General features: G+C 71.1%; 95 protein-coding genes, 2 tRNA genes and 1 pseudogene (2 of these 98 cut by a window edge). 40 read left to right on the top strand and 58 right to left on the bottom strand.

Translation table 11 applies throughout. From position 1 onward, the window contains the following. Together L3078_RS39795 and L3078_RS39790 are read left to right on the top strand one after the other, a co-directional pair. On the top strand, positions 1 to 1,536 hold the 3' portion of the coding sequence (locus tag L3078_RS39795) for a family 43 glycosylhydrolase (RefSeq protein WP_239759081.1). Its footprint begins 3,663 nt before the window's first position; only the last 1,536 of its 5,199 coding nucleotides appear in the window; its start codon lies beyond the left edge, outside the window; it ends in the stop codon at positions 1,534 to 1,536. Between the two features lie 227 nt (positions 1,537 to 1,763). Next, complete coding sequence (locus L3078_RS39790) at positions 1,764 to 2,744, top strand: LLM class flavin-dependent oxidoreductase (RefSeq protein WP_239759080.1); 981 nt, start codon at positions 1,764 to 1,766, stop codon at positions 2,742 to 2,744. Here the strand turns inward: L3078_RS39790 and L3078_RS39785 are convergent. The 5 genes from L3078_RS39785 to L3078_RS39765 form a co-directional block, all read right to left on the bottom strand. Beyond that, positions 2,708 to 3,571, bottom strand: coding sequence for a lysophospholipid acyltransferase family protein (locus L3078_RS39785; RefSeq protein WP_239759079.1), 864 nt, complete (start codon positions 3,569 to 3,571; stop codon positions 2,708 to 2,710). The two genes, L3078_RS39790 and L3078_RS39785, sit on opposite strands and share 37 nt — an antisense overlap. A 4-nt stretch (positions 3,572 to 3,575) precedes the next feature. Continuing rightward, complete coding sequence (locus tag L3078_RS39780; protein WP_239759078.1) at positions 3,576 to 4,358, bottom strand: GNAT family N-acetyltransferase; 783 nt, start codon at positions 4,356 to 4,358, stop codon at positions 3,576 to 3,578. Positions 4,359 to 4,739: 381 nt separating this feature from the next. Continuing rightward, positions 4,740 to 5,489, bottom strand: coding sequence for a succinate dehydrogenase/fumarate reductase iron-sulfur subunit (locus L3078_RS39775; protein WP_239759077.1), 750 nt, complete (start codon positions 5,487 to 5,489; stop codon positions 4,740 to 4,742). Then, positions 5,486 to 7,453, bottom strand: coding sequence for a fumarate reductase/succinate dehydrogenase flavoprotein subunit (locus L3078_RS39770; RefSeq protein ID WP_239759076.1), 1,968 nt, complete (start codon positions 7,451 to 7,453; stop codon positions 5,486 to 5,488). The genes L3078_RS39775 and L3078_RS39770 overlap by 4 nt, the downstream gene beginning before the upstream one ends. Before the next feature lie 2 nt (positions 7,454 to 7,455). Further along, entirely contained in the window at positions 7,456 to 8,190 is a 735-nt protein-coding gene (locus L3078_RS39765) for a succinate dehydrogenase (protein WP_239759075.1), read from the bottom strand. A 93-nt stretch (positions 8,191 to 8,283) separates the two neighbouring features. Here L3078_RS39765 and L3078_RS39760 point away from each other — a divergent pair, with 93 nt between their 5' ends. Then, on the top strand, positions 8,284 to 9,168 hold the full coding sequence (locus L3078_RS39760; RefSeq protein WP_239759074.1) for a LysR family transcriptional regulator: 885 nt from the start codon (positions 8,284 to 8,286) through the stop codon (positions 9,166 to 9,168). A gap of 131 nt (positions 9,169 to 9,299) precedes the next feature. Here the strand turns inward: L3078_RS39760 and L3078_RS39755 are convergent, their stop codons facing one another. The 3 genes from L3078_RS39755 to L3078_RS39745 all read right to left on the bottom strand — a co-directional run bounded on the left by L3078_RS39755 (position 9,300) and on the right by L3078_RS39745 (position 13,516). Continuing rightward, positions 9,300 to 11,444: a putative bifunctional diguanylate cyclase/phosphodiesterase gene (locus tag L3078_RS39755; RefSeq protein ID WP_239759073.1), complete on the bottom strand. Its 2,145-nt coding sequence runs from the start codon at positions 11,442 to 11,444 to the stop codon at positions 9,300 to 9,302. Further along, positions 11,441 to 12,253 carry an SAM-dependent methyltransferase gene (locus tag L3078_RS39750; RefSeq protein ID WP_239759072.1) on the bottom strand — a complete coding sequence of 271 codons (813 nt, stop codon included), beginning with the start codon at positions 12,251 to 12,253 and terminating at the stop codon, positions 11,441 to 11,443. The genes L3078_RS39755 and L3078_RS39750 overlap by 4 nt, the downstream gene beginning before the upstream one ends. Before the next feature lie 258 nt (positions 12,254 to 12,511). Next, complete coding sequence (locus L3078_RS39745) at positions 12,512 to 13,516, bottom strand: SCO0930 family lipoprotein (RefSeq protein ID WP_239759071.1); 1,005 nt, start codon at positions 13,514 to 13,516, stop codon at positions 12,512 to 12,514. 285 nt (positions 13,517 to 13,801) lie between these two features. On the opposite strand from L3078_RS39745, the gene L3078_RS39740 reads away from it, so the two are divergent. The 3 genes from L3078_RS39740 (at position 13,802) to L3078_RS39730 (ending at position 15,957) form a co-directional block, all read left to right on the top strand. Beyond that, complete coding sequence (locus tag L3078_RS39740; protein WP_239759070.1) at positions 13,802 to 14,425, top strand: hypothetical protein; 624 nt, start codon at positions 13,802 to 13,804, stop codon at positions 14,423 to 14,425. 16 nt (positions 14,426 to 14,441) lie between these two features. Then, positions 14,442 to 15,206, top strand: a complete 765-nt coding sequence (locus L3078_RS39735) for a bestrophin-like domain (protein WP_239759069.1) — start codon at positions 14,442 to 14,444, stop codon at positions 15,204 to 15,206. A 223-nt stretch (positions 15,207 to 15,429) separates the two neighbouring features. Continuing rightward, positions 15,430 to 15,957 (top strand): hypothetical protein, encoded by a 528-nt coding sequence (locus L3078_RS39730; RefSeq protein ID WP_239759068.1) that lies wholly within the window; start codon positions 15,430 to 15,432, stop codon positions 15,955 to 15,957. A gap of 44 nt (positions 15,958 to 16,001) precedes the next feature. On the opposite strand, the gene L3078_RS39725 is transcribed toward L3078_RS39730, so the two are convergent. After that, entirely contained in the window at positions 16,002 to 16,493 is a 492-nt protein-coding gene (locus L3078_RS39725; RefSeq protein ID WP_239759067.1) for a hypothetical protein, read from the bottom strand. Positions 16,494 to 16,839: 346 nt separating this feature from the next. Between L3078_RS39725 and L3078_RS39720 the strand changes: the two genes are divergently transcribed. Further along, on the top strand, positions 16,840 to 17,511 hold the full coding sequence (locus L3078_RS39720; protein ID WP_239759066.1) for a class F sortase: 672 nt from the start codon (positions 16,840 to 16,842) through the stop codon (positions 17,509 to 17,511). A gap of 45 nt (positions 17,512 to 17,556) precedes the next feature. Here L3078_RS39720 and L3078_RS39715 read toward each other — a convergent pair whose 3' ends face one another. Then, positions 17,557 to 18,432, bottom strand: coding sequence for a polysaccharide deacetylase family protein (locus L3078_RS39715; protein ID WP_239759065.1), 876 nt, complete (start codon positions 18,430 to 18,432; stop codon positions 17,557 to 17,559). 146 nt (positions 18,433 to 18,578) lie between these two features. On the opposite strand from L3078_RS39715, the gene L3078_RS39710 reads away from it, so the two are divergent. The 4 genes from L3078_RS39710 to L3078_RS39695 all read left to right on the top strand — a co-directional run bounded on the left by L3078_RS39710 (position 18,579) and on the right by L3078_RS39695 (position 21,282). Then, the gene (locus tag L3078_RS39710) at positions 18,579 to 19,040 is read left to right on the top strand and encodes a universal stress protein (protein ID WP_239759064.1); all 462 of its coding nucleotides are present in this window, start codon (positions 18,579 to 18,581) and stop codon (positions 19,038 to 19,040) included. A 148-nt stretch (positions 19,041 to 19,188) separates the two neighbouring features. After that, positions 19,189 to 19,734 carry a sigma-70 family RNA polymerase sigma factor gene (locus L3078_RS39705; protein ID WP_239759063.1) on the top strand — a complete coding sequence of 182 codons (546 nt, stop codon included), beginning with the start codon at positions 19,189 to 19,191 and terminating at the stop codon, positions 19,732 to 19,734. Positions 19,735 to 19,889: 155 nt separating this feature from the next. Next, positions 19,890 to 20,405 carry a hypothetical protein gene (locus L3078_RS39700; protein ID WP_239759062.1) on the top strand — a complete coding sequence of 172 codons (516 nt, stop codon included), beginning with the start codon at positions 19,890 to 19,892 and terminating at the stop codon, positions 20,403 to 20,405. A gap of 205 nt (positions 20,406 to 20,610) precedes the next feature. Continuing rightward, positions 20,611 to 21,282: a hypothetical protein gene (locus L3078_RS39695; RefSeq protein ID WP_239759061.1), complete on the top strand. Its 672-nt coding sequence runs from the start codon at positions 20,611 to 20,613 to the stop codon at positions 21,280 to 21,282. 139 nt (positions 21,283 to 21,421) lie between these two features. On the opposite strand, the gene L3078_RS39690 is transcribed toward L3078_RS39695, so the two are convergent. Next, the gene (locus L3078_RS39690) at positions 21,422 to 22,291 is read right to left on the bottom strand and encodes an Fpg/Nei family DNA glycosylase (RefSeq protein WP_239759060.1); all 870 of its coding nucleotides are present in this window, start codon (positions 22,289 to 22,291) and stop codon (positions 21,422 to 21,424) included. Positions 22,292 to 22,513: 222 nt separating this feature from the next. After that, positions 22,514 to 24,598: a SpoIIE family protein phosphatase gene (locus tag L3078_RS39685; protein WP_239759059.1), complete on the bottom strand. Its 2,085-nt coding sequence runs from the start codon at positions 24,596 to 24,598 to the stop codon at positions 22,514 to 22,516. Between the two features lie 108 nt (positions 24,599 to 24,706). On the opposite strand from L3078_RS39685, the gene L3078_RS39680 reads away from it, so the two are divergent. Next, complete coding sequence (locus L3078_RS39680; protein ID WP_239759058.1) at positions 24,707 to 26,131, top strand: lipase maturation factor family protein; 1,425 nt, start codon at positions 24,707 to 24,709, stop codon at positions 26,129 to 26,131. Between the two features lie 152 nt (positions 26,132 to 26,283). After that, positions 26,284 to 26,958 carry a lytic polysaccharide monooxygenase auxiliary activity family 9 protein gene (locus L3078_RS39675; protein ID WP_468165279.1) on the top strand — a complete coding sequence of 225 codons (675 nt, stop codon included), beginning with the start codon at positions 26,284 to 26,286 and terminating at the stop codon, positions 26,956 to 26,958. 155 nt (positions 26,959 to 27,113) lie between these two features. On the opposite strand, the gene L3078_RS39670 is transcribed toward L3078_RS39675, so the two are convergent. Together L3078_RS39670 and L3078_RS39665 are read right to left on the bottom strand one after the other, a co-directional pair. Further along, positions 27,114 to 27,596, bottom strand: a complete 483-nt coding sequence (locus tag L3078_RS39670; protein WP_239759057.1) for a GNAT family N-acetyltransferase — start codon at positions 27,594 to 27,596, stop codon at positions 27,114 to 27,116. 48 nt (positions 27,597 to 27,644) lie between these two features. Next, complete coding sequence (locus L3078_RS39665; protein WP_177261694.1) at positions 27,645 to 27,818, bottom strand: hypothetical protein; 174 nt, start codon at positions 27,816 to 27,818, stop codon at positions 27,645 to 27,647. A 495-nt stretch (positions 27,819 to 28,313) separates the two neighbouring features. Here L3078_RS39665 and L3078_RS39660 point away from each other — a divergent pair. Next, positions 28,314 to 28,810, top strand: a pseudogene (locus L3078_RS39660) (hypothetical protein). On the opposite strand, the gene L3078_RS39655 reads toward L3078_RS39660, so the two are convergent. The 5 genes from L3078_RS39655 to L3078_RS39635 all read right to left on the bottom strand — a co-directional run bounded on the left by L3078_RS39655 (position 28,789) and on the right by L3078_RS39635 (position 35,396). Then, on the bottom strand, positions 28,789 to 30,282 hold the full coding sequence (locus tag L3078_RS39655) for an SDR family NAD(P)-dependent oxidoreductase (protein ID WP_239759056.1): 1,494 nt from the start codon (positions 30,280 to 30,282) through the stop codon (positions 28,789 to 28,791). The pseudogene L3078_RS39660 and the gene L3078_RS39655 sit on opposite strands and share 22 nt — an antisense overlap. Positions 30,283 to 30,581: 299 nt before the next feature. After that, positions 30,582 to 31,928: a wax ester/triacylglycerol synthase family O-acyltransferase gene (locus L3078_RS39650; protein ID WP_239759055.1), complete on the bottom strand. Its 1,347-nt coding sequence runs from the start codon at positions 31,926 to 31,928 to the stop codon at positions 30,582 to 30,584. A 177-nt stretch (positions 31,929 to 32,105) separates the two neighbouring features. Continuing rightward, positions 32,106 to 33,326, bottom strand: a complete 1,221-nt coding sequence (gene glgC, locus L3078_RS39645) for a glucose-1-phosphate adenylyltransferase (RefSeq protein WP_239759054.1) — start codon at positions 33,324 to 33,326, stop codon at positions 32,106 to 32,108. A gap of 55 nt (positions 33,327 to 33,381) precedes the next feature. Next, positions 33,382 to 34,533: a glycogen synthase gene (glgA, locus tag L3078_RS39640; RefSeq protein ID WP_239759053.1), complete on the bottom strand. Its 1,152-nt coding sequence runs from the start codon at positions 34,531 to 34,533 to the stop codon at positions 33,382 to 33,384. A gap of 122 nt (positions 34,534 to 34,655) precedes the next feature. Then, positions 34,656 to 35,396: a (2Fe-2S)-binding protein gene (locus L3078_RS39635; RefSeq protein WP_239759052.1), complete on the bottom strand. Its 741-nt coding sequence runs from the start codon at positions 35,394 to 35,396 to the stop codon at positions 34,656 to 34,658. A 228-nt stretch (positions 35,397 to 35,624) separates the two neighbouring features. Here L3078_RS39635 and L3078_RS39630 point away from each other — a divergent pair, with 228 nt between their 5' ends. Continuing rightward, entirely contained in the window at positions 35,625 to 36,752 is a 1,128-nt protein-coding gene (locus L3078_RS39630; RefSeq protein WP_239759051.1) for a DMT family transporter, read from the top strand. 46 nt (positions 36,753 to 36,798) lie between these two features. Here L3078_RS39630 and L3078_RS39625 read toward each other — a convergent pair whose 3' ends face one another. Then, positions 36,799 to 37,950, bottom strand: a complete 1,152-nt coding sequence (locus L3078_RS39625; RefSeq protein WP_239759050.1) for a transglycosylase family protein — start codon at positions 37,948 to 37,950, stop codon at positions 36,799 to 36,801. Positions 37,951 to 38,283: 333 nt separating this feature from the next. Between L3078_RS39625 and gndA the strand changes: the two genes are divergently transcribed. Continuing rightward, the gene (gene gndA, locus L3078_RS39620; protein ID WP_184902295.1) at positions 38,284 to 39,723 is read left to right on the top strand and encodes an NADP-dependent phosphogluconate dehydrogenase; all 1,440 of its coding nucleotides are present in this window, start codon (positions 38,284 to 38,286) and stop codon (positions 39,721 to 39,723) included. Positions 39,724 to 40,281: 558 nt separating this feature from the next. Here gndA and L3078_RS39615 read toward each other — a convergent pair. From L3078_RS39615 to L3078_RS39600, 4 genes are all read right to left on the bottom strand, one after another. Beyond that, complete coding sequence (locus L3078_RS39615; RefSeq protein WP_239759049.1) at positions 40,282 to 40,626, bottom strand: GNAT family N-acetyltransferase; 345 nt, start codon at positions 40,624 to 40,626, stop codon at positions 40,282 to 40,284. 48 nt (positions 40,627 to 40,674) lie between these two features. Continuing rightward, positions 40,675 to 41,094, bottom strand: coding sequence for an aspartate 1-decarboxylase (panD, locus tag L3078_RS39610; RefSeq protein WP_239759048.1), 420 nt, complete (start codon positions 41,092 to 41,094; stop codon positions 40,675 to 40,677). 789 nt (positions 41,095 to 41,883) lie between these two features. Next, entirely contained in the window at positions 41,884 to 43,260 is a 1,377-nt protein-coding gene (locus L3078_RS39605; protein WP_239759047.1) for an RICIN domain-containing protein, read from the bottom strand. A gap of 31 nt (positions 43,261 to 43,291) precedes the next feature. Next, on the bottom strand, positions 43,292 to 44,722 hold the full coding sequence (locus L3078_RS39600; RefSeq protein ID WP_239759046.1) for an endo-1,4-beta-xylanase: 1,431 nt from the start codon (positions 44,720 to 44,722) through the stop codon (positions 43,292 to 43,294). A gap of 847 nt (positions 44,723 to 45,569) precedes the next feature. Between L3078_RS39600 and L3078_RS39595 the strand changes: the two genes are divergently transcribed. From L3078_RS39595 to L3078_RS39560, 8 genes are all read left to right on the top strand, one after another. Next, entirely contained in the window at positions 45,570 to 47,048 is a 1,479-nt protein-coding gene (locus L3078_RS39595; RefSeq protein ID WP_239759045.1) for a non-reducing end alpha-L-arabinofuranosidase family hydrolase, read from the top strand. 332 nt (positions 47,049 to 47,380) lie between these two features. Further along, a complete protein-coding gene (locus L3078_RS39590; protein WP_239759044.1) occupies positions 47,381 to 48,304 on the top strand; it encodes an LLM class F420-dependent oxidoreductase in 924 nt (307 codons plus the stop codon). A 522-nt stretch (positions 48,305 to 48,826) separates the two neighbouring features. Then, entirely contained in the window at positions 48,827 to 50,440 is a 1,614-nt protein-coding gene (locus tag L3078_RS39585; protein ID WP_239759043.1) for an MFS transporter, read from the top strand. A 158-nt stretch (positions 50,441 to 50,598) separates the two neighbouring features. After that, complete coding sequence (locus tag L3078_RS39580) at positions 50,599 to 51,216, top strand: nucleotidyltransferase family protein (protein ID WP_239759042.1); 618 nt, start codon at positions 50,599 to 50,601, stop codon at positions 51,214 to 51,216. After that, a complete protein-coding gene (locus L3078_RS44820; RefSeq protein WP_338059548.1) occupies positions 51,200 to 51,577 on the top strand; it encodes a BON domain-containing protein in 378 nt (125 codons plus the stop codon). Before L3078_RS39580 ends, L3078_RS44820 begins: the two co-directional genes overlap by 17 nt. Then, on the top strand, positions 51,574 to 52,329 hold the full coding sequence (locus L3078_RS39570) for a metallophosphoesterase family protein (protein ID WP_239759041.1): 756 nt from the start codon (positions 51,574 to 51,576) through the stop codon (positions 52,327 to 52,329). Before L3078_RS44820 ends, L3078_RS39570 begins: the two co-directional genes overlap by 4 nt. A 150-nt stretch (positions 52,330 to 52,479) precedes the next feature. Beyond that, complete coding sequence (locus L3078_RS39565) at positions 52,480 to 52,905, top strand: hypothetical protein (RefSeq protein ID WP_239759040.1); 426 nt, start codon at positions 52,480 to 52,482, stop codon at positions 52,903 to 52,905. Positions 52,906 to 52,992: 87 nt separating this feature from the next. Further along, complete coding sequence (locus tag L3078_RS39560; protein WP_239759039.1) at positions 52,993 to 53,679, top strand: DUF6766 family protein; 687 nt, start codon at positions 52,993 to 52,995, stop codon at positions 53,677 to 53,679. A gap of 22 nt (positions 53,680 to 53,701) precedes the next feature. On the opposite strand, the gene L3078_RS39555 is transcribed toward L3078_RS39560, so the two are convergent. After that, entirely contained in the window at positions 53,702 to 55,600 is a 1,899-nt protein-coding gene (locus tag L3078_RS39555; protein WP_239760668.1) for an ABC transporter ATP-binding protein, read from the bottom strand. A 174-nt stretch (positions 55,601 to 55,774) separates the two neighbouring features. On the opposite strand from L3078_RS39555, the gene L3078_RS39550 reads away from it, so the two are divergent. From L3078_RS39550 to L3078_RS39540, 3 genes are all read left to right on the top strand, one after another. Beyond that, positions 55,775 to 56,737: a lysylphosphatidylglycerol synthase transmembrane domain-containing protein gene (locus L3078_RS39550; RefSeq protein ID WP_239759038.1), complete on the top strand. Its 963-nt coding sequence runs from the start codon at positions 55,775 to 55,777 to the stop codon at positions 56,735 to 56,737. Between the two features lie 268 nt (positions 56,738 to 57,005). Then, positions 57,006 to 58,088 (top strand): mechanosensitive ion channel family protein, encoded by a 1,083-nt coding sequence (locus tag L3078_RS39545; protein ID WP_239759037.1) that lies wholly within the window; start codon positions 57,006 to 57,008, stop codon positions 58,086 to 58,088. Between the two features lie 368 nt (positions 58,089 to 58,456). Continuing rightward, positions 58,457 to 60,676 carry an NADP-dependent isocitrate dehydrogenase gene (locus L3078_RS39540; protein ID WP_239759036.1) on the top strand — a complete coding sequence of 740 codons (2,220 nt, stop codon included), beginning with the start codon at positions 58,457 to 58,459 and terminating at the stop codon, positions 60,674 to 60,676. Positions 60,677 to 60,755: 79 nt separating this feature from the next. Here the strand turns inward: L3078_RS39540 and L3078_RS39535 are convergent, their stop codons facing one another. Then, the gene (locus tag L3078_RS39535) at positions 60,756 to 61,724 is read right to left on the bottom strand and encodes an alpha/beta hydrolase (RefSeq protein ID WP_239759035.1); all 969 of its coding nucleotides are present in this window, start codon (positions 61,722 to 61,724) and stop codon (positions 60,756 to 60,758) included. Positions 61,725 to 61,991: 267 nt separating this feature from the next. On the opposite strand from L3078_RS39535, the gene L3078_RS39530 reads away from it, so the two are divergent. Beyond that, positions 61,992 to 62,411 (top strand): MarR family winged helix-turn-helix transcriptional regulator, encoded by a 420-nt coding sequence (locus tag L3078_RS39530; RefSeq protein ID WP_239760667.1) that lies wholly within the window; start codon positions 61,992 to 61,994, stop codon positions 62,409 to 62,411. A gap of 19 nt (positions 62,412 to 62,430) precedes the next feature. Here L3078_RS39530 and L3078_RS39525 read toward each other — a convergent pair whose 3' ends face one another. Then, a complete protein-coding gene (locus L3078_RS39525; RefSeq protein WP_239759034.1) occupies positions 62,431 to 63,414 on the bottom strand; it encodes an aldo/keto reductase in 984 nt (327 codons plus the stop codon). A gap of 169 nt (positions 63,415 to 63,583) precedes the next feature. On the opposite strand from L3078_RS39525, the gene L3078_RS39520 reads away from it, so the two are divergent. Beyond that, positions 63,584 to 64,570, top strand: coding sequence for a glycoside hydrolase family 43 protein (locus tag L3078_RS39520; protein ID WP_239760666.1), 987 nt, complete (start codon positions 63,584 to 63,586; stop codon positions 64,568 to 64,570). A gap of 93 nt (positions 64,571 to 64,663) precedes the next feature. On the opposite strand, the gene L3078_RS39515 is transcribed toward L3078_RS39520, so the two are convergent. Continuing rightward, the gene (locus L3078_RS39515; RefSeq protein WP_239759033.1) at positions 64,664 to 65,206 is read right to left on the bottom strand and encodes a peptidoglycan-binding domain-containing protein; all 543 of its coding nucleotides are present in this window, start codon (positions 65,204 to 65,206) and stop codon (positions 64,664 to 64,666) included. A 270-nt stretch (positions 65,207 to 65,476) separates the two neighbouring features. Between L3078_RS39515 and L3078_RS39510 the strand changes: the two genes are divergently transcribed. Next, positions 65,477 to 66,682, top strand: a complete 1,206-nt coding sequence (locus tag L3078_RS39510; protein WP_239759032.1) for a helix-turn-helix domain-containing protein — start codon at positions 65,477 to 65,479, stop codon at positions 66,680 to 66,682. Between the two features lie 69 nt (positions 66,683 to 66,751). Here L3078_RS39510 and L3078_RS39505 read toward each other — a convergent pair whose 3' ends face one another. The 12 genes from L3078_RS39505 to L3078_RS39450 form a co-directional block, all read right to left on the bottom strand. Then, positions 66,752 to 70,090 (bottom strand): NACHT domain-containing protein, encoded by a 3,339-nt coding sequence (locus L3078_RS39505; protein WP_239759031.1) that lies wholly within the window; start codon positions 70,088 to 70,090, stop codon positions 66,752 to 66,754. 508 nt (positions 70,091 to 70,598) lie between these two features. Further along, positions 70,599 to 70,672: transfer RNA gene (locus L3078_RS39500), tRNA-Pro, on the bottom strand. Between the two features lie 47 nt (positions 70,673 to 70,719). Further along, the gene (locus tag L3078_RS39495; RefSeq protein ID WP_239759030.1) at positions 70,720 to 71,970 is read right to left on the bottom strand and encodes an FxsB family cyclophane-forming radical SAM/SPASM peptide maturase; all 1,251 of its coding nucleotides are present in this window, start codon (positions 71,968 to 71,970) and stop codon (positions 70,720 to 70,722) included. Beyond that, entirely contained in the window at positions 71,967 to 72,125 is a 159-nt protein-coding gene (locus L3078_RS39490) for a hypothetical protein (protein ID WP_239759029.1), read from the bottom strand. The genes L3078_RS39495 and L3078_RS39490 overlap by 4 nt, the downstream gene beginning before the upstream one ends. A gap of 275 nt (positions 72,126 to 72,400) precedes the next feature. Further along, the gene (gene fxsT / locus L3078_RS39485) at positions 72,401 to 76,456 is read right to left on the bottom strand and encodes an FxSxx-COOH system tetratricopeptide repeat protein (RefSeq protein WP_239759028.1); all 4,056 of its coding nucleotides are present in this window, start codon (positions 76,454 to 76,456) and stop codon (positions 72,401 to 72,403) included. Further along, positions 76,453 to 77,790 (bottom strand): TIR-like protein FxsC, encoded by a 1,338-nt coding sequence (locus tag L3078_RS39480; RefSeq protein ID WP_239759027.1) that lies wholly within the window; start codon positions 77,788 to 77,790, stop codon positions 76,453 to 76,455. The genes fxsT and L3078_RS39480 overlap by 4 nt, the downstream gene beginning before the upstream one ends. Positions 77,791 to 78,117: 327 nt before the next feature. Further along, the gene (locus L3078_RS39475) at positions 78,118 to 79,368 is read right to left on the bottom strand and encodes an FxsB family cyclophane-forming radical SAM/SPASM peptide maturase (RefSeq protein ID WP_275593206.1); all 1,251 of its coding nucleotides are present in this window, start codon (positions 79,366 to 79,368) and stop codon (positions 78,118 to 78,120) included. Further along, entirely contained in the window at positions 79,368 to 79,550 is a 183-nt protein-coding gene (gene fxsA / locus L3078_RS39470; RefSeq protein ID WP_239759025.1) for an FxSxx-COOH cyclophane-containing RiPP peptide, read from the bottom strand. The genes L3078_RS39475 and fxsA overlap by 1 nt, the downstream gene beginning before the upstream one ends. A gap of 237 nt (positions 79,551 to 79,787) precedes the next feature. After that, entirely contained in the window at positions 79,788 to 80,699 is a 912-nt protein-coding gene (locus tag L3078_RS39465) for a YceI family protein (protein ID WP_239759024.1), read from the bottom strand. Positions 80,700 to 80,783: 84 nt separating this feature from the next. After that, entirely contained in the window at positions 80,784 to 81,851 is a 1,068-nt protein-coding gene (locus L3078_RS39460; RefSeq protein WP_239760665.1) for a maleylacetate reductase, read from the bottom strand. Between the two features lie 5 nt (positions 81,852 to 81,856). Further along, positions 81,857 to 82,780: an intradiol ring-cleavage dioxygenase gene (locus L3078_RS39455; protein ID WP_239759023.1), complete on the bottom strand. Its 924-nt coding sequence runs from the start codon at positions 82,778 to 82,780 to the stop codon at positions 81,857 to 81,859. A 163-nt stretch (positions 82,781 to 82,943) separates the two neighbouring features. Continuing rightward, on the bottom strand, positions 82,944 to 84,716 hold the full coding sequence (locus L3078_RS39450) for an FAD-dependent oxidoreductase (protein WP_239759022.1): 1,773 nt from the start codon (positions 84,714 to 84,716) through the stop codon (positions 82,944 to 82,946). A 153-nt stretch (positions 84,717 to 84,869) separates the two neighbouring features. Here L3078_RS39450 and L3078_RS39445 point away from each other — a divergent pair, with 153 nt between their 5' ends. Together L3078_RS39445 and L3078_RS39440 are read left to right on the top strand one after the other, a co-directional pair. Continuing rightward, a complete protein-coding gene (locus L3078_RS39445; protein WP_239759021.1) occupies positions 84,870 to 86,879 on the top strand; it encodes a helix-turn-helix domain-containing protein in 2,010 nt (669 codons plus the stop codon). Between the two features lie 171 nt (positions 86,880 to 87,050). After that, the gene (locus L3078_RS39440) at positions 87,051 to 87,902 is read left to right on the top strand and encodes a class II glutamine amidotransferase (protein WP_239759020.1); all 852 of its coding nucleotides are present in this window, start codon (positions 87,051 to 87,053) and stop codon (positions 87,900 to 87,902) included. Between the two features lie 78 nt (positions 87,903 to 87,980). Here the strand turns inward: L3078_RS39440 and L3078_RS39435 are convergent, their stop codons facing one another. The 3 genes from L3078_RS39435 to L3078_RS39425 form a co-directional block, all read right to left on the bottom strand. Beyond that, positions 87,981 to 89,090, bottom strand: coding sequence for a hypothetical protein (locus L3078_RS39435; RefSeq protein ID WP_239759019.1), 1,110 nt, complete (start codon positions 89,088 to 89,090; stop codon positions 87,981 to 87,983). A gap of 2 nt (positions 89,091 to 89,092) precedes the next feature. Continuing rightward, on the bottom strand, positions 89,093 to 90,190 hold the full coding sequence (locus L3078_RS39430) for a hypothetical protein (protein ID WP_239759018.1): 1,098 nt from the start codon (positions 90,188 to 90,190) through the stop codon (positions 89,093 to 89,095). 105 nt (positions 90,191 to 90,295) lie between these two features. Then, positions 90,296 to 90,958, bottom strand: coding sequence for a class I SAM-dependent methyltransferase (locus tag L3078_RS39425; RefSeq protein ID WP_239759017.1), 663 nt, complete (start codon positions 90,956 to 90,958; stop codon positions 90,296 to 90,298). 223 nt (positions 90,959 to 91,181) lie between these two features. Between L3078_RS39425 and L3078_RS39420 the strand changes: the two genes are divergently transcribed. After that, positions 91,182 to 92,048 carry an oxygenase MpaB family protein gene (locus tag L3078_RS39420; RefSeq protein ID WP_239759016.1) on the top strand — a complete coding sequence of 289 codons (867 nt, stop codon included), beginning with the start codon at positions 91,182 to 91,184 and terminating at the stop codon, positions 92,046 to 92,048. A 7-nt stretch (positions 92,049 to 92,055) separates the two neighbouring features. Next, a complete protein-coding gene (locus L3078_RS39415; protein ID WP_239759015.1) occupies positions 92,056 to 92,922 on the top strand; it encodes a YhjD/YihY/BrkB family envelope integrity protein in 867 nt (288 codons plus the stop codon). A 14-nt stretch (positions 92,923 to 92,936) separates the two neighbouring features. Here L3078_RS39415 and L3078_RS39410 read toward each other — a convergent pair whose 3' ends face one another. Continuing rightward, positions 92,937 to 94,310 (bottom strand): DUF5685 family protein, encoded by a 1,374-nt coding sequence (locus L3078_RS39410; protein ID WP_275593205.1) that lies wholly within the window; start codon positions 94,308 to 94,310, stop codon positions 92,937 to 92,939. 82 nt (positions 94,311 to 94,392) lie between these two features. Continuing rightward, positions 94,393 to 94,466 (bottom strand) — tRNA-Pro (locus L3078_RS39405). 99 nt (positions 94,467 to 94,565) lie between these two features. On the opposite strand from L3078_RS39405, the gene L3078_RS39400 reads away from it, so the two are divergent. After that, positions 94,566 to 95,096 carry a DUF309 domain-containing protein gene (locus L3078_RS39400; protein ID WP_239759013.1) on the top strand — a complete coding sequence of 177 codons (531 nt, stop codon included), beginning with the start codon at positions 94,566 to 94,568 and terminating at the stop codon, positions 95,094 to 95,096. 31 nt (positions 95,097 to 95,127) lie between these two features. Here L3078_RS39400 and L3078_RS39395 read toward each other — a convergent pair whose 3' ends face one another. After that, complete coding sequence (locus L3078_RS39395; RefSeq protein ID WP_239759012.1) at positions 95,128 to 95,901, bottom strand: sulfite exporter TauE/SafE family protein; 774 nt, start codon at positions 95,899 to 95,901, stop codon at positions 95,128 to 95,130. Positions 95,902 to 96,086: 185 nt separating this feature from the next. On the opposite strand from L3078_RS39395, the gene L3078_RS39390 reads away from it, so the two are divergent. From L3078_RS39390 to L3078_RS39380, 3 genes are read left to right on the top strand one after another with little or no spacing between them, the layout of a single operon-like run. Next, complete coding sequence (locus tag L3078_RS39390; RefSeq protein ID WP_239759011.1) at positions 96,087 to 96,896, top strand: alpha/beta hydrolase; 810 nt, start codon at positions 96,087 to 96,089, stop codon at positions 96,894 to 96,896. A gap of 41 nt (positions 96,897 to 96,937) precedes the next feature. Continuing rightward, entirely contained in the window at positions 96,938 to 97,213 is a 276-nt protein-coding gene (locus L3078_RS39385; protein WP_239759010.1) for a WhiB family transcriptional regulator, read from the top strand. A 14-nt stretch (positions 97,214 to 97,227) separates the two neighbouring features. Then, positions 97,228 to 97,710, top strand: coding sequence for a Dps family protein (locus L3078_RS39380; protein WP_239759009.1), 483 nt, complete (start codon positions 97,228 to 97,230; stop codon positions 97,708 to 97,710). A gap of 145 nt (positions 97,711 to 97,855) precedes the next feature. Here the strand turns inward: L3078_RS39380 and L3078_RS39375 are convergent, their stop codons facing one another. From L3078_RS39375 to L3078_RS39335, 9 genes are all read right to left on the bottom strand, one after another. Next, the gene (locus tag L3078_RS39375) at positions 97,856 to 99,217 is read right to left on the bottom strand and encodes an amidohydrolase family protein (RefSeq protein ID WP_239759008.1); all 1,362 of its coding nucleotides are present in this window, start codon (positions 99,215 to 99,217) and stop codon (positions 97,856 to 97,858) included. A 123-nt stretch (positions 99,218 to 99,340) separates the two neighbouring features. Beyond that, positions 99,341 to 100,693: an NtaA/DmoA family FMN-dependent monooxygenase gene (locus L3078_RS39370; protein ID WP_239759007.1), complete on the bottom strand. Its 1,353-nt coding sequence runs from the start codon at positions 100,691 to 100,693 to the stop codon at positions 99,341 to 99,343. 22 nt (positions 100,694 to 100,715) lie between these two features. Beyond that, complete coding sequence (locus tag L3078_RS39365; RefSeq protein WP_239759006.1) at positions 100,716 to 101,951, bottom strand: LLM class flavin-dependent oxidoreductase; 1,236 nt, start codon at positions 101,949 to 101,951, stop codon at positions 100,716 to 100,718. 14 nt (positions 101,952 to 101,965) lie between these two features. Next, positions 101,966 to 102,718 (bottom strand): GNAT family N-acetyltransferase, encoded by a 753-nt coding sequence (locus L3078_RS39360; protein ID WP_239759005.1) that lies wholly within the window; start codon positions 102,716 to 102,718, stop codon positions 101,966 to 101,968. Positions 102,719 to 102,776: 58 nt separating this feature from the next. Further along, the gene (locus L3078_RS39355; RefSeq protein WP_239759004.1) at positions 102,777 to 103,805 is read right to left on the bottom strand and encodes an ABC transporter substrate-binding protein; all 1,029 of its coding nucleotides are present in this window, start codon (positions 103,803 to 103,805) and stop codon (positions 102,777 to 102,779) included. Between the two features lie 84 nt (positions 103,806 to 103,889). Continuing rightward, the gene (locus tag L3078_RS39350) at positions 103,890 to 104,693 is read right to left on the bottom strand and encodes an amino acid ABC transporter ATP-binding protein (RefSeq protein ID WP_239759003.1); all 804 of its coding nucleotides are present in this window, start codon (positions 104,691 to 104,693) and stop codon (positions 103,890 to 103,892) included. Continuing rightward, positions 104,690 to 105,676, bottom strand: coding sequence for an amino acid ABC transporter permease (locus tag L3078_RS39345; RefSeq protein WP_239759002.1), 987 nt, complete (start codon positions 105,674 to 105,676; stop codon positions 104,690 to 104,692). Before L3078_RS39345 ends, L3078_RS39350 begins: the two co-directional genes overlap by 4 nt. Before the next feature lie 480 nt (positions 105,677 to 106,156). Then, positions 106,157 to 107,074 (bottom strand): glutathione S-transferase C-terminal domain-containing protein, encoded by a 918-nt coding sequence (locus L3078_RS39340; protein WP_239759001.1) that lies wholly within the window; start codon positions 107,072 to 107,074, stop codon positions 106,157 to 106,159. 343 nt (positions 107,075 to 107,417) lie between these two features. Further along, complete coding sequence (locus L3078_RS39335) at positions 107,418 to 109,283, bottom strand: glycoside hydrolase family 15 protein (protein WP_239759000.1); 1,866 nt, start codon at positions 109,281 to 109,283, stop codon at positions 107,418 to 107,420. A gap of 820 nt (positions 109,284 to 110,103) precedes the next feature. Between L3078_RS39335 and L3078_RS39330 the strand changes: the two genes are divergently transcribed. Further along, positions 110,104 to 110,982 carry an SDR family oxidoreductase gene (locus tag L3078_RS39330; protein ID WP_239758999.1) on the top strand — a complete coding sequence of 293 codons (879 nt, stop codon included), beginning with the start codon at positions 110,104 to 110,106 and terminating at the stop codon, positions 110,980 to 110,982. Between the two features lie 115 nt (positions 110,983 to 111,097). On the opposite strand, the gene L3078_RS39325 is transcribed toward L3078_RS39330, so the two are convergent. After that, positions 111,098 to 112,048: a formylglycine-generating enzyme family protein gene (locus tag L3078_RS39325; protein ID WP_239758998.1), complete on the bottom strand. Its 951-nt coding sequence runs from the start codon at positions 112,046 to 112,048 to the stop codon at positions 111,098 to 111,100. 364 nt (positions 112,049 to 112,412) lie between these two features. Here L3078_RS39325 and L3078_RS39320 point away from each other — a divergent pair, with 364 nt between their 5' ends. Continuing rightward, positions 112,413 to 113,453: a terpene synthase family protein gene (locus L3078_RS39320; protein WP_239758997.1), complete on the top strand. Its 1,041-nt coding sequence runs from the start codon at positions 112,413 to 112,415 to the stop codon at positions 113,451 to 113,453. On the opposite strand, the gene L3078_RS39315 is transcribed toward L3078_RS39320, so the two are convergent. Further along, positions 113,424 to 114,935 (bottom strand): aldehyde dehydrogenase family protein, encoded by a 1,512-nt coding sequence (locus tag L3078_RS39315; protein WP_239758996.1) that lies wholly within the window; start codon positions 114,933 to 114,935, stop codon positions 113,424 to 113,426. The two genes, L3078_RS39320 and L3078_RS39315, sit on opposite strands and share 30 nt — an antisense overlap. A gap of 69 nt (positions 114,936 to 115,004) precedes the next feature. Next, a protein-coding gene (locus L3078_RS39310) for an NAD(P)-dependent alcohol dehydrogenase (protein ID WP_239758995.1) crosses the window boundary here: on the bottom strand, positions 115,005 to 115,343 show its 3' end. It continues 786 nt past the right edge of the window; 339 of the gene's 1,125 nt are visible here — the last part of the coding sequence; its start codon lies off the right edge, out of view; it ends in the stop codon at positions 115,005 to 115,007.

The raw sequence follows: 115,343 nt of genomic DNA, 5'->3' as shown, positions 1-115,343 counted from the left end.
AAGTACTACTTCTACTTCTGCGCCGACGCGAACATCGGTGTCGCGGTCTCCGACTCGCCCACCGGCCCGTTCAAGGACGCGCTCGGCAAGCCGCTGCTGAAGGCGGGCGACTACCGCGGTCAGATGATCGACCCGGCGGTCTTCACCGACGACGACGGCACCTCGTACCTCTACTGGGGCAACGGCCGGGCGTACGTGGTCCCGCTCAACGACGACATGGTCTCCTTCGACGCCTCGAAGGTCACCGACATCACGCCGAGCGGCTACAACGAGGGCACCTTCGTCATCAAGCGCAAGGGCACCTACTACTTCATGTGGTCGGAGAACGACACACGTGACGAGAACTACCGGGTCGCCTACGCCACCGGCTCCTCGCCCACCGGTCCCTGGACCAAGCAGGGCGTGATCCTGGAGAAGGACCTCTCGCTCGGCATCAAGGGCCCCGGCCACCACTCGGTGGTCCACGTCCCGAACACCGACGACTGGTACGTCGTCTACCACCGCTTCGCCATCCCGGGCGGAGACGGCACGCACCGCGAAACCACCATCGACAAGCTGGAGTTCGACGCCGACGGCCTGCTGAAGAAGGTCGTCCCCACCCTGGAGAGCATCGACCCGGTCACCATCGCCCGGGCCGGCGCGGACGCCTCCGGCAAGGAAGGCGCCAAGATCCAGCTGAACGGCACGGTCTCCGGCGCGGGCGGCGCCCAGTGGACGATCGGCAACGACGTGCCCTGCGTGTTCGCCGACGCCAAGTCCGCGAAGACCACGGTCACCTGCGCCGACAACGGCACGTACACGCTCACCCTCACCGGCGGCCGCAGCTCCGACACGGCGACCGTGACCGTCACCAACGCGGCCCCGAAGATCACCTCCGCGACCGGCCCGAAGTCCCCGGTGGCGGTGGGCAAGGGCACCTCGGTCTCGGCGAAGTTCACCGACCCGGGCACCCGCGACACCCACACCTGCAAGGTCGACTGGAAGGACGGCACCAAGCCCACCGCCGGCAAGATCGCCGTCGGGGTCTGCAAGGCCGAGCACACCTACCGCAAGGCCGGCATCTTCCGCCCGGTGGTCACCGTCACCGACGACGACGGCGCCTCGGCGAGCAGCACGCTCCCCGAACTGATCGTCTACGACCGGGCCGCCGGTTCCGCGACCGGCAAGGGCAGCTTCACCTCACCGGCCGGGGCGTTCCCGGCGAGCCCGAAGCTCACCGGCACGGCGGGCTTCTCCTTCAGCGCCAAGTACGGCAAGGGTGACACCCGGCCGTCCGGCAAGGCCGCGTTCGACTTCGCCAAGGCCAAGCTGAAGTTCCGCTCCACCGGCTCCGACTGGCTGGTGGTCACCGGTTCGAAGGCGGTCTACCAGGGCTCCGGCACGGTGGGCGGCAAGACCGGCTACGCGTTCCGCATCACGGCCACGGACGGGCCGGACACCTTCAAGATCAAGATCTGGAAGAAGTCCTCGGGCGCGGTGGTCTACGAGAACAAGTCGGCCGCGAAGACGAAGGGGGTCGTGGTCGGCCGCAAGTAACCCCCGAGCGGCACCTTGACCGAGCCGCGTCCGGATTCTTCCGGGCGCGGCTCGGTTTTTTTAGCGTCAGGCCCCTTCGGGCCTGAAAGGCGACGGGGCTGCGGGCCTGAAAAGCACGGGGCGCAGCCCCTGCTTTTCAGGGGCGCGGGGAACTGCGCGAGAAGCCCCACCCACCCGCACCCCGCGACGAACGGGAATCCCCCCACCCCCCAAACGTTGAACCCCATATGCGCCTCTCCGTCCTAGACCGCTCCCGCACCCGCGAAAACCACACCGCCCCCGAGGCCCTGCGGGACACCGTCCAGCTGGCCCGAGACGCGGAACGGCTCGGATTCCACCGCTTCTGGGTGTCGGAACACCACGGCGTCCCCGGCGTAGCCGGCTCCGCCCCGACCGTCCTGGCCGCCGCCGTCGCCGCCGCCACCCACACGATCCGCGTGGGCACCGGAGGGGTCATGCTCCCCAATCACCGCCCCTTGGTCGTCGCGGAGCAGTTCGGCGTGCTGGAGTCCCTGTTCCCGGGCCGGATCGACATGGGCCTCGGCCGTTCCGTCGGCTTCACGGACGGCGTACGGCGGGCGCTGGGCCGGGACAAGGACGATGCCGACGATTTCGCGGGCCAGTTGGACGAGCTGCTCTCCTGGTTCCGGGGCACCTCCCCGACCGGCGTGCACGCCCGCCCGCCGGAGGGCCTGACCGTCCCCCCGTTCGTGCTCGCGATGGGCGAGGGCGCCGACATCGCCGCGCGGGCGGGCCTGCCGATGGTGATCGGCGACCTCCGCGACCGCGAGCGGATGCGGCGCGGCATCGACCGCTACCGCGCGGGGTTCCGTCCGTCCGAGTGGGCGGCGGAGCCGTACGTCGTCGTCTCCGGCACGATCGCCGTCGCCGGCACCCCGGAGGAGGCGCGCCGGATCCTGCTCCCCGAGGCCTGGGCCATGGCCCACTCCCGCACGCACGGCACGTTCCCGCCGCTCGCCCCGGCGGAGGAGGTCGAGCGGCGGACGATGACGGCCAGGGAGCGCGGCTTCTACGAGGCCGGGCTGACCGGCCAGGTGTACGGCACCGAGGAGCAGGTGGCGTACGAACTGGAGTCGCTGATCAAGGAGACGGGTGCCCAGGAGGTCCTGGTCACGACGAGCACGTACGACCGTGAGGCGCTGCTGGACTCCTACACGAGGCTCGCCCGGATCGCGGGGCTCGGCTGACCCGACCGGCACCCGTCCACCGCTTCGGGCGCGTGTTCGACCATGGCCGCCACGTCGATCACCGCCGTCTGCGCGGCCCTCGCCAGCGCCCGCCGGTCGACGTGACCGGCCGGGCCGATGACGGGCCGTACGTCCACCTCGGCGACGACGCCGCGTGCCGTCACCACCCGCCACACGGAGGCGAGCAGCGAGTCGTCCCCGACGTAGGCGGGTGTGGTGCTCGCCCCGCCCTCGGCGAACCGGTAGCGGACGCGGACCGGCTGCACGGGCACGTCGGCGTCCAGCGCGGCCTGGAAGACGGCCCGCCGGAAGCGGCCCTGGGCCCGGCCGCACCAGGTGCTCCCCTCGGGGAAGGCGACGACGGCCGCCCCGCCGCGCAAGGAGTCGGCGATGCGGGTGACCGTGTCCGGCAGCGCGCGGATCCGGTCCCGCTCGATGAACAGCACTCCGCTCCGCGCCACGAGAGCGCCCGCCACGGGCCACCGCCGTATGTCCGCCTTGGCGAGCATCCGCGCCGGACGCACCGCGCCGAGCAGCGGTACGTCCAGCCAGGAGACGTGGTTGGCGACGAGCAGCAGCCCGCCGTCGGGCGGGGCGCCGCCGGAGATCCGTACCCGGACGCCGGACGCCCGTACGACCGCCCGGCACCACAGCCGTACGACCCCGGCCGGAGCCCGCAGTCCGACGGCGCTCACCAGCACTCCGACGAGGACCAGGGCCACGACCGCCGCGAACCGGGCGACGGCCCGGGGCACGGCGGCGATCGACGCCCCGGTCTGCACACAGGCCTGCGGGCTGCAGGGCGCGCTCGGCAGCCAGACGCTCATCGGGTCACGCCGCCGGTACGAGGGAGAGGAAGTGGCGCAGGTAACGGGCGTTGACCCGGCGCATCGACAGCAGCACGTACAGGTCGGCGACCCCGAAGTCCGGGTCGTGCGCGGGCTCGCCGCAGACCCAGGCGCCGAGCCGGAGATAGCCGCGCAGCAGCGGCGGCAGTTCCATGCGGGCCACGGGGGTCTCGCTCTTCGGGATCCAGGGCAGCAGCGGGCGTACCCGGTACTCCTCGGGCGCCAGGTGCTTGTCGCGCACCCGGTCCCAGGTGGCGGAGGCGAGCGTGCCGCCGTCGGCTAGGGGGATGGAGCAGCAGCCGGCGAGCCACTCGTGGCCCCGGTCGAGCATGTAGCGGGCGATGCCGGCCCAGATGAGGCCGATGACCGCGCCGTCGCGGTGGTCGGGGTGGACGCAGGAGCGGCCGACCTCCACCAGTCCGGGCCGGATGCCGTCGAGCCGCCCGAGGTCGAACTCGGCCTCGGAGTACAGCCGTCCGGCGACGGCGGCCCGCTCGGGCGGCAGCAGCCGGTAGGTTCCCACCACCTGCCCGGTCAGCGTCTCCCGCACGAGGAGGTGGTCGCAGTACGCGTCGAAGGGGTCGACGTCGAGGCCCGGCTGGGGACCGGTCAGCAGGGCGCCCAGCTCGCCGGCGAACACGTCGTGCCGCAGCCGCTGGGCGGCCCGCACATCGGCTGCGTCACGGGCGAGGGTGACGGTGTAGGGGGTAGGGACCGCAGACGGGGACGGCAGGGCAGGGGTGTCCAGAGCGGGTACGGCGGTCATGGCTCACTCCAGGTCACGGGCCGGTTCGGCCTGAGCGGAAGGACAGGCCGGTCGGGTACGGCCTGCGCGTACCTGTTCTTCCGACGCCGTCTGGCCTTCGCGTGACCGGTGGCGGGAGCCCGGATGTGCGCTTGCTGAACGGAACGGTCCCGGTGACCGCCGTCTGGCCGGGACGCGACCGTCGAGCCACGCGCGGGTTTCCGGCCCCGGAAAACCCAGACGGGGCCGGGGATGAGCACCACTCCCGGCCCCGCCCGTCCGCACGATTCGGCGAACGCTTTTCAACCGCCGTCCACGACAGCGCGCCCTTCAGGGGCGCGGGGAACTGCGCGACCAGCCACAACGAACCCGCGGCCCGAAGACGTCAGGCCCCCGACGGCGCTACCGCTTTCCCGCTTTCCTCGTGGCCCTCAGCCACTCCTTGTTCATACTCGTGATCGACACCAGCGGAATCCCCTTGGGGCAAGCCGTGGCGCACTCCCCCGCGAGCGTGCACCCCCCGAACCCCTCGTCGTCCATCTGCTCCACCATGTCCAGCACCCGCGTCTCCCGCTCGGGCGCCCCCTGCGGCAGCACGTTCAGATGGTTGATCTTGGCCGAGGTGAACAGCATCGCCGCCCCGTTGGGACAGGCGGCCACACACGCGCCGCACCCGATGCACTCCGCGTGCTCGAAGGCGAAGTCCGCGTCCGGCTTGGGGACGGCTGTCGCGTGCGCCTCCGGCGCGGCTCCGGTCGGCGCCGTGATGTACCCGCCGGCCTGGATGATCCGGTCGAACGCGGACCGGTCGACGACCAGGTCCTTGATCACCGGGAACGCCGACGCCCGCCACGGCTCCACGTCGATCGTGTCGCCGTCGGAGAAGGACCGCATGTGCAGCTGGCAGGTCGTCGTCCGCTCCGGCCCGTGCGCGTCGCCGTTGATGACGAGCGAGCAGGCCCCGCAGATGCCCTCGCGGCAGTCGTGGTCGAAGGCGACCGGGTCCTCACCGCGCAGGATGAGATCCTCGTTGAGCGTGTCGAGCATCTCCAGGAAGGACATGTCGGGCGAGATGTCGTCCACCTCGTACGTGGACATGGCGCCGTCGGCGTCGGCGGCCCGCTGCCGCCATACGCGCAGGGTGAGCTTCATGCGTAGCTCCGCTGGGTGGGGTGGACGTACTCGAAGACCAGGTCTTCCTTGTGCAGTACGGGGGCCGTGCCGGTTCCCGTGAACTCCCAGGCGGCGGCGTACGCGAACTCCTCGTCGCGGCGCTCCGCCTCGCCGTCGGCCGTCTGGGACTCCTCGCGGAAGTGTCCGCCGCAGGACTCGGCGCGGTGGAGTGCGTCGAGGCACATCAGCTCGGCCAACTCCAGATAGTCGACGATGCGGTTGGCCTTCTCCAGGGACTGGTTGAACTCCTCGCCCGTCCCCGGCACCTTGATCCGCCGCCAGAACTCCTCACGGATCTGCGGAATCCGCTCCAGGGCCTTCCGCAGTCCGCTGTCGGTGCGGGCCATGCCGCAGAACTCCCACATCAGTTCGCCGAGTTCACGGTGGAAGGAGTCGGGCGTACGGTCGCCGTCGACGGCGAGCAGCAGGTTCAGCCGGTCCTCGGTCTCGGCCAACGCCTCCTGGACGGCGGGGTGTTCGGGTCCGATCCCGCCCTGCTTCGGATGCCGGGCGAGATAGTCGTTGATGGTGGCCGGGAGCACGAAGTACCCGTCGGCGAGGCCCTGCATCAGCGCGGACGCGCCGAGCCGGTTGGCGCCGTGGTCGGAGAAGTTGGCCTCCCCGATCGCGAACAGTCCGGGGACGGTGGTCTGGAGGTCGTAGTCGACCCACAGCCCGCCCATCGTGTAGTGCACGGCCGGGTAGATCCGCATGGGGACCTCGTACGGATCCTCGTCGGTGATCCGCTGGTACATGTCGAAGAGGTTGCCGTACTTGGCCTCGACCGCCTTGCGGCCCATCCGGGCGATGGCGTCGGCGAAGTCCAAGTAGACGCCCTGCCCGCCGGGCCCGACGCCCCGGCCCTCGTCGCAGACGTTCTTCGCGGCGCGGGAGGCGATGTCACGGGGGACGAGGTTGCCGAAGGAGGGGTAGATCCGCTCCAGGTAGTAGTCGCGCTCGTCCTCGGGGATCTGGTTCGCCGGGCGCTGGTCACCCCGCGCCTTCGGCACCCAGATGCGGCCGTCGTTGCGCAGCGACTCGCTCATCAGCGTCAGCTTGGACTGGTGGTCGCCGGTGCGCGGGATGCACGTCGGGTGGATCTGGGTGAAGCACGGGTTGGCGAACAGCGCGCCCCTGCGGTGCGCCCGCCACACGGCGGTGGCGTTGGAGTTCATGGCGTTGGTCGACAGGTAGAAGACGTTCCCGTACCCGCCGCTCGCCAGCACCACGGCATCGGCGAAGTACGTGTCGATCTTCCCCGTGATCAGGTCCCGGGCGATGATGCCGCGCGCCCGCCCGTCGACGACGATCAGGTCGAGCATCTCGGTGCGCGGGTGCATCTCCACGTTGCCGGCCGCGATCTGCCGGCTGAGGGCCTGGTAGGCGCCCAGCAGCAGTTGCTGGCCCGTCTGCCCCCGGGCGTAGAAGGTCCGGGACACCTGGACGCCGCCGAAGGAGCGGGTGTCGAGCAGCCCGCCGTACTCGCGTGCGAACGGCACGCCCTGTGCCACGCACTGGTCGATGATCTCGACGGAGATCTGCGCGAGGCGATGGACGTTCGACTCCCGGGCCCTGAAGTCGCCGCCCTTGACGGTGTCGTAGAACAGCCGGTGGACCGAGTCGCCGTCGTTGCGGTAGTTCTTGGCGGCGTTGATGCCGCCCTGCGCGGCGATGGAGTGGGCGCGGCGCGGGGAGTCCTGGTAGCAGAACTGGACGACGTGGTAGCCCTGTTCGGCGAGCGTGGCGCCGGCCGAGCCGCCGGCCAGGCCGGTCCCGACGACGATCACCGTGTGCTTGCGGCGGTTGGCGGGGTTGACCAGCTTGGCCTCGAAGCGGCGCTTGTCCCAGCGCTCGGCGATCGGTCCCTCGGGGGCCTTGCCGTCGACGACCGGGGCACCGGTCGCGTAGTCCACGTAGGCGGAGTACTCGGAGGATGTGGTCATGGTCAGCTCACCACTCCGGTCATGACGGCGACGGGTACGGAGACGAAGCCCACGGTCAGCACCAGGGCGAGGACGTTCGCGGTGGTCTTCAGCGCGCGGTCGCGGGTGCGGCTGCCGGCGCCGAGGGTCTGCGCGGCGCTCCAGAAGCCGTGCCGGATGTGCAGGCCGAGCGCGAGCACCGCGACGATGTAGACGACGTTGCCGTACCAGGTGGAGAAGGTGTCGATCACGTTCTGGTACGGGTGTCCGGCCTGGAAGCCGCCCGGGTGGACGGTGCCGGTCGTCAGGTCGAGGATGTGCCAGACGATGAACAGGCCGAGGATGACGCCGCCCCAGCGCATGGTGCGGGTCGCGTAGCTCGCCCGGCGCTTGCTGTGGACGTACTTGGCCGGCCGGGCCTTGATGTCGCGGCGGCTGAGCTGGTAGGCGGCCGTGGCGTGGGCGACGACGGCGGCGACGAGCACCACGCGGACGATCCACAGGGCCCACTCGTAGTGCAGGAAGGGCTCGCCGAGGGTGCGCAGCCAGTGCGCGTAGCCGTTGAACTCGTCCGAGCCGAAGAAGATCTTGAGGTTGCCGAGCATATGGACGACCAGGTACGCCAGCATGATCAGTCCGCTGACGGCCATCACCGTCTTCTTGCCGAGGGAGCTGTCCCACACCGAGCGCGCCCGGGACGGTTTTCGTGCCGACCGTTCCGCCCGCTCCGCCCGTTCCGTCCGCGTTGCCAGAGCCATGCCCATGACGCTAGAGCGGCCTCACCCCATCGGTCCAAGACATGAAACAGCTCGTTTCGATAGCGGGAAACTATCGTCCCGTATCGTGGAGGGATGCAGTTCCAGCAGCTCCAGTACTTCGTGGCGGTGGCCGAGACCCGGCATTTCACCCGCGCCGCCGAGCTGGTGCATGTGGCGCAGCCGTCGCTGTCGCAGCAGATCAAGGCGCTGGAGCGGGAGTTGGGGGCGGACCTCTTCCAGCGGGCGCGCGGCAACATCACGCTGACCGACGCCGGTGAGGCCCTGCTGCCGCTGGCGCGGCGCATCCTCGCCGACACGGACACCGCCCGGCACGAGGTGCAGGAGCTGGCGCAGCTGCGGCGGGGCCGGGTCCGGCTCGGCGCGACCCCGAGCCTGTGCACCGGTCTGCTCCCGGACGTGCTGCGCGCCTTCCACGACCGCTACCCGGGCATCCGCCTGCTGATCGAGGAGGGCGGCTCGCACGACCTCGTACGCCAACTCGCGCGCGGCGCGCTGGACCTGGCCCTGGTGGTCCTCCCGCTCCCCACGCCCTCCCCCGCGCTCACCACGGTGGAGCTGCTGCGCGAGGACCTGGTGGTGGTCTCCTCCCCCGACGCCCCCAAGCCCGGCAACGGCCGCCGCACGGTCCGTGTCCCCGATCTGGAGGGCGAGCGGCTCGTGATGTTCCGCCACGGCTACGACCTGCGGGAACTCACCGTCGCCGCGTGTCGCTCCGCGGGGTTCGAGCCGGATTTCGCGGTGGAGGGCGGGGAGATGGACGCGGTCCTGGGGTTCGTGCGGGCGGGATTGGGCGTGGCCGTCGTCCCGCGGATGGTCGCGACCCGCTCCGGGCGGGGCCTGCGGGTGACCCCGCTGGCCCGGCCGGGGCTGCATCGGACGATCGCGCTGGCCCACCGCAGCGATGTGGCTCCGCCTCGGGCCGCGCGGGAGTTGCAGCGGATGTTGGTGGAGCGGTGAGCCGGGGCCTCGGCCTGGGTCCCGGTCTCGCCGTGAGTGGTGCGGCCGGTTCGGGGCTGCGGGTGCGTCGTGGCTGGTCGCGCAGTTCCCCGCGCCCCTGAAGGGACGAACCGGTGGCCGAAAAGACCCCCCTATCCCGTCGCGTCCACCAAAGCCAGTTCGTGCAGGCGGTCCGGGGGGCCCGGGCGGGCGTAGTACCAGCCCTGGGCGGTGTCGCAGCCGAGTATGCGGAGTTGTTCGGCCTGGGCACCGGTCTCCACGCCCTCCACGGTGACCGCGAGGTCGAGGCTGTGGGCGAGGGAGACGATCCCCTCGACGATCTTCAGATCGACGGGGTCGGCCGGGAACTGCTGCATGCTCTGGGTGAAGGACCGGTCCAACTTCAGGACGCGGACGGGCAGTCGGCGCAGGTTGGCGAGGTTGGAGTAGCCGGTGCCGAAGTCGTCGAGGGCGATGTCGACGCCCATCTCCGAGAGCCTGCGCAGCGGTTTGAGCAGATCGTCGTCGGCGCCGATCAGGGCGGACTCGGTGACCTCCAGGCACAGGGCGTCGGGGTCGAGGCCCGCGCGCTCCAGGATGTCGACGGTGTCCTGGACCAGTCCGGGGTGGGTCAACTGGCACGGCGACAGATTGACGTTGACGCGCAGCGGCCCGGTGGCCCCCGTGCCCCCCTGGCGCTCCTGCCACTCCCTGGCCTGGCGCACCGACTGCTCCAGGACCCAGCGCCCGAGCGGCACGATCAGTCCGGTGCGCTCGGCGAGCGGGATGAACCGGTCGGGGCCGAGGACGCCGTGCTGCGGGTGCAGCCAGCGGACCAGGGCCTCGGCGCCGCGCACCGTGCCGTCGCCGAGGTGGACCAGCGGCTGGTACTCGATGAAGAACTCGCCCCGGTCCAGGGCGGCGGGCAGCGCGGTGGTGAGGCCGTGCCGGGTGATGGCGCGGGCGTCGGCCTCGGCGTCGGCGACCTCGTAGCGGTTGCCGCCCGCCGACTTGGCGCGGTACATCGTGATGTCGGCGCTGCGCAGCACCTCCGCCGGGCCGCGCTCCCCCGCCGGGCCCTCGACGATGCCGATGCTGCCGCGCACGAGCAGTTCCCGGCCGTCGATGCGGACGGGGGTGACCAGCGCGTTCATGATGCGGTCGGCGAGTTCGTCGACCTCGCGCTCGGTGTCGGTGCCGGTGGTCAGCGCCACGAACTCGTCGCCCCCGAGGCGGGCGACCATCTCGCCGGGCGCGGTTGCGCAGGACTGCAGCCGGTCGGCGACCTCGACGAGCAGCCGGTCGCCGGCCGCGTGCCCGAGGCTGTCGTTGATGGTCTTGAAGCCGTCGAGGTCGAGGTAGCAGAGGCCGAAGCGCTGGCCGTCGCCCGCCGCGAGGGCCTTCTCCAGGCGCTCGAAGAACAGGGTGCGGTTGGGCAGTCCGGTCAGCGCGTCGTGGGTGGCCTCGTAGCGGAGGCGGAGGTTGAGCAGCCGGCGCTCGGTGGTGTCCTCCATGAGGGCCAGCTGGTACTGCGGCCGGCCGTCCGCGTCCCGCAGCAGGGAGACCGTCAGATTGGTCCACAGGACCGTGCCGTCGGGGCGGGAGAACGCCTTTTCGGTGTGGTAGTGCTCGCGCTCGCCGCGGACCAGCTCGTCGTAGAGGCGCCAGACCTGCGGCGCGTCGTCGGCGTGCTTCCACTCGGGGACCGGCCGGCCGCGCATGGCCTGCTCGGTGACGCCGAACATCCGCAGCAGCGCGCCGTTGACCTGGAGGACGTTGCCGTCGAGATCGGCGATGCCGATGCCTATGGCGGCGCCCTCGAAGACGGCGCGGAAGCGGGCCTCGGTGGCGTGCAGCGCCCGGGCGACGGCGCCCTGGGCCTCCAGCGCCGCGCGGGCGATCGCCTCCTGCTCGGCGAGGGTGCGCTGCCGCAGTGCCTCGGCGTATCCGGCGGCCATCGCGGACTGCAGTCGCGCGGCACGGGCGCGCAGGTCGTCCTGGGGTCCGTCGCCGCCGCAGTAGAGCACCAGATAGGCGTCGACGCAGTCCAGGGTCCGGCTGAGCGCCTCGGGTTCGGTGCAGTGCGCCGCGACGAGATCGGCGCCGACGGCCCTGCCCTCCTCGGCGTCGTACGTCCTGGCCCGCAGCGCCTCGCTGAGCCTGCGGGCCAGCGGCAGGAGTTGTTCCTCGAACTCGGGCCGGGTCAGCGAGGTGGAGGTGGCGGGGAAGACCGCCCGGCTCCAGATCGTCGCGAACCTGCGGAGTCTGTCCTCCGGCCCGTCCGGCTCCGCCCTCACGCTTTGGTCCCCACGCCGGCGAACTGTGCGTAGGCGTACGGATCGTCGTCCTCGGAAGCCGTGTCGGGCCGCCACTTCGCCATCGGCACCACTCCGGGTTCCACCATGTCGTACCCCTCGAAGAACCGCGCGACCTGGTCGGACGAGCGCATGGTCAGCGGATTGCGAATGTTCCGGTACACGTCCACCACGCCCGCCGCCCGCTCCTCGGGCAGCGGGATTCCCTCGCGGCAGGCGTGCGAGACGACGAGCAGGCTGCCCGGCGCGAGCGCGTCACGCAGCTCGGCCACCGCTCCGTACGGGTCGTCCGTGTCCTCCACGAAGTGCAGTATGGCAACCAGAAGCAGTGCGACCGGCCGGTTCAGGTCGATCAGTTGCCGGACTCGGGGGCTCTCGAGGATCTCGCGGGGCTTGCGGAGGTCGGCCGCGACCACATCCGTGTCGTCGTTCCCCTCGAGAACGGCCTGGCTGTGTGCTACGGCGACGGGGTCGTGGTCGACGTACACGACGCGTGCCCCGGGGCTGGCCTCCTGGGCGACCTCGTGCACGTTTCCGAAGGTGGGGATCCCGGATCCGATGTCCAGGAACTGGGTGACGCCCGTGTCGACGGCGTATCGCACCGCGCGGCGCATGAAGGCGCGGTTCGCCTGCATGATCTTGGGCAGACCGGGCACGAACTCCATGGCCCGGCGGGCCGCCTCGCGGTCGACCTCGAAGTTGTGCGAACCGCCCAGGTAGTAGTCGTACATGCGGGCCACGGACGGCATCGAGATGTCGATGCTCCGCGGCGCCCAGGCGGGACGCTCCATCAGTGTTCTCCAACGCGTCGGGGGTGGCGTAGGCGATCCGGTGTTCGAGCTGAGGCTACTGATCGTCCGCCGAAGGAGCGAGCGAAAACGGAAATTGACCGTCCGTTCAAAGCCGCTGCCGATGGCACATGCCCAACCACCGCCCCGCCCATGCCTGTTCGACCCCGGGCATGCCAAGCGGTCCACCCCCTCCGGTGCGGTGCGGAGGGGGCGGACCTGGATCGGCCGCGCTGGTGCGGTGCGTGGGGAAGACGCGGCCTACTTGTCGGCGCCGATCGGCTCGCCGTCTCCGTTGATCGCGAACCAGGTGCCGCCGACGCCCTGGCCGTTGGTGTCGCCGGGGGCCTTGTCGTTGGCGAAGGTGTAGAGCGGGATGCAGTTGATGGTCTGCTGCTTGATGCCGTCGGGGCGGTCGAAGACCGTGTAGCCCTTCAGCAGGATGCCCTTGGTGTCGTTCTTGTCGACCGGGGCGACGACGGGCCACTTGTCGAGGCAGTCACCGACGCACTTGGTCGACATCGGCCACTGGGTGTCCTTGAGGAACCGGTAGACCGTCATGCCGTTCTTGTCGACGACGATCTCGCCGAGCTTGGGGTCGTTGCGGGTGGTCAGACCGGCCTGCTCGACCGCCCCGGCACCGTTGCCGTTGCCGCCCGCGCCGGCTCCGCCGCCGCCCTTGACGGAGGCCTTCTTGCCGTTGGGGGCCGACGCGAACCATGTGCCCTTCAGGCCCTGGCCCTTGATGTCACCGGCCTTGGTGTCCTTGGCGAAGTAGTACATGGGCCAGCCGCCGACCGTCAGCTGCTTGGTGCCGTCGGGACGGCTGACCTCGCCGAGCAGGGCCTTGTCGACACCCTGGGCGGCGGTGGCGCCCGAGGCGGGCACCGGCGGCCAGGTGGTGGCGCACTCGCCCTCGCAGGTCGTCTTCGGCGGCTCGAACGAGTCCTTGTCGAAGCGGTACAGGGTGCGACCGGCGCTGTCCGTGAGGACCTTGCCGTACTCGTCGCTGTTCCACACCGTCAGCTGGCCCGCGGAGGCCGCCGTGGTGGACTGGGCCTGCTCCGAGGTGCCGGACCCCGCCGCGCCGGCGCCGGCCGTACCGGACCCGGTGCCCGCGATGGTGCCCGTGCCCAGCGTCGGGGTGGAAGCGGCGCCCACGTTCTGCGCGGACGTGGACCCCTGTTCCTGACCGCACGCCGTCGTCAGCACCAGTACAGCCGCAGCTGTCGCTACGAGTGAGGCGCTCCGCCAGGAGGTCTTCATTCCAACTCCCCGTGTATCCGGTGGGTGTTGCAGCGCCCTACTGCGCCGCTTGCTGGCCCTAGGTACGCGTGGGAGTGCCTGCTGTGTTCAACGCGGGAGGAATTTCTTTCGGAAGTCTGTGTCGCGGTGTTCGGCGCGGCGTGCGGCGCGGCCTGCGCCGGTATCGAAAAAGGGGTCAGCGCCGGGCATCCGCACTCAAACATTCGGGGCGCGCTCTTCGCTCTTTTGGAGCAATCCCTCCGTCCTCCCGCGTACGCGGGCGCGCGAGCACGGATGATCTCCGACGTGCAAGGACCCCAGCGGACCCGATCCGCTCTCGCCCTACGGCTGTCGGCCCTGCTCGCACTGACCTGGCTCCTCAGCGGAACTCCGAGCGGCACGGCGGTCGCGGACGCCTGCGCGTACGCCACCGTCGGCCCGGGCGGCGGGGGCGGGGTCGCCGTGGCGATCGGGAGCACCGACTCCTGCGAGCCGACCCCGTCGCCCACGCCTCCGCCCCCACCGACCCCGTCGTGTCCGCCGGAGCCGACGCCCACCCCGACGCCTCCGCCGCGGCCCGAGCCGCCGTCGCCCACGCCCACCCCTGAGCCCACTCCGGACCCCACCCCGGATCCCCCGCCCGCCCCGAAGCCGACACCGCCCCCGCCCCCGAGGCCCGCACCGCCGCCGCCTCCGCCACCACCGCCCGTCAGGGAGGCGCCCCGGCCCGTCCCCGCCCCGACCCCCACGCCGAAGCCGAAACCCACGCCGAGCCCCCGCCCGACGGTGTCGCCGACGCCGGTGAGCTATCCGCCGTACCGGGCCCCGTCCCACTCGCGGGCCAAGCGCTCCGGCCCGTCCCTCGTCTCCCTCGCCCTGCTCGTCACGGTGCCCGCGGTGTTCGCCGCCGCCGCCCTGCGTCCGCGCTGATTCCTGGAGGAACCTCTTGTCGGAATGGCTTGTTCTCACCCTCGCGATGGGGGCGGCCTGTCTGGTCGTCCTCATCGTGGCCGTAGTACGGCATCACGCCGCACCCGCGGACGAGGACCCGTCCGAGACCCCGGACGTCATCGAGTACATCACCATGATGATCGGCGTGGTGTACGCCATCGTGCTGGGCCTGGCGATCGCCGGTGTCTGGGAGGCCCGCAGCGCCGCCCAGGACCAGGTCCAGGCGGAGGCGCAGGCCCTGCACGAGATCAGTGAGCGGGTGCGGGTGTACCCGGAGGACGTGCGCGACCGGATCCGCGCGGACATCGACGCCTATGTCGGCCACGTGGTGACCACCGAGTGGAAGGTCATGGCCGAGAAGGGCGAGGTGACCGAGCGCGGCACCGAACTGTTCGACACCGTGCGCCACGAGGTCACCGACTACGAGCCGCGGAGCGACTTCGAGGCGCAGGCCTACCAGCCGTTGCTGGACCAGGTAGCCGCGGCCGACGCCGCGCGCGGCAGCCGCGCGGAATCCACCGGCGAGACGATGCCCGGCGTGGTGTGGTTCGGCCTGATCATCGGTGCCGTCGTGACGGTCGGCATGGTGTTCGCCCTGCAGATCCGGCGCACGGCGCGCGAGCTGATCCTCGCCGGGCTGTTCTCCGCCCTGATCGCGTTCCTGCTGTTCCTCGTCTGGGACTTCGACGCGCCCTACAGCCGGGGCCTTTCGGCCACCGCGGATCCGTTCCTCGCCCTGTTCCCGAACGCGGGCGACTGACCGTCCTCCGCGCCCGGCCCACGGCCGGGGGACGGCGCCGCACCGCGCCCGTCCCCCGGCCGTACGCATGCCGGTCCCCTGTGCGGAGCACACGCGTGCCCCATTCGCGCTACTGCGATCGCGCCGACCGGCGCGCCTTCTTAGCGTTCGGTCATCGAGGTGCATCTCAGGCGCAGGCGGAAACGGTCCGCAGCAGGCTCCTCGGGGACCCGGAGGCTTCACCATGCGCGCGATACGCGTCGCCTCGGCCGTTCTGTCGGCCGTGACCGCCCTCTCCGCCCTCTCCCTGGCCGCCCCCGCCGCGCACGCGGCACGGGTCAGTGACCTCACGTCGTTCGGCTTCGGGGTGACGCCGTCGGCCGTCGTCCCCGGCGGACAGGTGATCCTGCGCGTGGACGGCTGCCACCGACGGACGACCGTCTCCTCGGGAGTCTTCGACGCCGTCACCATCCCCCGGGGCCAGTCCTCGGCGACGGCGACCGTCGACCGGGACGCCCGGCCCGGCACGGTGTACGAGGTGACGTTCCAGTGCGGCGACGAGATCGGCCGGACGGATCTCACCATCGTCGGCGGCCGGCCCACCCAGCACCCCACCCTCCACCCCTCCCGGGGCTCCCACGCCGGGGCCGGCGGCACCGTCGCGGGCTTCGACCTCTCGGACATCGGCCTCGGCGCCGCGCTGGTCGCCGGGTCGCTGGGCGTGGCCTGGCACTGGTCGCGCCGGCGCCCCGAGGACGGCGGCCACTCCTGACCGCCGCCCGCGGGGCACCACACCCTGTTCCCGTCGGCCCGGGCTCAGATCTTGTTCTCGGAGCGCCGCCGCATCCAGAAGACGCCACCGCCGACGACCGCCGCCGTCACCAGTCCGCCGCCGATCGCGATGTCGGTGGTGGTGGCCCCGCTGGAGCTGCTGCCGCCGAGCCCGCCGCGGACACCGCCGATGACGGTGAAGACGCCGGTGAACGTCTTGCGCTCGCCCTCGCAGTGGGTGGTGACGCTGTACGAGCCGGGACTGGCGTCGGAGTTGACCCGTACCGTGGCCGTGGCGGTCGTACCGCCCATGGAGGCGAGGTTGGTGGTCGGGAAGGCGTTCGAGCTGATCGTGCTGCCGGCGGTCGCGCACGCGTCACCGCCCTTGACGGTGAGGACGAGCTGCCCGCCACGGGCGATGACGTTGGGGGCGGCCGTGACCGAGCTCGGTTGGTCCCAGGCGGCGGCCGTCGGCGCGGCGACACCGACCAGGGCGGCCGCGGCGGCCGAGGCCGCCAGGACACGAGTAGTACGCATGTGATCCTCCGCGGAAGACGCCCCGGGTCCCGTCCCCGGTCGATCGGCGAGAAAGCGTCTCCCGGAACGACCCTCAGATGCCGTGCGCGGGGCCGCATTTCGGGGCTGGTCCGTCCTGGTGAGCCTCGGTGAGAGGACACGCCGGGGATATCTCCGCATGATCGGATATCACCGCAGGTCACGGACCGTCAGAAAATTTCCGGCGGGCTGCGGACCCGGATGGCGCACAACCCCGCCGCGCCGCCACCCGTTCGTACCCGCCCCCGTCGCCGTCGCGCCGCGGCGCGCTTAGCGTTTTCGTACGCGCGACGCACACGGTGACGGCCGTGTCGAGAGGGGATGGCGAATGTCTGCGTCCGAACCGGCCGAGGCCGAATGGGAGGAGCGGCGCACGAAGCGCGCTCCGTGGGGCGTGATAGCGCTTGTTCTGCTGACCGGTCTCGCTCTCATTCGCAACGGCTCGGGGGAGTTCGACGTGGGTCCGCCGCAACCCGCGTCGGCGGCGGCCGCCGACAGCCGCAGCACCCCGCAGGACACGTTCGCGCACGCCCCGGACCCGCTGCCGTACGCCATGGTCGACCGGGTGCGGATCCCGTCGATCCAGGTGGACGCGCCGGCCGTGGCGGTCGGGCTGGACGCGCAGGGCTGGGTGGACGCGCCCCCGGCCCGCGACCCGAACCTGGCGGGCTGGTTCACCGGCGCTGTCTCCCCCGGGGAGAAGGGCACGGCGGTCGTCGTCGGCCATGTCGACAACGATCAGGGCCCCGCCGTGTTCTACGGGCTCGGGGCGCTGAAGAAGGGCGCGAAGGTCGAGATCCGGCGCGCGGACCGCAGGACCGCCGTGTTCGAGATCTACGGCGTCGAGGTCTTCGCGAAGAACGACTTCCCCGGCGACCGGGTCTACGGGAACAGCGGGATCCCCGAGTTGCGGGTCATCACCTGCGGGGGCGGTTTCTCCAAGCAGAACGGCTACGACGGGAACGTCGTCGTGTTCGCCCGCCTGGTCGAGGTGCGCTGAGCGCTCCCGCCGGGCGGGCGAAAGCCTGGGGACGTGATCGGGTCCTTATACGTACTGCCGCTGCGGCACCGTGACGCGGTAACCGTCCTCCAGCAGCTCGGGCAGGTAGGCGCGCAGGGCCGCCACGCTCTGCGAGCGGTCGCCGCCCGCGTCGTGGGAGAGCACGACGACTCCGGGAGCCGCGCCGTCCTCCACGCGCTCGGCGATGGTGCGCGCGCCCGGCCTGCGCCAGTCGAGGGTGTCCACGGTCCAGCCGAGCGGCTCCATCCCCAGCTCGGCGCCGAAGCGGAACGCGGCCCGGTTCCAGGCACCGTAGGGGGCCCGGAACCACAGCGGCGGTTCGCCGTACGCCTTCTCGATGATCTCGCTGGTGCGGGCCATCTCCGTGTGGACCCTGGAGCGGGAGAGGGTGGTGAGCAGGGGGTGGGACCAGGTGTGGTTGCCGACCACATGGCCGTCGTCGGCCATCTCGCGCAGCAGGTCCTGGTGCTGGACCGCCATCTCGCCGCAGACGAAGAACATCGCCCGGACGTCGTGGTCGCGGAGGATGCGCAGGATGTCCGGGGTGTAGCGGGGATCGGGGCCGTCGTCGAAGGTCAGCACCATGCTCCGGCCGCGGCCGTCCACCCGCAGGAACGGCTCGCGTCGGACGCCGGCCGGGACGAGTGTGCGGCGGCGGGTGCGCGGGCCGTACCCGGCGATGGGCTCCAGACGGTACGCGGAGGGCTCGAGCGCGGGCCGACCCGCCGGACCGGCGGCCGGGGCGGGGGCTCCGGCCGGTGCGGGGCCGGAGCCCCCGTCGCCGAGGAGCAGGGCGGCGGTGCCCGCCGAACCGGCGGTGCCGAGCAGGGCGGCCCCGCCGGTCAGCAGGCGGCGACGCGTGAACATGCGGCGTCCCGTGGGCATCTGATCCTTCGTCATGACTCATCAGTCGACCAAGGCGAGGACGGCGCACCACCACGACACCAAGGCGGCGGCATGGAATCACACGATGAGAGTAGTTTTCCGCGCCCCTGCTGACCGCCCGGCGCACGCCGGAGGACGGATGCTCGGATAGCCTCGCGACCGTGACCGATCAGCAAGCACACCGGTTCGAACGCGGCACCGACGGACCCAAGGTGATCCTCGTCGGACTGGACGGTTCCGACACCTCCCTGCGCGCCGTGGCCTACGCCGCCGGTCTCGCCCGCCGCCAGCACGCGCTGCTCGCCATCGTGTACGTGCAGCCGCCGCTGGCGACGAGCGCGGCGCTCGGGGTGCCGGTGGCGGGGACGACCGAGGAGATCGCCGAGCAGCTGGTGGCGGAGATCCGGGAGGCCGCCGAGCAGGTGAAGGGCGTCTTCGAGGTGCGCTGGGAGTTCCACACCTTCCGCGGCGACCCGTACGGCGGCCTGGTGACGGCGGCGGACCGGCTCAAGGCGGACGCGGTCGTGGTGGGCGCCTCCCAGCAGGCCGGTCACCGTATCGTCGGCTCGGTCGCCCTGCGTCTGGTGAAGGCGGGCCGCTGGCCGGTGACGGTGGTGCCGTAGATCCGCGGCGGGGGCCAGGGCCCCGACGGCGGGCCGCCCGTGGGGGCGCCGACCGTTCGTCGCACCGTTCGTCGACAGGTTCGACCGCCCGCCGCACATCCGTGACCGCCCTCTGTCCCCGCGCGGCGCCCCGCGTTCCCATACGGCCATGACGGCCGGAACCACGATCACCAAAGGGACGACCGCCGAACGCGAGCTGGCCGAGCTCCAGCGCGAACACGGCCGCCCCCTCTTCGCCCTGCTGCTGCGGCTCTCCGACGGGGACCGCCATCGCGCCGAGGACCTGGTGCAGGAGACCTTCGTGCGCGCCTGGCAACACCCCGAGGCGCTGCGCGCCGACGACTTCGACTCCGTACGCCCCTGGCTGCTCACCGTCGGGCGGCGACTCGCCATCGACGCGCGACGGGCCCGGCAGGCGCGCCCCGCGGAGGTGGGGGACGCGGTGCTGGAGAACGCCCGAGTGATGTCCGATCACGCCGAACGGTCGGTGGCGACCCTCGATGTACGGGAAGCTGTGAAGACACTCACTCCCGAGCACCGTGAAGTACTGGTGCAGGTGTACTTCCAGGGGGCGAGTGTGGCGGAAGCCGCCGAAGCCCTCGGGATCCCGCCCGGTACGGTGAAGTCCCGCGCGTACTACGCACTGCGCGCCCTTCGCCGGGTGCTTCCTGGATACGCGGCCGACCTGCGGTGAAACCCATGGCCGAGTCAAACCTCCGTAAAGCGCCTTGCTGAGGACCCCTGTTGAGCAATCAGCTGTCTTCTATCCGTGTTCCGGATGGGGGCCGGGGCCTGGTCTCCAGGCCCGGGGTCGGGCGACGCGCACGCACCGGAGGAAGGCAGGAAGGGATGCTGCACAGAGGTCAAGAGAGCACGGACGGCGCCGGCGGCGGCGAACTGGCCGTCCCGATGGCGTGGTTCTATGCCGAGTACATCGCGGAGGAGCTGCTGCGGACGGGCGACCTGATGCCGCCGACGTCCTTCGAGTTCCGTGCGGGGCGGGAGGCCCTGGCGCTGACCATCTTCCTCTCGGACGCGGGCGGTGAGCTCTCCGGCATCCGGGTCGTCACCCAGCTGGAGACCTGGCTCTCGCTGACGGCGTACGACCAGCCGTGGCAGGACTGGGTGTGCGAGCGCATGGCGGACTTCACCGCCGAGGCGCTGGAGTCGGGCGGCCCGTCCCCGGATCTGGAGCTGGCGGCCGCCGCGTGGCGCTGGCTGGAGGAGACGGAGCTGCTCGCGCCGGACCTGGACGCGGTGCCGGGCGGCGGTGCGGGGCTCGGAGAGGACGACGGCCCAAAGGTCTGGACGCCGGCGTGGCGGCTCGGTCTGCCGCTGGGGCACTTGGCGATCCACCTCTTCTAGCCGGGACGCCCCGGGTCCGGGTGTCGGCTGTCGACGTGTCCCGGCCTTGGTGAACCAACTTTTTCGGTTCCGGACCAATCCGCCCGGCGGAGGGCTCCGAATCTTTTGGTTGGCATTGTCGCGGGGCTTGAGTGATTCGCCGGTCTGGTCCGTACCGGTGGGGGCAGGAAGCAACCCCCACCGCACACCGGCCCGAGGAATTGCCATGTGGTCCCAGGATCGTCATCACGACGTCGGCGCGTACGCGCTGGGCGTGCTGGACGAGGTGGATTCGTTCCACTTCGAGGACCATGTCCGCGGCTGCCCGCAGTGCGCGGTACAGGTCACCGAGTTCCGTCCGGCTGCCCGCCAGCTGATGTTGTACCGCAACGCGACACCGCGTGCCGTGCACCCGTTCGCGGCGCCCGGCCCCCGGATGCTGGGTCGGCTGCTCGACGAGGTGGCCGCGCGCCACCGGGCCAAGCGCAGGCGCTGGCTGTTCGCCCTCGCGGCCTCCGTGGTCATCGCGATCGGCGGTCCCGCCGTGGCCGTTGTCGCAGGTCAGAGCGAGGCTCCGAAGACCGCAGTCACCACGGTCGCGGCCACCGACGCGAAGACGGGCGTGTGGGCCGAGGTCAAGGCAGAGGAGCGGCTCTGGGGCAGCGACATCGAGCTGAAGGTCAAGGAGGCCGACGGTGCCCACGCCTGCCGGCTCGTCGTGATCGGCAAGGACGGCTCCGAGGAGACGGCCGCCAACTGGAAGTCCCCCGAGGGCGCCGACAAGGCTGCCGAGATGGTGGGGGGCACCGCCATGCAGCTCGAGGACATCGACCACTTCGAGGTACGCAGCCAGGACGGCGAGCTCCTGGTGACCATCGAGGCCCCGGCCGCGCGCTGAGCCGGTCCATCGGCCCCGCGCGGGCCCCGGAATCCGCCCCTGTTCCACACCCGAGTCCGCCGAGGATTGGTCCGTACCTTCAATGGTTGCGGATCATGACCGGTCGTCGGTTCCGGGCTGTTCGATCACTCGACCGGGGCTACTTGAGCAACCGTGACAGCCGTCGGTCGGCGAGGGGTTTGCCACCCGTCTGACAGGTCGGGCAGTACTGCAGCGAGGAGTCGCTGAAGGAGACCTCCCGGACGGTGTCACCGCACACCGGGCAGGGCTCGCCGGTACGGCCGTGCACCCGGAGTCCGCTCTTCTTCTCCGCCTTCAGCCTCCCGGCCGCCAGCCCCCGGGAGCGCTCGACGGCCTCAGTGAGCGTGGTGCGCAGCGCCCCGTAGAGGTGCCGGACCTCCTCCGGCTTCAACGACGAGGCCAGTTTGAACGGCGACATCCTCGCGGCGTGCAGGATCTCGTCGCTGTACGCGTTCCCGATCCCCGCGATCAGACCCTGGTCCCGCAGCGCGCCCTTGATCTGCCGCCGCTCCCCCGCGAGCAGCCCGGCGAAGCGGGTGACGTCGAAGTCGTCGGCGAGGGGGTCGGGGCCGAGCCGGGCGATGCCGGGGACCTCCGCCGGGTCCCGTACGAGGTGGACGGCGAGCCGCTTCTGCGTCCCGGCCTCGGTGAGGTCGAAACCCTCGCCGGTCTCCAGGGCGACCCGCAACGCGAGCGGGCTCTTGCCGCCGGGTCTCGGCGGGCCGTCCGGCAGCCGGTCCTTCCACTGGAGCCATCCGGCTCGCGCCAGATGCGTCACGAGATGCAGCTCGCCGCCGTCCGCCGCGAGGTCGAGGAACTTGCCGTGCCGCCGTACGCCGGTGACCTCCCGGCCCTCGAGGGCGCTCAGGGGCGGGTCGTACGTCTTCAGCACGCTGATGGCCACGGGCAGCACGCGGACCACTTCATGACCGACGAGCTTGCCGACCAGGAAGTCCCGGAGAGCCTCGACTTCGGGCAATTCAGGCATACCCCCAGAGTGCCATGCGGCTCCGCCGGGTGCGGGGGCGGTTCGGGTGCGTTGTCGGCCGCGGCTCCGGTGGGGCTTCTCGCGCAGTTCCCCGCGCCCCTGAAAAGCAGGGGCTGCGCCCCGTGCTTTTCAGGCCCGCAGGGGCCTGGTCTTTTGGGGGCGCGGGGAACTGCGCGAGAAGCCCCACGCACCCGCACCCGCCGACGCACCCGAACCCCCGAGCTATGAGGCGCCGGGCAGCACGAACTCGCACCACACGCACTTCCCCCCGCCCCGCGCCTCCACCCCCCACACATCCGTCAACCGGTCCACCAACAGCAACCCCCTCCCCGACACCCCCGCCTCCCCCGCCTCCCGCCGCCGCGGCAACGCACTCGACGAATCCTCGACCTCCACCCGCAACCGCCGGTCGGACCCCGCTAGCGCCCGCAACGTCACGATCGCGGAGCCCTCCGTGTGCATCAGCGCGTTGGTGATCAGCTCGTCCGCGACGAGCTCGATCTCGTCGGCCCGATCCCGCGCCCCCCACGCCCGCACCGCCGCGCCGATCATGTGCCGCGCCTCGGTGAGCGCCTCCGGATCGCCGGGCGCCACATGCTGCTGGAGCCGCCCGCCGGGCTCCGCGCTGCGGCTGCGGCGTCGCAGCAGCAGAAGGGCCACGTCGTCGTCGCCGCCCCGCTCCTCCGCCACGTCGATGAGCCGGTCGGCGAGATCGTCGACGTCGTCGGGTCCGGTGGCGATCAGCGCCTTCAGCGTCCGCATGCCGTCGTCGAGGTCGGCGCCGGGCTGTTCGATGAGGCCGTCGGTGCAGAGCAGCAGCGTCTGCCCGGGGAACATCTCGACGGTGGCGACGGGATACTCCAGGCCGCCGAACTCGGCGGACAGCCCCAGCGGCAGGCCCCCTTCCACGCCGACCCGGTGGCAGGTGCCGTCGGTGTGCCGTAGCAGCGGGTCGATGTGCCCGGCCCGGACGACCTGGACCACTCCGGTGGACAGGTCGGCCTCCGCGTACAGACAGGTCGCGAAGCGGTCGGTGTCGAGCTCGTGGAGGAAGGCGGAGGCGCGGGCCATCACGGTGGCCGGGGTGTGGCCCTCGGTGGCGTAAGCCTTCAGGACGATGCGGAGCTGGCCCATGACGGCCGCCGCGTGCGTGTCGTGGCCCTGCACGTCGCCGATGACCGCGCCGACGCGCCCGCCCGGCAGCGGGATGAGGTCGTACCAGTCGCCGCCGATGTCCCGGCCGAGCGAGCCCCCGAAGGACGCGGCCCGGTAGCGGACGGCGACGTCGGCGCCCGGGACGCTGGGGATGGACCGGGGCAGCATGGCCTGCTGGAGCCCCTGGGCGAGGTCCTTCTCCTGCTCGTAGAACATGGCCCGCTGGAGGCTCTGGGCGATGCTGCTGCCGAGCGCGATGAGGACGTCGCGTTCCTCGGAGCTGAAGCCGCGCCGGTCGTTGTAGAGGAGACCCATCGCCCCGATGGGTCGGGCCTGCACGATCAGCGGCAGATACGCGGCCGAGGTGATCTTGAGGTCGGTGATGTGCGGCCACAGCAGCGGATAGGACTCGGCGAACTCCTCCGGCGACTCGATGAAGTGCGGGGCGAGGTGCCGTACGACCTCGTTCATCGGGTACTTCACGTCGAGGCGGGTGATCCGGGTGCCGGGCACATAGCTGTCCTGGGGTCCCGCGGCGACCATCCGGACGCGTCCGGCCTCCACCAGGCCCATGACGAGGCTGGTCGCGCCGAGGTGGGTGAGTCCGTCGGTGTCCTCCAGGACGTCGATCACGTCCTGCACGGTCCGGGCGTGGGCCAGGGCGGCCGTGATGACCTGGACGACATTGGTCTGCTTGCGGCGGACCTCGTCGAGGGAGGCCTGCTCGGTGCGGGAGCGTATCTCGCTCAGCTCGCGGGTGGCGTCACGGACGATGCCGATGACGCGGTACGGACGGCCCGAGGCGTCGCGGCGGATGTAGCCCTGACTGTGGGTCCAGCGCAGGGTGCCGTCGCGCAGCCGGATACGGAAGTAGGCGCCGTAGTTCTCGCTGCCGTCCTTGAGTGCCTGCGAGACGAGGGTGTCGAGTCTGCGGCCCTCCATCGGCGGCACCCGCACCGACAGACTCTCGGGTTTGCCGTCGTACTCGTCCGGGCGTAGATCGAAGACCTCGTGGGCCGTGGCGTCCATGTGGAACGCACCGGCGTCGAGGTCCCAGTCGAAGGTGCCCATGAGATTGAGCGCCAGGACGGGGTCCGGGTGGGAGAGCCAGTCGTCCGGGACGTCCGAGTCGCTCGCTCCCCGATCAACCATGGGGCCACTTTGACAGCATTTGCCTGATTATTCGAGTGGAGAGAAGCAGAGGGAAGTGGAGGGATCGGCATCGGACCGGACAGCGTTCCGTTCACTATCGTCGGTACCGTGGACTGGTTCACCGCACCCGACCTCTGGCTGAGCCGCCTGCTCTTCCAGCGGTCCCTGGCCGTGATCTACGCGGTCGCCTTCCTGGGGGCGGCTCTGCAGTTCCGCGCGCTGATCGGCGAGCGCGGCATGCTGCCGGTGCCCCGTTTCGTCGAGCGGGTGCCGTTCCGGCGGGCGCCCAGCGTGTTCCACCGCCACTACTCGGACCGTTTCTTCGCGGCGTGGGCCTGGACGGGCTGTGCCGTCTCGGTGGCGCTGGTCGCCGGGCTGGACTCCCTGCTGCCCCTCTGGGCCGGCATGCTGCTGTGGCTCGTGCCGTGGGTGATGTACCTGTCGATCGTGAACGTCGGCCAGACCTGGTACTCCTTCGGCTGGGAGTCGCTGCTCCTGGAGGTCGGTTTCCTGGCCGTCTTCCTCGGCAACGACGAGGTGGCACCCCCGGTCGTCGTGCTGTTCCTGCTGCGCTGGGTGCTCTTCCGGGTCGAGTTCGGGGCCGGGCTGATCAAGATGCGCGGCGACGAGTGCTGGCGGAAGCTCACCTGCCTGGACCACCACCACGAGACCCAGCCGATGCCCGGCCCGCTCAGCTGGTTCTTCCACCACCTCCCGAAGCCGTTCCACCGCGTCGAGGTGGCCGCCAACCACGTCACCCAGCTCGTCGTCCCCTTCCTGCTCTTCGCCCCGCAGCCGATCGCCACGGCCGCCGCCGCGCTGATGATCGCGACGCAGCTGTGGCTGGTGCTCTCCGGCAACTTCTCCTGGCTGAACTGGATCACCATCGTGCTGGCCCTGTCCGCCGTCGACTTCGGCACGACCGCACCCGAGACCGCCGGCCCGCCGCTGTGGTACGCGGTCGTCGTGCTCGCCGTCGCCGCGCTGGTCCTCTGGCTCAGCTACCACCCGGTCCGCAACATGATCTCCCGCCGCCAGGTCATGAACCGCTCCTTCGACCCGCTGCACCTGGTCAACACGTACGGGGCGTTCGGCAGCGTCAGCCGGGTGCGGTACGAGGTGGTGGTCGAGGGGACAGCGGACGACGTACCGCGCGAGGACTCCGAGTGGCGGGAGTACGAGTTCCGGGGCAAGCCGGGGGACCCGAGGCGCTGGCCGCGTCAGTTCGCCCCGTACCACCTGCGGCTCGACTGGCTGATGTGGTTCGCCGCGCTCTCCCCCGCGTACGCCGGCTCCTGGTTCGGCGCCCTGGTGGAACGCCTCCTGGAGAACGACCGCGACACCCTCCGCCTGCTGCGCCGCTCCCCCTTCCCCGCCGACGCCCCGCCCCGCTTCGTCCGCGCCCGCCTCTTCCGCTATCGCTACACGACCTGGCGCGAGCTGCGGGAGACCGGGGCGTGCTGGGAGCGGACGTACGTACGGGAGTTCCTGCCGCCGACACGACTGACCACGTCGTCCGTGCGCAACCCCTGACCGGGCAACGTGCCCGGTCAGGCCCACGGGCCCCCTGGCTCGCCGCCCGCCCCTGTAATCAACCGCGTCCGTCTCATTGACATCCAACCCAGGATATCTACCGTTGGGAGCGCTCCCATGACAGCCTCGCAACCGGAAGGAGCTCCCCCCACATGCGCACACACAGTCCGTCCACCGGGCGTTCGCGTTCGCCCCTCCGCCGGCCCCTCCAGGCGCTCGTCATGCTGTTCGCCGTGGTCGTCGGCGCACTGACCTGGTCGGCCCCCGCTCAGGCCCACGGCACCATCGTCGGCCCCGCTTCCCGCGCGTACCAGTGCTGGAAGACCTGGGGCAACCAGCACACGAACCCGGCCATGCAGACCGAGGACCCCATGTGCTGGCAGGCCTTCCAGGCCAACCCCGACACCATGTGGAACTGGATGAGCGCGCTCCGGGACGGCCTCGGTGGCCAGTTCCAGGCGCGGACCCCCGACGGGACGCTCTGCAGCAACAACCTGTCGAGGAACGCCAGCCTGGACAAGCCCGGGCCGTGGCGGACCACCACCGTCGGCAACAACTTCTCGGTCCACCTGTACGACCAGGCGTCCCACGGCGCCGACTACCTCAGGGTCTACGTGAGCAAGCAGGGCTTCAACCCCAAGACCCAGACCCTGGGCTGGGGCAACCTCGACTTCATCACGCAGACCGGCCGCTTCGCCCCGGCGCAGAACATCACGTTCCCCGTCCAGACCTCCGGCTACACCGGACACCACATCCTGTTCGTGATCTGGCAGGCCTCGCACCTCGACCAGGCCTACATGTGGTGCAGCGACGTGAACTTCGGCTGAGCCGGGGAGCGCCGGACACGGTTCCGGCCTCTGCCGGGCGCCGGTGATCCGCCGCCGGCCGACCGAGTCCCGCCGGGGCGGGGACCCATGCGGTCACCTGCCCCGACGGGGCTTCCCGCGCTCCGGGCGCCGTCCGGCACCCGGGACCGGTGGCATCACAGGGCCTTGTACATGATGTGCAGCCCGACCAACCCGTCCTTCGGATGCTCGAAGGCGTCGGGGACCGTGCCGATCACGGTGAAACCGAGCGAGGTCCACAGCCGTACGGCGGGGTTGGTCTCGACGACGGCGTTGAACACCATGCCCCGGTAGCCCTGGGCACCGGCTGCGGCGAGGACGTGTGCGGCGAGGGCGCGGCCGAAACCACGTCCGCCGTGGTCGGGGTCGACCAGGAAGCCCGCGTTGGCGATGCGGGCGGCGGGGCCACCGTAGTTGGGGGTGAGGTAGGCGGAGCCGACGACGGTTCCGGTCTCGTCCTCGACGACGAACACGCGCTTGACGGGGGCCATCCAGAGGCCGCGGGCGGCTTCCTCGGAGGTGTCCGGGTCCCAGGTGTAGGTCTCGCCCGCGGCGACGACGCGGTGCCAGAACGGCCAGATGCCGGGCCAGTCGTCGGCGGTGGCTTCTCTGATCTGCATGGGCGTGAGTCTGGCACGCCCATGCAGACGCGATCGCGATCCTCCCGCTCAGTCCACGCTGGGCAGGATGTGGGGCTCGGCGAGGTCGTCCTCGTAGCCCGCCAGCCGGATCGGGGCGGACCTGGCCCACACGTCCAGGCTGCCCAGCTCCTTCTTCGACCGGCCGCCGCCCTCGGTGTGTTCCTCTGGGCGTGGCTCGCGATTCGTCTTCTCTGGTGTCACCGCGCACTCCTTATGTGTCGGGTCACCCTCGGGGCGTCGGCCCAGCCTGCCGCTGTGCGCCTGACGCCCGCTCGGGTCTGAGTCGATGTCAGTACGGACGCGGTGGCGCCGGATTGCCTGGATGTGAGAGCAGGCCGTGGTGACCGGCTTGTCCCGGGACGGACCGTGGGTGTGGGTGGGACCCATATAAGGCTGTCCGTCCGGTACAGAGTAACCAAATGAGCGGGCTGCCGCTCGATGGGGCTGAAAACCAGGGGTAACTGTCTTGTGTCGTTCAGCGCCCAGCAAGCCTTACCCTAAGGCGATTTGACCCATTTGTTCGGTTTCTCATCACCCGTTCGGCTCAGCGGTCGCACCCCGCACCGATCCGACGACCCATCGGATCGCCGTGCTCGGTACGTAGTTCAGGTCCTGTTGGCCGAATCGCAAGCCGACCATGATCTGCTCATGTGTCGCAACGGCATTTCTCGCGGGCGGACTCGGGAGGACCGGCGGATGGAACTGCGCAGCGTCGAGGAGCTCATGGATCTGCTGCACGCCTGCCGGGGCGGCGGCACGACGCCGGACCACCGCCGGGACACCGCGGTCGATCCGCACGAACACGCGCTGCAGACCGCCGCGCTGCTGCGCCGGGGCCGGCCGGCCGACAAGGAGCTGCAGGTGGCGGGCCTGGTGCACACCCTCGGGGGGCTGCTCCGTCCGGGTGACGACACCGGCCACGCCGATCTGGCCGCCGACACGGTGCGGCCGTTGCTCGGCGAGCGGGTCGCCCGGCTCGTACGCCTGCACGCCCTCGGCGCCGACGACCTCGTGCGGCTGCACGCGGGCGGGTCGGGGACGCCGCGCTCGTCGAGGACGTGCTGGCCCTGCGGCACGCGGACGAGGCGAGCTGGATCCCCGGCATGGACGCCGGGGTCCTGGAGGACTGGCGGACGGTACTGGAGCTGGTGTCGGACCGGGCGAGGGCGACTCACCACTTGCCGGGCGCGTAGTCCTTCAGGAAGACGCCGTACAGGTCCTCGCCCTGCTCGCCGCGGACGACGGGGTCGTAGACGCGGGCCGCGCCGTCGACGAGGTCGAGCGGGGCGTGGAAGCCCTCGTCGGCGAGGCGCAGCTTGTCGAAGTGGGGGCGCTCGTCGGTGATCCAGCCGGTGTCGACGGAGGTCATGAGAATGCCGTCGGTCTGGAACATCTCCTGCGCGCTGGTCCGCGTGACCATGTTCATCGCGGCCTTGGCGGCGTTGGTGTTGGGGTGCCCCGCGCCCTTGTAGCCACGGCCGAAGACGCCCTCCATCGCCGAGACGTTGACGACGTACGCGCGTCCGCTGGTCGCCTTCCGGGCGGCGTCGGCCATGACCGGGCGGAGCTTGCTGATCAGGATGAACGGCGCCGTGTAGTTGCACAGCTGGGTCTCCAGCAGCTCCACCGGGGAGATCTGCTCGATGGTCTGCACCCAGGTGTTGCTGTCGACCACGTCGGGGACGAGGCCGCCCGCGTCGATGGCGGTGCCGTCGAGGTGCCGGGCGACGCTGGCGTTGCCCGCGACCAGGGCGAGGTCGGCGACCTGCTGCGCGTCGAGGCCGCTGGTGCCGACGGGCAGCGCGGCGAGGCCGTCGACGGCGCCGGAGTTGAAGGCGCCGATGACGTGGTACGGGGGCAGCTCACCGGCGGGCAGCGGGGCGCTCTCGCCGTCCACCAGGGCGGCGTAGGCGGAGGGCAGGCGGCGTACGGTCTGGGTCGCGTTGTTGATGAGGATGTCGAGGGGACCGGCCTCGGCGACCTGGTCGGCGAGGGCGACGGCCTGCGCCGGGTCGCGCAGGTCGATGCCGACGACCTCCAGACGGTGCATCCAGTCCGCCGAGTCGTCCATGGCCTTGAAGCGGCGGATGGCGTCCTTGGGGAAGCGCGTGGTGATCGTGGTGTGCGCGCCGTCGCGCAGCAGCCGCAGGGCGATGTACATGCCGATCTTGGCGCGGCCGCCGGTGAGCAGGGCGCGCTTGCCGGTGAGGTCGGCGCGGACGTCGCGCTTGGCGCGGTTCACGCCGGCGCACTCGGGACAGAGCTGGTGGTAGAAGTAGTCGACCTCGACGTACCGGGTCTTGCAGGTGTAGCAGGAGCGCGGGCGCTGGAGTATCCCCGCGATCTTGCCCGCCTCGGTGACGGACGACGGCAGGATGCCCTCGGTCTCGTCGTCGATGCGCTGGGCGGAGCCGGTGGCCGTGGACTCCGTGACCGCCTTGTCGTGGGCGGTCTTGGCGGCGCGGCGTTCCTGGCGGCGGCGCTGCTTGACGGTGCGGTAGACGCCGGCGGTCGCGCGGCGCACCGCGATGGCGTCCGGGTGGTCGACCTCCAGCTTGTCGAGCTCCTCCAGCACGCTGAGGCACACGGCGAGCCGTTCCGGGTCGATGCCGGGGCCGTACGCGACCTCGTCCGTGGTCGCGGGGCCGTCCTCTGTCACCGTCATCGCGCTGCCGTTTCCCTGATCACCGCGGCCCGCCCACCGCGTCCGCCACCGAACGCGAAATTGTACGGAGCCCCGCCCCCACTCACCAAAACCCGACCCTGAAGGGGCTGCGCGCCGCCTTCGACCCCCGCTCACAGACTCGGGGCTCCGCCCCGGACCCCGTTCGCGCAGTTCCCCGCGCCCCCATAGGGGCGCGGGGAACTGCGCGAGAAGCCCCACCGGGCGGACGGCTGGGGGTCGAAGGGGCGCAGCCCCTGGAGGATGGGACGGGTAGGGGCGGCGGGGGCGTGAGACGGGTGTCAGGGTTCACATGCCGCCAGCAGGTCGCGCACCTCCCGGACGACCGCCCCGGACAGCCGGTCCAGGTCCGGGACGGCCTCCGCGTCGGCGACGAGGCCGTAGTGGACACTCCCCCGGTACGTGGAGACGGCCACGGCGAGCGACTGCCCATGAGCGAGCGGAGCGAGGGGGTAGATCTCGGCGAGCGGGCAGCCCCCGAGCCGCAGCCCGAGACTGGGCAACGGGACGCTGGTGACGAGGATGTCGAACCACAGACGCGCCGCCTGGCTGACCAGCGGCCCTCCGAGCCGGTGCCCGAGCGGCAACACATGGTCGGCGAGCAGGGCCACCGCGCCCGCGCCCCGGTTCGGCCCCGCCTCCTTGTTGCGGTCCATCGCCGCCCGCACCGTACGCAGCCGCCGCAGCGGATCCGGATCGTCGACGGGCAGTTTCATCAGGTATCCGGAGAGCCGGTTGCCCTGCGGGTGCGCCGTGCGGGGCCGGCGCTTGGAGACGGGGATCAGCGCCCGGGGCGCGACCCCGTCGCTGCCGTCCCCGCGCTCGTCCAGCCACCGCCGCAGCGCCCCCGCCACGACCGCGATGAGGACGTCGTTGACGGTGCCGCCGACGGTCTTGCGGATCCGGTGCACGTCGTCGAGGTCCACGAGGACCCCGGCGGTGCGACGGGTGCCGCTGGCCTCGGAGGTCAGCGCGGCCGGGGAACGGGCCCCGAGGCTCGCGTCGAGCGTGGTGCGGGCGACGGAGGCGCCGATGTCGAGGGCGCGCCCGAGGTCGGAGAGGGTGCCTCTGACCAGGTCGGGGAGTTTGCGCACGTCGCGGAGGAGACCGCGGGGCGGCTCGGCGGGGCGCGGTCGGGGCGCGGGCATGTCGATGGGGTCCATGACGGCCGCGGCGAGCGTCAGCGCCCGCAGTCCGTCGGCGAGGGCGTGGTGGAACTTGAACAGCACGGCGAAGGAGGTGCCGTCCGCCCCCGGCAGCACGTGCGCCTCCCATGGCGGCCGGCCGCGCTCCAGCGGGCGTTCCATCAGCCGTCCGGCCACCGTGTGGAAGTCGGCGACCGGCGCGTGCAGCCGTACGTGGTCGAAGGGCTCGAAGTCGGCGACGGGCTCCCGGGTCGCGCCGCCGAACGCCAGGGGCAGCCGGACGTCCGGGAACCACACGTCCCGGATCCGCATCCGCAGCGCCGGCACCGCGGCGGACCGCGTGGCGAGCAGCTCGGCGGCATGGGCGCCCGCGGTGGGCGAGTTCGCCGTGAAGACGCCGAGGGCGGCCAGGTGCATGGGGTGTTGGGCGGACTCGATGTTCCAGAACGCAAGGTCGAGGGGGGCGAGCAGGTCAGGAGTCAAGGGCTTGCCTCGCGTCGACGACGGGTGAGTCGGTAGTCAATCGCTGTTGGCCGATTACGGTCAAGTACGATCAAGCTACGCACAGTTAACAACAGATTAAGTCCCGCCCTTAAAGAAAGGCGGGACTCATGCGACATCTGTGTGCACTCCGGTCACCCTGAAGGGCTAGGCCCTGCCCTAGGACACCTGCTGCCCCTTGCCCAACGCGATCACCCCGCCCCGGGAGACGGTGTACAGCTCGGCGTCTTTTTCGGGGTTGACTCCGATGGTGGCACCCGGAGGCACCTGGACGTTCTTGTCGAGCACCGCGCCCCGGACGACCGCGCCCCGCCCGATGTGGACGTTGTCGTGCAGGACCGAGCCCTGGACGACCGCGCCCGGGTCCACGACGACCCCCGGGGAGAGGACGGACCGCGTCACCTGGCCCCGTATCAGACAGCCCGCGCTGATGATCGACTCGCTGGCGATGCCGCCCGCGTTGAAGCGGGCCGGGGAGAGCTGGCCGGAGCTGGTGTAGATGGGCCAGCTGCGGTTGAAGAGGTTGAAGGCGGGGCGCTCGGCGATCAGGTCCATATGGGCGTCGTAGTAGGCGTCGAGGGTGCCGACGTCCCGCCAGTAGCCCTGGTCACGGGTGGTCTCGCCGGGTACGTGGTTGGCGCTGAAGTCGTAGAGCTGGGCCTCGCCCCGGTCGGTGAGCTGGGGCAGGATCGAGCCGCCCATGTCGTGGACGGAGTCCTCGTCCTCCGCGTCCCGCTGGAGCGCCTCCACCAGGGCCTTGGTGGTGAAGATGTAGTTGCCCATCGAAGCGAACACGCATTCGGGGTCGTCGATCAGGCCCGGCGGGTCGGACGGCTTCTCCAGGAAGCGTTCGACGGTCCGGCCGTCGGAGCCGGGCGTGATCACGCCGAAGGACGGCGACTCCGCGCGCGGCACCCGGATCCCGGCCACCGTCACGCCCGCGCCACCCTCGATGTGCTGTGCCAGCATCTGGCGGGGGTCCATGCGGTAGACGTGGTCGGCGCCGAACACGGCCACGTACTCGGGCTGTTCGTCGTGGACCAGGTTCAGGGACTGCAGGAGCGCGTCGGCGCTGCCCAGGTACCAGCGCGGGCCGAGCCGCTGCTGGGCCGGGACCGGGGTGACGTAGTTGCCCAGCAGGCTCGACATCCGCCAGGTCGTCGTGATGTGCCGGTCCAGCGAATGCGACTTGTACTGCGTGAGCACGCAGATGCGCAGGATGTCCGCGTTGACGAGATTGGAGAGAACGAAATCCACCAGGCGGTACGTGCCGCCGAAAGTCACCGCCGGTTTCGCGCGGTCGGCCGTGAGGGGCATCAGCCTCTTGCCCTCACCGCCCGCCAGTACGATTCCCAGCACCGAAGGTCCACCGCGCCGCATCCCGCCGCCCCTCTACGCCCGGTCGTGCCGAACGCTGATCCTGACTGCCCTGTGACTACCCCTGTTTGAGGACTTCCTCGTAAAGCCGGACCGTCCGCCGGGCGACCGCGTCCCAACCGAACTCCCGCACCGCGCGCTCCCGGCCGGCCTCGCCCAGCCGGGCGGCCGTCGCGGGATCGGCGAGCACGGAGTCCAGGGCTCGGGCCAACCCGTTCTCGAAGTCGTCCCCGCTCGGCACGAGCAGGCCGGTGACGCCGTCCTCCACGACTTCCGGGATACCGCCCACCCGCGACGCCACCACGGCCGTACCGCAGGCCATGGCCTCCAGGTTGACGATGCCGAGCGGCTCGTACACCGACGGGCAGACGAACACGGCCGCGTGGGTCAGGAGCTGGATCACGTCCGGGCGCGGCAGCATCTGCGGGATCCAGAACAGACCCTCGCGGACGCGGCTCAGCTCCGCGAAGAGGTCCCGGAACTCCTGGTCGATCTCCGGGGTGTCGGGCGCGCCCGCGCAGAGCACGACCTGTGCGGCCGGGTCGATGTCCCGTACGGCCCGCAGCAGATGAGGCACGCCCTTCTGCCGGGTGATGCGGCCGACGAACAGGACGTACGGGCGGGCGGGGTCGACGCCGATCCGGTCGAGGACGTCCGTGCCGTGATCCGGCCGGTAGAGCGAGGTGTCGATGCCGTTGTGCACGACGTGGAGCCGTGCCGGGTCCAGGGCGGGGTAGCAGCCGAGGATGTCGTCGCGCATGGCGCCGGAGACGGCGATCACCGCGTCGGCGGACTCGATCGCGGTGCGCTCGGCCCAGCTGGACAGGGCGTAGCCGCCGCCCAGTTGCTCGGCCTTCCAGGGGCGCAGCGGCTCCAGCGAGTGGGCGGTCATCACATGGGGGACGCCGTGCAGCAGCTTGCCGAAGTGACCGGCGAGGTTGGCGTACCAGGTATGGGAGTGGACCAGTTCGCGGCCTTCGAGGCCGGCGGCGATGGCGAGGTCCACGGAGAACGTGCGCAGCGCGTCGTTGGCGCCGTCGAGCGCGGACCAGGGCCGGTGGCGTACGACACCGCCGGCGGCGCCCTCGCCCCAGCAGTGCACGTCCAGGTCGACCAGGGACCGCAACTCGTGGGCGAGGAACTCGACATGGACGCCCGCGCCACCGTAGACGTCGGGCGGATACTCCCGGGTCAGCAGGCCGACTCGCACCCGGAACCCCCTGTCTCAGCGGCTGGTTCCCACATGGTCACCCAGAAGGGTCGGTTGCGGAAGACCACGATGTTGGCGCGGGCGCACGCCCGGGGGTCGGGCAGCGCGGACCGGGGGCGTGGTCAGGCGCGAGGACCGCGGCGGGAGCGGGTGCCGGGCGGCCGGTCGAAGCAGCAGTCGCCGCACAGCCCGCCGTCCGGCAGCCGGTAGTACAGGCAGCAGCTGCGGCGGCGACGGGTGACCGGGTCGAGCGTGCCGGTCAGGGTGGGGTGCGCGAACAGGTCGGTGGCGGCGGCACGGGCCCGACTCGCCGCCTCCGTACGGCCGTTGGCCGCCGTCCAGCGGTCGATCTGGCGCACGGCCCCCATCAGCGCGGAGGCCACGTTTCCCCACAACAGGCGCTCGGAGAGCCCCAGTTGAGCGCGCAGGGACGCCGCCAGCGGTACGAGGTGGCCGTCCCGAACGATCTCGCCGATCCGTTCGGCGGGCAGGCCGCGCACCTCGGCCAGCCACAGCTCGTCCGGGGCGCTCGCGTCGGCGTCCCAGCGCAGGAGACGGGGGTCGAGGTCGGGGACGCGCCCGTACAGGGCGACCGACCCCAGGGTCACCGACCACAGGCGCGCGGCGAAGCCGAGGTGGGCGATGGACGCGGCCACGCGCGGCTCGGGCGCCCGCAGACTCCGCGCGACCTTCCGGACACGGAAAATTACGGGATTCGCGTAAACCTCCTGTTTCACATCGGCATCCCGTGCCGCGTACGCCTCCGCCAGGGTGGGCGGCTCGCCGTGCGCCGGTCGTCCCGTGCGTAGTACGAAGAAGCCGCCGAGGGCCGAGAGGGCGGTGAGGCCTGGGTCGTGATCCACGAGGACGAGTAGTACCAGGGCACGGCTACGTCTTCGGGCGGCGGCATGCACCCCGTGTCGCCCCCCTGGGGTATGACGACGGGACCCTCGTACTCCAACGGCAGTAGGACCTATTGAGTGCTCAGGTACGACGACGCGGAGGCGTATCGGAGGCATCGTGGTCACCATGAAAGCCGAGCGTTCACCGCGCCGGGCCGGGAGCCCCCGCACCGCGCTGAGGAGCCGCACATGAGCGCCCTCGCGTTGTCCGTCCTGCTGTCGTTCGTCTCCGCCGTGGCCTACGCGGGCGGGGCGATCGTCCAGGAGCGAGTCGCGGTGTCCTCCTCCGGCCAGTCCTACGCACCGCTGCGCCGGCCGGTCTGGTGGGCCGCCGTGGGACTGAACGGCCTCGGCGGCCTGCTGCACGTGGTGGCCCTCGCCTACGGCCCGCTGAGCCTGGTGCAGCCGCTGGGCGCGCTGACCATCGTCTTCGCCCTGCCCATGGCGGCGCTCTTCGTGGGCCGCAGGGCGGGCGCGACGGCCTGGCGGGGCGCGATCATGGCGACGGTGGGTCTGGCGGGCCTGCTGTCCCTGGTCGGCTCGGCCGACGCACAGTCCCTGGACACCGCCCAGCGGGTGCTGGTGGCCGTGGTCAGCGGGGGCGCGGTGGCCGCGCTGATGGTGGCGGGCCACGCGGCGCACCGGCACCCGGCGGTCCGCAGCATCCTGCTCGCGGTCGCCTCCGGTGTCGCGTTCGGCATGTCCTCGGTCTTCACCAAGACAGTCGCCGTCGACTGGACGGACGGCGTCACGCTCTCCGACCTGCCGACCCTCGCCCTCATCGGTGCCTTCGCGACGGCCGGTCTGCTGCTGTCCCAGGCCGCGTACCGGGGCGGCGGCCTGACGGCCCCGCTCGCCACGCTGACCGTGGTGAACCCGGTGGTGGCGGCCGCGGTCGGCATCACGATGTTCGGCGAGACGTTCCGCTACGGCACGACCGGCACCCTGCTCGCACTGGGCTGCGGTGTCGTCGCGGCGGGTGGCCTGATCCTGCTGACCACCGAGCGGCTCGCCGACGAGGTACGGGCGGACGGGGCCGGCGAAGGCGCGACCGTCACGACCGCCGACCGGGACTCCCTGGCCCTGGAGGAGCTGCTCGCGGGGCTTCCGCGCCAGACCGCCGGGACCGCCGGGGTGCCGGACACCGGGGACGCGATCGGACTGGAGCAGCGTGTGGTCGTACCGGCGCCGTTCCTGGCCAGGAGCGCGGCGGACGAGGAGGGAACCCCGCACGGACTGCTGCCGCTGCCCTTCCAGGATGAGCTGTATGTGCCCAGGGCACTCCTCGATCGGCATCGCGACCGCGTGAAATCCTGAGCGGGAGGCCCGGACCGGGCCTCCCGCACCACGTCAGGCCGCCACGTCAGATCCGAACCCCTCCCGCCCGCAGATAGGCGATCGGATCGATGTCGCTGCCGAAGCCGGGCCCCGTCCGCACCTCGAAGTGCAGATGCGGGCCCGAGCTGTTGCCCGTGGAACCGGAGCGGCCTATGCGCTGTCCGGCGCTCACGTTCTGCCCGGTCTTCACGGAGATCGCCGAGAGGTGGGCGTACTGCGAGTACCGGCCGTCGGTGTGCCGGATCACCACCTGGTAGCCGAAGGAGCCGCCCCAGCCCGAGGTGACCACCTCGCCGGCGGCCACGGACTTGACCGTGCTGCCGGTCGACACGGGGAAGTCGACGCCCGTGTGGTAGCCCTTCGACCAGGAGGAGCCCGAAGCGCGGTACGGCGTGCCGAGGGAGGCGCTCACGGGGGCGACGAGGGACGCCGACTCCTGCCGCTTCTCGGAGGCCTGCTGCTTCTGTTGCTTCTGCTGCTTCTGTTGTTTCTTCTCCTGCTTCTTTTCTTGTTTCTTCTCCTGCTCGGCCTCTTGCTTCGGTTCCTGCTTGTGGTCCTGCTTCTGGCCGGCCGTGTTCAGGCTCAGGCGCTGGCCAGGGATTATCACGTTCGGGTCGGAGCCTATGGTCGAGCGGTTGGCCGCGTAGAGCTTGCGCCAGCCGCCCCTGACGTCCTGGGAGTCGGCGATCTCGGAGAGGGTGTCGCCGCGGACCACCGTGTACATCTCGACCTTGCCGGCCTGCGACTGAGGGGTGGTCTGGGGCTTCACGTCCTCGATCTGGCGGGTCGGCCCGCCGCCGCCACGGGTGAGGCCCGCGCGCTCCGAGCAGACGGGCCAGGCGTCGGGCCCTTGTCCGTCGAGGACCTTCTCGGCGATCGCGATCTGCTGTTCCTTGGTGGCCAGGTCCGCGCGGGCGGCGTACGCCGTGCCGCCGAAGGCCTCCCAGGTGGACTGGCTGAACTGCAGGCCGCCGTAGTAGCCGTTGCCGCTGTTGATGTTCCAGTCGTTGGTGGACTCACAGGCCGCGACCTTGTCCCAGGTCTCGACATCGGCCGCTTCCGCGACACCGGTGCCGATCAGCGGGAGCGCCATGCCCGCGCCGCCCGCCGTGACGGTGAGTGAGGCGCGGTTGATCCTGTTCGGTTGGTACCGCCGGTGCCGACCGCGTACGGCCATGGAGTATCCCCCTCGCCTATGCAGTGAGCCGCAAAAGTAAGCGCCGCGAACCGGCCAGGACAAGACGAAAATTCAGCCGCTCCCGTCCCGCGAGTGGCGGGTAAGCGACCTGCTCCGGCGCATAAGTGCGCCCGTCCGGCGCGCGAGTGACCAGGGACGGCGCGCAATGCGTCGGGTTGCGCGCCCCATTGAGGCAGGTAGGGCCCTTCCTGCGTACTCAAGCCCGGCAGGCCGCGCAGTGCGGACGGGGCCGGTGCACGTCAGGATGGCCGGAAGGACAATACTGATGCAGGAACGGCACCACCGATATCAGGATCCATAGGAGCCAACCGTATGAGCACTTCAGCCCAGATCGGCGTCACCGGCCTCGCGGTCATGGGGAGCAACCTCGCCCGCAACTTCGCCCGCAACGGCTACACGGTCGCGGTCCACAACCGCTCCGCGGCGAAGACCCACGCGCTGATCAAGGAGCACGGGCACGAGGGCGACTTCATCGCGGCCGAGACCGCCAAGGACTTCGTCCAGGCGCTGGAGCGCCCCCGGCGTCTGGTCGTCATGGTGAAGGCGGGCGGCCCGACGGACGCGGTGATCGAGGAGTTCGCACCGCTCCTGGAGCCCGGCGACATGATCATCGACGGTGGCAACGCGCACTTCGCCGACACCCGCCGCCGTGAGGCCGCACTGCGCGAGCAGGGCATCCACTTCGTCGGCGCGGGCATCTCCGGCGGCGAGGAGGGCGCGCTCAACGGGCCGAGCATCATGCCCGGCGGCCCGGTCGAGTCGTACGACTCCCTCGGCCCGATGCTGGAGAAGATCTCCGCGAAGGCAGCCGACGGCGCGCCCTGTGTCACGCACGTCGGTCCGGACGGCGCCGGGCACTTCGTGAAGATGGTGCACAACGGCATCGAGTACGCCGACATGCAGCTGATCGGCGAGGCCTACCAGCTGCTGCGCGACGTGGCCGGCTACACCCCCGCGCAGATCGCCGAGATCTTCCGCACCTGGAACACCGGGCGCCTCGACTCGTACCTGATCGAGATCACCGCCGAGGTGCTGGCGCACGTGGACGCGGCCACCGGCAAGCCGTTCGTCGACGTGGTCGTCGACCAGGCCGAGCAGAAGGGCACCGGCCGCTGGACCGTGCAGATCGCGCTGGACCTGGGCGTTCCGGTCTCCGGCATCGCCGAGGCCGTCTTCGCGCGCTCCCTGTCGGGCCACGCCGCGCTGCGCGACGCCTCGCGTTCGCTGGCCGGCCCGAAGGCCACCCCGCTCAGCGCGGCCGAGGCCGGCGCCTTCGCCGACCGGGTCGAGCAGGCGCTGTACGCCTCCAAGATCGTGTCGTACACGCAGGGCTTCCACGAGATCGACGCCGCCCGCGACGAGTACGACTGGAACATCGACCTGGGCAAGGTCGCGTCGATCTGGCGGGGCGGCTGCATCATCCGCGCGGCCTTCCTCGACCGGATCCGCGCGGCGTACGACGCCCGCCCCGACCTGCCGAGCCTGCTCTCCGACGAGACGTTCGCCCAGGAGATCGCGGCGGCGCAGGACGACTGGCGCGAGGTGCTGGTCGCCGCGACGCGGCAGGGCGTGCCGACCCCCGGGTTCGCGGCGGCGCTGGCGTACTACGACGCGCTGCGTGCCGAGCGGCTGCCCGCCGCGCTCACGCAGGGGCAGCGGGACTTCTTCGGCGCGCACACGTACCGCCGGGTGGACCGCGAGGGCTCGTTCCACACGCTGTGGGGGCAGGGGCGCGGCGAGGTCGAGGCCTGAGCCTGAGGGTGCCTGAGGGTTCCTGAGGGGGTGGGGGCGCCGATCGGTCGGCGGCCACGGGTTGCCCGTGGCCGGTCGCGGCTTGTCGGTGGCCGGTCGCGGCTTGTCGATGGCCGGTCGCGCTATCGCGGCGGGGCCGCGTATGTGACGCCCCGCGCCCCTGACTCTGTCGTTGCGGCCCGGCGTGGAAATGTCCACGCCGGGCCGCACTTCTTTTCCCTCTCTGTGCCTACGAGCCCTACGCGCCCTACGACCCCTACGACAGCGGGCCCGGCCTCGGTTCACCGGGGACGGGGTCCGGGCCCGGCGGGTTGGGCACGGGGTCCGGGTCGGGGGTGGGGACGGGGTCGGGGAACGGGGGCGGTGGGAAGGGTTCCGGTCGGTCGGGGCCCGGGCCCGGGGTGGGGCCGGGCTTCACGGGGTCCGGGTCGGGGTGTGTCATCACGTCCTCCAGCCATGGGTACGTCGGCCATGGACCTGTGCCACGGGTACCCGTCGCCCGCGCGGCCACTCACCCGGTCGGCCGCGCCGCCCCGCCCCTCCTCGCCCGCCGGTCGCTCAGAAGCCCTCGGGGTGGGCGATCAGCCAGTCCTTCGCGGCCCGCAGCAGCTCTGGATCCGCGGCGGGGGCCTCGTCGGGGTGGCGTTCGGCCCACTTCACGACGTACGGGCACAGCGGGGCGACGACGGCGCCCTCGCGGGCCGCGATGCCGTACAGCTCGCGGGCCAGCGAGCCCGCGACGCCCTGCCCCTCGTACGCGGGCTCGACGATCGTGTGGACCGGGACGAGCGCGTCCTGCGGGGAGGCGAGGACGAAGTACTGGATGTGACCTGCCCGTTCGTCGCCGGCGAAGGCCTCCAGTCGGCCGGCCGCCCGGTCGTCGCGGATCTGTACGTCGCTCATGGGACTCCTCGCGTGCGGATCGGAGATGCCGGGCGGCTGCCCGAGACCTCAGACGGTGGCGGCCTGCGGGCTTCGCCGCTGGTCCGAACCCGGCACCGGCTCGGAGGCGTCCGAACCCAGCGCCACGATCCGGTTGCCCTGGTCCACGTGCACGACCCTGGGCCGCAGGGCGCGGGCCTCGGCGTCGGAGACCTGAGCGTAACTGATGATGATCACCAGATCACCGGGATGGACGAGGTGGGCTGCGGCCCCGTTGATCCCGATCACCCCGGAGCCCCGCTCGCCCTCGATGACGTACGTCTCCAGCCGGGCGCCGTTGGTGATGTCGACGATGTGCACGAGCTCACCCGGCAGCAGGTCGGCGGCGTCGAGCAGCTCGGCGTCGATGGTCACGGACCCGACGTAGTGCAGGTCGGCCTGGGTGACGGTGGCGCGGTGGATCTTGGACTTGAACATGGTGCGCAGCATGTTGGACTCCTGAAGATGGCTCCCTGCCAGCTTTCTGCAGGTCAAGGGCGCCCAACACTGTACATGGTCCTGCCTTCGACTCGAAGACCTCCAAGAAGATCATGTATTGCTACGACCTAGCTTCCCGCCTGCGCATTTCCGCGCCGTCTAGGCTGTCGGGGAGCCTCCGAGCAGGCGTGTGCGCGAAGCGCCGCATGGACTGATGCTGAGCTGATGCCGACTTGCCTGACGCTGCATCAGGCAGTGCGTGAATCGGAAATCTTCGGCCCGTCCGGAGGCGATCTGACCTCGGCCTGCCGGTTCACGGGTTCTGACCGTTCGCCGACGGTTACCGGAAGGCTCCGGGCTTCCTCGGTACGGGCCTGATACACGACCGGCGCCAGGCCCACACCTTGTACTGATCAGCGAAGTACAAGACGAGAACATCCGCGATGAGGCCAGCACACTGCGCTGGCTGGAGCGGATAGATACCCCACGGCATGGCCACGGTGTTGTGCGCCGCGCTGTCTCCGCTCCTGAAGCACACTCAGCAGGGACATATGGGTGGCGTAGGGCACGCCGGTCTCGACGAGAACGGTCTTGTCCGGACCGGGGAACGGCCCGCCTGTATGCAGTGTCTCCGCCGCCCACCGGGTCCGTGTCGGTTGGGTGCTCTCCCGCCGCCTCGGATTCGTCTTCAGCTCGTGGAGTATGTACGAACGCCACGTCTCCCAGGGGCTGTTCGGCCGTGACCAAACGGGGTGGAGCCAGGATCATCCTCATCCTGGCTCCACCCCGTGATGCGGGGTGTCACTGGAACTGTGCGAAGAACCTCCAGATCTCTGCTTTGGTCCAGGTGGTGACGCCGCTTTCGCCGGTGGAGCCGTCGACCGGGCCGGGTATGTGGCCTCCGTCGAACGCGGCCCACTGGACCGGGTATCCGGCACGGCAGCCCGAGTAGGTGGTGGTGATGTGCGTTCGGCTGCCCGGCCCGGGCTCGCGCGGGCTCTGGGGGTTGCAGCCGTTGTTGCTGACGAACTTGTCGCGCAGGGACCGTCCTTGCCCGATGTTGAGGACGTTGTCGCTGATGCCGTGGATTCCGAAGTAGGCGATGGGCTGGGTGCCGCCACTGCATCCGCTGATCTGGGCGCCGGATATGACCGCGACGGCCCTGAAGACGTTCGCCCGGCTGCATGCGAGTGCGTAGCTCATACCGCCGCCCCAGCTGAATCCCGTGGCGAAACGCTGTGCCGGGTTGACACAGAGGCCGCTCTCGATGCGCCGGATCATGTCGTCGACGAAGGTGATGTCCTCACCGCCCGCATTGGCCCAGCCGTTGCCGAGGCCCTGGGGGGCGACGAGGATCGCACTGTTGTTCGACTGTTCCTGTTGGCCGTAGTAGGACCAGGCGTTCCCGCTCATGCCGCCCGAGGCGACCTCGCCTGCGGTTCCACCCCGCCAGTGGAATGCGAAGATCAGCCGGTAGCGGTGGCTGTTGTCGTAGTTGGCGGGAACCCTGAGGATGAAGCTGCGGCTCTTGCCGCCGCTCTGCATCGTGTGCGTACCGCTCGCCAGAGTCGGGGCGCTGCCGCAGCCGCCACCGCCACCGCCACCGGACGACAGCTTGACCATCTGCCACTGCTGGTTGGCGCCGCCCCAGTCGGTGTACTGGACGACGTTGCCGCCGTCGGCGGTGGAGGCGCCCTGGATCTCCACCGCCTTGTTGCTGGTGCGGTTGATCAGCCGGACATGGCCCGCGTCGGAGTCGGCCAGGCGGAACTGCTGGTTGGCCCCGTTGTGGTCGGCCCACTGCTGGATGGCGGCACCGTCGGCGGTCGAGGCGCCGGCCACGTCGAGAACCTTGTCCGAATGCCGGGCCTTGAGGCGGTAGAAGCCACCGCCGGAGTCCACGAACTGCCACTGCTGGTTGGTACCGTCGCTGCGCGTCCACTGGCCGACCCGCGCGCCGTCGGCGGTGGACGCGCCGGAGACGTCCAGCGCCTTGCCGCTGTTGCGATTGACCAGGACGTACCAGGCATTGGTGTCCACCGTCGCCGCCTCGGCGGGTGCCGGATTCACCGCGGTGAGCATGCCGATCGCGAGGGTCCCCGCCACCACTGCGGCGACCCGGGACCACCAGCGATGTCGTCGTGGAGGGGCGGGGGAAGCCGCACCGTAGGTCTTCATCGATTCACCCTTTCGTCTGTGGCAGGTCCCATCAGGTGCGGGTCCAGCGCTGGTTGCTGCTGTTCGAGCAGGAGTAGAGCTGGATCAGGGTGCCGTTGGCCGTGCCGCCCGCGACGGCGTCGAGGCAGAGGCCGGACTGGACGCCGACGATGGATCCGTCGGAGTTGAGGCGCCATTTCTGGTTGTCGCCGCCCCAGCAGCTGTAGATCTGGACTTTGGTGCCGTTGCCGGTGCCGGCGGCGTCCAGGCACTTGTTGCCGTAGACCCTGAGTTCGCCGGCGGCGGTGTGCGTCCACTGCTGGTTGGTGCCGTTGTGGCAGTCCCACAGGTGGAGCTGGGTGCCGTCAGTGGTACTGGTGCCGGGCACGTCCAGGCAGCGGCCCGACCCGACGCTCTTGATCTGTCCGGAACCCGGAGGGGGCGTGGAGGAGCCGCCGTTGAGTGCGTTGAGGACGGCGGTGTAGGCGGGCTTCTTGCTGCCGTCGTTGTTGAACAGCAGCGGTGTGTGCTGCGGCCGCCAGGAGTCGCTGTCGCGCACGCCCCAGACGGTGATGCCCAGGCAGCGCGGGACGGCCAGGCAGTCGTTGGTCACGTTGGCGTAGGTCGTGGCCGAGGCGCCCTGGATGTCGAGTTCGGTGATGGCCACGTCCACGCCGAGGGCGGCGAAGTTCTGCAGGGTGGTGCGGAAGTTGCTGTTGTAGGGGCTGTCGTTGTTGAAGTGGGCCTGGAAGCCGACGCAGTCGATCGGTACGCCGCGCTGCTTGAAGTCCCGGACCATGTTGTACATGGCCTGGGTCTTGGCCCAGGTCCAGTTCTCGACGTTGTAGTCGTTGTAGCAGAGCTTGGCGGCCGGGTCGGCGGCGCGCGCGGTGCGGAAGGCGACCTCGATCCAGTCGTTGCCGGTGCGCTGCAGGTTGGAGTCGCGCCGGGCTCCCGAACTGCCGTCGGCGAACGCCTCGTTCACGACGTCCCACTGGGCGATCTTGCCCTTGTAGTGGGCCATCACGCCGTTGATGTGGCCGATCATCGCCTGGCGCAGGTTGCTGCCGCTGAGGCTCTGCATCCAGCCGGGCTGCTGGGAGTGCCAGGCCAGGGTGTGACCGCGCACCTGCTTGCCGTTCTGCACCGCCCAGTTGTAGACGCGGTCACCGGCGGTGAAATTGAACTGACCCCGCTGCGGTTCGGTGGCGTCGATCTTCATCTCGTTCTCGGCCGTCACCGAGTTGAACTCGCGGCTCGCGATCGACGTGTACGCCGAGTCGCCCAGCCTGCCCGAGGCGATGGCGGTACCGAAGTAGCGGCCGCTCTGCGCCGCTGCGGCGCCGAGCGTGTTCTCGGCGGAGTGCGCGGTCGGCGGCGCGACCAGTGCGGCGACCGAACCGAGGATGCCGACGACCAGCGCCAACAACAGGGTGCGGATCTTCCGGCGGACAACGGGTCTGGGAAGGACATACGAGCCCATGGCTGTGCCTCCAAGGTAGACATCACGCAAGGACTGAAAGCGCGGGGGGAATGCCTCATCGGCTCCCGCTCGGCAGACGGACGGGGCGGGCGGGCCGGAACCCGGGCAGCACGGAATCGCCGGACACCGCGGTCATGGGACCGGGACGATCTGCAACCGGCACGAGAGGGCACCCGGTCGGCCGTCGGGTGACCTACGGCGGGCGGTGGCTGTGTTTGGACACACGCATGGGGTACTCCATCGCGGCTCGGCCGGGGGATCGTCACGCGGCGCCGCATACCTCTCCAACTGCACGAAGAGCCAGGATGCGCTGGTGCGAACCTCACCGGGACAAAACGGGGTGGCGCAGTGCTTCGGTGCGCGGATCTGCGGTGCGGCAGTGCGTGGATCCGCCGTGCAGCACCGTTTGCTCAGGCGACTTGGTTCGGAATCTCGAACTGCGGCCGGTCGCCCAGAGATGGATGATTGAAGGATTGACTGTGAATCGTCAATCCTCACAGCACAGAAAATTTCCGCTTGTTGATCGAAACATTCGGGATCACGTCGAGCAGGACGCCGACCCATTAGGCGCGGTCGTCGGCGGATGCCGCAGGGCCTGACCGGGCCGGGACCAGGGCAAGTGTGCGGGCACCGCTTGGTCAACATCCCCTCTGCACGGCCCCTTGGAGGAGCTGTTTGTGGACAGATCGGTAAGAGACCTTGACCAAAGGGCCCCGCATTCCTAGCTTGTGGCGTCAAAGAATCGGTGAACTCTTCGAAAGTTTCGAATCTGTCCCCTGCATCCCTCGATACGACCGCTCCTCGGTTCATCGGCGTCACCTCGCCCCGCCCCCAAGGAGGTCCTCTGATGCGGTTTCGCCACCGGCCCCCGGTCCGTCTGAGACACCTACTCGCTGTTCTCGCGCCCTTGCTGCTGATGGCCACCTTCCTCGGTGCCCAGCCCGCCGCCGCGGCGACCGTAGACCCCAACGCCTCGTATGTGCTGGTCAACCGCAACAGCGGCAAAGCCCTTGATGTCTACAACCTGGCGACCAGCGACGGCGCCCGCATCACCCAGTGGACCAGGAACGACCAGAACCAGCAGCTGTGGCAATTCGTCGACTCCGGCGGCGGTAACTACCGCATCAAGTCCCGCCACTCCGGCAAGGTGCTGAGCGTCAACAACGGGTCCACCGCCAACGGCGGCGCGATCGTCCAGTGGACCGACTCGAACAGCACCAACCAGCAGTGGCGGCTGGCCGACAGCTCGGACGGCTACGTGAGGCTCATCGCGCGCCACAGCAACAAAGCCCTCGAGGTACAAGGCGCCTCCACCGCCGACAACGCGAACATCGTCCAGTACGACGACTGGGGCGGCAGCAACCAGCAGTGGCAGTTCGTCAAGGTCGGCGCCGGCAACCCCGGCACGTGCGATCTTCCGTCGACATACCGCTGGACATCGACGGGCGCGCTGGCACAGCCCAAGGCCGGGTGGGCCTCGCTCAAGGACTTCACCGTCGTCCCCTACAACGGCAAGCATCTCGTCTATGCGACGACACACGGCGCCGCGGGAACGGGAGTGGGCTGGGGTTCGATGAACTTCAGCCTGTTCAGCAACTGGCCGGACATGGCCTCGGCCAACCAGAACACGATGTCGAACTCCGTCGTGGCGCCCACGCTCTTCTACTTCGCGCCGAAGAACATCTGGGTGCTCGCCTACCAGTGGGGAGGTGGGAGCGCCTTCTCCTACCGGACGTCGAGCGACCCTTCCAACCCCAATGGCTGGTCCGCACAGCAGGTGCTCTTCTCCGGAAGCATCACCGGCTCCGACACCGGCCCCATCGACCAGACGCTCATCGCTGACGGCCAGAACATGTACCTGTTCTTCGCCGGTGACAACGGCAAGATCTACCGGGCCAGTATGCCGATCGGGAACTTCCCGAGCAGTTTCGGCTCGACCTACACAACGATCATGAGCGACACGAAGAACAACCTGTTCGAAGCCCCGCAGGTCTACAAGCTCCAGGGCCAGAACCGCTACCTCATGATCGTCGAGGCGATCGGCTCGCAGGGCCGCTACTTCCGCTCGTTCACGGCCACAAGCCTGAACGGCTCATGGACACCCCAGGCCGCGACCGAGAGCAACCCCTTCGCCGGCAAGGCCAACAGCGGCGCCACCTGGACCAACGACATCAGCCACGGCGAACTGATCCGCACCAGCGCCGATCAGACCTTCACCGTCGATCCCTGCAACCTGCAGTTCCTCTACCAGGGACGCAACCCCAACTCCGGTGGCGAGTACGGCCACTGGCCCTACCGGCCGGGTCTGCTGACACGGCAGCGCTGACGGCGTGACACGAGTTTGGCTCCGGTAGGGAGCTGACGTGGCGGGCTCGGTTGAAGGCCGAGCCCGCGCATGCCAGGTGACAAACGAAGAACCTGCTGGCAACCGCAGTCCAATCAGGCGGCTTCTCACAGACCGGCATCCAGGATGCGGGCGGCCTTGTTCGGTCAGCTGTCGCCGGGTGTCTCAGGACTCACACTGACCGGCTGGGGCCCTTCCTTCCCTTCATGGCTGGGTACACATGGCTGAGTACACAGGCTTGGTACACATGACCGACAAGAAGCTGTCACACACGGACCGGAATGCGGGTTCGGCCGAAGCCCGTTCTGACTGACATGACTCTTGGAGTAGCGCTCAACGCATCCGACGCGCCGAACCAGGTCGACGCGACCGTCCAACTGGCCCAGGAGGCAGCGGAGTTCGGGCTCACGTCGGCTTGGTTCGGGCAGACCTTCGGCGCGGACTCACCCCAGCTCGCGGCGATCGTCGGGCGGGCGGTCCCCTCACTGCAGGTCGGCACCTCCGCGATCCCCGTCTTCGGCCGCCACCCCCTGCTGGTCTCCAGCCAGGCCCAGACCGCCCAGGCCGCGACCCACGGCCGCTATCACCTCGGTCTGGCACTGGGCACGAAACTGCTGACCGAGACGGGCTTCGGCCTGCCCTTCGACCGGCCCATCGCCCGGCTGCGCGAATTCCTCACCGTCCTACGGCAGTTGACCGAGACCGGCACCGCCGACTTCCACGGCGAGCTGCTCACCGCCACCACACCGATCCCGGCGCGGGTACCGGGTGCCGAGAGCGGTGTGCCCCTGCTCGTCGCCGCGATGGGGCCGCAGGCTCTGCGGGCCAGCGGCGAGCTGGCCGACGGGATCCTGCCCTATCTGGCCGGACCGCGCGCCCTGGCCGACCACATCGTGCCCGCCCTGACCGCCGCGGCCGAGGCCGCGGGCCGTCCCGCGCCCAGGATCGTGGCCCTGGTGCCCGGCGTGGTCACGGACGACGTCGACGCGGTGCGGGCCGAGGCCACCGAGAACCTCGCCTTCTACGAACAGATCCCGTCCTACGCACGCGTCATCGAACTCTCCGGCGGCTGGCGAGCCGCCGACCTGGCCGTGATCGGCGACGAGAAGACAGTCGAGGCCGAGGTACGCCGTTACCGCGACGCCGGCGCCACCGAGGTCGTGTTCTCGACCACCGAGATCGCGGGAGAAGCCGACCGCCGACGCACCTGGCGCCTCCTCGGCGAACTGACCGGCTGACCGGACGTCCGGGCGACCGTCTAGCCGTCTGACTCGCTGACCGGCTGAGTGGTCTGGAGGCCCACGACGCGGCCGACTACGCCGAGTGGCACGCAAGAGGGCAGACCCAGCTCGAGCCCGAGGAGCGCGCCGCGGCCGAGCGAGCCGGCCATGAGCGGCTGTCCGCCCTCCCCGTGCCCCTCAACGGCAAGGAGATCATCGCCCTGCTCGGCCTGCCGCAAGGTCAGACGATAGGGGCGGCCGTCCGCCACCTCCAGCAACTCCCACCTCCACCGCGGCCCCCAGTCCCGCGAAGAAGCCGAAGCGGCGCTGCGCACCTGGGCAGCGGAGCGGGGCTTGGCGCCTGCTCCTTCGGGGCGCGTCGTCGGCGCGGAACCGACGCCCCGCCCCACGGTGCGCAGGGCCTCCCCGCCGGGTGCCATGAACTCGGCCATCGCACAGCGGGCTCGCTCGTGTCCCCCTCTGAAGCAGAATCAGCGAGTCATCTATACGATCGTCCTACACGACCGTATAGTACGGCTCATGGCTACCGATCCGTCACTGAAGGCGACCGGACGGGAGTGGGCCGGTCTCGCCGTGCTGACCCTTCCGGTGCTCCTCATCTCCATGGACATGACCGTCCTGTATTTCGCTCTGCCCTTCCTCAGCGCCGACTTGGAACCGAGCGGCACCCAGCTGCTCTGGATCATGGACATCTACTCGTTCCTGCTGGCCGGCCTGCTCATCACGATGGGTACGCTCGGCGACCGCATCGGCCGCCGGAAGCTGCTCATGCTGGGTGCCGCCGCGTTCGGCGCCGCCTCGGCCGCGGCCGCCATGGCCGACAGCGCCGACATGCTCATCGCGGCAAGGGCCTTACTGGGTGTCGGCGGGGCGACGCTGATGCCCTCGACCCTCTCCCTGATCCGCAGCATGTTCCGCGACGACCAGCAGCGCCGTACCGCCGTCTCCGTGTGGACCGCCGCCCTGGCCGGCGGCGCGGCACTCGGCCCCCTCCTCGGCGGGGCGCTCCTGGAGCACTTCTGGTGGGGCTCCGCGTTCCTGGTCAACGTGCCCGTCATGGTGCTGCTGCTCGTCCTCGGGCCGCTGCTGCTGCCGGAGTTCCGCGACCCCGATCCCGGTGAGTTCGACCTGCTCAGCACCGCGCTCAGCCTCGCAGCCGTACTGCCCGTCATCTACGGCATGAAGAAGATCGCCGAGGACGGCGTGGCGGTCGTCCCGCTGGCGACCATGTGCGTCGGGCTCCTGGTGGGCATCGTGTTCGTGCTGCGCCAGCGCAAGCTCACCCATCCCCTGCTCGATGTGTCGCTGTTCCGGCAGCGCGCCTTCAGCACCTCGGTGGGCACCAACGTCCTGGCGATGTTCGCCATGGTCGGCTTCGGCCTGTTCACCTCGCAGTATCTGCAGCTGGTGTACGGGCTGCGGCCGTGGAGCGCCGGTCTGTGGACCCTGCCGGCCGCCGGCGCGACCATGGTCGGCGCGACCCTCGCCGCCGTCCTCGTGCAGAGCATCCGGCCCGCGTACGTCATCTCCGCCGCGCTCCTGCTCGCCTCGGCCGGGTTCGGGGTCATCGCGCGGGTCGAGGCCGATTCCGAACTCGCCCTCGTCATCACGGGCGCCACGATGATGGCGGCCGGTGTGGGCGTCGTCCTGACGCTCGTCGCCGACCTGATCATCGCCGCCGCGCCACCGGAGCGCGCGGGCTCGGCCTCCGGACTGTCCGAGACCTGCGCCGAGTTCGGTGGCGCTCTCGGTATCGCGGTCCTCGGCAGCATCGGTGCCGCCGTCTACCGCCGGTCCCTGGACGACGACGTGCCGTCGGGGATCCCCGAGGCGGCGAGCGAGGTCGCGCACGAGACGCTGGGCGGGGCCGTGCAGGTCGCCGCGCAGTTGCCGGACGACGTCGCCGAGCTGCTGCTGACGGCGAGCCGGGAGGCGTTCACCGAGGGCATGCGGCTCGCCTCCTACGCGGCGGCCGGAGTGATGTTCGTCGCCGCGGTGCTGGCCGGTCTGATGCTGCGTCATCTGCGGATCGACACGCCGTCGGCCGGGGACCCGCACGCCCCGCCCCCGGCCCCCGCCCCCGCCCCGTGTTCGCGTTCGCAGGGCCACGACGCCAAGCTCCCCACACGCTGAGCGGCGCGCTCCACCGCCCACGCCGACTTGCGCGGGCACCGGCACCGACACCGACACCGGACCCGAGCCCCACCGCTCCGACCTGCCATGATGACTCAAAGTTAGCTCGCGCGCCCGCACGTATGGCCATCGGCCGGGGTCGCACTATCGTGGAAGGCATGGGCGATCTCGCCGGCCCGGACGACGACGGGCTCCCTCCCGATCGGACCCAGGCCATCCTCGAAGCGGCCAAGGAGGTCGCTTCGCTGCTCAAGGCCGGTGGGCATCCCTTCGCGCTGGCGGGCGGTGTCGCGGTGTACGCGCACGGCGGCCCCGGGACGCTCCAGCACGACGTCGACTTCTGTGTGCTGCCGGAGGACATCGAGGCGGTCACCGGCACGCTGGAGGCCGCGGGGCTGACCGTGGTCGAGCCGCCCGAGGACTGGCTGCTGAAGACCCGGAGCCACGGCCAGGAGGTCGACCTGATCTTCCGGCCGTCCCGGGCGCCGGTCAGCCGCGAACTGCTGGACCGGGCGGAGATGCTGTCGGTCCAGTCCGTCTGGATGCCCGTGCTGGCGGCGACGGATCTGCTGGTCGGGCGTCTGCTGGCGTTCTCCGAGCACTACTGCGACTTCGGTGCCGTGCTGCCGATCGCCCGCACACTGCGCGAGAAGATCGACTGGGGCCGGGTGCGGCAGGAGTGCGGCGCCGAGCCGATGCCGGCCGCGTTCCTCTTCCTGCTGGAGCGCCTCAACGTGATCGAGCCGGAGGAGACCGGCGATGGCGACAGGACATGACCCCCTGCGGGCGGACGGCCCGGAACAGCACGCCGCACAACCAGCGGCGGGCACCCCAACACACCACGCCCCACAACCACCGGCGGACGCCCCCACACACCACACCGCGCACCCGCCGGCGCACACCGAGTACCGCATCGCCCATCTGGAGGAGCGGCTCGCGCGGAGCGACCTGGCCGAGCTGGGGATGCGGATCGAGGCGCGCGGCGACGCCGTGCACATCACCGGTACGGCGTCCACGGCGGCCGATCGCGAGGCGATCCTGCGTCTCGCGGCGGAAGAACTGCCGGGTGTGCCCGTGCGGGCGGACATCGCCCTGGCCGACGTCACCGCGCCGGACCGTCCCGAGGAGCTGTCGTGATCCGGGTCGCGGCCGTCGGGGACATCCATCTGGGGCCGGACAGCCGAGGTCTGCTCCGCCCGGCGTTCGACACCCTCCCCGACCACGCCGACCTCCTGCTGCTCGCCGGGGACCTGACCCGGCACGGCACACCGGAGGAGGCGCGGGTCGTCGCCGACGAGGTGGCGGGGCTGCCGGTGCCGGTGGTCGCCGTCCTCGGCAACCACGACCACCACGCCGAGCGGCCCGATGACGTGACGGCCGTGCTGCGGGAGGCGGGGGTGACCGTGCTAGAGGGCGAGGGAACCGTCGTCCGGGTCGACGGGATACGGGTCGGGGTGGCCGGCACGAAGGGGTTCGGCGGCGGCTTCGCCGGGCGCAGCGGCAGCGAGTTCGGCGAACCCGAGATGAAGGCCTTCGTCCGTCACACCCGAGGGCTCGCGGACGGACTGCGCCGCGCGCTGGACGAGTTGGCCGAGGACGGCTGCGCTGTCCGTATCGCACTCACCCACTTCTCCCCCGTACCGGACACGCTCGTCGGTGAACCGCTGGAGATCTACCCGTTCCTGGGCAGTTACCTGCTGGCCGAGGCGATGGACGAGTCGGGGGCCGATCTCGCCGTCCACGGTCACGCCCATCTGGGCACCGAGCACGGCATCACCAGCGGTGGGGTGCGGGTGCGCAATGTCGCCCAGCCGGTGATCCGGCGTGCCTTCGCCGTGTACCGGCTGCCGGTGGGCGGGGACCGCGGCGCGGGCGGGGACGGGTCGTAGCGCCGGTTGCCCCGGCCGGGGGACGACGGGCTCGGCCTGTCGCGCGGCACCCGGGCGTGGGCCGGGCGCCGGGGTTACCGTCCGTCGACATGTGTGCGCCGACAGGTGTGCGGACGGCATGTGTGCGGACGGCCGGACGGGAGGTCCCGGATGCCCTGGCGGTGGCGGTGGCGGTGGGGGGTCGCGGCGGGTGCCGTCCTGCTGGTGACGACCGGCTGCGGGTCGGTCGAGGAGCGTCGTACGGCGGCCCGGGACGCGGCCGTCGACTTCGAGCGGGCGCTGGGCGCGGAGGACGGGGTCGCCCTGTGCGCGGTGCTGGCGCCGGGGGTCCGGGACGAGGTCGAGCAGTCCTCGGGGACGCCGTGCGAGGAGGCTGTCGTCGAGGAGGACGTTCCGTTCGTCGCGGCGGCGGAGGACGCGGTCGAGGGCGTCGATGTCGCCGGACGCCAGGCCCGGGTGGAGTTCTCGGCGGACACCTTGTTCCTGTCGCGGTTCTCCGACGGTTGGAAGGTCGTCGCCGCCGGGTGCGCCCCGCGTCCGGAGCGGCCCTACCAGTGTCTGCTGAAGGGTGGGTGAGGACGTCGTGCGCGTCATGTTCGTCCTGTGCCTGCTGGTGATCGCGGGCGGCCTGGCCTACTGCGTCACGGTGGGGGCGTTGCACCGATGACGGGATCCCTCCGGCGGTTCGCTCGGGACAACGGCCTGGGGCTCGTCTTCCTGACGTTGTTCGTCCTCGCCCTGGTCGGCCAGGCGTTCGCCGGTCACGCCGACTTCGACAACCAGCTCGCGGCGGAGGGCCTCCAGCAGATCTCGCTGGGCGAGTACGTGACGTCGTCCGACTTCGCGGTCGACGTGATGGAGAACTGGCAGTCCGAGTACCTGCAGTTCTTCCTGTACGTCTTCCTGACGGTGTGGCTGGTGCAGCGCGGCTCGCCGGAGTCCAAGCACCCGGACGGCATCGGGGTCGAATCGGACGAGGAACAGCGGGTGGGGCGGCACGCCCGCCCGGACTCCCCCCGCTGGGCGGCGGCCGGCGGACTGCGTCTCAAGGTGTACGCAAGCTCGCTGGGTTATGTCATGGGGTTGGTGTTCGTGCTGTCGTGGCTGGCCCAGTCGATCACGGGTGTGGCGGCGTACAACGAGGAGCAGTTGCGGCAGCTCCAGGCTCCCGACAGCTGGGGCGAGTACCTCGTCTCGGCCGACTTCTGGAACCGTACGCTGCAGAACTGGCAGTCCGAGTTCCTCGCCATCGCCTCGATGGCGATCCTCTCGATCTATCTGCGCCAGCGCGGTTCCCCGGAGTCCAAGCCGGTCGGTGCCGCCCACACGACGACCGGCGTCGAGGGCTGAACCCCGGGGAACCGCACGGCCGTCAGACCGCCGCGACCGGTGCCTCCGCCGCGGTTTCATGGGCCGTCGACCTCTCGAACTGGGTCCGGTACAGCTCCGCGTACCGTCCGCCCGCCGCGAGCAGTTCCTCGTGCCGGCCGCGCTCCACGATCCGGCCCGCCTCGACGACGAGGATCTGGTCGGCGGTGCGGACGGTCGACAGGCGGTGGGCGATGACCACGGCGGTCCTGCCCTCCAGCGCCTCGGCGAGGGCCTCCTGGACGGCGGCCTCCGAGGTGTTGTCGAGGTGGGCGGTGGCCTCGTCGAGGATGACGACGCGCTGGCGGGCCAGGAGCAGCCGGGCGATCGTCATGCGCTGGCGTTCGCCACCGGAGAGGCGGTAGCCGCGCTCGCCGACGACGGTGTCGAGGGCGTCGGGCAGGGAGCGTACGAGGTCGTCGAGGCGGGCTCGGCGCAGCACCTCCCACAGCTCTTCGTCCGTGGCCTCGGGGCGGGCGAGGAGCAGGTTGGCGCGAACGGTGTCGTGGAAGAGGTGGCCGTCCTGGGTGACCATGCCGAGGGTGGCGCGCAGGGAGGCCGCGCCGAGGTCGCGTACGTCGACACCGCCGATCCGGACCGTGCCCGAGTCCGCGTCGTAGAGCCGGGGCAGGAGTTGCGCGACGGTGGACTTGCCGGCCCCCGAGGAGCCGACGAGGGCGACGGTCTGGCCGGGTTCGGCGCGGAAGGAGACGCCGTGCAGGACCTCGGTGCCGCCCCGGGTGTCGAGGGAGGCCACCTCCTCCAGGGAGGCGAGGGAGACCTTGTCGGCGGACGGGTAGCCGAAGCGGACGTCGTCGAACTCGACGGCGACCGGGCCCTCGGGGACCTCGCGGGCGTCGGGCTTCTCCTCGATGAGCGGCTTGAGGTCCAATACCTCGAAGACACGCTCGAAGCTCACCAGGGCGCTCATGACTTCGACGCGCGCCCCGGCCAGCGCGGTCAGGGGCGCGTACAGCCGGGTCAGCAGCAGGGCGAGGGACACGATCGCGCCGGCCTCCAGGGTGCCGCGCAGCGCGAACCAGCCGCCGAGGCCGTACACCAGGGCGAGCGCGAGGGCGGAGACGAGGGTGAGGGCGGTGATGAACGCCGACTGCGCCATCGCCGTACGGATGCCGATGTCCCGTACCCGGCGGGCCCGTTCGGCGAACTCGGCGGACTCGTCGTCGGGGCGGCCGAAGAGCTTGACGAGGGTGGCGCCGGGTGCGGAGAAGCGCTCGGTCATCCGGGTGCCCATGGCCGCGTTGAGGTCGGCGGCCTCCCGCTGCAGCCGGGCCATGCGGCGGCCCATGCGCCGGGCGGGGACCACGAAGACGGGCAGCAGGACGAGGGAGAGCAGGGTGATCTGCCAGGAGAGGGTGAGCATCACGGCGAGGGTGAGCAGCAGCGTGACCAGGTTGCCGACCACTCCGGACAGGGTGTTGCTGAAGGCGCGTTGGGCGCCGATGACGTCGTTGTTGAGACGACTGACGAGCGCTCCCGTACGAGTACGTGTGAAGAACGCGACCGGCATGCGCTGCACATGATCGAAGACGGCGGTCCGCAGATCGAGGATGAGGCCCTCGCCGAGCGTCGCCGACAGGCGTCGGGCCACGAGGCCGAGCGCTGCCTCGGCGACGGCGATGACGGCGATGAGCACGGCAAGGCGGACGACGAGGTTCTCGTCCCCGTCCGAGACGATCACGTCCACGACGTTCCCCGCGAGCACCGGCGTCGCCACGGCGAGCAGCGCGGTCACGACGCTGAGGCCGACGAACCACGCGATACGGCGACGATGTGGACGGGCGAAGGCGCCGATACGCCGTAACGTCGTCCGGGCGAGGGGGCGGCTGTGCTGCTGGGCGGTCATCATGCCCTGCAGCTGGGTCCAGGCGGTGGTCTCCATACTCATGCGGACGACGCTAGAACCTCGACCAAGCTTAAGGTCAAACGTATTTCGGCGTATGTCGGCGCGCGTATGTCGGCGTACGCCGGAGCGCGGTGACTGTCCGCCGCCGGTCAACCGCCGTCCTCGCGCCCGCAACCCCCTGTTGGCCGGGCGCGGAGAGCCTCTCCCGGTGTGACAGCGACCCAGCTTCCCCGACCACTCACCCGGCGCGTTCCGGTACGGCGGATCCTCTGTCTGCTTCCCCTCGCGCTGGTCCTGGTGGTGGCCGTGCGGCACCGTTCCGTTCTCGCCGAGGGCTTCGCCCATCTCGCGACCGCGCGGTGGCCGTGGCTGGTCGCGGCGGTCGGCGTGACCTGTCTGACCTGGGTCGCGGCGGCCGTGACCCGGCAGGGGGCGCTCGTCGAGCGGCTGCCCGTGCGGCGGTTGCTGGCCACCCAGTTCGCGGCGGGCGCGGCGAATCACCTGCTGCCGACGGGCCTCGGCGCGAGCGCGGTGAACCTGCGGTTCATGATGGTGTGCGGGGTGTCGGCCGCGCGTTCGTCGGCGGCGCTCGCGCTATATCTGCTGGCGGAGTCCGTCGCCCGCGTCGGCCTGCTGCTGGCGCTGCTGGTGGCGTTCCCCCGGGCCCTGCGCCTCGGCCCGCTGCTGCCCGCGGGCACGTCGACCCCCCTGCTGGTCGCGGCCGTCGTCGTCGCGTGCGGGGCGGTGGCCGCGGTGTTCCTGGTACGACGGCTGCGTTCGGCCGTGTTCGGTTTCGTACGCACCGCGCTGGGCGAGGCCCGCGCGGTGCACGCGCGCCCGACGCGGGTGCTGGCGCTGTGGGGCGGCTCGCTGGCGTTCCCGGCGCTCCAGGCGGGTGTACTGGTCACCGTGGGGCTGGCGTTGGGGCTCGACATCCCCGTGACGCACATGGCGCTCGCCTATCTCGCCGCCACGGTCGCGGTCGCCCTCGTCCCGACGCCGGGCGGGCTCGGTTCGGTGGAGGCCGCGCTCGTGGTCGCGCTGGTGGCGGCCGGTGGCCCGACGGCCGTGGCGACGGCGGTGGTGCTGGCGTTCCGGGTCGTCACGGTCTGGCTGCCGTTGCTGCCGGGGGCGTTGACGCTGGGTGCGCTGGTCCGGCTGAAGGTGATCTGAGGAGGAGGTCGCCCCACCGCCGAGCACATCCGGACATTCCCGCCGGCGCGGGGCCTGTCGTCGGCCGATCCACGCAGGTCCGGTGCCGATCAGCCGTACGGATACGGCAGGATGAGCGGTCGCGCCCGTTGTCGCACACGCGTCCGGGCAAGCGAGAACACGCACTCCGGATTCGAGCAGGTGGCAAGGTGACGACACATCACATACGGCCCTCGGGACACGACATACGGTTCCCCGGCCGCTCCCCGCGTCCCTCGGGAGGCGAGCGATGACCCGGACCCTCACCCTCGACGACTACCTCGTGGCCGGAATCATCCTGGCGGCGGGCCTGTTGGCCGCGTTCCTGCTCCGACTGCTGCTGCGCTGGCTCGGCGGGCACGCGACGAAGACCCGCTGGGGCGGTGACGACGTCATCGTCGACACGCTGCGCTCGCTGGTGCCCTGGAGCGCGTTCGTCGGCGGCGCGGCGGCCTCGGCGGCGGTGCTGCCGCTGACCAAGACCGTGCAGCACAACGTGAACCAGTGTCTGACGGTGCTCTTCATCCTCGTCGCCACGGTCACGGCGGCCCGGGTGATCGCCGGTCTGGTGCGCACGCTCGCCCAGTCCCGGGCCGGGGTCGCGGGCTCGGTGACGATCTTCGTGAACATCACCCGGGTCACGGTCCTCGCGATCGGTGTCCTGGTGATCCTGCAGACGCTGGGCATCCCGATCGCCCCGCTGGTCACCGCCCTCGGCGTCGGCGGTCTCGCGGTGGCCCTGGCCCTCCAGGACACCCTCGCCAACCTGTTCGCGGGCATCCACATCCTCGCGTCCAAGACCGTCCAGCCCGGCGACTACATCAAGCTGAGCAGCGGCGAGGAGGGCTATGTCGTCGACATCAACTGGCGGCAGACCACCATCAAGTCGCTCTCCAACAACCTGGTGATCATCCCCAACGGGCAGCTCGCCGGCACCAACATGACCAACTTCAACCAGCCCGAGCAGGACATGACCCTGCTGGTGCAGGTGGGCGTCGGCTACGACAGCGATCTGGAGCACGTGGAGCGGGTCACCAACGAGGTCATCGCCGAGACGATGAAGGAGGTCGAGGGCGCGGTCCCCGACCACGAGCCGGCCGTGCGGTTCCACACCTTCGGCGACTCGCGCATCGGGATGACCGTGATCCTCGGGGTCGGCGAGTTCAGTGACCAGTACCGGATCAAGCACGAGTTCATCAAGCGGCTGCACAGGCGGTACCGGGCGGAGGGCATCAGCGTGCCGGTGCCGCGGCGGGCGATCACGCTGCAGACGGGGGGCGGCGGCGTGGAGATCCCCCACCAGCGGGAGTCCTCGGTCGAGGTGGCCCCCTAGCGGTTTCCTCGCCCCCGCCGCCCCTACCCGTCCCATCCCCAGGGGCGCTGCCCCTTCGACCCCGGGGGTGCGTTGTCGGGTGCGGGTGGGTGGGGCTTCTCGCGCAGTTCCCCGCGCCCCTAAAAGCAAAAAGCACGGGGCGCAGCCCCTGCTTTTTGAGGGGCGCGGGGAACTGCGCGACCAGCCCCCACCGAAGGGACGCTTGGGGGTCGAAGGGGCGCAGCCCCTTGAGGATGGGACGGGTAGGGGCGGCGGGGGCGAAAAACACCCGTGGTGAGCCCCCGCACACACCGACCCCTGTCGAGTCCCACCCCCACACGAGATATCTTGATGTCGAGCAATGTTGCAGACGTGGAGCGGAGCACCCGGTGACTGACTCGACCATCATCTACACGCACACTGACGAGGCGCCCGCCCTGGCGACCCACTCGTTCCTGCCCGTGATCAAGGCGTACGCCTCGCAGGCCGGTGTCTCCGTCGAGACCCGTGACATCTCGCTGGCCGGACGCATCATCGCCGTCTTCCCGGAGTACCTGGAGGAAGGGCAGCGCATCCCCGACGCCCTCTCCGAGCTGGGCGAACTGGCGAAGACCCCCGCGGCGAACATCATCAAGCTGCCGAACATCTCGGCATCGATCCCGCAGCTGAAGGCCGCCGTCGCCGAGCTGCAGGGCCAGGGCTACGCGCTGCCGGACTACCCGGACGACCCGAAGACGGACGAGGAGCGCGAGATCCGCGCCCGCTACGACAAGATCAAGGGTTCCGCCGTGAACCCGGTCCTGCGTGAGGGCAACTCGGACCGCCGCGCCCCCGCCTCGGTCAAGAACTACGCCAAGACGCACCCGCACCGCATGGGCGCCTGGTCCGCCGACTCCAAGACGAACGTCGCGACCATGGGCGAGAACGACTTCCGCTCCACCGAGAAGTCCGTCGTGATCGACGAGGCCGGCTCGCTGAAGATCGAGCTGGTCGGCGACGACGGCTCCACCACCGTGCTGCGCGAGTCCGTACCCGTCCTCGCGGGCGAGGTCGTCGACGCCTCCGTGATGCGGGTCGCCGCGCTGCGCGAGTTCCTGACCGCGCAGGTCGCCCGCGCCAAGGCCGAGGGCGTGCTGTTCTCCGTGCACCTCAAGGCCACGATGATGAAGGTCTCCGACCCGATCGTCTTCGGTCACGTGGTGCGCGCCTTCTTCCCGAAGACCTTCGCGCAGTACGGCGAGACGCTGGCCGCCGCCGGTCTGTCCCCGAACGACGGTCTCGGCGGCATCTACAAGGGCCTGGAGGCCCTGCCGGAGGGCGCCGAGATCAAGGCCTCCTTCGACGCCGAGCTCGCCGAGGGCCCGGCGCTGGCGATGGTCGACTCCGACAAGGGCATCACCAACCTGCACGTGCCGTCCGACGTCATCGTCGACGCCTCGATGCCGGCCATGATCCGTACCTCCGGCCACATGTGGGGCCCGGACGGCCAGGAGGCCGACACCCTCGCGGTGCTCCCGGACTCCTCGTACTCCGGTGTCTACCAGGTCGTCGTCGACGACTGCCGCGCCAACGGCGCCTACGACCCGTCGACCATGGGCTCCGTCCCGAACGTCGGCCTCATGGCGCAGAAGGCCGAGGAGTACGGCTCCCACGACAAGACCTTCGAGATCCCGACCACCGGCACGGTCCGCCTCGTCGACCAGGCCGGCAACGTGGTGCTCGAGCAGACGGTCTCCGCGGGCGACATCTTCCGCGCCTGCCAGACCAAGGACGACCCGATCCGCGACTGGGTCAAGCTGGCCGTCACCCGCGCCCGCGCCACCGGCGACCCGGCCGTGTTCTGGCTGGACGAGACCCGCGCGCACGACGCCAACCTGATCGCCAAGGTCAACGCCTACCTGCCGGAGCACGACACCGAGGGCCTGGACATCCGCATCCTCGCCCCGGTCGAGGCCACCAAGCTGTCGGTGGAGCGCATCCGCCGCGGCGAGAACACCATCTCGGTGACCGGCAACGTGCTGCGTGACTACCTCACCGACCTGTTCCCCATCCTGGAGCTGGGCACCAGCGCCAAGATGCTGTCGGTCGTCCCGCTGATGGCGGGCGGCGGCCTCTTCGAGACGGGCGCCGGCGGCTCCGCCCCCAAGCACGTCCAGCAGCTGGTCAAGGAGGACTACCTGCGCTGGGACTCGCTCGGTGAGTTCTTCGCCCTGGTGCCGTCGCTCGAGCAGTACGCGACGGCCACCGGCAACACCAAGGCCAAGGTCCTCGCCGACACCCTGGACCGCGCCACGGCGACCTTCCTCAACGAGGACAAGTCCCCCTCGCGTCGCGTCGGCGGCATCGACAACCGCGGCAGCCACTTCTACCTGTCCCTGTACTGGGCCCAGGAGCTGGCCGCCCAGACCGACGACGCCGACCTGGCGAAGGCCTTCGCCCCGCTCGCCGAGACCCTCACGACGAACGAGCAGACCATCGTCGACGAGCTGATCGCCGTCCAGGGCAAGCCGGCCGACATCGGCGGCTACTACCAGCCCGACCCGGTCAAGGCCGCCGCGGTCATGCGCCCGTCGGCCACCTGGAACGAGGCGCTGGCGAACTTCGCCTGAGCCCTCGCCTCCGCATGACGCCGACCCCGGCCGGGACCACTCCCGGCCGGGGTCGGCCGCTTTCCGCCCGGCGCCACGCTCAGTCGGTGCCGAGCGCCGTGCGCAGGGTGGCGATCGCCTGCCCGATGGCGGCCTCGGCCGCGTGCGTCCCGCGCAGGGCGTCGAGCATCACGAAGTCGTGGATGATGCCCTGGTAACGGACGGCGGTGACCGCCACCCCGGCCTCGCGCAGCTTGTCCGCGTACGCCTCGCCCTCGTCGCGCAGGACGTCGGCCTCGGCGGTGATCACGAGGGCCGGCGGCAGCCCCTGGAGCTGCTCGGTGGTGGCGCGCAGCGGTGAGGCGGTGATCTCGGCGCGGTCCTTCTCGCTGGTCGTGTACTGGTCCCAGAACCACCGCATGGCGTCGCGCCGCAGGAAGTAGCCCTCGGCGAACTCCTGGTAGGAGCCGGTGTCGAAGGCCGCGTCGGTGACCGGGTAGAAGAGCACCTGCTGGACCAGCGGGACATCGCCCCGCTCCTTGGCCATCAGGGTCAGCGCGGCGCTCATGTTGCCGCCGACGGAGTCACCGCCCACGGCGATCCGGTCGGCGTCCAGACCACGGCCGGCGCCCTCGGTGACGATCCAGCGGGCCACCGCGTAGTTCTGCTCGACGGCGACCGGGTAACGGGCCTCGGGCGAGAGGTCGTACTCGGGGAAGACGACCGCGGCCCGCGCGCCCACGGCCAGCTCGCGCACCAGGCGGTCGTGGGTGTGGGCGTTGCCGAACACCCAGCCCGCGCCGTGGATGTACAGGATCACCGGCAGCACGCCCTCGGCTCCCGCCGGGCGGACGAGGCGGGCCCTGACCTCGCCGGTCGGTCCGCCCGGCACGGTCACCCATTCCTCGTCCACGGCCGGCTTCGCGATGTCGCCCGACTGCACCTCGTCGACGACCTTCCGGCCCTCGATCGGACCGAGGTCGAAGAGGTACGGCGGGTTCGCGGTCGCCTCCGCGAAGGCCGCGGCGGCGGGTTCGAGGACGGGACGGCGGTGGGTGGTCTCGGTCATGACGATCTCCTCGGAGCGGGTGCCGCGGGCGGGGGGGGTGGGCCGGCGTCGTTCGCCGGGTCGGCGGCACACCACGACAGTAGCGCGCGATTCAGTCGTGCACAACTAATCCGCCCACGATTTTTTATCGCGCTATCATTTTGGGCCCGACACAACTCGCGGGTAGAGTGGGAGATCGTCATGCAGAGCACGGGACCGAGGAGCGACACCGTGAGCACAGTCGGCGAGATCGTGACCGCCGGGGCGGATCCGGCACCGGAGCACACCCTGCTCCTGGACGACCAGCTCTGCTTCGCCCTGTACGCCGCCTCGCGCGCGGTCACCGCCCGCTACCGACCGCTGCTCGACGAGCTGGGCCTGACCTATCCGCAGTACCTCGTCATGCTGGTGCTCTGGGAGCGGGACTCCATCTCCGTGCGCGACCTGGGCGCGGCGCTCCAACTGGAGTCCAGCACCCTCTCCCCGCTCCTGAAGCGCCTGGAGGCCGGCGGTCTGCTGCGCCGCGAGCGCCGTACGGACGACGAGCGCTCCGTCGCCATCCGCCTCACCGACGCCGGCGCCCGGCTGGAGGAGCGGGCCCGGACCGTCCCCGTGGACATCGGCGAGGCCATGGGGCTCTCCCCCGAACAGCACACCATGGCCAAGCAGTTGCTGCGGCTGCTGACCGCCAACGTCAGCCGGACGTGACCGGGCGGGTCCCCGCGCCTCAGCTCACGGCGTCGAGCCTGGCCCGCTGCTCACGCGTCAGCTCCAGCTCCACCGCGCCCAGGTTCTCCTCCAACTGCGCCACCGACGACACCCCGGCCAACGGAACGATCGGGAACCGGCCCCCCAACTGCCAGGCCAGCACGACCTGGTTGACGGTCGCGCCGGTCTCCCGCGCCACCTCGCCGAGCACCTTCGTCCGGGCGGGGGTGCCCGGGTGGTCGTAGTCCGACGGCAGGGTCTCCGGCCGTACGTAACCGCCCTTGAGCAGCGGTGAGTAGGCGACCAGGGTGAGGCCGGGCTCGGCCTCCAGATAGCTCAGCAGTTCGGCGGTGGTCGCGCCGAGGGTGCCGTCCGGCCAGAGGTCGCCCGGGACGTCGGTCCGGGGCCGCAGATAGCTGTGGTGGTACTGGAGCACCTCGTAGCCGGGCAGGCCGGCCGCGGCGGCGAGGGCCCGCGCCCGTTCCACCCGCCACACGGCGTGGTTGCTCACCCCGAGCAGCCCGACCGTGCCCTCCGCGACAAGCGCCGCGAACCCCTCGACGGTCTCCCGCGCCGACACCGTACGGTCCTCGATGTGCGCGTAGAGCAGGTCGAGCCGCTCCACCCCGAGCCGTTCCCGGCTGCGCTCCGCCGACTCCCGGATCACCTCGGCCGACAGGCCCTCGGCGTTGTCGACGTAACTGGTGCCGGGCGCCAGGGGACGGGCGCCGAGCTTGGTGGCGATGACGATCTCGTCGCCGACGCCCCGGCTGCGCCGCCACCGGCCGAGCAGTTCCTCGCTCTGCCCGCCCTGCCCGCCGTCGATCCAGAAGGCGTAGTTGTCGGAGGTGTCGATGAAGTTCCCGCCCGCCTCGACATAGCGGTCGAGGATCGCGAACGACGTCCTCTCGTCCGTCCGCGAGCCGAACAGCATCGCGCCCAACGCGAGCACACTGACCTCGCGACGGGTTCCGGGGTCGCTTCCGATGGTGCGGTACCTCATGCCGTTGCCTCCCGTTCCGCCCGGCTCTCGGGCCCGCACAGGAGTCTGCGACTTGAAGCGCACGCGAAGTCAACGCCCTTCGCGACCACTACTCTTCAGCCGCGACCACTACTCTTCAGCCGTGACCTCGACCGAACCGACGCACCGTCCCGAGCTGCGGCTTCCCGACATGCCGCTGCACGATCCGTTCGTGGTCGCCGACGACACGACCCGCACGTACCACCTCTACACGTCCAACGACCCGAGCGTCTCGGGCGTAGACGGCACCGGCACGATGGTCTACCGCAGCACCGACCTGCGGGAGTGGACCCGCCCCGTCGTGGTCTTCCGGACGGCCGACCAGCCAGGGATCTGGGCGAGCGACGGCGCGTGGGCGCCGGAGGTGCACGCGTGGGACGGCCGGTACTACCTGTTCACCACGCTGCACGACGAGAACGCGCCGCTGCCGGTGCCGCCGGCCGCCCGGTGGGGCACGCCCTTCCAGCTCCCGAACCACATGCGCGGCACGATCACCGCCGTGTCCGACTCCCTGCTGGGCCCGTTCACCGTCGTGGACCCCACCCGCCCCACCCCGCCCGAGCACCTCATGACCCTCGACGGCACGCTCTACGTCGACCCGTCCGGGCAGCCCTGGATGGTGTACGCGCACGAGTGGCTGCAGACCGTCGACGGAACCATGGAGGCGATCCGGCTGGCGCCGGACCTGACCCGGACCGTCGGGGACCCGGTGTTCCTCTTCAAGGCCTCCGACGCGTCCTGGCTCACCGAGCAGATCCCCGCCGGAGTGCCGCACCAGCTCGCGCCGTACATCACCGACGGCCCCCAGCTGTACCGGACGCCCGACGACTCCCTGCTGATGCTGTGGTCGACGTACGAGAAGAACGTGGCCGGCGACGACGGCACCGTCAGCGGGGGTTACGTGCAGACCTACGCGGTCTCCCGGACGGGCGACCTCGCCGGGCCGTGGGACCAACGGCGGCCGCTGGTCCGGGAGGACAGCGGCCACGGCATGTTGTTCCGCACGTTCGACGGACAGTTGATGATGATCGTCCACCGCCCCTTCGAGAACGCCCGGGGCAAGCTCTACGAGATGCGGCTCTTCGGCAGCGAGCTGCGCGTGCTGCGCAGGCGTGCCGATCTCGACGGCGGCGGCTGACCGAGGCGTGCCCGGCCACCGCGCATGCCCCTTCCCCGGCAAGGGGCATGCGCGGCCCGACGTTCGCGAGGGGACCGTGCGGCCCCGAGTGGATCAGGTGCAGGTCAGGTAGTTGTAGCCGGCGAGCCGCGTGGTGCCGTCGCCGTCGGGGAAGCTGTAGTTGCCGTCCGCGTTGCGGCTGAGGTTGAAGTCGCGCACGATCCCGTCGTAGCGCAGGTTCGCGGTCTGACCGTCGGCGGTGCTGCCGGACACGAAGTACAGCCACTTGTCCATGTGCCCGAAGGTCTCCTGGCCGACCGATCCGTCGACACCCAGGTCGAAGTATCTCTGGAGGGCCTCGGTCGCCGCCTTGGTGTCCGAGCCGAACCTGCCGTCGATGTCCGAGGCGGAGTTCAGGAAGCCGTCCGCCCAGAGGATCTTCTGCCAGAGGCAGGTGGCGTTGGAGTTGGTGTTGGTGCCGGTCGACAGGATGCCCTCGTTGCCCCAGTCGTCGACGTAGCTGTCGGCACCGTAGACGTAGGCGAGCCCGCTGTACGTCCCGCTCGCGGCGGCCGGCGTGGTCCCGAGCGCGAGGGTGGCCGCGGCCACGGCGCCGACGGTGCAGGCGGCCAGCTTGAATCGCGTGCGCAAACTCATGGGAATCCTCTCTTCGAGCCACCGGACCGGTGCCCGGCGAGCACCGCAGACTCTGGCGACGGCGCGGTCGACCCGGCAAGGAAAACCGCAGGTCACGGGAGAGTGGGATGCCGTCCCCCGCACTGCCTGCGCCGTTCCCTCGGCTCTGGGACGCCGGTGGGACATCGATGGGGCGTGCACCGAACACGCACACGATGAACACGAGATGCGCACGAGGCGTAAATGGTCTAGGGTCCCGAATTCCGAACGACCGATTACTAGGGGTAACCTGTGACAGCCACCGTCGATCCGGAGCGATTCGCGGCGTTCCTGCGGTCGTTGAAGGAGCGGTCGGGTCTGAGTTACGAGGCACTCGCCCAGCGCACCGGCAGCAGCAGATCGTCTCTGCACCGCTACTGCTCGGGCTCGTACGTGCCCCCGGACTACGGCCCCGTACACCGCTTCGCGCTGATCTGCGGAGCCTCCCCCACCGAGTTACGAGAGCTGCACCGGCTCTGGGCCGTGGCCGACATGAGCCGGATGACCCCCGACGAGACGGAAGGCGCGGGGGAAGAGGAAGCGGAAGGCAAGGCGGAAGGGAAGACCGCACCGACGGCGGGGGCGGACGCGGAGGCAGACACCGGACTGCCGGCGGCGGACACCGTGCTCCCGACGGCGAGTGAGGCCGTGCCGACGGCGGGGACCGCGGACCTACCGACAGCGGTGTCGGAATCCGGGGCCACGGCGGCCGGGGCCCAGGCGGCGGTGACCCCCTGGCGTCGGCGTGCGGTGCCGATCCTCGCGGTGTGTTTTCTGCTTCTGGTGGCCGGCGGGACCTGGATGACGCTGGCGACCCGTCAGCAGGCCGCAGCCGAGGACGCGGACGACGGCCGGCTGCTGTTCTCCGCCGCGTGCGCGGAACCGGTCGGCATGGGACAGCACGACACCTGCGTCAAGGAGGTGCAACGACTGCTCGCCAAGGCAGGCGCGGACATCTCCGTGGACGGCTCCTTCGGACCCCAAACCCTGCGCCGGGTCACCGCGTTCCAGGTGCTGCACGACCTCGATCCGGACGGCGTGGTCGGCGCCGAGACGAAGCGGGCGCTCTACGATCCGCAGGCACGGATACGGAGTTGGTCGCCGAAGAAGGTGCGACAACGCGTCCGCCAGGTGTTCGCCGAGGACCCCGACCACGCGGTCGCGATCGCCGACTGCCAGTCCTTCCTCGACCCCCTCCACATCCTGCCCAACACCAACGGCACCAGGAACTGGGGCGTCTTCCAGATCTCCGACACCCGGCTGCGCGAACTCGGCGGCACCCCACGCGAGGCGCTGCAACCGGAGTGGAACATCCAGGCGGCCCACCGCCTCTGGAAACGCGCGGGGAACTTCGACGACTGGCCCTACTGCGAGCGCGCGTACAAGGAGTCCTCGAAGAAGTCGTCGAAGGAGTCCTCGAAGAAGCCCGCAGAGGACCCTTCCGAGGAGCCCTCCTGAACGAAAGCGCGCTTGTGAGGCGTGGTCGCGCAACAGAGAGCCGACGTGCAGCCCCCGTCCGGGGCGGTGTCAGCGGGGACGCGGGTTGTCCTGGGCTCGCTGGCCCATCCGCTCCCAGAACCGGCGCAGTTCGGCCACGTCCGTGCGTTGCTGCCAGGGGGCCTGGGGGTGGAGGAACGACCGTGACAGCACACTGGACTGCGCCCGGCAGAAGGCCTCGCTCAGCTCGACACGGTGGCTGTCGAGACCCTTGGGCGGGTACGGGCACAGCTCGAAGGAGCAGTCGTCACGGCAGTTGGAGCCCGCCTGGGAGGTGGCCGTCCGGACGACCGTGCGCCCCGGGTCGAGCGGGCTGCGGTCCCGGCTCAGGCACGGCGGCAGGTCCGGCCGCGCCGTGTGCCGCAGGCGTCGGAGGCGGTCCTTGGGCCAGTCGCCCCGCTCGGCGAGGTTGAGGAGCAGCAGCACGTCCGCGAGGAGCTGCTGGGCCCGCGGGTGGAGGGTGCTCCAGCCGGTCGAGGGCGGGATCCACAGCTGGTGCTTGCGCGCCTCGCCGCGCGGTGCCGTCTGCGAGCCGACGTGGGCGGCGACACCCGACTCGTCGATCCACAGGAACCGCTCCGGCTGCCGGGTCTCCAGGGCCCGGACGCAGAGCCGGGCGGCTTCCTCGACGAACGGGTGCTGCTCCTTGCCGTCCGGCAGGGCCAGCCACTGACGGACCTGTTCCGCGGGGTGGGAACCCCGGCCGTGCGCGGGGCGCGTCACCGTGACCCCGTCGGGCAGGTCCCACAGGGTCAGCGCGTGCAGCAGGGTGAGGCGGGTGAACCAGAACCGGGTGCGCTTGAGCATGTCCCAGGCCTGCCCGCTCAGGTACTCGCGTGCCTCGGCGCGGGCATGCGGATGGCGGTGGCGGCGGTTCGCCGCGTACTTGAACCCCTGGGCGAGGGCGATCTCCACGGTCAGGTCGAGCGCCGGCGCGCCGGACCCGTCGGGCGCGCCGACCCGGCGTACCCAGCTTTCCAGATACTCGTAGGGCGTGTTCTGGTGGCGCTGTGTCGTGACCGAGCCGACCAGCAGGGGAATCAGCCAGGCGCACATGGTGTTGTCCCGCCACCGCTGTTCCTCCTCCTCGCGCTCCGACTCCTCCTGCCTGCGCTCCTCGCGCCGCCGCTCCCGTTCGCGCGCCTCCCAGGGGCTGCGCGACCCGTCGCGCTCGGCCGGACGGTGCCCCCGGCGCTCCGCCTGCGCGTCCCTGTCCGCGTCCGGCTCCTGCGCCCCCCACAGGTCGACCATCCAGTCCCGGGCTCGCTCCAGCGTCTCGTCCCGGTCGGTCTCCGGGCCGCGCAGCCGGGCCTGCAGCACCGCGAAGGCGCTGTCACCGCCCGCGCCGATCTCCTGCGCGATGGCGACGCGGATGGGGTACGAGGGCTCCAGACGGGCGATCTCGAAGAGCTCCAGGTACGCGGGGACCACCGTGCGGCTCCGGGCGACGCCGCGCATGGCGTCGCCGAAGCGGGAGACGAGCAGAGCTTTCGCGACGCGCAGCGTGTGCGGATCGCGGGCGCGCAGATCGGGCCATGACGTGGCCAGCCGCATGGCGATGCCTTGCTGCTGCGGCTCGGCGTCCACGCTGTCGATCTCCAGCGCGGCGGCGTACAGCTCGAGGGCCTTGGTGTGCAGCGTGCGACCGTACAGCCGCTGCCCGTCCGGGATGTGCCGCCCCGAGAGCTGCGGGGCCGGTTCCTGTGCTTCGTGTGCTGCCCGGCTCCCCGCCCCGGCCGGTCGCCGCAGCGGGGAGCCGGGGCGGGAAGCCTCTTCCCTGATGTCCATCTGCGCCTTGCAGGCTGCCCGTACCAGCAGGTCCCGCGCGGCGGACACGGGACACCACGGCTGCCCGTCGCCGTGCGCCTCTTCCCCGTGGCGGCACGAACCCTCGGGCGTGCGGGAGTGGAGCACCATGGCGATCAGCAGTTCGCGGCCCGGCTTCTCCAGCGCCGCCGGGAACACGTATCCCTCCGTGGGCTCGGCGGGCACGCCCGGATGGATCACGGCGTTCATGAACCGCGCTCCGAGGTGGGCCTGGATCACGCTGTGCTGGAAGCGGACCCTGTCACCGCCGACCTCCACCAGCCCCATGCGCGCGCCCCAGTGGGCGGCGAGGCGAATGTCCAGTTTGCTGTCCTCCACCCTGCGCACCAGTTCCGCCAGGATCTCGGGGTAGCGGGGCCGAGAGGGGTTCTGCTCGTCCACCACGTCGGTGAAGTGCACCTCGCAGGAGTCCGACGCCAGCCCCGCGCACGCGAGCGCGGAGAGGTAGTGCACGGCCGCCCGTCGCTCGTCCTGCCCCAGCGGCAGTTCCGGCCGGAACCGTCCGCTGATCAGGGCGGCGATCCAGGTTTCGACCAGGTGGTGGCGCAGGCCCGCCCGGTCCCCGCCGCGCGTCTCCACCGCCTCTTCCTCGGCGCTGGCGTTCAGGGCGCGCTCCAGCAGGCCCTCCTCGTGGAGTTCGCCGGCGATCTGCAAGTAGGTGGGCGCCTCCGCGATGCCGGCCTTTTCCACGATCCAGTCCAGCCGCTGCCGGTCCTCCCAGGCACTGCCCGAGGAGATGTACGCGAGCGCGGCCTCCTCACTCAGCGGTTCCAGGTCCGTGAGGGAGGCCTCCATGCCCCGCAGGGAGTCGTGCGGGCGGGAGGTGATGATGAGCGGCAGCCGCTCGTCGGTGGCCCGCCGGATCGCCAGCCGGATGACGGTGTCGCGTTCCTCCGCCATGGTGTCATCGGTCAGCGCCTCTTCGAGGCCGTCCGCGAGGACGACGATCCGCCCCTGCTGGCACAGCCTGCGCCACACCTTCTCGGCCTCCGCGTCGGAACGGATGTAGCCCTGCACCTCCCGGCAGAACCGTCGGAACGCCATCTCGCGGAAATCCAGGTCCGCGTCGGCGTTCCGCAGCCGCAGCGGCACGGGAAGGGCCTTGCGCCGGGCGAACTGCTCCGTCAGCAGCACGATCAGCGCCGTCTTGCCCGTGCCGACGCCGCCGACCACGACATGCGTACGGCGGAACCGGGCGTCCCGCTGGTCCTCCATGAGGACCTCGCACAACTGATCGCGGCCCACCACTTCTCCGAGGATGCCCCCCGCCGTCTCCACCAGTTCGTGCGGCGTCGTCCGGGCCTTCCTCAGGTACGCCCTGCGCACCCTGGTGAACCGGAAGGAGAGGTACGCGACCGTGGCCAGGGAGAGGGTGAGGAAGGGCATGATCAGCGACTGGAGGACGGTGCAGGCATTGCTGCTCTTCTTGCAGTGCTGGTCGAGCCACAGGACCGGTGTCCAGAACGTCCGGTCGTTCGCCAGCGTGACCAGTGCCGTCACGGCCAGGAACAGCAGGAGCAGCGCGCCCAGCAGCGTCGCCACGAGCGAGAGGTAATACCACCCGCTCTTGCGGACCCGCCACGGCCGAGCCCTGCCGTGCCCCTGCCGTGTCAGCCGGCTCGATGGTCTCCTTCCAACGTTCACGTGGTGACTGATTCCGTATCGGGTGGCTGCCCCACCGTCATTCACCCGGCCGGTCCAGCAGGGTCCGTACGCGGAGTGCGGCCGCGTTCATGACACCCATGACACCCGCATCGCGGGGGACGTCATGCGGCCACCCGGCCGAGAACGCGTCCCGCCGCCGACCGGCGCGCTCCGACCTTCGGACGATCGCCGCTCCCGCAGTGCTCGGACGTGCCGGCTGCCTGATCACACACCGGCACGTCCGGAGGCCTTGTCAGGGCCAGTTGGCGACCGCCCCGTGGCATGACCGAGTCAGGGTGCGCCACCGCCCCGTCAGGCGCCCTGGTCCCCGAGCGGTCCCCAAGAACGATCGAGGGGCCGCTTCAGATTTCCTCTGAAGCGGCCCCTGACCTGCGACTTCGTAAAGTCGGGACGACAGGATTTGAACCTGCGACCCCTTGACCCCCAGTCAAGTGCGCTACCAAGCTGCGCCACGTCCCGTCGCGCTCGTCACGGAGTTCCGTGTGAACGCGCAGGTAAACCCTACCCTACGTGCCCCTGACGTCGAGTTCGGGCAGGCCCAGCGGTGCCCCGGGGAGGTCGGCCCGGACCCGGCCCCGGATGTGGAGGATCAGGGCGGCCAGGTCGGCGCAGTACACGGAGGGGTTGCGGAAGCCGCTGCCGGGGGCGTACCGGTGGGCGAAGAGGCCGCCCCCGCACACGGTGACCAGGGGGCAGCGTCCGCAGGTGGGTCCGAGTCCGGCGGCGCCGGACTGCCGCTGACGGACCAGCGGCTCGTCCAGGACGTCGTCGAAGCTGTGGCGGAAGACATCGAGCCCCGTCTCCGGCGCCCCTTCGTAGGCGACCTTGAGGGAGTCGGACTGCTCGATGGAACCGTCGGTCTCGATGACGGCCAGCGTCGCCGGGGCCAGACCGACGGACTCGGTGCGCATCGAACCCCCGAGGACGCCGGCCATCAGCTCTTCGAACAGCCGGATGCCCGTCTCCCGTACGGGTGCGTCGTACCAGCGGTCGAACACCTGCCGCAGCCAGTCGGCGTAGGGGGTCGCCGCCGTGGGGGCCGGCACGTCCCGGGCGGTCACGGGCGGGACGGTGGGTATCCGCCGCCGCCGATCGGCGAGTCCCGGGGGCAGGGTCTCCCAAGTGCCGTGCGGCAGGAGGAGGTCGACGCGTGGAGGGTGGGAGGCCAGCAGGGCCTCGTAGGTCTCGACCGGGTCGTTGGCGAGGTCGATCGTGCACAGCAGACCGGCGTACAGGTGCCGGTAGTCGGTCGCGCCGAGCCGAGCGAGGCCCTGCGTCACCCGTCCATGGCTCCCCCGGCCCCGGGGGAAGCGCCGGTGCCGGTCGTGTCCGGCCCGGGTGCCGTCGAGGCTGACGCTGACGCCGACCCGGTACCGCCGCAGCACGTCCAGGATGTCGGGGGTGAGCAGCACGCCGTTGGTCTGCACGGAGAAACGGACGGGCACCCCCGCCTCCGCGGGCCCCCGCTCGACCACCCCGAGCAGTTCCCCGAGCCGCCGGGCCCCGAGCAACAGCGGCTCCCCACCGTGCAGCACTACGCGCACCTCGGACAGCCGATGGGCCACGGCGTGCTCGACGACACGCCGCCCCACCTGCTCGGCGACGGTCAGGTCCATCACCCGGGGTTTGGCCTGCCAGCTGGTGTCGGCGGAGTGGTAGACGTAGCAGTAGTCACAGTCCAGGTTGCAGCGACTGTGGACTTTGAGGATGAACTGGCGCAGGGGCGCCGGAGGCGGCGGAACCGGCGGAGAGGTCACCTCATCGGCGCTTCAAAGTCGATCGACGACTCGAACTCGGCGAAGTGCGTGCTGTCCGGATCGGCGGCCTCGTGTTCCACGCGGCGCAGGACGTGCCCCAGAGCGTTGTCCGCGACGACAAGGTCGGGATCTGCGGGGGCGGTTGACGGAACCATAGGGCTGACACCGTTCTCCCGGGAACCTGAACAGATGGGGGACATATGCGGCGGTGGCGATCACGCCGTAACTCCGAACGGAGAATAGCAACGAACCGCCAGTAAACATCAGGAATTACCATAAACCGCTCAGAAGGTGGATCCAGTCGCCGGTGGTGCGCGAGAGGGCCTCGCCCCGGCCCGTCGGATGTGAGGCTGTGGCCAGTGTGCACCGGGTCCCGCAGACCAACTGGTCTGCGGGACCCGGGCGATGTGTCGTGTTCACTCGGCGGAGGTCAGGTCACCGGCGGCTCGATGTCCGCGTCGATGGGGTGCCAGCGCGTGACGGCTCGGGTCATGGGGTGGTCGCCCCCCAGTTCCGGGCTGTCGACGGCTCGGCGCTCCGCCTCGTCGTGAAGTCGGCCAGCTTCCTCCTGCGACCGCTCCGCCGACTCCGAATCGTCGCGGCGGAGTTCGGCCGCGAGGTTCGACGCCGCGGCGATGGCGAGGTAGTGCTCGGGTCCGAGCACCTCGGTCAGCCCCTCGTGCGCTTCGCGGCCCACCGCCACCGCCCCGGCGTGGTCCCCGCTCTCGGACAGGTCCGTGGCATGGTTCAGCAGGCAGGTCAGGGTGTAGGGGTGGCGCGGCCCGAGGAGTCGGCGGAAGCGGTCGACCGTCCGGGTCGACAGTTCCAGAGCGGCCTCCGGCTCGCCGGTCAGCCGGAGCAGTACGGCGAGGTTGGCTCCGCAGGCGAGGGTGAAGACATGGTCCGGGCCGAACCTGTCCTGATAGCTGTCCAAGGTTTCCTTGGCGAGCTCCCGCCCCCGCACGGACTCACCTCGGTCGTACAGGTCCGAGCAGAGGTTCGTCGCGATGGCCAGGGTGTCGGGGTGCTCGGGGCCCAGCTGTTTCAGCGCGCGCTCGTAGATCTCGTCCGTCAGCTTGTACGCGTCCTCGTACCGGCCGAGTCGGCGGTAGAGGATCGCGGCTCCGAGGGAGGCGCGGAAGGTGATCAGGTGGTCCGGGCCGAGCGCGCCCCGGCTGCGCTTCAGTGTGTCCTCGATGAGCTTCAGCGCCTCACGGAACGCGCCGGCCGCGCGCAGGTCGCGGGCGTAGTTGGTGGCGGAGTTGAGGGTGGCGCGCTGGTCGGGTCCTGAGATCTCCCGGCGCTGGGTGAGGATGTCCCGGTTGGTCTCGCGGGCCGCCCGCCTGTTGCCCGAGAGGAACTCGGAGACGGCGAGGTTGTTGGCCGCCGCGAGCGCACGGGGGTGGTTCTCGCCGAAGACCCGGCGCGTGCGCCGCAGCGTCTCCCGGTCGCTCTCCATCGCGTCCGCGTACCGGCCGACGCTGCGCAGGTCAGATCCGAGGCTCATGGCCGCGCCGAGCGTGTAGGGGTGCTCCTCCCCCAGGATCCGGCTGCCCCGCTCGTACACGTCGCGGGTCACCTCGTACGCCTCGGCCAGCCGGCCCTGGTCGCGCAGGGCGTTTCCGAGTTCGGTGCGCAGACGCAGTACGAGGGCGTCGTCCTCGCCGAAGCGTGGCAGCCAGCTCTCCAGCACCCGCTCGGCCGTCTTGTTGGCCGTGTCCGCGTCGCCGCTGCGCCACAGGTAGCGGACGGTGTCACAGATCCACTGGCGTACCTCGAGGTTGTCGCTCTCCTCGGATTTGGTGGGCCAGAGGTGGGGGAGCAGCGCGGCGTAGCTCTTCCAGTTCTCGGACTCGTCCGGGTCCTTCGGATTGGCCTGGCCCAGTACGGCCTGGGCCCGCCCCCTCATGGTGTCCTGCTGCTCGCCGGGGAGCTGGTCCCGGAGCACGTGTTGGATCAAGCGATGCATGGTCAGAGTGTCCGTCCGCTGGTCGGCCTGCGCGAGTCCATTTCGCACAATTTCGCCATAAAGACGACTCATCAGCAGGGGATCGGAGAGGCTCCGGTCGTGGCGTTCCAGCAATTCGAGCGCGGGTCGACTGCTGAGCAACTCCCGCGGGATGGGGTCCGGCCCGAAGAACGCGCACAGTTCGAGGAGGACGGCTGCCGCAGGTGTTCGAGCCTTCAACCGTTCGAGTGACCAGGTCGCCGCCGCCGACGTCGGGTAGTCGGGAGCGGAACGGCTCCCGAGAATGTCCGACATCTTGGTGCGCAGCATGTCCACATAGGCGTCCACCGGCGTGGCCGACTCCAGCAGTGACGCGGCGGCCAGGCTCACCGCGAGCGGGAAGTCCCCGAGTTCCTCGGCCACCCGGGCGGCTTCCGCGGGCTCCAGCCCCTCGTTGTAGCGCCGCAGCAGAGCGACGCTCTCCGAGCGGGTGAAGAGGTCCACCTCGATGCGTGCGGCGCGCTCCGCCCATGCCGGGTCCCGCGAGGTGATGAGGATGTGCTTGCCCGGCCCACTGGCCGGAACCAGATTGTCGAGGTCGGCCGGTTTCTCGGCGTTGTCGTAGACGAGGAGCCAACGGGCGTACGGCGTGCCGCGCCTCAGTCGCTCCAGCACCTCGTTGCACACCGCGGTCAGGTCCTTGCCGGCGACGGGGATGCCGAGCTGCACGGCCAGCGCGTTCAGGTCCTGTCGGATCTGGGTCCGATCCGCGGCCTTGATCCACCAGATGAGGTCGTAGTCCGACTCGAAGCGGTACGAGTACTCGAGCGCGACCTGTGTCTTGCCCACACCCCCGAGTCCGAACAGCGCCTGCGGGAGTACGGCCGTGGTGCCGGCGAGCAGACTGTCGCGCAGTCGTTCGATGGTGGTCCGGCGACCGGTGAAGACGACATTGCGCTGGGGACGCCCCCCTATGACCTGAGGCGGTGTCCCCGGGATCCGCGCCGCGGCGGCCAGACCCGCGACGGCCGCGTGCGACCCCGGATCCGCTCCCGAGCCGCCACGGTCGACGGCGGCCAGCAGTCGCGCCACGGCCTCCTCGGCGGAGACACCCGCGAGACCGACCGCCAGGGGGGAGGCGAACTCCGGCGAGGGCGGCGAGTCGTCGATCCGCAACGGGACGACCATGCCGATCTGCCCGACCGGGTCCCTGCGGCTGGTCTGGCGCCAGATCTCCCGCGCGGGCGGGAGCGCGACATAGCGCGGGGACAGCAGGACCAGCATGCGGCCCTCGCCGGCCAGTGTGCGTTCCAGCGCCGTCGGAGTCGTGGAGGTCGCCGCCACGTCGTCCGACTCGATCGGGGCGAGCGTCGCCTCGTAGCCGACCGCCCGCAGCACCGTGACGACCCAGTCGGCCCACAGCCGGTCGGTCGCGGCGTAACTGACGTAGAACGCCTTGCGGATCATCGGCGAGGTGCGCTCGTACTCGGCGCGCAGCGTGAGCCGGTAGGCCTCCGGCATGTTGCTCAGACGGGAGACCCGGTGGTCGGTGAGCCGGGCGGTGAGCCGTTCGAAGGCGACGAGCAGGGTGCCGTCCTGGCGGCGCTCCCCCACCGTCGCGGGAATCTCCTCGTACGCGTAGCTGGCCTTGTAGGGGATCTCGACACTGCTCCAGTACTGGTCCTGCTCCTCGGGCGGCACCCAGTCGAGGAAGGGCGCGAACAGGCTGCGCGCCTGGTAACGGCCCGCCTCCAGACGCTCGGCGCCCGCGTCCTCCACGCGCATGGGGACGGGCACGATACGGATGTCCCGGTGGTCGTGGAAGTTGCCGGTGTTGCGTCGCTCCTCCACGTTGCGGCGGATCGCGTTCGCCACGCGGGCCGCGCCGTTGATCCCTTGGCGACTGAGCGTGAAGCAGTCCACGACGATGTCCGGCATGACGACCGTGCAGATGCTCGCGGTGTCGCTGAGGCCGGTCCTGCTGTCGATCAGGACGTAGTCGTACCGGGCGGCCATGTCGTCGCGCAGGGCCCTGAGGAAGTCGGAACCGCCGGTGAGGAAGAACGTGCTCCAGTCGAAGCTGCTGACGGCGGCCGCGTAGCCGGAGGCGTCCTGCACTCCGGCGGGCAGGAGGTCCAGCTTCCCGCCCGGTGGCAGCCGTAGTTCCGTGCCGACGACATAGCGGTCGACCCGGGCCTGCTCGCGGTGGTCGGGGGGCTCGGACAGTCCGCCGCCGTTCGACTGGTGGCCGGCCGTCCGCCCGTTCTCCACTCCGGAACTCACCTGCGCCTCGCGCAGGGCGAACGCGCTCACCATCTCTATGATGCCGGCGCTCTCGGTGAGTTCGGGGTCGGCCAGCAAGGGCTGGAGATAGGTGTGGAGCCCGGGCGCTTCGAGGTCCCAGTCCACGACGAGCACCCGCAGACCGTTGCTCGCCAGGATCCAGGCGGTGTTGACCAGCGCCATGGTGCGCCCCGTGCCGCCCTTGAAGGAGTAGAAGGTGATGATGGTGCCGCGGCCGCGGTCGTCATGGGTCATCTGTCCTGCTCCTGCTCTTCAATGGGAATCGGTTCGAAGACGGGGCGGGCAGGTGTCGGTGGAGGTGCGAGCCTCGGCCGGTCGGGCGGCGGTGCCGCGGAACTCAGGACCGGGAGGGAAGGGGGCAGGCTCTGTGACATCTCCAGGAGACTGGTTCTGAGCGTGCCGAGAAAGGAGACGAGGTGGTTCTGCACCTTGACCACGACGGCATGCAGCGCCCCGTCGAACTGGTCCGGGCCGACGCCGGATTGGAGCAGCGGCAGGGGATCCCCCACTCCTTTCGCCCAGTTGAACGGCAGAGCGCTCCGTACCGCCTCCCAGTACGCCTTGCTGCGCGGTCCGTCACCTGCTTCTTCCGGAGCGCACGGAACGATCGCCGCGCTGCCGGGGTGGTTGCTCCGGTCGTAGTCGCGAAGAGCCCTTCCGAAGGGTTCGTCCGCGGCTGCCAGCGCCTCCACCAGGAGGACCGCGACCTGCCCCTGCCCACGCGCCTCGTCCAGACTGGCCCCCATGGCGTCCGAGACGATCTCGGTCCGTACCGCGAATCCACGCTCCTCCAGAAGCCGGCTCGCCCTCACGGCCAGCGGGTCCGGACTGTCGGCGTGGTAGGGGTTCCAGTCCGTCGGACTGTCCCCGTGGCACCCCGGATCCGTCGCCCCGTTGTGCGCTTCCACCGAGGTCCGGGCGGCTACGAGCAGCAGGGCGTGGCTTCCGGGCTCCGCGCGTTCGCCGGCGGACGGGAACGGGCCGGCGGCCTCCGGTGCGGTGAGGTCCAGGCCACTGACCGGCAGTATGCGGAAGTGCTCCGCGGCGATGAGGACCTGGTGCGCGATGAGGTTGACGATGCGGCGGTACTCCTCGCCTCCCGGGTCCGCGACCAGGATGCGGCGCAGGCCCCAGCGCGCGTAGTTCTCGCCGAAGTCGAAATTGTCGTACTGGATGTGGGCCGCGCCCGACGGAATGTTCTGCACCGGTTCCCACAGAACGGGGATGAGAGCCTTCGCGTCCACACCGGTGACTGTTCTGTGCCTGCGCTGTCTGTCCTCGAACGCCTTCCATTCGCGACCGCAGAAGTCGCTTCTGAAGTAGTCGGGCGTGTACAGCGCCAGCATGGTCCGGCAGCGGCCGAGCGCCTCCCCCAGGGCGGCGTTCCAGTCCTGCCCCACTTGAATGGACTGGACGTCGAAAAATGGACGGTCGAAAGGAACGGTATTGCCCTTGTGTAATCGCCGCAGTTCTTGGCGTAATTCCGCGCACAGATCGTCGTAAAACCGCTTGACGAGGACCCGGGGTCCGCGCCTGCGCGCATAGCTCAGGAAGAAATACGGTTCCAAGGAGCCCCCGACGTGCCGCGTCAGCGGGGTCCTTGTCGTGGGGTGGATGGATTCTCGCGCCTCGGAAGGTGGCCGACTCCGGCGGAAGTGCACGCGGATCGGTCGCCTCCCACACCTCCTCACCCCCCAACCGGTACCCCTCAGCCATAGCCATTGGTTGAGTCGTGCCGAGACAGCAGACGATACCCCTGTCCGGCGCGACGGGCCCCGTTCCGGTAGGACCCGAAAGCATGCTTCCCAGTTCTCCGCGTCCGACTCCCGTTCTCGGTGTGTCCGTACGCGAAATGCGCGCACGCGTTGCGCGTGCGCCCTGAGTTGCGCCCCGGCTCAGAAGGGAGCTGACGGGTGTTCCGGTCCGATGCGTGGTGCGCCCCCGGCGAGTTGTGCCACGGCGGTGCCGACCCGGGAGCGGACGTGACCGATGAAGGCCGCCAGGTCGTGGCAGTAGACGGACGGGGTCTCGAAACCGGTGACGGGGTGGTGGCGGTGGGTGTAGAGACCGCCACCACAGACGTCGGCCAGGGCGCAGTCCCTGCAGACCGGGCCCAGGCCGCGCAGCCCTGCCTGCCTGCGCCTGATGGTCTCCGTCGCCAGCACCTGCGAGAAGGAGTGGCGGAAGATGTCGAGTCCCGTCTCGGGAACCCCCTCCCCGACGATCTTGAGCGAGTCGGAGTGCTCCAGCGCCCCGTCGGCCTCCACCACCACGAGGTCCACCGGCTCCAGTCCGAACACCTCGGTGTGCACGGCGCCCCCGAGCACACCGGAGATGACCTCCTCGAACATCCGCACCCGTGTCTCCTTTCGTGGGGCGTCGAACCAGCGGTCGAACGCGGCGACGAGCCATCGCGCGTACGGGGTCGGCTCCCCGTCCGGGACGACGTCGGGAGGCCGCGTCGGAGGGGCCGTCCGGTGCTCCAGACCGGGCGGCGGATGCTGCCAGTCCCCGTGCCGAAGGGTGAAGTCCACCCGGGGCGGGGCGAATTCGAGAAGCGCCTCATACGTTTCGACGGGGTCGCTGTCGAGATCGACGGTGCACAACAGGCCCACGAACAGGTCCCGGTGGCGCGGTTCGCCGAGCCGGCGCAGCGCCGCGGCCACGCGCTCGTGGCTGGCACGCCCGTTCGCGAACCGCCGGTGCCTGTCGTGGCCCGCGCGCGTGCCGTCCAGGCTGACCGCCACGCCGACCCGGTGGCGACGCAGCAGCGCGAGGAAGGCGTGATCGAGGAGAACGCCGTTCGACTGCATCGACCAGCGCACCTCCACGACCGGTGCGAGGCGCTCGGCGACGATGTCGAGCAGGTGGGCCAGGTGCCGCTTGCCCACCAGGAGGGGCTCTCCCCCGTGGAGGATGAGACGCACGGTGGAGAGCTCGTGCTCACGGGCGTGCTCGGCGATCCGGTCCACTGCCTGCCGCATGGTGTCGAGGGTCATCACCGGCGGCCTTCTGCGCCAGCTCTGGTCTGCGGCGAAGTACATGTAGCAGTAGTCGCACGACAAGTTGCATAAACTGTGTATTTTCAGCAGGAACTGCCGGAAGGGAGCTATAGGTAAGCCTCCCGGTTCCGGATCCGCCGTCATCACAGCGCACTTTCGAAGACGACGTCGGTCGTCCTCGACGAGCCGTCCCGCTCCTGGAGGTGACGCCGTACTGCCTGGCCGAACGCCGTGTCCTTGCCGGCCTCCGCCTCCAGCAGAGCCGGCGACACTTCGCGGATGTCGACCAGCTCTGTGCTGTTGTGGCTGTTCCGAGGCGCGTCCATGCCTTGCTGCCTCCCTGAGAGCCCATGGGCGCGGAGAAGCCGCCCCGCTCGGATGTATTCCCTGTCCATGCTCTGTCAGTGCTCTTCGCACGTCCACAAGGCAGTTGGAGCCAGTTGGCCCCTGCACACATCGGCTGCGGAGGACAATGAATGGTCGGCCGGATTCGTACGGGGATTGAGTGGATTTCGCGCCGATTTCACGCCCTGAACCGGCTGCTCCGGCGGGTTGGGTGTGTGTTACTCCGGCGGCGTGGGTGTGTCGTGGGTGCGGTACATCGCCTGGACGTCCAGTTCGAGTTGGATCGTGGGGCCGACGACCGCGATGCCTCGGGCGAGCATGGAGCGCCAGTTCAGGGTGTAGTCCTCGCGGTGGAGTTCGGACTTGGCGAGGGCGGCGCAGCGGAGTTCCTCGCCGTAGCCGCCGTTGACGGTGCCGAGGTAGGTGGTGTCGAGGGAGACGGAGCGGCTGACGCCGTGCATGGTGAGGCTGCCCTGGAGGGTCCACTTGCTGCCGCCTCGGTAGGCGAAGCGCGTGCTGGTGAAGTCGATGTACGGGAAGCGTTCGACGTCGAGGAAGTCGGCGGACCGCAGGTGTGTGTCGCGGGTGTTGTTGCCGGTGTTGATGCTGGACGCGTCGATGCGTATATGGACGCGCGACCGCGTCATGTCCTGGGCGATCGCGAGGCCGCCCTCGAAGCGTTCGAAACGGCCGTGCACATGGGCCATGCCGACGTGCCTGGCGATGAAGCGGATCGCGGTGTGCGGCGGGTCGAAGAGCCAGGTTCCGGGGGGCGGGAGTTCGAGCGCGCGGGCCGACTGGAGCCACACCCGTTCCCGGGAGACACCGGTGTCCGCGGTGACCTCGACCGTCTCGCGGTGCGGCTCCAGCCCTTCGGCCATGATCAGCATGCTGTACGTGCCCGGCGGCAGGGCGGCCGTGAAGAAGCCGTACGGGTCGGTGGCGCCGCGTGCCGCGACGCGGTGGCTGCTCAGCTCCGTCACCGTCACATCGGCCGCCCCCATGGGCTGGTTCACGGGGTCCAGCACCTCACGGAGGACGACACCCGCGCCGTCCGGCACCGGGAACGTGGCGCCCGCGGCGCCTCCGGGGGCATTCCTGCGTCGCCGCCGGAGCAGTCCGAGGGGCATGGTGTTCACCTTTCGGTTCTCGTCGTCGGTTCTCGTCGTCGGTTTTCGTCGTCGGTTCTCGTCGCGCCGGCTCTCGTCGTCGGTTCAGGTCCACACCGGAGGCCGGTCGCCGGCGTGCGCCGCTCTCAGGATCTCCAGGGCGTCCGCCGTCGTGATCGGGCGCGGGTTGGCGTACGCCTGTGCCGTCACCTGGGCAGCGGCCGTCGCCAAGTCCGCTTCGGCCAGGCCGAGTTCCGCCAGGGAGCGGGGGGCTCCGAGGCTGCCGGAGAGGTCCCGGAGGGCCTGTGCCGCGTTGTCGGTGGTGAGCGCCCGGCCGAGCGCCGTCATCGCCTCGGGCGCCGCCGGGGCGTTGTACGCGAGGACGTACGGGAGGACCACCGTGTGGGTCTCGGCGTGCGGCAGCCCGAACGTGCCCCCGAGGACGTGGCACAGCTTGTGGTGCAGGCCCATCGTGGTCGCGCCGAGCGCGGTGCCGCAGAGCCATGCGCCGTAGAGCGCGCGGCCGCGCGGCTCCAGGTCCCCGGGGTCGGCCGCCACGCCGGGGAGCGCGCCGACCATGGCGCGGGCGCCCTCCTCCGCCGTCAGCGACACCAGCGGCGAGGCGTCCGGCGCGTAGAGGGCCTCGGCGGCGTGGGCGACGGCGTTGACACCGCTGGTCACGGAGAGGGGCACCGGGAGGGAGAGGGTGAGTTCGGGGTCGTAGACGACGCTGCGCGGCAGGACCGTCGGGGCGCGGCCGGTGCGCTTGGCGCCGTGCTCGGTCAGGCCCCAGACCGGGGTCATCTCGGAGCCGGAGTAGGTGGACGGCACGGCGATCAGCGGCAGTTCGGTGCGCAGCGCGATCGCCTTGCCCAGTCCGATCGCGGAGCCACCGCCGACCGCGACGCAACCGTCCGCGTCCGTGGCCCGTGCGAGGCGTACCGCCTCGTCGGCCACCTCCACCGGGACGTGCTGGCGGGCCCCTGCGAACACTCCGGCGCACGCGGTGCCGAGCGCCTCCGCGACAGCCCGCGCGGTCTCGGCGCCCCTCGGTCCGCAGACCACCAACAGGCTGCGCAGTCCGAGCCGTTCGGCCTCCCCCGGCACTGCCGTCACCGCCGCGCCGGGGCGCATCACGACCCGCGCGGGCTGAGCCTCGTACACGAACTCCATCGCGCTCACGCCCCCTCCGGGGCGCGCGCGCCCGGCGCGTCCGAGGTGTTGAGCACGAGGTCGAAGCGGGCGTGGCGGAACGGGTTCGGGATGCCGAAGCGCCGTGCCAGCGACGGGTCGTCGGTCTCCGTGAAGTCCTGGACGAGGCTCTCCTTCACCGCGAAGACCGCGTCCGAGTCGAGGTGCTCGCTGCCGGCGACGAAGATGTGCGTGGTGACCGGGGTGTGTCCCTCGGCCGAGACGATGAAGTGGATGTGGGCCGGGCGGTAGGGGTGCCGGGCCGTGGCCCGCAGGAGGTCGCCGACCGGGCCGTCCGTGGGGATGGGGTACGGGCTCGGCACACAGGTGCGGAACCAGAAGTGGCCCTCGTCGTCCGCCGTGAAGAGTCCGCGGCCGTTGCCCGCCGGCTGGACGTCGGGCTGCTGGACGTCGTAGTAGCCCTCGGCGCTCGCCTGCCAGACGTCGAGGAGCGCGCCGGGCAGCGGGGTGCCGTCCGCGGACAGCACGCGTCCGCTGATCACGCACGGTTCGCCGCCGCCGACCAGGTCGATGTCGGCGCCGAGTTCCCGGACCGGGGACTCGGTCATGTGGAACGGGCCGAGGACCGTCGACTCGGTCGCGCCCGCGCGGTCGTCCGACTCGGTCGCGCCCGTGCGGTCGTCGCTGTTGATCGTCTCGACGAGCATCGAGACGCCGAGGACGTCCGACAGGAGGACGAACTCCTGCCGGGTGTCCGTGCAGGCCTGCCCGGTGGCCGTGAGGAAGGCGATCGCCCGCTCCCACTCAGCCGTCGTCGGCTCGGTCTCGCGGACGAAGGCGTGGAGGTGGCGGGTGAGGGCGGCCAGCAGCTCGCGCAGGCGTGGATCGGCCGTGCCGTCGAGGCTGGCGACGACCGCCTCGGTGATGCGGGTGGTGAATTCGGTGCTCATGTCCGTGGTCATACCACTGCTCACGTCCTCGTTCGCGCCGGTACGCGTGCCTGGCTCGCGCCGGTACCCGTGTCACGGCTCGCGCCGGTGCTTACGTCCGTGCTCGCGCCGGTTCTCGCGCCCGCGCTCGCGTCGGTGCTGGTCATGTCTCGGTCCCCTTCGGTCAGGCGTGACCGAGGATCCGCCGGACCGCGTCGGTCAGCAGTCGCTCGGCCTCCTCCGGGGACGCGGCCGCCGTCGCGTGGCGGAAGGCGACGTATCCGTCCGGCCGTACGAGGAGCGCTCCCCCGTCGGCGGTCTCGCGGAGCCGTGCCCAGTCGCCGTACGGGTCCTCGTACTCCTGGCCGGGGCCGATGACGGCGGTGGCGATCTCCAGGTCCTGGGACTCGGCGGCCCGGAGCCAGTGGGCGCCTCCGATGCCGGTGAGCAGGGTGAAGCGGCCCCGGCCGACGGTGTCGAGGGTGGAGAGGGTGCGGGTGCCGGCGGTGATCCAGGCGTGCGGGAGTTTGGCGCCGGGGCGGGACGTCGGCTGGTGGTACAGCTCGGGGTCGCGGTCGAAGCCGGGGTCCGGCGTGCCGTCGGGGACGACCGCCGCCGAACTCGTCGCGGAGTAGCGCTGGTTGAGGTCGACGCCGTGCGCGTTGAACTCGTACACCTTGAACGCGATCGCCTCCCGGAGTCTCGCTCGCTGCTTCTCGGCCGCCTCGGTGTCGTCCTTGCGGGCGGCGATGTTGGCCCACAGCTGTTCGGGGGTCTGCGGGGAGAGCCCGTCGAGGGCCTCGAAGACGGGGGCGGTCTCGCCGATGGACTTGTTGGCGCGGGTGACGATCTGCCTGCCGATCGGGGCGCGTTCGGCGGTGTAGGTGTCGAGCAGCGCGGGGGACGCGGTGCCGTCGAGGACGAGTTTGAGCTTCCAGGCCAGGTTGTAGGCGTCCTGGATGGAGGTGTTGGAGCCGAGGCCGTTGGACGGCGGGTGGCGGTGGGTGGCGTCGCCGGCGCAGAAGACCCGCCCGTTCGAGTAGGTCTCGGCGTACATCTCGTTGACGGTCCAGGCCGACGACGACTTGACGGTCACCGGGATCTCGTCGTCGCCGACCAGCCTGCGGACGATCGACTCGGCGTACTCGGTGGTCAGGTCGGGCGCGCCCGCGGTGACGTCGTAGCCCCAGACGATCAGCCACTCGTTCCAGGGGCGCACGCAGCGCACCAGGCCCGCGCCGATACCGCCGACCGTGGCGCCGGGGGCGAGCACCCAGTAGAGGGTGGACGGGCGGTGCGCGGTGTACTTCGACAGGTCGGCGTCGAAGACGATGTTGATGCTGCCGGCCACCCCCATCTGACCGCCCATCGGCAGCCCGGCGTCCTCGGCGACCTGCGAGCGGCCGCCGTCGGCGCCGATGAGGTACTTGGCGCGGATGGTGTACTCGTCGCCGCGCAGCCGGTCCTCGACGGTGACGGTGACGCCCTCGTCGTCCTGCACGAAGGACTTGTAGACGGTGCTGAAGCGCAGGTTCGTGCCGCGCGCCACGGCCGCGTCGACGAGGACGGGCTCCATGAGGTGCTGCGGCATGTCGCACATGCGGGTGGGGCTGGCGAGTTCGTGCGCGGCCTGGACGAGCGGGTCGTTGCCCCAGGAGCGGATCCGGCCCAGCTCCTCCCCCGCGAGGCTGGTGCAGAAGGTCGTGTCGCCCATCAGCCGCTGCGGGGTGGCCTTCGCGACGACCTCGTCCTCGACACCGAGGTCGCGCAGTACCTCCATGGTGCGCTGGTTGGTGATGTGCGCCCGGGGCGTGTCGGCGAGGCTCGCGTAGCGGGTGACCACGATGTTGGGGACGCCGTACGTACTCAGGGCGAGCGCGGCGGAGGCGCCCGCGGGGCCACTGCCCACGATCAGTACATCGGTCACGACATCGGGCTCGGGCGCGACGGTGTGCACGGGAGACGCTCCAGGGAATGAGGACGGGCACCGACCGTTCACGATCATGGAGGGCGGCGCGGGAGCGTGGGTGTCTCAGTATGAGACAGTGCGCGCGGTTTGCTCAGGGGGGTTGTTGCCTGTTCAACCTCGCCGGGTACGGTGAGTGGTGTCGTGACCACCGCTGAGCATCTTCCCGTCGCCCCCGCCCTGGCGTCGCTGCGCAGGGCCCGTCAGTCGTTCCTCGAAGGACGCCAACTGCCGGACGGGGTCCCGGAGGAGATCGTCGCCGCCTGGAGGCGGGCCCGGTTCTTCGGCGTACGACACGACGGGGTACGGCCCGAGGGTCGGCGACCCGACCCCGTACGGCCCGAGGGCGAGCACCGCGGTGGCGTACGGCCGGACGAGTCGGACCTGTTGGCGGCCGCGCGGCCGGTGCTCGAACGGCTGGCGCCCGCCGTGGGTACCGGGAGTACGGCGCTCCTGCTGACCGACGAGCGGTTGCGGGTGCTGTGGGCGGCCGGGCGCGTGCCGGGCGATCCGTGCCGCGGGGACCTCTCCGAGCAGGTGGTCGGCCACAACAGCGCGGCGCTGGCGCTGCGTACCCGGCGGCGCGCCGAGGTGCACGGCCCGGAGCACTTCCTCGACCTGTGGCAGGACGTGTCCGCCGTCAGTGTGCCCGTGCTCGGGCCGGAGACCGGGCGGACGGTCGGCACGGTGACGGTCACCTCCGAGTTGTGCGCGGAGTGCGCGCCGCATCCGTGGGCCTCGCTCGCCGAGGCGGCCGCCGGTGCCGTGGAGGCGGAACTCCTCGCGCGGTCGCGGCCGGCCGAGCGGGTCCTGCTGGACGCGTACCTGCGGGCCGCGCGGGAGCGGGGGCGGGCGGTGGTCGCCCTCGACGGCCGCAACCGGCTGGTGAGCGAGGCCGCGGGGCGGCTGTTGTCACCGGAGGGGCTGGAGGCGTTGGAGCGGGGCGTGATCGCGCTGCTGCGGGACGTGGAGGGGCAGGCGGTGACGGTCCCGGCGGGGGAACCGACGCCTGGCGAAGACCTGGTCGGGGCGGGCGAAGACCTGCTCGGTGCGGGCCCGGACTCGGACGTGCGGGTGACGGCGCAGGGCGAAGGGCCGGTCGGGCCCGGCGCGGACCCGGATGCACGAGCCATGCACGAGACCGCGCAAGGCGAAGGCCCGGTCGGGCGCGGCGCGGACCCGGACGTGCCGGAGGCCGCGCAGGGCGAAGGTCTCGTCTGGGCCGGCGCGGACGCCGGCGTGTATCGGGTCCGGCTTCCGGACGGGGTTCGGTGTTCCGCGACGGTCGACCCGGTGTCGCACCGTGGCGCGGTGATCGGCGCGGTGGCCGTACTGGAGCCGCTCGGCGCCGACGCCGTCGCGCCGGTCGGGCGAGGGGTCGTGGCGCTGGCCGGGCACTCGGTGCCGTGGCGGCACGCGGTCGGTCGCGCCACGGAGCTGGCCAGGTCGCCGGAGCCGCTGCTGCTGGTCGGCGAACGCGGCACCGGCAAGACCGCCCTCGCCCACGAACTCGCCCCCGAGCTGCTGGTCGTCGACGCGGCGGAAGGCGAACTCGGCTCTGTCGTCGAGGCGTTGAAGGAAGGACACGCTCTCCTCATCCGTCATGCCGAGCGCCTCGCGCAGGCCGACACCGCGACCCTCAACTCACTGCTCGAAACACATCCGGGCACCCCCCTGCTGGCCACCTACACCCCCGGAGCGCCCCCGGGCCCCTGCCTCCAGCGGCTCCTGGACACCCTGGCCGCCCGCACGGTCAGCCTGCCCGCGTTGCGTGAACGCCCTGAGGACATCAGGGAGTTGCTGACGGCCCTGGCTCCGAAGCCGGCTCCCGGGCAGCCCCCGCTGACCTGGACGCTGGACGCCCTGCGCGCCCTGGAACGGCATCCGTGGCCCGGCAACGTCACCGAACTCGTCCATGTGGTAAGGGCGTTGACGGAACAGCGGCGTGCGTCGGGCCCCGTCCGCCGCGCCGAGCTGCCGGACCACCTCCGCGAGGGCCCGGCCGCCCGGCGGCTCAGCCCCATGGAACACGCCGAACGCTCCGCCATCCTGGAGGCCCTGCGCCGCAACGGCGGCAACAAGGCCCGCACGGCGGCCTCCCTGGGCATCGCCCGCGCCACGCTGTACCGGAAACTGCGGGGTTATCGGAGCTGAGCGTGGGCACACGGACGCGTGCGTGCAAAGACGCGTGCAGGGAGGGACGCATGCAGGCATGACGCGTGCCCTCGGGCACGTGGGTCCCGTCGTGTGGCGATCAACGGGCGGTCGCACGACCATGGGAATGCTGGTTGCCCGTTCGGCCCGCTCGGCGGAGGTGGTTGGTCGATGTGCCGGTGGCTCGCCTACTCGGGAACGCCGATCCTGCTCGACACGATTCTCTACAGGCCGGCGCACTCCCTCATCGACCAGAGTCTGCACTCGCGGCTGGGCGTGGAGACCACCAACGGTGACGGGTTCGGCGTCGGTTGGTACTCACCGGATCTGGAGACCCCGGCGGTCTTCCGCGACATCGGTCCGGCCTGGAGCAACCGCAACCTGCGGGAGATCGCCGACCACGTCCGCTCCCCGCTGTTCTTCGCCCACATCCGGGCCTCGACCGGTACTGCGGTGCAGCAGACCAACAGCCATCCGTTCCGGCACGGCCGCTGGATGTGGATGCACAACGGGGCGATCGCCGACTTCCACCTGGTCCGGCGGGATCTCTCCCTGGCCGTCGACCCGGAGCTCTTCGCCCACATCGAGGGGTCCACGGACTCCGAGCTGATGTTCTACCTGGCACTGACCTTCGGCCTGGAGGAGGACCCTCCGGGCGCCGTCGCGCGGATGGCGGGTCTGGTGGAGCAGGTCGGGCACGAGCACGGGGTGGAGTACCCGCTGCAGATGACGGTGGCCGTCACGGACGGCGAGTCGCTGTGGGCCTTCCGTTACTCCAGCCAGAAGACGTCACGCTCGCTGTTCTACAGCACCCGGGTGGAGACGCTGCGCTCGCTCCACCCCGACCTGGCCTTCCTGCGGGAGGTCTCCGACGAGACCCGGCTCATCGTCTCCGAGCCCCTGGGCGATCTGCCCGGCGCCTGGAACGAGGTCCCCGAGGGCAGCTACGGCATGGTCCGGCCCGGCGCCGACCTGCTGCGTTCCTTCACCCCGCAGCCCGTGGCGGGGCGAGCCCGGGTGTGACCGGGCCCCTTGTCCGCCTGTCCCCTGACCCGTTCCGGACCCCCGTCCCCGCCTCCCGGCCGGCCCCCGTCTCCGCTGTCAGCCGTAGCGCAGGACGCGCGGCGCGAAGGTGCCCTCGGGGCCGTCGGCGCGGCCGACCGACCACACCGTCCCGGTGCCCGGCACCGGGGCCAGCCGCAGCAGCGAGGAGCCGCCCTCCCCCGTCACCGTCGGCTCGTCGTACCCGGTGAACGCCTGCCCGTCCCAGGCGAGGAGGTCCGGCCCGGGGACGAACGGCGGATTGCTGCCCGGCGGGCCCCACTTCTGGGACCGGGACACCGCGACCCAGCCCAGCGCGCCGGACGTGGTGGGCGTCATCGACGTGATCCCGCCGAAGTCGGTGGGCATGGTCACCCGGTTCCACGTCTGCCCGTCGAAGCGGACCAGCAGCGGCGGAATCGGCCGGCCCACGGGCCCGCCGACGAACCCGGCCGTACCGCCCGCCCACACCTCCGTCGGCGAGACCGCCAGCACACTGCCGACGGCCGAGCGCGGGAACCCGTCCACGATCGTCTGCTGCCACGTCCGGCCGTCCCAGTGCGACACGGCCGCGCCCGTGGCGGCGGCGCCGGCGGCCCAGACGTCGTCGGCCGCCAGGATGTGCAGGCCGTACACCGCTCCCGGCGGCACCGGCAGGTCGCGCCAGCCGCGTCCGTCCCGGCGCAGCAGTACCTGGGCGCCGTCCCGGGAGCCGATCAGCCAGGTCTCGCCTCCCCCGGCGACCGCCTTGGTCAGGACGACACCGCTCGGCGGGCGGCTCTCGCGCCAGGCGGTGCCGTCGTGGCGGAGCAGCCGGGCGCCGCCCGCCGCGTCGCGGCCGACCGCCCAGACCTCGGTCGGTGAGGTCGCGGCGACGGACAGCAGCTCTCCCTGCCAGCCGATCCCGGTCAGCGCGTGGCGCTGCCAGGCGGTTCCGTCCCAGCGCAGGACCAGCGGGAAGCCCGGCGCCTCGCGGCCGACGGCGTCGGCGCCCACCGCCCACGCCCGGTCCGGCCCGAACGCCACGGCCTCGTTCAGCCCGGCCTGGGGGCGCACCTGTGCCGGGACCGGAACGTGTCGCCAGGACAGGGTGTCCGCCGTGGCCGCCGTCATGAGGACCAGGAAGGCCAGGGTGGCGGCGAAAGCGGTGACGAGAAGTCGGCGTGCCACGGTCAGCCTCCCAGCCGCTCGCTCATCAGGTTCGGTTTGGAGCCGTAGATCTCGACGGTCCCGAAGGCCAGCAGCGCGGGCCCGGCCTTCGCCAGGGCCTGCGGTCTGACGACGATCGCGTTCGTGCGCTCGGGACCGTAGGAGTAGGTGGTGCGCCGCCCTTCCACCCGCGCGTACTTCGACTGGAACGCGCGGTCGCTGCGCACGGGCAGCCACAGCGCGCCGTCCGGGCCGCGCACCATGCCCTCGGTGGAGGTGTCGCCCAGCGGTGGGTGGGAGGTGCGCCAGGTGCGCCCGTCGAAGGTCATCAGGTAGGTGGTGGCCGCGCCGTCGGTGTACTGGCTGCCGCCGAGGGTGACCCGGCCCGACGGTTCGAGCAGGAGGGTGTGCACGTTGCTGTTCGGCGGCAGCGGCACGTTCGCGTCGCGCCACGCCGTGCCGTCCCAGTGCAGGACGGTGGTGCCGGTGGTGGTGTCCGCCCAGGCCCAGGCGTCGTCGGCGGTGCGCGCGGTGATTCCCATCAGGTAGAGCACACCGTCCGGGGTGGGCTGCGCGGTCCAGCCGGAGCCGTCGTGGCGCAGTACCTTCGGTCCGGTGTCGTCCTCGCCGACCACCCACGTCGCGCCCGGTACGGCGGTGAAGTCCTGGTGGACGCGCAGGGTCTGCGGCAGCGGTACGGCACTCCACGCGCCCGCCGACCTGCGCAGGATCTCCCCCGCCCCGGCGCGTTCGTGGAGGATCCACACCTCGTCGTCGACGAACTGCACCCTGCCGAGCCGGCCCACTTCGTCGGCGCCGGGGAAGGTGGTGTCACGGCTCCAGGTCGTGCCGTCCCACCGGTACAGCGTGGGCCGGGGCCCGTCGGCGGCGTGCTCGGACCCGGTCGCCCACGCCTCGCGCGGCCCGCGGGCGGCGAGATCGGCCACGGCCATCGGTGGGGTCGCCGCCGGCACCGCCAGCGCCGACCAGCTCGGCCTCGCGGCCGGCGCCCCGCCCACGGCGGATGACGGCGGGGCGGCGGGTGAGGCCAGGGCGGCGGGTGGCGTCCCCGCGGCACACGTGATCACAAGGCAGACGATGACCGCACGGAGACCGTTCACGAGACCCCCCAGGACGCGACGGTCGCACAAACTACTGGCGTTCACCTCTCCGTGCACAGACCGCATCCGGCCGAACACGGGCCCCTCCGAAGGCCCGCCGTCCCGTCAGGCGGGCGCGGTCGGGTCCTTGCGGGCGAGCAGATGGACCTCCTGGAACTGCCGTGCGTCGGTGGGCTCCGGCTCGCGCACCAGCCGGGCCGCTTCGGCCAGTCCCGCCTCGCGCAGCAGCGCTGCGAGGTGATCGGGCGACCACCGGTAGGCGGGCGCGACGGCGTGGTCGAAGACCTGCGTGGGGTGAGCCGGGCCCTCGGTCGCCGAGAAGCCGATCAGCAGGTGACCGCCGGGTGCCAGTATCCGGTGGAACTCGGCCAGGACGGCGGGGAGTTCACGAGGTGGCGTGTGGATGACGGACCATCGGGCGAGTACGCCGTCCAGCTCGCCGTCGGGGATGTCCGACGCGGCCATCGAGCCCACGTCGAACCGCAGCCCCGGGTGGGCCCGCCGAGCCAGTTCGATCATCGCGGGAGAGGCGTCGATCCCGAACGCCGCCAGCCCCAACTCGGCCAGATGAGCGGTGACATGGCCGGGCCCGCACCCCAGGTCGGCGACCCGGCCCTCTCCGGTCACCCTGACCATCTCGGCGAAGGCACTCAACAGCGCCCGTTCCAGGGGACGTTCACGCAGCGAGTCGTGGAACAGCTGCGCGTAGGTGGCGGCAGCGGCGTCGTATGCCTCGCGAGTGGCACGGAGAACATCGTGTTCGACCATGCGCGTGACAGTAGCTCCTGGCGTGCCTGCGTATGGGTGTACGGGATGTACGGGCGGACGTCACCGTGACCGGAGTGCCGGCGAAGGCCGAGCGGTACTGGGCGGCCCCTCCCCCTGCAACCGCCTCCCCCGCTCGACACAGGCCCCGCCGACAGGACGCGCCATTATGCCCCGTTTCGGGATGGTGTGTCGGACACTGGCAGAAGAAGAGGGGAGGCCGAGCGTGCTGACCGTAGTCCGTGACCAACTGAGCCAGGCCCTGTTCCGCCGTGTCGCCGGGCCCGACGGACCGGCGGTACGGGCCCGTATACACGACACCCCCGGACCGCGCTGGTTCGGGCCCGACCGTCCGATCCGCACGGTGCACGGTGACGCCTCGATGTTCATCGGCGGGTTGAGCGCACTGCTGCTGCAGTCCCTCCACCCGCTCGCCATGGCGGCCGTGGCCGGGCACTCCGGTTACCGCGGCGACCCGTGGGGCCGCCTGCAGCGCACCAGCACCTTCCTGGCCATGACCACCTACGGCACCGCCGCGGACGCCCAGCGCGCGGTCGATCGCGTCCGTGGCATCCACGAGCGGATCCGGGGGGCGACGGGCGAGGGGGTCCCCTACCACGCGGCCGATCCGCATCTGCTCGGCTGGGTGCACGCCGCCGAGACGGACAGCTTCCTGCGGGCCCACGAGCGCTACGGAGCCCACCCACTGGACGCCGACGGCTACGACGCCTATGTCGCCGACACCGCACGCGTCGCGGAGGCGCTGGGGGTGGCCGACCCGCCGCGTGACCGCCGCGAGCTGTCCGAGCGCCTGCTCGCCTACCGGCCCGAGCTGCGGGCCACGCCCGAGGCCAGGGCCGCCGCCCGCTTCCTGCTGTTCCAGCCTCCCCTGCCCCTCGCGGTACGGCCCTTCTACGGCGCCCTGGCCGTGAACGCCGTCGCACTGCTCCCGCACTGGGCCCGCGGCATGCTGTGGCTGCCCCACGTGCCGGTCGTCGAGAACCTCGCCGTACGCCCCACCGGCCAGGCCGTGACGCGGACCATCCGCTGGGCGATGGCCCCGTCCCGCCCCTCCGGGAGCACCGGGAAGTGAGGCACACGTGACGGACCCCTCCGGCTCCGGCCCCGGCTCCGCGCGGGAGCCGCGGCCGCACCACCATCGACCGCAGGTCCGGCCGCGCCACCATCGACTGCGCGCCCGGTGGCACGCCTCGGCCGTCGGACGGCTCTGGGAGCACGGGAAGGAACTGGAACTGCTGCACCGGGCCATGGGGTTCTCCGCGTTCGGCCTCGTGACGCTGGTCCCCCTGTTGATCGTCGTGGCGGCGGCGCTCCCCATCCAGGAACGGGGCTTCGCCCTGTGGGTGATCGACGCGATGAGCCTGTCCGGGCGCCCGGCGGACGCGGTGCTCGAACTGTTCGCCACACCTCGCAGGGTGCTGAGCGCGACCAGCGTCCTCAGTGGGCTGCTCGTCGCGCTGTTCGGCGTCACCTTCGCCGCGAGTGTGCAGAACGGCTACGAGAGGATCTGGGAGGTGCCCGCCGGCCCCTGGCACCATGTGTGGCGCCGCGTCGTGTGGCTCGCCGCGCTCACGGGATACCTGCTGGCCGAGACGCGGAGCGGGGCGCTCCTGCGGGACGGGGCGGCACAGTCGGCCGTGCGGATCATGCTCGTCTCGCTGCTCGGGGTGCTGTTCTTCTGGTGGGGCCAGCACTTCCTGCTGGGCGAGCGGGTGCCGTGGGGCGCCCTGCTCCCGGGCGCGGTGGCCACGATGGCGGGCCTGGGTGGCCTGCGCTGGTTCTCGGACCAGGTGTTCTCACCACTGATCGTGAGCAACGCGATCACCTATGGGGCGGTCGGCACCGTTCTGATCGTCCAGTCCTGGCTCATCGGCGTCGGCTTCGTGGTGTTCGGCGGCGCGCTGCTGGGCCGCCATGTGCACGAGACGCGGCGTCGACACGGTTGAGCTGGATCAACTGTTCAGTCGCAGCAGTCGCAGCAGCACTTGCACGGGTTGCAGCAGCCACCGCCGCAGCCGTCACCCGAACCACCGCCGGAACCGCCAGACCCACCAGACCCACCAGACCCACCGGACCCGCCGGACCCACCGGAGGATCCGCCCGAGTTGCCGCTGCCCTGGCCGCCGAACCAGCCGTCACCCCCGGAGCCGTTCTGGCCCGAGCCGCCGCCGCGGTTTCCCTCGCCGAACTGCCAGGGCTCCCCTTCGCCCGGGTCGGCGTCCTCGTCGCAGGTGCAGCAGCTGAGGCACAGCCCGCACCGGCCGCACAGCTGGCGCCAGCGGCCACAGCGCCGGCACTCCCCTTCCCGCGGCCGTCCCGACGCCGTCGCGGCGCCCTCCGGGGCCGCGCCCGCGAGCACCCCGACGCCGCAGGTCTCGCCTGTGACGGTCTCCGTGGACGGATCCGTCATGTTCCGGCGCCCCAGCCAGGGCAGCATGCGCGGGCCCCGTGCCTGGTGGCGGCGCTGGTGGTGGCGGTGCCGGGGGTCGAAGACGCGGTCGACGGCACGCTGCAGCTCGTCGCCCAGAAGCGCCTGGGCCAGCCGGCCGTCGACGAACTCGGTGTCGGACAGGGCCAGTCGGATCCCGTGGACGGCGTCGTCACAGAGACGGCGCACCTCGGCGCGGTCCGCGCCCGTCACGGCGATCGGGTTCCACGCGCCGGACGCCTCGTCGGCGTCGAGGTCCTCCACCGCGTCCAGCAGGTGCGCCAGGCGACCGAAGAGACGGCCCGCCTCCGCCAGCGGTCCGGCGTTGGCCGGGCGGTCGGCGAGCACGGCGGTGTGGGCGAAGGCCGCGGCGGTCGCCGTCTCCGTGGGCTCCGTGACCCTCAGCAGCGAGCCACCGGGCCCGGTCGTCCGCTCGATCTCCGGCTGGCGTTCGACCGCGGCGAGCATGACCTCGGTGTCGAAGCCGAGTCGTTCGCCGCCCGCGGCGCCCGCGCGGTCCCAGCCGTGAGCGACGCGGCGTGCCGCCAGCGTCACCGGGCGGCGTCCCAACAGGCCGTCGCCGTCGGCCACATGGTCACGTATCTTCGCCGCCGCCAGCACCAACGAGACCGTCGCCGCCAGCCGCGCGCCCTCGCCCTGCGCCACGTTCGCCGACCGCATCCCGCGCAGCGGGCAGGGACCGGCGTCGCGCCGCCAGTCCCCGGTGCGCTCCGACTGCGCCTCGGTCAGCACCGAGACGATCAGACCGTCGTAGTTGGTGGCCACCCGCGCGAACTGCCCGTACTCGCCGCGCAGCGCCAGGCACAGCCCGCACAGGTGCGCCATCCACTCGGTGCGCATGCCCTCGCCCAGACGATGACGGCATGGCCTGATGATCCCGAACATCGAAAGTTCTCCCCCGTAGACACAATCAAGGGGCTGTTTCGGAGTGATCCGAAACAGCCCCTTGATCCGCGACTCTTTCAAGTCGGGACGACAGGATTTGAACCTGCGACCCCTTGACCCCCAGTCAAGTGCGCTACCAAGCTGCGCCACGTCCCGGTGCGCTGTCCGCGGAGAACCGCGTGATCGCGCACTGAGAACTTTACCGTACGTCGGCCACTGCCCCGTGGCCGGTGAGCGACGAGGGACAATCGAGGCATGAGCGGGACAGCGCAGGACGGGACGGCGCCGGAGCGGGACCGGGACGAGGAGGGGCGGGCGCGGAGCGCGCGGCCCCGGGACGGGCTGGGGCGCCCGTTGCCGTACGGGGCGCCGGGGGTGGAGCGGCAGCCGGAGGGGGTGGTGCGTGACCCCGAGGAGACGGTCGTCGAGGCGCAGGCGCTGCTGGACGCGGGGAAGCCGTTCCACGCGCACGAGGTCTTCGAGGACGCCTGGAAGTCCGGTCCGGACGAGGAGCGCGCGCTGTGGCGCGGTCTCGCCCAGCTCGCGGTGGGGCTCACGCACTCGGCGCGCGGCAACGCCAAGGGCGGGGCGCGGCTGCTGCGGCGCGGGGCCGGGGCGGTGGAGGAGTGGGGCGCCGGGAGCGGGCGGCCGCGACCCTACGGGGTCGATCTGGCGGGAGTGGGAGCGTGGGCGCGTCGTTTGGCCGGCGTCGTGGAGGGGGGTGGGGAGGCGGTCGACGCGGGGGCGTGGGCGCCTCGGTTGCGGGGTGACCAGGGGGACGCCTGAAAAGCCGGGGCTGCGCCCCGTGCTTTCAGGGTCAGCGGAGGAGTAGTTGCAGGCCGCCGACGATCGTCGCCGCGATCACCAGTTGTTCGAACAGTTTCTGGTTGATGCGGTTCACCGCCCACTTGCCGAGGAACGCGCCCGGTACGACGAAGAGGGCGAGCGCGACGTCCAGCAGGAGCGAGTGCGCGTCGATGAGGCCGAGGCCCACGCTGAAGGGGACCTTGGAGACGTTGACGATGAGGAAGAAGAACGCCGAGGTGCCCAGGAAGCCGAGCTTCCGGAAGCCCGCCGAGAGCAGGTACATGGACATCACGGGGCCACCGGCGTTGGCGACCATCGTGGTGAAGCCGCCGAGGACGCCGTACGAGCGGGCCTTCGCGCGGCCGGCGCGGGTGGTGATCGCGTCGGGTTCGTCGTCCTGCTCGGCCGTGCGGCGGCGCCAGATCGTGACGGCCGCCATCAGCAGCAGGATCGCGCCGATGGAGGTGCGGACGATTCCGTCGTCGGCCCAGACCAGGAACAGCGTGCCGAGGAGGACGCCCGCGCCCACCGCCGGGAAGAGCTTCCAGAGCGTGGGCCAGTGGGCGTGCCTGCGGTAGGTGAGCACCGCGAGGACGTCGCCGACGATGAGGATCGGCAGGAGGACGCCGGTCGAGGCGCGGGCGGGCAGGACGGCCGCGAAGATCGCGAGGCTGACCGTGTTGGCACCGCTCACGGCGGTCTTGGAGAAGCCGACGAGCAGGGCGGCGAAGGCGAGGGCCGCGAACTCGGCCGTGGACAGGTGCCAGAGAGTCATCGTGTTCATGCGGGGTCCGATGCTATGCGCACCTATCGGCGGCCGACAGGACCGTCTCGCCAGTTGACCCTGCCGCCGCCGCGTCCCCTGCCCCGCCGTCGGGGTGGCGCTTTGGCCCCGGACGGCCCATGGACCAGCGTCCGGTGGGCTGGCAAGATCCCCCGGGTACCTTCACCGACGTAGTTGGAGGAGTCATGGCCGACTCGCGCGAGCACAGCTTCGCCGGTACGCGGGGCGGTGTCACCGCGAGGGAATGGCCGTGCGAGGGGGCGCGGTACGTCGTGCTCCTGGTGCACGGCTACGGGGAGCACATCGGCCGGTACGAGCATGTGGCCGACGCGCTGGTGCGGCACGGCGCGGCGGTGTTCGGCCCCGACCACATGGGGCACGGCAGGTCGGCGGGCGAACGGGTGCTGATCGAGGACTTCGAGGCCGTGGTCACCGATCTGCACGCCGTGGAGGTGCTGGCGCGGGCGGCGTACCCGGGGCTGCCGGTGGTGCTGATCGGTCACTCCATGGGCGGTCTGATCGGCGCGCGGTACGCCCAGCGGTACGGTGCCGGGCTCGCGGCGGTCGTGCTGTCCGGGCCGCTGATCGGGATCTGGGAGCCGCTGCGGGCGCTGCTCGCGCCGCCCGAGGTGCCGGAGGTGCCGCTCGATCCGAAGCTGCTCTCGCGGGACATGGCGGTCGGTGCCGCGTACGCGAAGGATCCGCTGGTGTGGCACGGCCCGTTCAAGCGGCCGACGCTGGAGGCCATCGACCGCGCCCTGGAGACGATCTCGAAGGGCGGGTCCCTCGGTCCGCTGCCGCTGCTGTGGCTGCACGGCGACGACGACCGGATCGTGCCGCTGCCGGGCAGCCGTACGGGGATCGAGGATCTGCGGGGCACCGAGTGGACCGAGCGCGTCTACCCGGGCGCCCGGCACGAGGTGTTCAACGAGACGAACCGGGACGAAGTACTCACGGACGTCAAGGAGTTCGTGGACGGCGTACTGGGTCGCTGAGCCCGCGTTTTCCGTCGTCCGCGCTGGGCACCCGGCCCCGCATGGAGTGGTTGCGGAGAGCGGCCTGCGTGGGAGAGGACCCCGAACTGTTCTTCCCCGTGGGCTCTACAGGACCGGCGCTGGACGACGTCGCCGCCGCCAAACGTGTCTGCGGCCGCTGCCCGGTGCGCCGCGAGTGCCTGATGTGGGCGCTCGGCAACGGGCAGACGGCCGGCGTGTGGGGCGGCATGGGCGAGGAGGAACGCACCGACCTGCTCCGCAGAACCGGGAGCGCCGACGCCGCTCGGCACGAGGCACTCGCCGGAACGAAGCGATGAGGAGTGACGCGTAGATGACGATGGTGAGGAGCACGCTTCCCGAGCCCGCCCGCCGGATCGCGGGCGACGCGCTGCAGGAGAGCCTGGTGGATCTGCTGGGGCTCTCGCTGATCGGTAAGCAGGCCCACTGGAACATCGTGGGACCGAGGTTCCGCTCGATCCACCTCCAGCTCGACGAGGTGGTGTCCACGACACGGTCCTACGCCGATCAGGTCGCCGAACGCGCGGCCGCCATCGGGGTCTCGCCGGACGGCCGGCCGGAGACCGTGGCGGCACGGTTCGACCTGCAGGGGCCGAAGGAGGGCTGGCTGCGGGACACCGAGGTCGTCCGGATGCTGGTCGAGGCACTGGAGGCGGCGATCGGGCGGCTGCGGGAGCGGATCGAGGCGACCGAGGAGGCCGACAAGGTCACCCAGGACCTGCTGATCTCGCTGACCTACGAGTTGGAGAAGCAGCGCTGGATGTTCGATGCCGAGAACTGGCCGCGCGAGGACTGACGGCGGCACGGCCCGCGACGTCGTTCGCACCGAGCCGGCCGGCACCGACACCCCCGACCCGCCTCGCCGATGACCGCGGACCGCCGAGGCCCCCGACCGCCGTGCGCGGTCGGGGGCCTCGGCGGTCCGGGTGTCGCACGGTTCGTCAGGCGGCGCGCTTCCCGGACGCCACGGCCGCGAGCAGCCGGTCGCGTGACTCCTCGACCAGGCGACGGGCCCGGTCGACGTCGGCGAGCAGCCTGCCGTCGCGCTTGTGGATCACGCCGTCGACGATGACCGTCTCCACGTTGGAGACGTCCGCGCCGAGCGTCACGGCGGCGGTCGCGTCGTGCACGGGCGCCATGTTGAGGGCGGTGGCGTCGAGGGCCACGACATCGGCGCGCTTGCCCGGGGTGAGGGAGCCGGTACGGTCCTCCAGGCCGGCCACGTGGGCGCCGTTGAGCGTGGCGATCTCCAACATCTGACGCGCCGTCAACATGCTGGCGGGGACGGGCAGGTTGGCCTGCCAGCAGTCGGCGTTGACGCGGGCGCGTTCGGCGCCGAAGGCGGCGCGGATCTGGGTGAACATGTCGCCGGGCACGGTGGTGACGACGTCGATGCTCAGGGACGGCCGCAGTCCGTGTTCGAGCGCCTGTGACACCGGCGGCCAGCCGTGCCCCATCTGGGTCTCCACCTGGGCGGCGATGGAGACCGTTCCGCCGCTGTCGGCCACCATCCGCCACTCGTCCTCACCGAGGTAGCAGCAGTGGACGTAGGTCGTGTCGGGGCCGAGGAGGCCCATCTGGTGCAGTCGCCTCACCATGCCGAAGCGGCCGGCGAGGCGCCCCATGGCGACGTGCACGGTGATCGGGATGCCCAGTTCGCGGGCGAGGCCCCACTCCTGCTGGACCACGTCGTCGGTGCAGAAGCCGGGGCCCCGGGTGGCCAGGGCCATGGTGAGCAGGCCCCCGTCGGAGGCGAAGTGCTCGGCACGGATCCGGCGCACGTCGTCGCCGGGTACCGCGATCGTGCTGTCGAACCAGTAGTCGGCGAGGGAGGTGTTGGCGCTGCCGTACGCGTACTGGGCCCGGATGCCGGTCTCCTTCAGCGCCTGGATCGCGGCGTCCGGGTGCTCGGGCGTGTTGTTGATGTGGGACCAGTCGACGAGGGTGGTGATGCCCGCGTTGAGGCACTCCAGGGTGCCGGCCAGGTTGCCCGCGTACACGTCCTCCGGGGTGAAGACGGGCGCGAAGGTGTCGAGGACGTCGACGAAGTAGTCGTCGAGGGTGGCGTCGGGAGCGCAACCCCGGATCGGGGCCTCCCAGGTGTGGCGGTGGGTGTCGACGAAGCCGGGGACGACGATACGGCCGGTCATGTCGAGCACCTCGGCGTCCACGTCCGCGTCGATCTCCGGCTCGACCGCCGTGATCGTGCCGTCCTCGATGAGGATGTCGCCTCGGGGCAGGTCGCCTACGGCCGGGTCCATGCTGACGACATGGCCCGAGCGCAGGAGCATCCGTGTGGTCATCGCCATTCCTCCCAGAAATGGGTTCCGCACAAGAACTGACGGAATGTCAGTATGCGACGTCCTCACGGCGACCTCACGGATGCTCCGCATGACCCGGCCGACGACGGTCCGGCCCGTCGGGAACTACGAGCGGGGCAGTGGGTCCAGGCCCAAGTGGTCGCGGAGGGTCGTGCCCTCGTAGTCCGTGCGGAAGACGCCCTGTTCCTGGAGGAGGGGGACGACCTTGTCGGCGAAGGGGTCGAGGCCGGTGGGAGTGATGTGGGGGACGAGGATGAAACCATCGGCGGCGTCGGACTGGACGTAGTCGTTGATGGTCCGCGCGACGGTCTCGGGCGAGCCGACGAAGTTCTGGCGGTTGCCGGTCTCGATGACGAGGTCGCGGATGGACCAGCCGTTGGCGGCGGCCAGCTCCCGCCACTCCCGGGCCGTGGCGAGCGGGTCGCGGTACATCCGCACCTGGGCGCGGCCCTTGGAGATGTGCGTGTCCCCGGTGTTCGGGTCGATGTCGGGGAGGGGGCCGTCGGGGTCGTAGGAGGACAGGTCCCGGTTCCAGACGAACTCCAGGTGCTTGATGGCGGTGGCGCCGCTGACCTGGAGCCGGCGTACCTCCCTGGCGAGTTCCGCGGCCTCGGCGTCGGTGTCGCCCAGGACGAAGGTGGCCGCGGGCAGGATCAACAGCTGGTCGTGACGGCGGCCGTGGCGGGCGAGGCGGTTCTTGACGTCGCTGTAGAAGGCCCGCCCCGCGTCCAGGGTCGCGTACCGGCTGAAGATGGCGTCGGCGCTCGACGCGGCGAACTCGCGGCCCTCCTCCGAGTCTCCCGCCTGGAAGATCACGGGCCTGCCCTGGGGTGAGCGCGGGACGTTGAACCGGCCCTCGATGTCGAAGTGCCGGCCGGTGTGGACGAAGGCCCCGGCCTTGGCGTCCCGCAGGAAGACGCCCGACTCCTGGTCGGCGACGATCTCGTCCCCGTCCCAGGAGTCGAAGAGTTCGGTGGCCGTGGCCAGGAACTCCTTGGCCCGGGAGTAGCGCTCCTCCTGCGGCAGGAAGCCGCCCCGGCGGAAGTTCTCGCCGGTGAAGGCGTCCCAGGAGGTGACCACGTTCCAGGCGGCGCGCCCGTCGGAGAGGTGGTCGAGGCTGGCGAACTGGCGGGCCACCTCGTAGGGCTCGTTGAAGGTGGAGTTGATGGTGCCGGTCAGTCCGAGGCGCTCGGTGACGGCGGCGAGCGCGGCGAGGACGGTGAAGGTGTCGGGGCGGCCGACGACGTCCAAGTCGTAGATCTTTCCGCCCTGTTCGCGCAGCCGCAGGCCCTCCGCGAGGAACAGGAAGTCGAACTTGGCGCGTTCGGCGGTGCGCGCGAAGTGCGCGAAGGAGCTGAAGTCGATGTGGCTGCCGGCCTCGGGGTCGCTCCAGACGGTGGTGTTGTTGACGCCGGGGAAGTGGGCGGCCAGGTGGATCTGCTTCAGGGGCTTGCTCATGGGGGTGGGTCTCCCGTCCGGCTCAGGCCGTCGCGGCGGCGTAGCGGTTGGCGGGGCGGGCCAGGCCCAGCAGGCCCCGCAGGGTGTCGGCCTCGTAGCCGCGTCGGAAGGCGGCTCGGCGTTGCAGTTCGGGTACCAGGCCTCGGGTGATCGCCGGGAGGTCGTGGCCGAGCACGGCGGGGCGCAGCCGGAAGCCGGACAGCCCGGCGCTCGCCAACTCCTGCAACAGGTCCGCCAGTTGGGCCGGGCTGCCGGTGAAGATCCGGGCGTCGCTCGTGTACGGCTCGCCCGCGAGTGTGTCGAGGCGTTCCCGGCGGGACGCCGCCTCGGCCGGGTCGTGGTCGAGGAAGACCACCAGGTCCCCGAAGAGGTGCAGCGGCTCGTCGGCGCGCCCGGCGGACGCCTGCTCCGCGCGGATCTCGGCGACGATCGCGCGCGCCTGGCCGGTGTCGTGCGGGGTGACGTAGCCGATGTCGGCCTGGCGGGCCACCAGCCGGTAGGGGACGGTGTCATGGGCGAGCGCGGTCACGACGGGCTGGCCTTGCGGCGGACGGGGGGTGATGGAGGGCCCCTTGACGCTGAAGTGGCGGCCCTCGAAGTCGATGTAGTGCAGTTTGTCGCGGTCGATGAACCGGCCGGTGGCCGTGTCCCGGATCTCGGCGTCGTCCTCCCAGCTGTCCCAGAGGCGGCGCACGACCTCGACGTGGTCGGCGGCCTCGTCGAACAGCTCGCTCACCGTCTCCCGGGCGTCCGGGCTGTCGTAGGCCTCGATGCGGGGGATCGCCCGGCGGCCGAAGTGGGCCGCCTCGTTCGGCCGGGCGGTGATCTGCACGCGGAGGCCGGCGCGGCCGGAGCTCACGTGGTCGAGGGTGGCGATCGCCTTGGAGATGTGGAAGGGCTCGGTGTGGGTGGCCACGACGGTCGGCACGAGGCCTATGTGCCGGGTGAGGGGGGCGATCCGGGCCGCGATCAGGACGGCGTCGAGGCGGCCGCGGACCTGGTCGGTGCGCTCGTCGGGGTCGAGGAAGTGCGAGGACTGCGGGCCGAGGCCGTCCTCCAGGGTCACGAAGTCGAGCAGTCCGCGCTCGGCCTCGGCGACGAGGTCGGCCCAGTACCTGGCGGTGAACACCTCACGGGGGCGGGCGGTCGGCTCGCGCCAGGAGGCGGGGTGCCATCCGGTGCCGTCGAGGGCGACCGCGAGGTGCAGTTCGGAGGTGGGCGCGGTGGAGGAGGAGGGGGTGGGCGCTGCTGGGGACACGGGTGGGTACCTTCCTAGGAAGTTCGTACGGTCCTCGCGGGAGGTGTTCCCGGGCTCCGGACCGTGCGGATGGTGGAGCTGCGGCGCAGGGTGAAGCCGAGGGACTCGTAGAGCCGGATCGCCGGGAGGTTGTCCACGGAGGCGTGCAGGAAAGGGGTGTCGCCGCGTTCGCGGATGCCGGCGGCGACGGCGCGGACCAGCCGGGTGGCGAGGCCCCGGCCGCGGTACGCGGGGTCGGTGCAGACGGCGCTGATCTCGGTCCAGCCAGGCGGGTGGATCCTTTCCCCGGCCATGGCGATCAGCCGTCCGCCGTCCCTGATGCCGAGATAGGTGCCCAGTTCGATGGTCCGCTTCAGAAAGGGGCCCGGTCGGGTGAGGGCGACGAGGTCCAGGATCTCGGGGACGTCGTCGAGCCCGAGTGGCACCGCTTCGGGGGCGGGCTCGGCCTGGACGCCGGTGTCCACCAGTTGGACGCCCTGTCCGCCACCGAGCACCTCCCAGCCGTCGGGGACCCGGTCGACCGGCTTGACCCGGACGACGGCACCCGCGCCGACGAGCGTGTGCAGGTCGGCCCAGGCGGCCGGGTCCTCGGGATCGGCGAGGGCGGCGAAGGCGTAGACGTCGGCGGGATAGCAGGCGGCGCTGCCGACCCGTTCGGCGAAGGGGGCGTGCGGGCCGTCGAGGGAGGTCCAGACGGCGTTGTCGAGGACCGACGGGTCCGGTGCGAGCGGGACTCCGCCCCCGTGGAAGTCGGTCTGGTGGGCCACGGGGGCGGAGTCCTCTCCTCAGTCAACGGGCTTGTCGTGCGGATGGGGTGACGGATGATCAGGAGTTGGTGAGCGGCAGGCCGGGCGGGTTGACCTCGGACTTCTCCACGGCTTCGTTGGAGAGGTTCCAGGCCTTCAGCCACTCGGCGTACTGGCCGTTGTCGATCAGGTGGTTGATGGCCTCGGCGAGCGGCTCGGCGAGGCCGCTGTCCTTCTTCGCGGTCGCGGCGATCAGGCCCTGGAGGGTCTCACCGGCGCCGGAGAACTGGCCCGCGATACGGGTCGCCTGGGGCGTGCCGGCGGTCTTGGCCGCGTGGTAGGCGAGGTTGGGGCTGGGGCCGAAGTAGGCGTCGATCTTGCCGCTGCTCAGCGCCAGGTAGATGCTGTTGCTCTCCTGGAAGTACTTGACGGTGAGCGGCTTCTTGCCCTCCTTCGCCAACTTGGACTTCCACTCCAGGAGGATCTTCTCCTGGTTGGTGCCGTTGCCGACGGAGACCGTCTTGCCCGCGAGGTTCTCGTAGTTCCCGTCGAAGTTCCAGGCGTTGTCCTTCTTCGTCTCGAAGGCCAGGTCGTCCTTGCGGTAGGAGGCGAACTCGTACTTCTGCTTGCGCTCCTCGGTGTCGGTGATGTTGGAGAAGCCGACGTCGACCTTGCCACTGTCGATCCCGATGAACAGGTTCTCCCAGGTCGACTGGCGTATCTCGGGTTCGAGACCGAGCACAGCGGCCACGAGTCTGGCGAGGTCGGGCTCCGAGCCGGTGACGGTCTTCTGGTCGCTGCCGATGAAGCCGAGCGGCGGACTGCCGGACGGCAGCGTGCCCGATCCGATCACCAGCTTGCCGCTCTTCTTGATCGCGGCGGGCAGCTTGGCGCTGATCGACTTCACCTCGGTGACCTTGATCTCGGTCTCCTCGGCGGCACCGTTGGCCAGTTGTCCCACGGTGACCGTGCCGGCGGCGTCGGTCCTGGTGGCGGCCTCGGTGTCGCCCCCGCAGGCGGTGAGCCCGGCGGCGAGAGTGGCGGCGGCGGTCGCCGCGGTGATACCGCGCAGCAGGCTGCGCCGGGAGAACCGGGTGTACGTGGGCATCGCTGGGTGTCCTTGTCGTGTCGAGAGAGTGGTGCGGGCGGTGTGGGGGCGTGGGGAAGCGTGGGGGCTCGTGGTCACACGGGGTCAGAGGACCCTGCTGAGGAAGTCCTTGGTCCGTTCGTGCCGCGGCTTGTCCAGGACCTCCGCGGGCGGGCCCTGTTCGACGATCCGGCCGCCGTCGATGAAGACGACCCGGTCGGCGATCTCCCGGGCGAAGCCGATCTCGTGGGTGACGATCACCAGCGTGGTGCCGCTCCTCGCCAGGTCCTTGATGACCTCCAGGACCTCGCCGACGAGTTCGGGGTCGAGGGCGGACGTCGGCTCGTCGAAGAGGATGACGCCGGGGCGCAGGGCGAGGGCGCGGGCGATGGCCACGCGCTGCTGCTGTCCGCCCGACAACTGCCGTGGATAGGCGGCCGCCTTGTCGGCCAGGCCGACCCGGTCCAGGAGTTCGCGGGCGAGTGCGTCGGCCTGGGTCCTGCCGAGCTTCCCGGTGGCCACCGGCGCCGCCGCCACGTTCTCCAGGACGGTCAGGTGCGGGAAGAGGTTGAAGTTCTGGAAGACGAAGCCGATCCGGGAGCGCTGGTTCAGGATCGCCCGCTCGCTCAGCTCCTTCAGCCGGTCGCCGTGCCTGCGTACGCCGATCAGTTCGCCGTTGACGCTGACATGGCCGATCTCGGGCTTCTCCAGGTGGTTGATGACCCGGAGCAGCGTGGACTTGCCGGAGCCGGACGGACCGAGGATCACGGTGACCTCGCCGGGCCGTACGGTCAGGTCGACACCGTTGAGCACGCGGTGGGCGCCGTACCACTTGTGCACGTCGTGCACCTCGACGGTGGCGGCGTCGGCCGGTGTTCCCGGCGTCGTGTCGAGCGTCCCGGCGGTCATACGGCGGCCTCCTTGCGGACGCGGGCCCGGAGGTCGGTGATCCCGGCCCGCAGTTTCTGGAGCGGCGTCGGCGGCAGGGTGCGGGTGGCGCCCCGGGCGTAGTACCGCTCGACGTAGAACTGGACGACGGAGACGACGCTGGTGAGGATCAGGTACCAGACGGTGGAGACCATCAACAGCGGCACGATGTCGCCGGGGTAGGTGGAGCCCATGGCCTGGGCGGTGCCGAAGAGGTCGAGCAGGGAGACGTAGAAGACCAGCGAGGTGCTCTTGATCAGGCCGATCAGCTGGTTGACGTAGTTCGGGGTGATCGAGCGCAGCGCCTGCGGGAAGACGATCCTGCGGAACTGGTAGCGCTTGGGCAGGCCGAGCGCGGACGCCGCCTCGTGCTGGCCCTGGTCGACGGAGAGGATGCCGCCCCGGACGACCTCGGCGGCGTAGGCGGCCTCGTTGAGGCTGAGGCCGATCACGGCGACGGCCATGTCGGTGGCGAGGCGCGACTCGTCGAAGGTGAAGAACGCCGGACCGAAGGGGACGCCCAGGCTGAGCGTCTGGTAGAGGGCGCTGAAGTTGTAGAGGAACAGCAGGACCACGATCAGCGGGATCGAGCGCAGGGCCCAGATGTAGACCCAGCTCACCGAGCGCAGGACCGGGCTGTCGGAAAGCCGGGCCAGGGCCAGGAGGATGCCGCCGAGGAGGCCCAACACCGCGCTGTAGGCGGTGACTTCGAGGGTGATGAGGAGCCCGTCGAGGATGGTCGGCCGCAGGAACCAGTAGGCGAAGCGGTCCCACTGGTAGAAGGGGTTGGAGATCAGGCCGTGGACGAACTGGGCCGCGAGGACCAGCACGACCGCGGTGGCGATCCAGCGGCCGGGGCGGCGCAGCGGCAGCACCCGCTGGGCGGCGAGCCGCTTCGACGGGGTGTCGTCGGCGGGCGGCGGTGCCTCGGTCAGGGACACGGCGGCGCCTGGGGGTTCACTCATCAAGGGCTCCGGAGAGTGTCGAAACCCCAGGCGACGCGGGCGACTTGACTTCGGTCGTCCGGCGAGCGGGCGACGCTCGCCGTGGGAAGCACGGCGGGCGACACTCGTCGGACGGGGGCTCACGGGCGACATTCGTCGTCCGCGGGCACCGAAGTCACACGGATGCGCACGGCACCGGGGCTGGCGGAGAGAGGGCGGACCGCTGGTGCGGTGCCTCAGGGGTTCGGGGAACCGTCAGCCTCGACGGGAGCGCGGCGCCGGGCGGGACCCGGCCGCGCGCTAACGTGCGCTACACAGTGCGCTGTTGACCCGGAGCAGATCGACGGCGCGGTCGGCGCAGAGCGGCACGCAACCGTGGCGGCGCCATGCGGCGGGCCTCGGGGTCGCGTCCATGTCCGTCACCATCGTCTTCCGGCCCTGGGGGCCTCGTGCTCATCGGGTCGCCGTAAGTAACTCAGGCCCGGCGGGGCGCTGTCAACGTCAGTCCAGCACATGGGACGCCTGTCCGTCTGCCGATACGCCCTGGTCCGGGACGTGGGAGGCCCAGTCCAGGATCTGTACGGCGGCGCCGGCCGCCTCCAGGCCCCGGCAGTGCGCGTGGTGCCGGCGGGCGATGCCGTCGAGGTCGAGGTGGGGGCCGAACGCGGGATGGGCGGCCAGGCGGCGGGCGTACGCCCACAGATGCGGGTGGTCGGCGACGCGGTGCACGGCGGAGGCGTCCAGGTGCCAGCGGTGCACGGTGTCGAGCCGCACCAGAGCCACCCACAACTCGACGTCCGCGACGGTGAGTTGGTCGCCGAGGACGTACTCCTGTCCGGCGAGCCGGGCGTCCAGGGAGCGCAGGGTGCGCAGCAGGGAGCCGAGTGCGTCGCGGCGTTCCAGGTCGTCGGCGTCGGCCCGTCCGGCGCGCTGGGCCGCGCCGTCCATGCCCTGTTCGCAGAGGCGCGCTACGCCCTCGATCTCGACCTCCGCGCCCTCCGGGTACAGCTCGGGCCGGCCGGCGCCGCCGAAGCGGCGGGCGAGGTCGCGCATGATGTCGGGGGCGTGGGTGCTGACGATGCGTCCGGACCAGTCGTCGCTGAGCACCGGTGCCACGGCCGCGCCGGGATAGCGGTGGGCGCTCGCCTCGTACAGCGGGCGCAGCGCGGAGTGCTCGCCGTTCGGGCCGTCGGGCACGGCGGGCAGGAGGTTCACGGGACAGGCGTCGGCCAGCCCGAGGAGGCTGTGGACGACGGCGATGCGCAGGGCGCCCGGACAGGAGAGCGACAGATGGAGTCGGTAGCGGCGCGGCACGGCGTAGTGGCCGCTGCGCGCGTCGCAGCCGATCCGGCCCCGGAACGAGGGCAGGGGCCGCGGCGACGGGACGGCGTGCAGGGCGTGGACGGGCATGGCGGACATGTGTCTCCCCGGGAGCTCTGGTGCGTGGTGGCGCGGTGGCGCGACGACGCGAGGGACGGTGGTGACGCGAGTACACGGACGCGCGAGCGTGTGGCGCGCCACGCCGGCGGCTCGGGTCGGCTCGGCCCGGTCGGCTTGGGTCGGCCCGGTCGGCTCGGTCAGCTCAAAGGGCTTCCGGCGCTGCAGACGCGCAGCAGATCGATGTGACGGCGGGAGGTCAGCAGAAGGGACTGCCGGCGCGTGCGCGGCACACGAGTGACCACCGGCTCCATGCGCCCCATCATTCCCTACCTGTTCACTAGGAAATACCCCACCTGGAGTGTCGAGCCGCCCACGCCCCGCGTCAAGAGGGTGTCCGGGAATTGGTCGCGCCGTCCGAGGGGTGGACATCCTGTGCTTTCCTCGGGTCTTCGCGGCGGGCGTGCGGGGCGTGCAGATCGAGCTCGTAGGCGACCCGGATCAGCGGGACATGGGTGAACGCCTGCGGGAAGTTGCCCAGTTGGCGGCGGGCGCGGGGGTCGTACTCCTCGGCGAGCAGTCCGACGTCGTTGCGCAGGTCCAGCAGCCGTTCGTACAGGGCGCGCGCCTCGTCCTCCCGGCCGATCGCCAGCAGGGCGTCCGCGAGCCAGAAGGAGCAGGCGAGGAAGGCCCCCTCACCGCCGGTGAGTCCGTCCGGGGAGTCGGCGGCGCCCGCCGAGTAGCGGGCCACCAGCCCGTCGGTGAGGAGTTCGCGCCGCACCGCCTCGATGGTGCCGATGATCCGTGGGTCGTCCGGCGGCAGGAAACCGGTCTGCGGGATCTGCAGCAGCGCGGCGTCCAGCTCCCGGGAGCCGTACGACTGGGTGAAGGTGTTGCGTTCCGGGTCGTAGGCCCGCTCACAGACCTCGCGGTGGATACGGTCACGGACCGCGCGCCATCGGTCCACCGGGCCGGGACGGGCGTGCGCCTCCGCCAGCCGGACCGCCCGGTCGAAGGCGACCCAGCACATCACCTTGGAGTGCGTGTAGTGGCGGGGGGCGCCGCGCATCTCCCACAGCCCCTGGTCGGGCTCGGACCAGGCCCGCTCCAGGTGATCGAGGAACACCGCCTGGAGCGAGACCAGGTGCTTGCGGGGCCGCAGTCCGCAGCCGATCGCCAGATGGATGGCGTCCATCACCTCCCCGGGCACGTCGAGTTGCCGCTGCCCGGCGGCCGCGTTGCCGATCCGCACCGGGCGCGATCCCTCGTAGCCCGGCAGCCAGTCGGCCTCCCACTCGGTCAGCCGCCGCTCCCCCGCGATGCCGTACATGATCTGGACGTCCTCGGGCCGTCCCGCCACCGCCCGCTCCAGCCAGCCCCGCCAGGCGTCCGCCTCGGCCTTGAAACCGCTGCGCAGCAGGGCCTCCAGCGTCATGCCCGCGTCCCGCAGCCAGCAGAACCGGTAGTCCCAGTTCCGGACGCCGCCGATCTCCTCCGGCAGGGAGGTCGTCGGGGCGGCGACGATGCCGCCGGTCGGCTGGTACGTCAGCGCCTTGAGCGTGATCAGGGAACGGGCGACGGCGTCACGGTAGGGCCCGTCGTAGGTGAGTCTGCGCAGCCAGCGGCGCCAGTACGACTCGGTGCTGCGCAGCGCCTCGAAGGCGTCCACCTGGTGCGGTGCGGACAGGTGGGAGGGGTGCCAGGTGAGGACGAAGGGGATCTGCTCGCCCGCCCGGACCGGGAACACGGCGGTGTGGGCCGTGCCGTGGGCGACCGGCCGCACGGGGCTGCGTAGCCACACCGACTCGGGCCCGGCGGTGCCCGTCAGCGCGCCGCCGCGCCGGCGCATCCAGGGCAGGACACGGCCGTAGTCGAAGCGGAGCCGCAGGTCCATCCGCATGTCGACGGTGCCCGAGAGGCCCTCGACGATGCGTACGACGCTGGGGGCGCCCGTCTTGCGGCACGGCATGAAGTCGGTGACCAGGACCTGCCCGGCGGTCGTCTCCCACTCCGTCTCCAGGATCGCCGTGTCGTCGCGGTAGCGGCGGCGGGCGTACGGGCCGTGCTCGTCGGCGGGGGCGATGCGCCAGCGGCCGTTGTCCTCGTCGCCGAGCAGGGCGGCGAAACAGGCGGGCGAGTCGAAGCGGGGCAGACAGAGCCAGTCGATGCTGCCGTCCTTGCCCACGAGGGCGGCGGTGAGCAGGTCGCCGATGAGGGCGTAGTCCTCGATGCGGCTGGGCTGTCCTGGCATGGGGTCAGTGTCGGGGGATCGGGGGTGGGCGGCATGCGGGGTGGGGCGTTCGAGTTCTGGCCGGGCGGACCCGTGCGAGGGAGGCATGCCGGGGGGCCACCTCGGTACTCGGCCGGGCGGGTGATGGCGGTCGTACGGGTTACACGGGTACTGCGGGTGAGGGGGCTCAGGGGTGGACGGCGGGGCACGACCGAGGTTCTTCACCTTCCGGACGGTCGCGGGCCACGCCACGGCAAGGGCCGCTCCCCCGCACGGCCCGAAGCTGCTGACGACCCTGTTCCGAGTACCGCGCACCACCTACCGAGCACCGAGCACCGCGCACCGCGCACCGCGCACCACGTACGGAGTCACGACGGCTCGACCACGACACCGGTGAACGCCACGGAGAGGACGCGGCCCTTGAACGCCTCCACGGAAGCCTCGGAGATCTCCCCGACCGAGCGGATCCGCACTCTCGCGGACATCCTCTCCGGCAGGATCACGGCGCAGGAGGGCGCGCGCCGCCACGACCTCCCGGTGCGGGTCGTCCGGCAGTGGTTGCGCGAGATCCCGGTGGCCGAGCGGAGGGGCACGGCTGCCCCGGCGCCCCACACGGACCGGACGGATCCACCCGATCCACCGGGCCCACCGGGCCCAGTGGATCCAGTGGACCCAGCGGACCCAGCGGACGCGGCGGACCAGGTCGGCCCGGCTTCCGGCGAGGAGTCGGCGCCGGCGCGGGCGGGCCGGCGGCCGTTGCCTCGGTGCCGGGTGGTCGTCGACGAGATGGTGCAGGGGCTCGGGCTCTGATCGCCGCCTCCTCAGCCGCTACCCTCCCGCCATGAGACTGCGGAACATCCGCCCCCTGGACATCAGTTCGGCTCATGTCATCGTCACCGGCGGGTCGAGCGGCATCGGTCTCGCCACGGCCCGGCTGCTGGCGGCGCGCGGAGCGAAGGTCTCGCTCATCGCGCGGGGCGCCGAGCGCCTGGAGGCGGCGGCGAAGGAGCTGGCGAAGGAGATATCGACCGCCGGCACACCGGACCCGGCCCGCACGCGGGCCTCGGTCGCCGCGCGGGCCGCCGACGTCGCCGACCGGTCCGCCCTCACCGGCGCCATCGCCGATCTGGAGGCCGAACAGGCGCAGCCCTGCGACATCCTGGTCACGTCGGCCGGACTCGCCCGCCCCGGCCACTTCCTCGAACTGTCCGACGACAACTTCCGGCAGATGATCGAGGTCGACTACTTCGGCACGCTCCACGCCGTACGCGCCGTCGCCCCCGGCATGGTGGAGCGCGGACGCGGCAGTGTGGTCGCCGTGTCGTCCGCCGCCGGACTGCTCGGCATCTTCGGCTACAGCGCCTACGGGCCCGCCAAGTTCGCCGTACGCGGCCTGATGGAGTCGGTGCGGGCCGAGCTGACCCCGCGTGGGGTGCATGTCGGCGTCGTGTTCCCGCCGGACGTGGACACCCCGCAGCTCGCCGAGGAGAACCGGTGGAAGCCGGAGGAGACCCGGGTCGTCGGCGGCACGATCCGACCGCTCACGGCGGAGAAGGTCGCGGCGGCGATCGTGCGGGGCATCGACCGGCGGCGTTTCACCATCTGCCCGGACACGGGCACGCGCGCGCTGGCCCGCTTCGGCAGCGTGCTCACCCCGCTGCTCAACCGTGAGTTCGACCGACGGGTGCGGGCGGTCCAGCGGTCGACGCCGAGCGCCTGAACGTCGACGGGCCCGCCGAGACGGCCGGCGTCGAGACGACGGGCGTCGACACGGCCGACGTACACGCGACACGCACCGGCACAACCGACATTCTGATGCGGCGGTTCGCCGTGGTTCAGGCCGCCGCCGCAACCCGGAAGCCGATGTTCCCGGCCGCGCTGTCGGGGGTGTTGGAGGAGCGGGCGGCGACCCGGTAGCGGTTGCAGTACGAGGCGTGGCACAGGTGGGAGCCGCCGCGCATCACCCGGGCCGGGCCGTCGGGCGGCCCCGTCGGGTCCGTGCGCGGGCCGGTGCGGTGGAAGTCGGGGCTGAACCGGTCGGCGCACCACTCCCACACATTGCCGACGGTGTTGTAGAGGCCGAACGCGTTGGGCGCGAAGGCGTCGACGGGAGCCGTCGAACGATGGCCGTCGGCCGCGGTGTTGTCGCTCGGAAAGGTGCCGCGCCAGATGTTGCAGGTGTACCGGCCCTCGGGGGCGAGGTCGTCACCCCACGGGTAGCGCCGCTGCTCCAGACCGCCGCGGGCCGCGTACTCCCACTCGGCCTCGGTGAGCAGACGGGTGCCCGACCAGGCGCAGTAGGCCTGCGCGTCGTTCCAGGAGACGTGGACCACCGGGTGGTCGGGGATCGCCTCGGCCGAGGAGCCGGGCCCCGCGGGCCGCCGCCAGTCGGCACCTCGGACGCCGCGCCACCACGGGGTGCCGGGGACGCGCGGGGAGACGGCGCGCAGTTCGTCGGTGAGGAAGCCCTCGAAGACGAACGAGAAGTCGAAGCGCTCGGACTCGGTCACGTACCCGGTGGCGTCCACGAAGGCCGCGAACCGCTCGTTGGTGACGGTCGTGGCGGCGATACGGAACGGGCTCACCTCGACCTCACGGACCGGGCCCTCCCCGTCCTCCGGGTAACCGACCTCGTCCTCGGACCCCATCAGGAAGGTCCCGCCGGGCAGCGCCAGCAACCGTTCGCGGTTCGCCGCCGCCGACCGCCGGGCTCCGACCGGCGGCACGGCGAGCGGACCGGCAACCGGCTCCCGGCCGGGGGCGCAACAGGGCTTGTCGTGGGACATCGCACTGTCCTCGGTGACGAAGGGGACGGTTCTCGACCGGTGGGGCGTGGAGTGGTGCGGCGTGAAGTCGTGCGGCGCGGTGGGAGCGTGATGCCGTCCCCTGCTGATCCTGAAGACTAGCAACGCGCTTGTATCGAACGGCTTTCGACGGCACCGCCCGGCCGGACCACAAGGGACTCGCGGTGCACGTTTGTCGTACTTGGCCTCGGCGTGAGTCCGCGCGCTCTGCCAGGGAGCGAGTCGGTGACGGGAAGCTGTGGGCATGGAGCATTCGCGTGAGTTCACCCTTCCGCCGTTCTACTGTCCCTTGCCGGCAGCGTACGGTCCTCTCGCTGAGGCGGCGGGGGCCGAGGCCGTGGATTGGATGGCGTCCCACGGGCTGTGCGACGACCCGGCGACGCTCACCCGCATCCGGGAAGCGGAGGTGCACCGGCTGATGGGCCTGATGATTCCTCAGCCGGAGAACGAGGAGGTCTTCCGGACGCTGACCTGCTTCGCCCATCTGGTGCTGCTCGCGGAGGACCTGCTCTTCGACGGCTCTCCGTCGGCTGGCGGGTTCGGGGCGATCATCGAGCAGGCGGGGAGAGTCATGCGGGTGATGGAGTCGCCCGGATACCGGGTCTCAGGGGCGGACGATCCTTACACCCTGGCCCTGGTCGACGTGATGAACCGGCTCAGGAAGGCCAGCTCACCGGGCCGGGTCGGCAGACTGACCCACGAGATGCGGCGCTGCTTCGCGGGCGCGGTTCGCGGCATCAACGCCCTGCACGGCCCCGACCCGCTGACTGAGGACCAGTACCTGTCCATCAGGCTGGACGACGTGGCGGGCCATCTCACGATCGTGCTCATCGAGATGTGCGGCACCGAGCCGCTGCCCGAGGACACGTGGCAGTCCCCGGCGGTGCTGGCGTGCCTGGAGAGCGCCGGAATGGTCGGCGCGCTCGACAACGACCTGTTCTCGTACCGCAAGGAGTCCGTCCACGACCTGAATCTGATCAATGTCCTGCAGGCGACCCGAGGGCTCTCGGTGCAGCAGGCTGTCGACGAGACGATGAAGGTGCGGGACCGGGTCATGCGGTTGTTCCTGGCTCTGCGCGAGGAGCTCCTGGTCGGCGCCCCCGCGCCCCTGCGCTATCTGCTGGAGCAGTTGGGCCAGGCCCTGCGGGGCCATGTGGAATGGGGGCTGACGGCCCCGCGTCACACGGGCGCGTCAGCGGAGAACGGGGCCGCGGAGAACGGGGCCGCGGAGAACGGGGCCGCGGTCGGGCCGGTCGGTTCGCTGTCCGGCTGCTGGGCGGATCAGCCGTCGAGCGACGACCCCGATCCGCTGCCCTGTCCGAGCGTTTCGTGGTGGTGGGGCCAGACCGGGCAGGCGTCAGGAAGGGCGCTCACCCAGCAGCAGTGAGTAGAGCTTGGACTCCACACCGCCGGAGAGGTCGATCGAGACGGCCTTCGCCTGGGTGTACTCGTCGAGAGCGTGGTCACCGCTCTCCCGGCCGATCCCGCTCTTTTTGCAGCCCCCGAGCGGGAAGTGCGGTGGGAGCGCGTACCAGTCGTTGATCCACACCACGCCGGTCTCCAGCCGCTCGGCGATGTCCAAGGCGGCCTGGTTGTCGCGGCTCCAGACACCGGCGGCCAGGCCGTACTCGGTGCCGTTGGCGATCTCCACGGCCTCCTCGGTTGTGCGGTAGCGCATGACCGCCAGGACCGGCCCGAAGACCTCCTCATGGGCGATCCGCATGTCCGGGGTGACGTCGGTGAGGATGGTGGGCTCCATCCAGTGCCCGCGCGTGAACGACGGACCGGACGGCACCCCGCCGCCATGGACGAGGCGAGCGCCCTGCTCGACGGCGGTGGACACGCAGGCCAGCGCGTGATCGCGCTTGTCGCGTGAGATCAGCGGGCCGAGATCGGTCAACGGGTCCAGCGGGTCGGCGATGCGCAGGGCCCTGACCCGTTCGACCAGCTGGTCCACGAACGTGTCGTGCAGGGATTCGGGGAGCAGCAGACGGGTCCCGGCCGCGCAGATCTGACCCGAGTAGGTCATGCACGCGAAAAGGGCACCGTCGACGGCGGTCGTCACCTCGGCGTCATCGAGGACGATGTTGGCCGACTTGCCTCCCAGCTCCAGGGTGAGGTGCCGGAAGCCGCCCGCGGCCCGGCGCAGCACGTCGTGGCCGACACGGGTGGAACCGGTGAAGCCGATCTTGCGGACGTCGGGGTGTTCGACGAGCCGTCCCCCGACCTCGGGGCCGTCCCCCGTGACGAGGTTGAGGACTCCGGGTGGCAGCCCCGCCGCCTCGAGTTCGCGTACGAGCTCCACGATGGTGAGCGGAGCCCGCTCGTCGGGTTTGATGACGACGCTGTTGCCCGCTGCCAGCGCGGGGAAGACCTTCCAGCCGGCGTGCACGAGCGGGAAGTTCCACGGCACGATCGCGGCGCAGACACCGAGCGGCTCACGCCGGACCAGCCCGGCCGCCAGCACGGGCGAGACCATGGCCGCCGGCCGTTCGAAGTCGTACCGCTCCACCAGGTCGACCTGGTAGCGGAGATGGGCCAGTGACGTTCCGATGTGCAGTGCCTCGGCAAGACGCACGGGAGCACCGTTCTCCCTGACCTGCATCTGCACCAGCTCGTGCGAGCGTCGCACCAGGCGGTCGGTCGCCTCGCGCAATACGGCCGCCCGTTCGGCGGGCGGTGTGGCACGCCAGGTCCTCTCCTCGTACACGGCCTGCGCGGCGGCGACCGCTTGGTCGACGTGTTCACGACGGCCCTTGGCGAGGGTCGCCACGATTTCCTCCGTCGCCGGGCTGCGGATCTCGTAGCGGTCCGGACTGTCGATCCACTTTCCGTCGATGTGCATCATGGCGTGCGGAACTTCCTGCACGGGCGGGCCTCCTGCCCTGTCGGTGGCGGACACGGTTCGCGATCGGGAGTGGGGAAGTGCAAGTCCCGGTCAGTCGAAGACGAGCACGGGTTTGACGACCTTCCCGGCGCGGGCCGCGGCCACGGCGTCCTCGATGCGGTGGAACGGGTAGCGCTCGACGAGCCGGTCGAAGGGGAAGCGTCCCTGGCGCCACAGTTCGATCAGCCGGGGGACGAGGACGCGCGGCTCCGCGTCCCCCTCGATCACACCGGTCAGGGTGCGGCCCATCAGCAGGTGTCCCTGGTCGATGGTGATCTCGTTCTCCAGGGCCTGGAGGCCGAGCGTCGCGCAGGAACCGGGGGTGCGCAGGGCTTCCAGCGCCTGGCGGACCACCGCTCCGGAGCCGACCGTGTCGACCGTGAAGTCCGC

The sequence above is a fragment of the Streptomyces deccanensis genome, from assembly GCF_022385335.1.
Classification (GTDB): Bacteria; Actinomycetota; Actinomycetes; order Streptomycetales; family Streptomycetaceae; genus Streptomyces; species Streptomyces deccanensis.
The sequence above is the reverse complement of the archived record's forward strand: the minus strand, read 5'-3'. Positions and strand labels throughout refer to the sequence as shown.

Coding starts and splice junctions, on each gene's coding strand:
- L3078_RS39790 (WP_239759080.1), top strand. CDS start 1,764: ATGCGCCTCTCCGTCCTAGACCGCTCCCGCACCCGCGAAAACCACACC.
- L3078_RS39785 (WP_239759079.1), bottom strand. CDS start 3,571: ATGAGCGTCTGGCTGCCGAGCGCGCCCTGCAGCCCGCAGGCCTGTGTG.
- L3078_RS39780 (WP_239759078.1), bottom strand. CDS start 4,358: ATGACCGCCGTACCCGCTCTGGACACCCCTGCCCTGCCGTCCCCGTCT.
- L3078_RS39775 (WP_239759077.1), bottom strand. CDS start 5,489: ATGAAGCTCACCCTGCGCGTATGGCGGCAGCGGGCCGCCGACGCCGAC.
- L3078_RS39770 (WP_239759076.1), bottom strand. CDS start 7,453: ATGACCACATCCTCCGAGTACTCCGCCTACGTGGACTACGCGACCGGT.
- L3078_RS39765 (WP_239759075.1), bottom strand. CDS start 8,190: ATGGCTCTGGCAACGCGGACGGAACGGGCGGAGCGGGCGGAACGGTCG.
- L3078_RS39760 (WP_239759074.1), top strand. CDS start 8,284: ATGCAGTTCCAGCAGCTCCAGTACTTCGTGGCGGTGGCCGAGACCCGG.
- L3078_RS39750 (WP_239759072.1), bottom strand. CDS start 12,253: ATGGAGCGTCCCGCCTGGGCGCCGCGGAGCATCGACATCTCGATGCCG.
- L3078_RS39745 (WP_239759071.1), bottom strand. CDS start 13,516: ATGAAGACCTCCTGGCGGAGCGCCTCACTCGTAGCGACAGCTGCGGCT.
- L3078_RS39730 (WP_239759068.1), top strand. CDS start 15,430: ATGCGCGCGATACGCGTCGCCTCGGCCGTTCTGTCGGCCGTGACCGCC.
- L3078_RS39725 (WP_239759067.1), bottom strand. CDS start 16,493: ATGCGTACTACTCGTGTCCTGGCGGCCTCGGCCGCCGCGGCCGCCCTG.
- L3078_RS39720 (WP_239759066.1), top strand. CDS start 16,840: ATGTCTGCGTCCGAACCGGCCGAGGCCGAATGGGAGGAGCGGCGCACG.
- L3078_RS39715 (WP_239759065.1), bottom strand. CDS start 18,432: ATGACGAAGGATCAGATGCCCACGGGACGCCGCATGTTCACGCGTCGC.
- L3078_RS39705 (WP_239759063.1), top strand. CDS start 19,189: ATGACGGCCGGAACCACGATCACCAAAGGGACGACCGCCGAACGCGAG.
- L3078_RS39700 (WP_239759062.1), top strand. CDS start 19,890: ATGCTGCACAGAGGTCAAGAGAGCACGGACGGCGCCGGCGGCGGCGAA.
- L3078_RS39695 (WP_239759061.1), top strand. CDS start 20,611: ATGTGGTCCCAGGATCGTCATCACGACGTCGGCGCGTACGCGCTGGGC.
- L3078_RS39690 (WP_239759060.1), bottom strand. CDS start 22,291: ATGCCTGAATTGCCCGAAGTCGAGGCTCTCCGGGACTTCCTGGTCGGC.
- L3078_RS39685 (WP_239759059.1), bottom strand. CDS start 24,598: ATGGTTGATCGGGGAGCGAGCGACTCGGACGTCCCGGACGACTGGCTC.
- L3078_RS39675 (WP_468165279.1), top strand. CDS start 26,284: ATGCGCACACACAGTCCGTCCACCGGGCGTTCGCGTTCGCCCCTCCGC.
- L3078_RS39670 (WP_239759057.1), bottom strand. CDS start 27,596: ATGCAGATCAGAGAAGCCACCGCCGACGACTGGCCCGGCATCTGGCCG.
- L3078_RS39655 (WP_239759056.1), bottom strand. CDS start 30,282: ATGACGGTGACAGAGGACGGCCCCGCGACCACGGACGAGGTCGCGTAC.
- glgC (WP_239759054.1), bottom strand. CDS start 33,326: ATGCGGCGCGGTGGACCTTCGGTGCTGGGAATCGTACTGGCGGGCGGT.
- L3078_RS39630 (WP_239759051.1), top strand. CDS start 35,625: ATGAGCGCCCTCGCGTTGTCCGTCCTGCTGTCGTTCGTCTCCGCCGTG.
- L3078_RS39625 (WP_239759050.1), bottom strand. CDS start 37,950: ATGGCCGTACGCGGTCGGCACCGGCGGTACCAACCGAACAGGATCAAC.
- gndA (WP_184902295.1), top strand. CDS start 38,284: ATGAGCACTTCAGCCCAGATCGGCGTCACCGGCCTCGCGGTCATGGGG.
- L3078_RS39615 (WP_239759049.1), bottom strand. CDS start 40,626: ATGAGCGACGTACAGATCCGCGACGACCGGGCGGCCGGCCGACTGGAG.
- panD (WP_239759048.1), bottom strand. CDS start 41,094: ATGCTGCGCACCATGTTCAAGTCCAAGATCCACCGCGCCACCGTCACC.
- L3078_RS39605 (WP_239759047.1), bottom strand. CDS start 43,260: ATGAAGACCTACGGTGCGGCTTCCCCCGCCCCTCCACGACGACATCGC.
- L3078_RS39600 (WP_239759046.1), bottom strand. CDS start 44,722: ATGGGCTCGTATGTCCTTCCCAGACCCGTTGTCCGCCGGAAGATCCGC.
- L3078_RS39595 (WP_239759045.1), top strand. CDS start 45,570: ATGCGGTTTCGCCACCGGCCCCCGGTCCGTCTGAGACACCTACTCGCT.
- L3078_RS39590 (WP_239759044.1), top strand. CDS start 47,381: ATGACTCTTGGAGTAGCGCTCAACGCATCCGACGCGCCGAACCAGGTC.
- L3078_RS39585 (WP_239759043.1), top strand. CDS start 48,827: ATGGCTACCGATCCGTCACTGAAGGCGACCGGACGGGAGTGGGCCGGT.
- L3078_RS39580 (WP_239759042.1), top strand. CDS start 50,599: ATGGGCGATCTCGCCGGCCCGGACGACGACGGGCTCCCTCCCGATCGG.
- L3078_RS44820 (WP_338059548.1), top strand. CDS start 51,200: ATGGCGACAGGACATGACCCCCTGCGGGCGGACGGCCCGGAACAGCAC.
- L3078_RS39565 (WP_239759040.1), top strand. CDS start 52,480: ATGCCCTGGCGGTGGCGGTGGCGGTGGGGGGTCGCGGCGGGTGCCGTC.
- L3078_RS39560 (WP_239759039.1), top strand. CDS start 52,993: ATGACGGGATCCCTCCGGCGGTTCGCTCGGGACAACGGCCTGGGGCTC.
- L3078_RS39555 (WP_239760668.1), bottom strand. CDS start 55,600: ATGGAGACCACCGCCTGGACCCAGCTGCAGGGCATGATGACCGCCCAG.
- L3078_RS39545 (WP_239759037.1), top strand. CDS start 57,006: ATGACCCGGACCCTCACCCTCGACGACTACCTCGTGGCCGGAATCATC.
- L3078_RS39535 (WP_239759035.1), bottom strand. CDS start 61,724: ATGACCGAGACCACCCACCGCCGTCCCGTCCTCGAACCCGCCGCCGCG.
- L3078_RS39525 (WP_239759034.1), bottom strand. CDS start 63,414: ATGAGGTACCGCACCATCGGAAGCGACCCCGGAACCCGTCGCGAGGTC.
- L3078_RS39520 (WP_239760666.1), top strand. CDS start 63,584: ATGCCGCTGCACGATCCGTTCGTGGTCGCCGACGACACGACCCGCACG.
- L3078_RS39515 (WP_239759033.1), bottom strand. CDS start 65,206: ATGAGTTTGCGCACGCGATTCAAGCTGGCCGCCTGCACCGTCGGCGCC.
- L3078_RS39490 (WP_239759029.1), bottom strand. CDS start 72,125: ATGGTTCCGTCAACCGCCCCCGCAGATCCCGACCTTGTCGTCGCGGAC.
- fxsT (WP_239759028.1), bottom strand. CDS start 76,456: ATGACCCATGACGACCGCGGCCGCGGCACCATCATCACCTTCTACTCC.
- L3078_RS39475 (WP_275593206.1), bottom strand. CDS start 79,368: ATGACGGCGGATCCGGAACCGGGAGGCTTACCTATAGCTCCCTTCCGG.
- fxsA (WP_239759025.1), bottom strand. CDS start 79,550: ATGGACGCGCCTCGGAACAGCCACAACAGCACAGAGCTGGTCGACATC.
- L3078_RS39465 (WP_239759024.1), bottom strand. CDS start 80,699: ATGCCCCTCGGACTGCTCCGGCGGCGACGCAGGAATGCCCCCGGAGGC.
- L3078_RS39460 (WP_239760665.1), bottom strand. CDS start 81,851: ATGGAGTTCGTGTACGAGGCTCAGCCCGCGCGGGTCGTGATGCGCCCC.
- L3078_RS39455 (WP_239759023.1), bottom strand. CDS start 82,780: ATGAGCACCGAATTCACCACCCGCATCACCGAGGCGGTCGTCGCCAGC.
- L3078_RS39440 (WP_239759020.1), top strand. CDS start 87,051: ATGTGCCGGTGGCTCGCCTACTCGGGAACGCCGATCCTGCTCGACACG.
- L3078_RS39425 (WP_239759017.1), bottom strand. CDS start 90,958: ATGGTCGAACACGATGTTCTCCGTGCCACTCGCGAGGCATACGACGCC.
- L3078_RS39410 (WP_275593205.1), bottom strand. CDS start 94,310: ATGTTCGGGATCATCAGGCCATGCCGTCATCGTCTGGGCGAGGGCATG.
- L3078_RS39400 (WP_239759013.1), top strand. CDS start 94,566: ATGAGCGGGACAGCGCAGGACGGGACGGCGCCGGAGCGGGACCGGGAC.
- L3078_RS39395 (WP_239759012.1), bottom strand. CDS start 95,901: ATGAACACGATGACTCTCTGGCACCTGTCCACGGCCGAGTTCGCGGCC.
- L3078_RS39390 (WP_239759011.1), top strand. CDS start 96,087: ATGGCCGACTCGCGCGAGCACAGCTTCGCCGGTACGCGGGGCGGTGTC.
- L3078_RS39385 (WP_239759010.1), top strand. CDS start 96,938: ATGGAGTGGTTGCGGAGAGCGGCCTGCGTGGGAGAGGACCCCGAACTG.
- L3078_RS39380 (WP_239759009.1), top strand. CDS start 97,228: ATGACGATGGTGAGGAGCACGCTTCCCGAGCCCGCCCGCCGGATCGCG.
- L3078_RS39375 (WP_239759008.1), bottom strand. CDS start 99,217: ATGACCACACGGATGCTCCTGCGCTCGGGCCATGTCGTCAGCATGGAC.
- L3078_RS39370 (WP_239759007.1), bottom strand. CDS start 100,693: ATGAGCAAGCCCCTGAAGCAGATCCACCTGGCCGCCCACTTCCCCGGC.
- L3078_RS39355 (WP_239759004.1), bottom strand. CDS start 103,805: ATGCCCACGTACACCCGGTTCTCCCGGCGCAGCCTGCTGCGCGGTATC.
- L3078_RS39350 (WP_239759003.1), bottom strand. CDS start 104,693: ATGACCGCCGGGACGCTCGACACGACGCCGGGAACACCGGCCGACGCC.
- L3078_RS39345 (WP_239759002.1), bottom strand. CDS start 105,676: ATGAGTGAACCCCCAGGCGCCGCCGTGTCCCTGACCGAGGCACCGCCG.
- L3078_RS39340 (WP_239759001.1), bottom strand. CDS start 107,074: ATGTCCGCCATGCCCGTCCACGCCCTGCACGCCGTCCCGTCGCCGCGG.
- L3078_RS39335 (WP_239759000.1), bottom strand. CDS start 109,283: ATGCCAGGACAGCCCAGCCGCATCGAGGACTACGCCCTCATCGGCGAC.
- L3078_RS39330 (WP_239758999.1), top strand. CDS start 110,104: ATGAGACTGCGGAACATCCGCCCCCTGGACATCAGTTCGGCTCATGTC.
- L3078_RS39325 (WP_239758998.1), bottom strand. CDS start 112,048: ATGTCCCACGACAAGCCCTGTTGCGCCCCCGGCCGGGAGCCGGTTGCC.
- L3078_RS39320 (WP_239758997.1), top strand. CDS start 112,413: ATGGCGTCCCACGGGCTGTGCGACGACCCGGCGACGCTCACCCGCATC.